The organism is Gemmatimonadota bacterium (assembly GCA_016712265.1).
Classification (GTDB): domain Bacteria; phylum Gemmatimonadota; class Gemmatimonadetes; order Gemmatimonadales; family Gemmatimonadaceae; genus RBC101.
The window spans coordinates 461,089-576,431 of the sequence record JADJRJ010000031.1; the positions used below are offsets into that span (position 1 = coordinate 461,089).

The 115,343-nt window shown below is 67.9% G+C and carries 93 protein-coding genes (2 of these 93 only partly in view); 50 read left to right on the plus strand and 43 right to left on the minus strand.

The genetic code is table 11. From position 1 onward, the window contains the following. Both IPK85_22965 and IPK85_22970 read left to right on the plus strand, forming a co-directional pair. Window positions 1-518, plus strand: partial view of a multicopper oxidase family protein gene (locus tag IPK85_22965; protein ID MBK8250226.1) — the 3' end only. The gene continues 1,534 nt to the left of window position 1, outside the view; 518 of the gene's 2,052 nt are visible here — the last part of the coding sequence; its start codon lies beyond the left edge, outside the window; it ends in the stop codon at window positions 516-518. 97 nt (window positions 519-615) lie between these two features. Continuing rightward, window positions 616-2,082: an amidohydrolase family protein gene (locus IPK85_22970; protein ID MBK8250227.1), complete on the plus strand. Its 1,467-nt coding sequence runs from the start codon at window positions 616-618 to the stop codon at window positions 2,080-2,082. A 140-nt stretch (window positions 2,083-2,222) separates the two neighbouring features. On the opposite strand, the gene IPK85_22975 is transcribed toward IPK85_22970, so the two are convergent. From IPK85_22975 to IPK85_22985, 3 genes are read right to left on the minus strand one after another with little or no spacing between them, the layout of a single operon-like run. Continuing rightward, entirely contained in the window at window positions 2,223-3,335 is a 1,113-nt protein-coding gene (locus IPK85_22975; GenBank protein MBK8250228.1) for an NAD(P)H-dependent oxidoreductase, read from the minus strand. Window positions 3,336-3,361: 26 nt separating this feature from the next. Next, the gene (locus IPK85_22980) at window positions 3,362-4,939 is read right to left on the minus strand and encodes an ABC transporter permease subunit (protein ID MBK8250229.1); all 1,578 of its coding nucleotides are present in this window, start codon (window positions 4,937-4,939) and stop codon (window positions 3,362-3,364) included. After that, complete coding sequence (locus IPK85_22985; GenBank protein MBK8250230.1) at window positions 4,936-5,676, minus strand: ATP-binding cassette domain-containing protein; 741 nt, start codon at window positions 5,674-5,676, stop codon at window positions 4,936-4,938. Before IPK85_22985 ends, IPK85_22980 begins: the two co-directional genes overlap by 4 nt. Before the next feature lie 143 nt (window positions 5,677-5,819). Here IPK85_22985 and IPK85_22990 point away from each other — a divergent pair, with 143 nt between their 5' ends. The 8 genes from IPK85_22990 to ytxJ all read left to right on the plus strand — a co-directional run bounded on the left by IPK85_22990 (window position 5,820) and on the right by ytxJ (window position 12,185). Continuing rightward, complete coding sequence (locus IPK85_22990) at window positions 5,820-7,076, plus strand: ergothioneine biosynthesis protein EgtB (protein ID MBK8250231.1); 1,257 nt, start codon at window positions 5,820-5,822, stop codon at window positions 7,074-7,076. Then, window positions 7,073-8,050: an L-histidine N(alpha)-methyltransferase gene (gene egtD / locus IPK85_22995; GenBank protein MBK8250232.1), complete on the plus strand. Its 978-nt coding sequence runs from the start codon at window positions 7,073-7,075 to the stop codon at window positions 8,048-8,050. Before IPK85_22990 ends, egtD begins: the two co-directional genes overlap by 4 nt. Before the next feature lie 8 nt (window positions 8,051-8,058). Further along, window positions 8,059-9,474 carry a mercuric reductase gene (locus IPK85_23000; GenBank protein MBK8250233.1) on the plus strand — a complete coding sequence of 472 codons (1,416 nt, stop codon included), beginning with the start codon at window positions 8,059-8,061 and terminating at the stop codon, window positions 9,472-9,474. A 16-nt stretch (window positions 9,475-9,490) separates the two neighbouring features. After that, on the plus strand, window positions 9,491-10,330 hold the full coding sequence (locus tag IPK85_23005; GenBank protein ID MBK8250234.1) for a hypothetical protein: 840 nt from the start codon (window positions 9,491-9,493) through the stop codon (window positions 10,328-10,330). Between the two features lie 304 nt (window positions 10,331-10,634). Next, on the plus strand, window positions 10,635-10,877 hold the full coding sequence (locus IPK85_23010; GenBank protein ID MBK8250235.1) for a redoxin domain-containing protein: 243 nt from the start codon (window positions 10,635-10,637) through the stop codon (window positions 10,875-10,877). Window positions 10,878-10,904: 27 nt separating this feature from the next. Continuing rightward, window positions 10,905-11,234: a redoxin domain-containing protein gene (locus tag IPK85_23015; protein ID MBK8250236.1), complete on the plus strand. Its 330-nt coding sequence runs from the start codon at window positions 10,905-10,907 to the stop codon at window positions 11,232-11,234. After that, window positions 11,231-11,728: a TlpA family protein disulfide reductase gene (locus IPK85_23020; protein MBK8250237.1), complete on the plus strand. Its 498-nt coding sequence runs from the start codon at window positions 11,231-11,233 to the stop codon at window positions 11,726-11,728. Before IPK85_23015 ends, IPK85_23020 begins: the two co-directional genes overlap by 4 nt. 94 nt (window positions 11,729-11,822) lie before the next feature. Next, the gene (gene ytxJ, locus IPK85_23025; GenBank protein MBK8250238.1) at window positions 11,823-12,185 is read left to right on the plus strand and encodes a bacillithiol system redox-active protein YtxJ; all 363 of its coding nucleotides are present in this window, start codon (window positions 11,823-11,825) and stop codon (window positions 12,183-12,185) included. 51 nt (window positions 12,186-12,236) lie between these two features. Here the strand turns inward: ytxJ and IPK85_23030 are convergent, their stop codons facing one another. Continuing rightward, entirely contained in the window at window positions 12,237-14,954 is a 2,718-nt protein-coding gene (locus IPK85_23030) for a peptidase (protein ID MBK8250239.1), read from the minus strand. 48 nt (window positions 14,955-15,002) lie between these two features. Further along, on the minus strand, window positions 15,003-15,551 hold the full coding sequence (locus tag IPK85_23035; protein MBK8250240.1) for a TlpA family protein disulfide reductase: 549 nt from the start codon (window positions 15,549-15,551) through the stop codon (window positions 15,003-15,005). 72 nt (window positions 15,552-15,623) lie between these two features. Here IPK85_23035 and IPK85_23040 point away from each other — a divergent pair, with 72 nt between their 5' ends. The 4 genes from IPK85_23040 (at window position 15,624) to IPK85_23055 (ending at window position 21,251) form a co-directional block, all read left to right on the plus strand. Continuing rightward, a complete protein-coding gene (locus IPK85_23040) occupies window positions 15,624-16,502 on the plus strand; it encodes an MBL fold metallo-hydrolase (GenBank protein ID MBK8250241.1) in 879 nt (292 codons plus the stop codon). 343 nt (window positions 16,503-16,845) lie between these two features. Further along, a complete protein-coding gene (locus tag IPK85_23045; protein MBK8250242.1) occupies window positions 16,846-19,029 on the plus strand; it encodes a glycosyltransferase family 4 protein in 2,184 nt (727 codons plus the stop codon). Continuing rightward, complete coding sequence (locus tag IPK85_23050) at window positions 19,026-19,994, plus strand: glycosidase (GenBank protein ID MBK8250243.1); 969 nt, start codon at window positions 19,026-19,028, stop codon at window positions 19,992-19,994. The genes IPK85_23045 and IPK85_23050 overlap by 4 nt, the downstream gene beginning before the upstream one ends. 222 nt (window positions 19,995-20,216) lie before the next feature. Beyond that, the gene (locus IPK85_23055) at window positions 20,217-21,251 is read left to right on the plus strand and encodes a hypothetical protein (GenBank protein ID MBK8250244.1); all 1,035 of its coding nucleotides are present in this window, start codon (window positions 20,217-20,219) and stop codon (window positions 21,249-21,251) included. Between the two features lie 108 nt (window positions 21,252-21,359). Here the strand turns inward: IPK85_23055 and IPK85_23060 are convergent, their stop codons facing one another. From IPK85_23060 to IPK85_23070, 3 genes are all read right to left on the minus strand, one after another. After that, on the minus strand, window positions 21,360-23,117 hold the full coding sequence (locus IPK85_23060) for an ABC transporter ATP-binding protein (GenBank protein MBK8250245.1): 1,758 nt from the start codon (window positions 23,115-23,117) through the stop codon (window positions 21,360-21,362). A 180-nt stretch (window positions 23,118-23,297) separates the two neighbouring features. Further along, window positions 23,298-24,494, minus strand: coding sequence for an OmpA family protein (locus tag IPK85_23065; protein MBK8250246.1), 1,197 nt, complete (start codon window positions 24,492-24,494; stop codon window positions 23,298-23,300). Next, on the minus strand, window positions 24,473-25,774 hold the full coding sequence (locus tag IPK85_23070; GenBank protein MBK8250247.1) for a protein kinase: 1,302 nt from the start codon (window positions 25,772-25,774) through the stop codon (window positions 24,473-24,475). Before IPK85_23070 ends, IPK85_23065 begins: the two co-directional genes overlap by 22 nt. Before the next feature lie 309 nt (window positions 25,775-26,083). Between IPK85_23070 and IPK85_23075 the strand changes: the two genes are divergently transcribed. Continuing rightward, complete coding sequence (locus IPK85_23075) at window positions 26,084-26,347, plus strand: hypothetical protein (GenBank protein MBK8250248.1); 264 nt, start codon at window positions 26,084-26,086, stop codon at window positions 26,345-26,347. A gap of 37 nt (window positions 26,348-26,384) precedes the next feature. On the opposite strand, the gene IPK85_23080 is transcribed toward IPK85_23075, so the two are convergent. The 3 genes from IPK85_23080 to IPK85_23090 all read right to left on the minus strand — a co-directional run bounded on the left by IPK85_23080 (window position 26,385) and on the right by IPK85_23090 (window position 30,228). Continuing rightward, on the minus strand, window positions 26,385-26,975 hold the full coding sequence (locus tag IPK85_23080; GenBank protein MBK8250249.1) for a sigma-70 family RNA polymerase sigma factor: 591 nt from the start codon (window positions 26,973-26,975) through the stop codon (window positions 26,385-26,387). 47 nt (window positions 26,976-27,022) lie between these two features. Beyond that, window positions 27,023-29,575 carry a protein kinase gene (locus IPK85_23085; protein ID MBK8250250.1) on the minus strand — a complete coding sequence of 851 codons (2,553 nt, stop codon included), beginning with the start codon at window positions 29,573-29,575 and terminating at the stop codon, window positions 27,023-27,025. A gap of 74 nt (window positions 29,576-29,649) precedes the next feature. After that, window positions 29,650-30,228, minus strand: coding sequence for a sigma-70 family RNA polymerase sigma factor (locus IPK85_23090; GenBank protein ID MBK8250251.1), 579 nt, complete (start codon window positions 30,226-30,228; stop codon window positions 29,650-29,652). A gap of 414 nt (window positions 30,229-30,642) precedes the next feature. Between IPK85_23090 and msrP the strand changes: the two genes are divergently transcribed. From msrP to IPK85_23135, 9 genes are all read left to right on the plus strand, one after another. After that, window positions 30,643-31,368 (plus strand): protein-methionine-sulfoxide reductase catalytic subunit MsrP, encoded by a 726-nt coding sequence (gene msrP, locus IPK85_23095; GenBank protein ID MBK8250252.1) that lies wholly within the window; start codon window positions 30,643-30,645, stop codon window positions 31,366-31,368. Between the two features lie 28 nt (window positions 31,369-31,396). Then, complete coding sequence (locus tag IPK85_23100; protein MBK8250253.1) at window positions 31,397-32,092, plus strand: sulfoxide reductase heme-binding subunit YedZ; 696 nt, start codon at window positions 31,397-31,399, stop codon at window positions 32,090-32,092. A gap of 69 nt (window positions 32,093-32,161) precedes the next feature. Beyond that, window positions 32,162-34,600, plus strand: coding sequence for an ABC transporter permease (locus IPK85_23105; GenBank protein MBK8250254.1), 2,439 nt, complete (start codon window positions 32,162-32,164; stop codon window positions 34,598-34,600). A gap of 96 nt (window positions 34,601-34,696) precedes the next feature. Continuing rightward, on the plus strand, window positions 34,697-35,935 hold the full coding sequence (locus IPK85_23110) for a FecR domain-containing protein (protein ID MBK8250255.1): 1,239 nt from the start codon (window positions 34,697-34,699) through the stop codon (window positions 35,933-35,935). Window positions 35,936-36,050: 115 nt separating this feature from the next. Then, entirely contained in the window at window positions 36,051-37,193 is a 1,143-nt protein-coding gene (locus IPK85_23115) for a class I SAM-dependent RNA methyltransferase (protein ID MBK8250256.1), read from the plus strand. A 74-nt stretch (window positions 37,194-37,267) separates the two neighbouring features. Further along, on the plus strand, window positions 37,268-40,033 hold the full coding sequence (locus IPK85_23120) for a 2-oxoglutarate dehydrogenase E1 component (protein MBK8250257.1): 2,766 nt from the start codon (window positions 37,268-37,270) through the stop codon (window positions 40,031-40,033). A 17-nt stretch (window positions 40,034-40,050) separates the two neighbouring features. After that, window positions 40,051-41,103 (plus strand): hypothetical protein, encoded by a 1,053-nt coding sequence (locus tag IPK85_23125; GenBank protein MBK8250258.1) that lies wholly within the window; start codon window positions 40,051-40,053, stop codon window positions 41,101-41,103. Between the two features lie 207 nt (window positions 41,104-41,310). Next, complete coding sequence (locus IPK85_23130; protein MBK8250259.1) at window positions 41,311-43,968, plus strand: PIG-L family deacetylase; 2,658 nt, start codon at window positions 41,311-41,313, stop codon at window positions 43,966-43,968. Between the two features lie 5 nt (window positions 43,969-43,973). Then, window positions 43,974-45,248, plus strand: a complete 1,275-nt coding sequence (locus IPK85_23135; GenBank protein MBK8250260.1) for an NAD(P)/FAD-dependent oxidoreductase — start codon at window positions 43,974-43,976, stop codon at window positions 45,246-45,248. On the opposite strand, the gene IPK85_23140 is transcribed toward IPK85_23135, so the two are convergent. Beyond that, window positions 45,245-46,228: an alpha/beta hydrolase gene (locus IPK85_23140; GenBank protein MBK8250261.1), complete on the minus strand. Its 984-nt coding sequence runs from the start codon at window positions 46,226-46,228 to the stop codon at window positions 45,245-45,247. The two genes, IPK85_23135 and IPK85_23140, sit on opposite strands and share 4 nt — an antisense overlap. Window positions 46,229-46,387: 159 nt before the next feature. Between IPK85_23140 and IPK85_23145 the strand changes: the two genes are divergently transcribed. The 3 genes from IPK85_23145 to IPK85_23155 all read left to right on the plus strand — a co-directional run bounded on the left by IPK85_23145 (window position 46,388) and on the right by IPK85_23155 (window position 49,594). Then, window positions 46,388-48,787: a CehA/McbA family metallohydrolase gene (locus IPK85_23145; GenBank protein ID MBK8250262.1), complete on the plus strand. Its 2,400-nt coding sequence runs from the start codon at window positions 46,388-46,390 to the stop codon at window positions 48,785-48,787. A gap of 71 nt (window positions 48,788-48,858) precedes the next feature. Further along, window positions 48,859-49,368, plus strand: coding sequence for a hypothetical protein (locus tag IPK85_23150; GenBank protein MBK8250263.1), 510 nt, complete (start codon window positions 48,859-48,861; stop codon window positions 49,366-49,368). Window positions 49,369-49,417: 49 nt separating this feature from the next. Then, window positions 49,418-49,594 (plus strand): hypothetical protein, encoded by a 177-nt coding sequence (locus IPK85_23155; protein MBK8250264.1) that lies wholly within the window; start codon window positions 49,418-49,420, stop codon window positions 49,592-49,594. A gap of 9 nt (window positions 49,595-49,603) precedes the next feature. On the opposite strand, the gene IPK85_23160 is transcribed toward IPK85_23155, so the two are convergent. From IPK85_23160 to IPK85_23195, 8 genes are all read right to left on the minus strand, one after another. Further along, window positions 49,604-51,169 (minus strand): beta-lactamase family protein, encoded by a 1,566-nt coding sequence (locus IPK85_23160; GenBank protein ID MBK8250265.1) that lies wholly within the window; start codon window positions 51,167-51,169, stop codon window positions 49,604-49,606. 115 nt (window positions 51,170-51,284) lie between these two features. Then, window positions 51,285-52,517 (minus strand): serpin family protein, encoded by a 1,233-nt coding sequence (locus IPK85_23165; GenBank protein MBK8250266.1) that lies wholly within the window; start codon window positions 52,515-52,517, stop codon window positions 51,285-51,287. A 77-nt stretch (window positions 52,518-52,594) separates the two neighbouring features. Beyond that, window positions 52,595-53,629: a DUF1028 domain-containing protein gene (locus tag IPK85_23170; protein MBK8250267.1), complete on the minus strand. Its 1,035-nt coding sequence runs from the start codon at window positions 53,627-53,629 to the stop codon at window positions 52,595-52,597. Window positions 53,630-53,741: 112 nt separating this feature from the next. After that, complete coding sequence (locus IPK85_23175) at window positions 53,742-55,130, minus strand: MFS transporter (GenBank protein MBK8250268.1); 1,389 nt, start codon at window positions 55,128-55,130, stop codon at window positions 53,742-53,744. Between the two features lie 85 nt (window positions 55,131-55,215). Beyond that, window positions 55,216-56,124, minus strand: a complete 909-nt coding sequence (locus IPK85_23180; GenBank protein MBK8250269.1) for an ABC transporter permease — start codon at window positions 56,122-56,124, stop codon at window positions 55,216-55,218. After that, window positions 56,121-57,209, minus strand: a complete 1,089-nt coding sequence (locus tag IPK85_23185; protein ID MBK8250270.1) for an ABC transporter permease — start codon at window positions 57,207-57,209, stop codon at window positions 56,121-56,123. Before IPK85_23185 ends, IPK85_23180 begins: the two co-directional genes overlap by 4 nt. After that, entirely contained in the window at window positions 57,196-58,740 is a 1,545-nt protein-coding gene (locus IPK85_23190; protein MBK8250271.1) for an ABC transporter ATP-binding protein, read from the minus strand. The genes IPK85_23185 and IPK85_23190 overlap by 14 nt, the downstream gene beginning before the upstream one ends. Next, entirely contained in the window at window positions 58,737-59,774 is a 1,038-nt protein-coding gene (locus tag IPK85_23195; protein ID MBK8250272.1) for a BMP family ABC transporter substrate-binding protein, read from the minus strand. The genes IPK85_23190 and IPK85_23195 overlap by 4 nt, the downstream gene beginning before the upstream one ends. A gap of 112 nt (window positions 59,775-59,886) precedes the next feature. Here IPK85_23195 and IPK85_23200 point away from each other — a divergent pair, with 112 nt between their 5' ends. Next, the gene (locus IPK85_23200) at window positions 59,887-61,158 is read left to right on the plus strand and encodes an aminotransferase class V-fold PLP-dependent enzyme (protein MBK8250273.1); all 1,272 of its coding nucleotides are present in this window, start codon (window positions 59,887-59,889) and stop codon (window positions 61,156-61,158) included. Between the two features lie 51 nt (window positions 61,159-61,209). Here the strand turns inward: IPK85_23200 and IPK85_23205 are convergent, their stop codons facing one another. Then, window positions 61,210-62,970, minus strand: coding sequence for a hypothetical protein (locus IPK85_23205; protein ID MBK8250274.1), 1,761 nt, complete (start codon window positions 62,968-62,970; stop codon window positions 61,210-61,212). Window positions 62,971-63,095: 125 nt separating this feature from the next. On the opposite strand from IPK85_23205, the gene IPK85_23210 reads away from it, so the two are divergent. Together IPK85_23210 and IPK85_23215 are read left to right on the plus strand one after the other, a co-directional pair. Next, the gene (locus tag IPK85_23210; GenBank protein MBK8250275.1) at window positions 63,096-63,440 is read left to right on the plus strand and encodes a winged helix-turn-helix transcriptional regulator; all 345 of its coding nucleotides are present in this window, start codon (window positions 63,096-63,098) and stop codon (window positions 63,438-63,440) included. Then, window positions 63,430-64,308 carry an SRPBCC domain-containing protein gene (locus tag IPK85_23215; GenBank protein ID MBK8250276.1) on the plus strand — a complete coding sequence of 293 codons (879 nt, stop codon included), beginning with the start codon at window positions 63,430-63,432 and terminating at the stop codon, window positions 64,306-64,308. Before IPK85_23210 ends, IPK85_23215 begins: the two co-directional genes overlap by 11 nt. 102 nt (window positions 64,309-64,410) lie before the next feature. Here IPK85_23215 and IPK85_23220 read toward each other — a convergent pair whose 3' ends face one another. From IPK85_23220 to IPK85_23250, 7 genes are all read right to left on the minus strand, one after another. Beyond that, window positions 64,411-65,664 carry a hypothetical protein gene (locus IPK85_23220; protein MBK8250277.1) on the minus strand — a complete coding sequence of 418 codons (1,254 nt, stop codon included), beginning with the start codon at window positions 65,662-65,664 and terminating at the stop codon, window positions 64,411-64,413. Between the two features lie 17 nt (window positions 65,665-65,681). Next, window positions 65,682-68,591: a TonB-dependent receptor gene (locus IPK85_23225; protein MBK8250278.1), complete on the minus strand. Its 2,910-nt coding sequence runs from the start codon at window positions 68,589-68,591 to the stop codon at window positions 65,682-65,684. A gap of 150 nt (window positions 68,592-68,741) precedes the next feature. Then, window positions 68,742-69,149, minus strand: coding sequence for a hypothetical protein (locus tag IPK85_23230; protein ID MBK8250279.1), 408 nt, complete (start codon window positions 69,147-69,149; stop codon window positions 68,742-68,744). Continuing rightward, window positions 69,146-70,378, minus strand: a complete 1,233-nt coding sequence (locus IPK85_23235) for a hypothetical protein (GenBank protein ID MBK8250280.1) — start codon at window positions 70,376-70,378, stop codon at window positions 69,146-69,148. The genes IPK85_23230 and IPK85_23235 overlap by 4 nt, the downstream gene beginning before the upstream one ends. Window positions 70,379-70,385: 7 nt before the next feature. After that, a complete protein-coding gene (locus IPK85_23240; GenBank protein MBK8250281.1) occupies window positions 70,386-71,606 on the minus strand; it encodes a hypothetical protein in 1,221 nt (406 codons plus the stop codon). 108 nt (window positions 71,607-71,714) lie between these two features. Then, the gene (locus IPK85_23245) at window positions 71,715-72,350 is read right to left on the minus strand and encodes a peptidylprolyl isomerase (protein ID MBK8250282.1); all 636 of its coding nucleotides are present in this window, start codon (window positions 72,348-72,350) and stop codon (window positions 71,715-71,717) included. 68 nt (window positions 72,351-72,418) lie between these two features. After that, complete coding sequence (locus IPK85_23250; protein MBK8250283.1) at window positions 72,419-73,423, minus strand: hypothetical protein; 1,005 nt, start codon at window positions 73,421-73,423, stop codon at window positions 72,419-72,421. Here IPK85_23250 and IPK85_23255 point away from each other — a divergent pair. The 3 genes from IPK85_23255 (at window position 73,336) to nadC (ending at window position 77,026) form a co-directional block, all read left to right on the plus strand. Then, the gene (locus IPK85_23255; protein MBK8250284.1) at window positions 73,336-75,063 is read left to right on the plus strand and encodes an L-aspartate oxidase; all 1,728 of its coding nucleotides are present in this window, start codon (window positions 73,336-73,338) and stop codon (window positions 75,061-75,063) included. The genes IPK85_23250 and IPK85_23255 overlap by 88 nt on opposite strands. Before the next feature lie 108 nt (window positions 75,064-75,171). After that, window positions 75,172-76,170 (plus strand): quinolinate synthase NadA, encoded by a 999-nt coding sequence (gene nadA, locus IPK85_23260; GenBank protein MBK8250285.1) that lies wholly within the window; start codon window positions 75,172-75,174, stop codon window positions 76,168-76,170. Between the two features lies 1 nt (window position 76,171). Next, complete coding sequence (nadC, locus tag IPK85_23265) at window positions 76,172-77,026, plus strand: carboxylating nicotinate-nucleotide diphosphorylase (protein ID MBK8250286.1); 855 nt, start codon at window positions 76,172-76,174, stop codon at window positions 77,024-77,026. Between the two features lie 168 nt (window positions 77,027-77,194). Here nadC and IPK85_23270 read toward each other — a convergent pair whose 3' ends face one another. The 3 genes from IPK85_23270 to crcB form a co-directional block, all read right to left on the minus strand. After that, entirely contained in the window at window positions 77,195-79,114 is a 1,920-nt protein-coding gene (locus IPK85_23270; protein MBK8250287.1) for an Ig-like domain-containing protein, read from the minus strand. Window positions 79,115-79,317: 203 nt separating this feature from the next. Continuing rightward, window positions 79,318-81,336, minus strand: a complete 2,019-nt coding sequence (locus IPK85_23275; GenBank protein ID MBK8250288.1) for a thioredoxin domain-containing protein — start codon at window positions 81,334-81,336, stop codon at window positions 79,318-79,320. Between the two features lie 16 nt (window positions 81,337-81,352). Next, window positions 81,353-81,733: a fluoride efflux transporter CrcB gene (crcB, locus tag IPK85_23280; protein ID MBK8250289.1), complete on the minus strand. Its 381-nt coding sequence runs from the start codon at window positions 81,731-81,733 to the stop codon at window positions 81,353-81,355. Window positions 81,734-81,882: 149 nt separating this feature from the next. Between crcB and IPK85_23285 the strand changes: the two genes are divergently transcribed. The 3 genes from IPK85_23285 to IPK85_23295 all read left to right on the plus strand — a co-directional run bounded on the left by IPK85_23285 (window position 81,883) and on the right by IPK85_23295 (window position 86,557). Next, the gene (locus tag IPK85_23285; GenBank protein ID MBK8250290.1) at window positions 81,883-83,253 is read left to right on the plus strand and encodes a dipeptidase; all 1,371 of its coding nucleotides are present in this window, start codon (window positions 81,883-81,885) and stop codon (window positions 83,251-83,253) included. A gap of 179 nt (window positions 83,254-83,432) precedes the next feature. Then, on the plus strand, window positions 83,433-84,065 hold the full coding sequence (locus tag IPK85_23290) for an outer membrane beta-barrel protein (GenBank protein MBK8250291.1): 633 nt from the start codon (window positions 83,433-83,435) through the stop codon (window positions 84,063-84,065). A gap of 125 nt (window positions 84,066-84,190) precedes the next feature. Beyond that, complete coding sequence (locus tag IPK85_23295) at window positions 84,191-86,557, plus strand: carbohydrate binding family 9 domain-containing protein (GenBank protein MBK8250292.1); 2,367 nt, start codon at window positions 84,191-84,193, stop codon at window positions 86,555-86,557. A 73-nt stretch (window positions 86,558-86,630) separates the two neighbouring features. Here the strand turns inward: IPK85_23295 and IPK85_23300 are convergent, their stop codons facing one another. Further along, complete coding sequence (locus IPK85_23300) at window positions 86,631-87,488, minus strand: sulfurtransferase (GenBank protein ID MBK8250293.1); 858 nt, start codon at window positions 87,486-87,488, stop codon at window positions 86,631-86,633. Between the two features lie 76 nt (window positions 87,489-87,564). Here IPK85_23300 and IPK85_23305 point away from each other — a divergent pair, with 76 nt between their 5' ends. Next, the gene (locus tag IPK85_23305; protein ID MBK8250294.1) at window positions 87,565-88,455 is read left to right on the plus strand and encodes a c-type cytochrome; all 891 of its coding nucleotides are present in this window, start codon (window positions 87,565-87,567) and stop codon (window positions 88,453-88,455) included. Window positions 88,456-88,518: 63 nt separating this feature from the next. On the opposite strand, the gene IPK85_23310 is transcribed toward IPK85_23305, so the two are convergent. After that, on the minus strand, window positions 88,519-89,352 hold the full coding sequence (locus IPK85_23310; GenBank protein ID MBK8250295.1) for a 1-acyl-sn-glycerol-3-phosphate acyltransferase: 834 nt from the start codon (window positions 89,350-89,352) through the stop codon (window positions 88,519-88,521). Window positions 89,353-89,688: 336 nt separating this feature from the next. Here IPK85_23310 and IPK85_23315 point away from each other — a divergent pair, with 336 nt between their 5' ends. Continuing rightward, a complete protein-coding gene (locus IPK85_23315; protein MBK8250296.1) occupies window positions 89,689-90,027 on the plus strand; it encodes an antibiotic biosynthesis monooxygenase in 339 nt (112 codons plus the stop codon). Then, on the plus strand, window positions 90,024-90,962 hold the full coding sequence (locus tag IPK85_23320; protein ID MBK8250297.1) for a 2-dehydropantoate 2-reductase: 939 nt from the start codon (window positions 90,024-90,026) through the stop codon (window positions 90,960-90,962). The genes IPK85_23315 and IPK85_23320 overlap by 4 nt, the downstream gene beginning before the upstream one ends. Window positions 90,963-90,968: 6 nt before the next feature. On the opposite strand, the gene IPK85_23325 is transcribed toward IPK85_23320, so the two are convergent. The 6 genes from IPK85_23325 to IPK85_23350 form a co-directional block, all read right to left on the minus strand. Beyond that, a complete protein-coding gene (locus IPK85_23325) occupies window positions 90,969-93,830 on the minus strand; it encodes a serine/threonine-protein kinase (GenBank protein MBK8250298.1) in 2,862 nt (953 codons plus the stop codon). An 18-nt stretch (window positions 93,831-93,848) separates the two neighbouring features. Then, window positions 93,849-94,073 (minus strand): hypothetical protein, encoded by a 225-nt coding sequence (locus IPK85_23330; GenBank protein MBK8250299.1) that lies wholly within the window; start codon window positions 94,071-94,073, stop codon window positions 93,849-93,851. A gap of 52 nt (window positions 94,074-94,125) precedes the next feature. Further along, complete coding sequence (locus IPK85_23335; protein MBK8250300.1) at window positions 94,126-94,656, minus strand: sigma-70 family RNA polymerase sigma factor; 531 nt, start codon at window positions 94,654-94,656, stop codon at window positions 94,126-94,128. Window positions 94,657-94,666: 10 nt separating this feature from the next. Beyond that, a complete protein-coding gene (locus tag IPK85_23340) occupies window positions 94,667-96,391 on the minus strand; it encodes a gamma-glutamyltransferase (protein MBK8250301.1) in 1,725 nt (574 codons plus the stop codon). A gap of 128 nt (window positions 96,392-96,519) precedes the next feature. Beyond that, window positions 96,520-97,728, minus strand: coding sequence for a metal-dependent hydrolase (locus IPK85_23345; GenBank protein MBK8250302.1), 1,209 nt, complete (start codon window positions 97,726-97,728; stop codon window positions 96,520-96,522). Window positions 97,729-97,735: 7 nt separating this feature from the next. Beyond that, window positions 97,736-98,194, minus strand: coding sequence for a cupin domain-containing protein (locus IPK85_23350; protein MBK8250303.1), 459 nt, complete (start codon window positions 98,192-98,194; stop codon window positions 97,736-97,738). Window positions 98,195-98,529: 335 nt separating this feature from the next. On the opposite strand from IPK85_23350, the gene IPK85_23355 reads away from it, so the two are divergent. Continuing rightward, complete coding sequence (locus tag IPK85_23355; GenBank protein MBK8250304.1) at window positions 98,530-99,432, plus strand: hypothetical protein; 903 nt, start codon at window positions 98,530-98,532, stop codon at window positions 99,430-99,432. 65 nt (window positions 99,433-99,497) lie between these two features. Here IPK85_23355 and IPK85_23360 read toward each other — a convergent pair whose 3' ends face one another. Continuing rightward, on the minus strand, window positions 99,498-100,868 hold the full coding sequence (locus IPK85_23360) for a hypothetical protein (protein ID MBK8250305.1): 1,371 nt from the start codon (window positions 100,866-100,868) through the stop codon (window positions 99,498-99,500). A gap of 154 nt (window positions 100,869-101,022) precedes the next feature. Continuing rightward, window positions 101,023-101,559 (minus strand): DinB family protein, encoded by a 537-nt coding sequence (locus IPK85_23365; GenBank protein MBK8250306.1) that lies wholly within the window; start codon window positions 101,557-101,559, stop codon window positions 101,023-101,025. Between the two features lie 273 nt (window positions 101,560-101,832). Here IPK85_23365 and IPK85_23370 point away from each other — a divergent pair, with 273 nt between their 5' ends. The 6 genes from IPK85_23370 to IPK85_23395 all read left to right on the plus strand — a co-directional run bounded on the left by IPK85_23370 (window position 101,833) and on the right by IPK85_23395 (window position 108,871). Next, complete coding sequence (locus IPK85_23370; protein MBK8250307.1) at window positions 101,833-104,694, plus strand: gamma-glutamyltransferase; 2,862 nt, start codon at window positions 101,833-101,835, stop codon at window positions 104,692-104,694. Between the two features lie 172 nt (window positions 104,695-104,866). Then, window positions 104,867-105,271 (plus strand): peptide-methionine (R)-S-oxide reductase MsrB, encoded by a 405-nt coding sequence (gene msrB, locus IPK85_23375; protein MBK8250308.1) that lies wholly within the window; start codon window positions 104,867-104,869, stop codon window positions 105,269-105,271. An 11-nt stretch (window positions 105,272-105,282) separates the two neighbouring features. Then, window positions 105,283-105,462 (plus strand): hypothetical protein, encoded by a 180-nt coding sequence (locus IPK85_23380; protein ID MBK8250309.1) that lies wholly within the window; start codon window positions 105,283-105,285, stop codon window positions 105,460-105,462. 95 nt (window positions 105,463-105,557) lie between these two features. Further along, entirely contained in the window at window positions 105,558-107,312 is a 1,755-nt protein-coding gene (locus tag IPK85_23385; GenBank protein MBK8250310.1) for a gamma-glutamyltransferase, read from the plus strand. A 14-nt stretch (window positions 107,313-107,326) separates the two neighbouring features. Further along, the gene (locus IPK85_23390) at window positions 107,327-107,536 is read left to right on the plus strand and encodes a hypothetical protein (GenBank protein ID MBK8250311.1); all 210 of its coding nucleotides are present in this window, start codon (window positions 107,327-107,329) and stop codon (window positions 107,534-107,536) included. Between the two features lie 165 nt (window positions 107,537-107,701). Continuing rightward, on the plus strand, window positions 107,702-108,871 hold the full coding sequence (locus IPK85_23395) for a hypothetical protein (protein ID MBK8250312.1): 1,170 nt from the start codon (window positions 107,702-107,704) through the stop codon (window positions 108,869-108,871). Window positions 108,872-108,951: 80 nt separating this feature from the next. On the opposite strand, the gene rho is transcribed toward IPK85_23395, so the two are convergent. Further along, complete coding sequence (gene rho / locus IPK85_23400; GenBank protein MBK8250313.1) at window positions 108,952-110,076, minus strand: transcription termination factor Rho; 1,125 nt, start codon at window positions 110,074-110,076, stop codon at window positions 108,952-108,954. Window positions 110,077-110,097: 21 nt separating this feature from the next. On the opposite strand from rho, the gene IPK85_23405 reads away from it, so the two are divergent. Next, window positions 110,098-110,328, plus strand: coding sequence for a hypothetical protein (locus IPK85_23405; protein ID MBK8250314.1), 231 nt, complete (start codon window positions 110,098-110,100; stop codon window positions 110,326-110,328). Between the two features lie 648 nt (window positions 110,329-110,976). On the opposite strand, the gene IPK85_23410 is transcribed toward IPK85_23405, so the two are convergent. After that, entirely contained in the window at window positions 110,977-111,651 is a 675-nt protein-coding gene (locus IPK85_23410) for a hypothetical protein (protein ID MBK8250315.1), read from the minus strand. Between IPK85_23410 and IPK85_23415 the strand changes: the two genes are divergently transcribed. The 3 genes from IPK85_23415 to IPK85_23425 all read left to right on the plus strand — a co-directional run. After that, window positions 111,650-112,246, plus strand: a complete 597-nt coding sequence (locus tag IPK85_23415; protein ID MBK8250316.1) for a hypothetical protein — start codon at window positions 111,650-111,652, stop codon at window positions 112,244-112,246. The genes IPK85_23410 and IPK85_23415 overlap by 2 nt on opposite strands. A gap of 286 nt (window positions 112,247-112,532) precedes the next feature. Next, window positions 112,533-114,569 carry a PBP1A family penicillin-binding protein gene (locus IPK85_23420; protein MBK8250317.1) on the plus strand — a complete coding sequence of 679 codons (2,037 nt, stop codon included), beginning with the start codon at window positions 112,533-112,535 and terminating at the stop codon, window positions 114,567-114,569. Between the two features lie 70 nt (window positions 114,570-114,639). Further along, on the plus strand, window positions 114,640-115,343 hold the 5' portion of the coding sequence (locus IPK85_23425; GenBank protein ID MBK8250318.1) for a pyridoxal-phosphate dependent enzyme. Its footprint extends 367 nt past the window's final position; the window shows 704 of its 1,071 coding nt (coding positions 1-704); it begins with the start codon at window positions 114,640-114,642; its stop codon lies beyond the right edge, outside the window.

Consider the following 115,343-nt stretch of genomic DNA (forward strand, 5'->3'; position numbering starts at 1 on the left):
TCGCGGCCTTCCGCCCGTGGTTCGTCCGGGCACCGGACAAGGAACTGCTGCTGACGCTGAGGCTCGGCGAGCTGCCGTACCCCCTGATGCAGATGATCAGGAAGGACGCCGCCTACGCCCATCCCGTCGAGCTGAGCGGCACCATGCCAATGATGGACTGGCTCGCGACAACGAAGGACGTGACGTGGGTGTTGCGCGACGTGGCCACCGGGCGCGAGAACATGGATGTCCACTGGCAATTTCGGTTGGGGGAGGTCGTGAAGATCCGCATCGCGAACGATCGGACGTCGCTGCATCCCATGCCGCACCCGATCCACCTGCACGGCCAGCGCTTTCTGGTCCTCTCGCACAATGGCGTGCTGCGTGCCAATCTTGTGTGGAAGGACACTGTGTTGCTCCCGGTGGGCGACGTGGTCGACGTGTTGGTGGAGATGTCGAACCCGGGGAAGTGGATGATGCATTGCCATATCGCCGAGCATTTGCAGTCGGGGATGATGGGGGTGTTTGAGGTGCGATAGGTGTGAGACGGCGGACGGCAGACGGTGACGTGCGACGCTCGGCGGCAAGACTCCCGGGGGAGCCACGTGAACGCGGACCTTGGCCGCACCTCGGGCGATGGGTGGAAGTGGAAGCTTTCTCAACCGGAGACGTGAACCAATGATCGTTCGTCCGCTTGTTGCCCTGGCCGCCTTGGCGGCGCCGCTGGCCCTCCACGCCCAGCGCCCGACCCTATCGGACACGACGCGCGCGTACGTCTCGGTGGACGCGCCGGTGGTCGCGATCACCAACGTGACGGTGATCGACGGCACGGGCGCCGGGCCCAGGGCCGACCAGACGGTGATCCTTACCAACGGCCGGATCACGGCGGTGGGCGCGGCGGGCAACACTGCGGTGCCCAGCGGCGCGCGGGTAGTTGACGGGACGGGGCATACATTGATCCCAGGACTGGTGGGGATGCATGACCACACCTTTTACACCACGGCGGCCGGGCGTCGCGCCCAGCTCAACACGAGCGCGCCGCGCCTGTACCTCGCGTCCGGCGTGACCACCGTCCGCACGACAGGATCCATCTCGCCCTATTCGGAGATCTCCCTCAAAGACCAGGTCGAGAAGGGCAAGGTCCCCGGGCCGCGCATGCACATCAGCGGCCCGTACCTCACCGGTCCGGATGACGTCGTCGAGCGGATGCACATCACGAGCCCCGAACAGGCGCGGCGCGTGGTGAACTACTGGGCCGACGAGGGTGCGACCTGGTTCAAGGTCTATACGGAGATCAGCCGCGAGAACCTGCGGGCGATCACCGACGCGGCGCACAAGCGGGGGGTGAAGGTCACCGGCCACCTCTGTTCGGTCGGCTACAAGGAAGCGGTCGAGGCGAATATCGACGCCCTGGAGCACGGGCTGATGGCGAACCTCGAGTACGTGCCGGGCAAGCAGGCGGATCGCTGCCCCGGGCTCGATCGAGCGACCTACCTCAAGCTCGACGTCAACAGCACGGACGTGCAGTCGACCTTCAAGGCCATGATCGCGAAGGGTGTGGCGATGACGTCGACCCTCGCCGTCTATGAGATCTCGGTCCCAGGGCGCCCGCCGCTGGACCCGCGGGTGATGGCCGCGATGAGCCCGGACGTGCAGAAGGAGTATGCCGCCACACGCGAGCGGCTCGCCGCCCAGGCGTCGACGAACACAGCCTCGTTAGGTATGCTCAAGAAGGCGATGGAGTACGAGGTCGCCTTCGTGAAGGCCGGCGGCCTGATGGCCGCTGGCGTGGACCCCACCGGCAATGGCGGGGCGCTCCCGGGCTACGGCGACCAACGCAACTATGAACTCCTGGTGGAGGCGGGGTTCCAGCCAGGCCAGGTGGTGCAGATCATGTCGGCCAACGGCGCGAAGGTGCTTGGCGTCGACAAGGATCTGGGGACGGTCGCCGTCGGGAAGATCGCGGACCTTGTGTTGGTCCGGGGCGAGCTGGCGCGCGACCCCCTGACGATCCGCAACGTGGTGACGGTGTTCAAGGCCGGCGTCGGCTACGATTCACAGAAGCTCATCGACTCGGTGAAGGGCCTGGTGGGCATCCGCTAACTCGCCGTTTCGCGCCGGGGCGCGAAGGCGACCCGCGACTGTGGTCGGCGTGTCGGCCCGCAAGGCGTTCGACAAAATGTAAGTCGAGATGGCGACGCCCTGATCCTTACCCGGGGCAGGGCGTCGCACCGGATGGTCGGCTACCCGTGTCCCGTCGCCTCCATGGCCAGTCGATGGGCCTTGCGGCCCCCGCGATCCGTGGTGTGGTGCGCGGTCTCGTGGTCCAGCAACAGCCGGGCATGGTCGATCGCCCGCGCGGCCAGCGCCCGGGCGCCGTCGCGCAACTCGGCGCTGTGCTTCACCACCTCAACGTTCTGCTCCATGTCCTCCGCACTCCATCCGCGGGAATGGGCGATGTAGGGAAACTGCGGGAAGTGACATCCGATCTCGGCGAAGAAGCCGAGCAGCTGGCCGGCCACCCCCTGCACGTTGTCCTGGCCACCGGTGATGATGAACGCGGCGACCTTGTTCTGCATCAAGACCTTGTTGGCGATCGTCACCTGGTTCTGGACGCAGTTCATGCGCTCGACCATGCGATAGTACAGGGAGCCAGCGTTCCCCCAGCGGATCGGCGTGGCCAGCAGGATCACGTCGGCCCAGTGCACCATCGCTTCATATACCTGGTCCATCTGGTCGGTGGGGTCCATCTGCGTGATGGAACAAGGCCAGGTACAGGCATGGGCGGCCTTGCTGTAGTATCCCTCGCACGGCCGGAACTTGAGCTCCGTCAGCCGGATGGTGCGCGTCTCGGCGCCTAACGTCGCCGCCTGCTCCATGGACACCGCCAACAGGGCGTCGCTGGTCGAATAGCGGGGATGCTCCACGTCCATGTGCGTGGTGGAGATGCCCACCACGCGCACGGGCCCCGCCGCGCGTTCGACCTTGCGCGTTAGGGGGTGCGGCGGATGGTCGCCGTGGGTGCGCTTGCTCACTGCGTCCACCGAGACGAAGACACGCCCACCGTCCACCTTCACGTCATACCTCGGCACGCCATCCGCCTCGTAGCCAGGTTCGCCGAGGCCGGTCCGACAATGGTATTTCCAATGGTGCCAGGGACAGGTGACGTACTCGCCGTCGAGCGACCCGTCGGCGAGGGGGCCGCCGGCATGGTTGCAGACACCGGAGATCGCCCCGAACTCGCCATTGACCCATGTGACAGTGACGCGGGCCGTGCCAACGCGTACGCCCGTCAACGGTTGCCGTTGCAACTCCTCCACAGGGCCGACGTCGTACCAGCGGGTGGTGTCACTCATGTCGAGAGCACAGGATGGAGGGAAGGTCAGGATGGGCGCGCGACGCGCCGAAGGTGCGCCGGCCGCAGGATGCGTTCGAGTTGTGCGAGGCCGAGGTCGACCACAACAGCGAGGAGGGCCGCGGGAATGGCGCCGCTGAACACGAGGCGCGTGTCGGCCAGGGCGAGGCCGGCGACGATGGGGTCGCCGAGGCCACCGGCACCGACAAACGCCGCCAGGGTGGCGGCGCCGACCGTGATCACCGCGGCCGTCCGAACCCCGGCGAGGATCACCGGGACAGCGAGCGGGAGTCGGACCCAGGCCAACCGCTGTCTCGGCGTGGCCCCCAGTGCCTCGAGCGCCTCCACGGCGTCCACGTCGGCATCACGAACCCCCGTGAAGGTGTTGCGGGCGATGGGGTACAGGGCGTACAGCCAGAGGGCGACCAGCGCCGGGACGATGCCTACGCCCAGCAGGGGAATCATGAAGGCCAGCAACGCAATACTGGGAATGGTCTGCAACACGCCTAACGCGGCGAGGATGGGCCCGGCGGCCGCGCGGCGGCGCTCGAGGAAGAGTCCCACCGGCACCGCCACGAGGATGGCCGCCCCCAAGGCGACGACGACGAGGAGCAGGTGTCGCACGAACAGTCGCGCGGTCTCGGCGCGACGTGCCCAGAAGAAGCCCCAGAAGTTGTCGCCGCGTTCGGGTCCCACCGCCCGCGGCGTCCCTTGTCCTTCCACCAGGCCCAGCTCCCCTAACGCACGTCGGGCGACGGCAGCCAGCTCCTCGCGGTCGACCTCCAGTGCCCGGTTCCAGGCGCGCATTTGGGCCACGCCAATGCGGCCGCTCAGCAGGCCGAGTGCGGCGACCACGTCGGGTCGTGTGCGAGCGACCTCCGGTGAGACGAGCGCTGCGGCCTCGTAGGGTGGAAAGAAGCGCCGGTCATCCTCCAGGACCACGAGGTCGTACCTCGCCAGCAGTCCGTCGGTGGAGTATCCGTCGATGACGTCGACGCCACCGGTGGCCAGTGCCTCATACTTGACCGCCGGGGCCAGCGGTCGCACCTCGCGTGGCGTCAGGCCGTAGTGGGATGCCAGCCCACGGAGCCCATCCGGGCGACCAATGAAGTCCGCAGTGAACCCCGCGCGCAGCTCGCCACCGGCGCGCGCAAGGTCGCTCAATGTGCGGAGCTGGTGCTGCGCGGCCGTCTCGCGTCGCACGGCGATGGCATACGTGTTCTCGAACCCGAGGGGTGGAAGCCACAACACGCCGTAGCGCTGTGCGAATTCGCGCGCGACATGGGCAAATGTGGCCTGGGGATTCGCGCGGAGTGGGGCCGGCATCGAGTCCTTGAGCACGGCGAGGAGCCCGGTGCCGGTGTACTCGGGATAGACATCGATGTCCCCGTTGCGCAGGGCACCAAAGGCAATGTCGGTGGAGGCCAGCCCCGGGCGGCGGTCGACGGCGATCCCGCGCGACTCAAGCAGCTGCGCGAAAAGCTCGGCAAGGATGTAGCTCTCGCCAAAGGGCTTGGATGCCACGACGATGGGCCGCGGGGCCTGGGCATGGGCCACGGAGACCGTGGCCGCGAGCAGACATGCCACACGCAGGGACCGCCTCATGCCAGGACCTGCGTGGAGGCGCGGGCGTAGCTGAGGAGTTGTGCGACGTAGGGCGTTGGAGCGCGCTGGAGGTCCGACAGGGTCCCCAACTGTTCAATGCGCCCCTCCTTCATCACGGCAATGCGGTCGGCAAGGCGAGCGGCTTCTCCCAGGTCGTGCGTGACCAGGACCCCGGTAAAGCGACGCTCGCGTCGCAGCAGGAGGAAGGTCTCGTGCAATTCGGCGCGCGAGATGGCATCCAGGGCACCAAAGGGCTCGTCGAGCAGGATGGTCGCCTGGTGGGCGGCGAGGGCACGCGCCAGCGCAGCGCGTTGCCGCTGCCCTCCTGATAGCTGCCAGGGGTACCGCGCGCCGAAGGTCGTGGGTGGGAGCCCGACGAGTGTCAAGGCGTCAGCCGCCCGTGTGGCCGCGTCCTGTAGCTCAAGCAGTGTCGGGACCAGCGCGGTGTTGCGCAGGATGCTCCAATGCGGGAGGAGTCCCCCGTTTTGTGGCACGTAGCCGATGTGACGGCGCAGCGTCGTGACCGGAATGGTACGAATGTCGGTGCCGTCCAGGTGAACGGACCCACCGGTGGGCTCCACCATGCGGTTGAAGCTGCGGAGGAGGGTCGTCTTGCCGGACCCGCTCTGACCAACGATCGCCACCACCTCACCGTCGGCGACCTCGAGGGATACCTCGTTAAGGACACGGAGTGGGCCGAAGTCATGGTGCAGCTGCAATGCGCGCAGGACGGACATGCGCCGAATGTGCCCGAAACCACACGATGGGGGAACCCTTCCGGGGTCCAGACGATTATCGCTAGTTACATGCCCCCGGGAACGACCCATGGGTGCTCCCACCGTGCTCCCCCCACGGAGGTTTCCAGATGACAGCTATTGACATGCGCGGCGCGGTTGATGTAAGCACCGAACTCAGTGGGCGCTTTGCCGACAGCCGCCACCGCACGGAGTTTTTGTGCCGCCCGCTCGCGGTTGAGGACTATGTCGTCAGCAGCATGAGCGACGTGAGCCCGACGAAGTGGCACCTCGCGCATACCTCCTGGTTCTACGAGACCTTCCTGCTGGCAGATCACGACCCGTCCTATCGGTCGCCGCATCCTCGCTACGCCTACCTGTTTAACTCGTACTACGTCCAGGCGGGGGAGCGCCATTGCCGCGCGCAGCGGGGGTTGGTGACTCGGCCGACAGTGGAGGAGGTGTTTGCCTACCGGGCGCACGTGACCGCCGCGGTCGCGCGACTCATTGACCGGATTGCCGGCGATGCGGCGCACCCCGCGTGGGCGATTGTTGAGCTGGGCATCCAGCACGAGCAGCAACACCAGGAGTTACTCCTCACCGATATCAAGCACGTGTTCTGGATGAACCCGCTGCGTCCGGCGTACCGCGAGGTGCTCCCGCGCGGCGAGACCGCGCGTCCGACCGCATGGCGCACGTGCGACGAGGGGGTGCGGGTGATCGGTCATCACGGCGAAGGATTTGCCTTTGACAACGAGGGGCCGGCGCATCGCGTCTTCCTCGAACCCTTTCGCGTCGCCGATCGATTGGTCACCAATGGCGAATACCTCGCGTTCATGGAGGACGGGGGATACCGTCGTGCGGAGTTCTGGTTGTCGAATGGGTGGGCGACGGTGCAGCAGCAGCACTGGCTCTCGCCGCTGTACTGGGAGCACGGTCCGGACGGCTGGCATGAATTCACCCTCGGCGGCGAGGCACCGCTGGACCCGGCAGCGCCCGTCACGCACGTGAGTTACTACGAGGCAGACGCATTCGCGCGTTGGAGCGGGCACCGGTTGCCCACCGAGGCGGAGTGGGAAGTGGTCGCTGCGGAGGCGCCAGTCGCCGGGCGATTTGTCGAGGGCGGCCGGTACCATCCGGGGGCCGCAGGTCCTGGGCTCACGCAGCTCTACGGGGATGTGTGGCAATGGACGCAGAGCCCGTACGTCGCCTACCCGGGTTATGCGCCCAGTGCGGGGGCGATCGGGGAGTACAACGGCAAGTGGATGTGCGACCAGTGGGTGCTGCGCGGCGCCTCGTGCGCGACGCCGGCAACGCATGCGCGTCGCACCTATCGCAACTTTTTTCCCAGCGACGCCCGTTGGCAGTTCACCGGGATTCGACTGGCGGCAGGTGCCGCATGACAATGCCGCAACTCACCTGGCGTCGCGCGCTCGATCCGCAGCGCTCCGCCATGGCGCGCGAGGTGCTCGCGGGGCTGCGTGCCACGCCCAAGGTGGTGTCGCCCAAGTACTTCTACGACGACGTGGGCGCGCGCCTGTTCGAAGCCATCACGCAGCTCCCCGAGTACTATCCCACGCGCACGGAGCTGGAGATCCTGCGCACCCATGCGACGGACATCGCCGGGGCCATCGGCCCGGCCGCGACGCTCGTCGAGTTTGGGAGCGGCGCGGCAGTGAAGGTCAAGCTCCTCCTCGATGCCCTCGAGCGCCCGACGGCCTATGTTCCGATTGACATCTCGTCCGAACAGTTGGTCCGGGTGGCCCTTGAGCGGCGGCGGGAGTATCCCGCCCTCGCCGTGCAGCCGGTGTGTGCCGACTACACCAGCCGCGTCACCTTGCCGTCCCTGGAGGCGGGGTCCCGGCGCGTCGCGTTTTTTCCCGGGTCGACCATTGGCAACTTTCACCCGGCCGAAGCGACCGCATTCCTGAGTCGTGTGCGCGACATGGTCGGCCCCACAGGGGCGATGGTTCTCGGCGTGGACCGACGCAAGGACCCGCGCGTCTTGCATGATGCCTACAATGATGCAGCAGGTGTCACGGCCGAGTTCAACCTGAACGTCCTCGCCCGCCTCAATCGGGAGCTGGACGGGATCTTCGATCTCGACGGGTTCGCGCACCGCGCGTTCTTCAACGACGGGCACAGCCGGATCGAGATGCATCTCGAGTCGCTGTACGACCAGGTCGCCTGGGTGGCCGGGACGTCGGTGGCGTTCGCGCGGGGGGAAACCATCCATACCGAGAACTCCTACAAGTATGATGCAGCCCGCCTGGCGGCGCTGGTGGAGCCGGCGGGGTTCCAGGTGACACGCACCTGGACCGACCCGAACGACTGGTTCTGGGTGGTCCTGCTCGACCCGACGCCCTGCACCCGCTGATGCCCGAGATGACATCCAAGGCCACCGGCGTGCTGATCGATGCGGCCATCATTGGGAGTGGGCAGGCCGCGCCGGGCCTCGCCGTGGCGCTCGCCCAGCGGGGCCAGTCGGTGCGGCTCTTCGAAGCGGCGCAGCTGGGAGGGAGTTGCGTCAACGTCGGCTGCACCCCGACCAAGACCCTGCGCAAGAGCGCACGGATCGCGCACCTGGCGCGCCGAGCCCACGAGTTCGGCGTCACGGTGGGGCCGGTGAGCGTCGACTTCGCCGCTGCCATGGAGCGGATGGCGGGAGTGGTCGCGGCGTCGCGCACTGGGCTCGGGGCGTGGTTGGCCCGCACGTCGGGGGTCGAGGTCGTGTCCGCCCACGCCCGGCTCGACGGGATACACGAAGGCCGGTTTCGCGTGCGGGCGGGCACCGACACCTGGCTGGCGCGGAGCGTCTACCTGAACACCGGGACGCGACCGATCGCGCCGAACATCCCGGGGCTGGCGGATGTGCCCGCGCTGACCAACGATACGTTGCTTGCCCTGCGGGAGCTGCCGCCCCGGCTGTTGGTGCTCGGCGGGTCGTACATCGGCCTGGAACTCGGCCAGATCTTCCGACGACTCGGCAGTGAGGTGTCCATCGTCGAGTATTCCGCCGCCGTGGCCGCGCGGGAAGACGAGGAGGTCTCCGCGCGGATCGCTGCGATGCTGACGGCGGAGGGGATCGCCATTCACGTGGGGCAGGAGGCAATCCGGGTGCGCCAGGAGGAAGGCGACGTGGTCGTCACCGTGCGCGACCGTGCCAGCGGCCATGAGAGTGAGGTGTGGGGGACCCACTTGCTCGTCGCGACAGGACGCCGGCCGAACACGGAGGATGTGGGGCTCGAGACCGTAGGTGTGGCGCGTGATAACCGTGGGTTTGTGCCCACCAACGGAAAGCTGGAGACCGCGGTGCCGGGCATCTGGGCCCTGGGCGACATGAACGGTCGCGGCGCATTTACCCACACCAGCTACCAGGACCACGAGATCGTCGTCGCCAACCTGGACGGTCGCGAGCGGAGCGCGGACGGCCGCATGGCGACGTATGCCATGTTCACCGATCCACCGTTGGGTCGCGTGGGACTCACCGAGCGCGACGCGCGGGCACTGATGGTCGAGGGGCGCCGATTCTTGCTGGCCACGCACGAGATGAAGTTCGTGAGCCGCGCCAAGGAAGAGGGCGAGACCACGGGCGTCATCCGCCTACTGGTTGATGCCGACACCCACCAGTTTGTCGGTGCGACCCTGCTGGGGATCGGGGCCGATGAGGTGGTGCAGGTGATCGGGGCGATGATCGCCGCACGGGCGCCGTTCGAGGTGCTTCGCGATGCCCTGCCGATCCATCCCACCGTGACCGAGTTCTTCCCCACGATCCTCGGGAAGCTGAAACCCCTCGCCTGACAGAGACGACGCACACATGTCCTCTTCGCCCGCCTCGTGGGACGCCATCGATCCCGTGCAGACGCTGCACCTCGTTGACGCACGGCACCAGGTGCATCATGCCCTGCAGTTCGTCTCGGCCCTGGCCCTCTCCTTCCTGCCATCGGCCGCGGATGACTCGCACACCAACCTCGGCTGGGCGCCGCAGATCGGCGCGCTCAAGTCCCGCGGGGTGCCCGCGCCAGGCGGTGAGGTACACCTCGCACTGCGGGTGGCGGACCTGAGCGTACTCGTACGCGCGGATGGTCGCACCCTGGTGGAAGTACCGCTCCACAACACGACGATTGCCGCCGCCCGGGTGTCGGTGGCCAACCATCTCACGGCCCTCGGGTTGAATGGTGGGCGATACACGCTCGAGCGCCACTTCGAGATTCCTGGTCACGCAGTGGCGGAAGGCGTAGTGTTTGACGCGAGCGACCGGCCGGCGTTCCACACTATCGCCGCCAGCCTGGCGAATGCGCATGCGGTCCTTGGCACATTGGCTCGCGAACATGGCGGGTCGGAGGTGCGCCTGTGGCCGCATCATGCGGACCTGGCGACGTTGTTCACCGTGGCGCCTGGGCGTACCACCGGCGCGGGACTCGCGCTCGGCGACGGCTACTACCCGGAACCGTACTTCTATGTGAACGCATATCCGACGCCGGACCGGGACCGGTTGACTGATGAGTTGGCTGGGAGCGGAAGTTGGCACACGCATGAGTGGGTGGGTGCTGTCCTTCCGCTCTCGCGACTTGGCGATGGGGCTGCGGAGCAACACGCCCAGGTGTGTACCTATCTCGATGCCGCACTCGCGGTCACGACGAGGCTCCTCGCGTAGTTGCGTCGCTGCGGGGAACTGAACGCCCATGCTGTGCCTACGTGCGGTCGTGACGATCATCGCATGACCGCCGTGGCACCCCCAACCCTTGCAGGGCATCGCCTCCTTCGTGTCTCTGCCGACCTGTGCCGATGAGCGAGTCCTCGCCTGCACGCCAGAAGCTCGACGATGCCGCCGACGCTCCGCCGGAGTGATGGGTCGGGATGGCCGGGGCACTCGACCGATCGGACCGCATGGAACCGAGCGACCGCTGGCCGGATACAGTCCGGACGTGCACCTTTGCTGCTCATCCCGGAGCTCACGCATGAGATCGTACATCGCGCCATGGCTGCTCGCGGCCACGTTCGCGCTCCCCGTCGATGCGCAATCGCGCCCGCTGGGGCCGGCCGACGCGCAGGTCCTTCCCCCAACGGATACGGCCCGCGTGGCCGTGGGGCAGCTGGCCCCGGACTTCACCCTGGCCACAAAGGAGGGGGGCACGGTCACCCTCTCGGACTACCGGGGAAAGAAGCGTATCATCCTGGTGTTCTATCGGGGCCATTGGTGACCCTACTGCACCCGTCAGCTCGGTGAGCTGAAGAGCCTGCTCGATGACAAACAGCGGAATGACGCTGAACTCCTGGCGCTGGCCATCGACCCGCCCGACTTGCTGCAGAAGATGGCCACCCAGATCGCGACCGACGGGATGCCGGCCAACTTCACCTTCCTGTCGGATCCCGGCCATCGGGTGATCGACCGCTATGGGTTATGGAACCCGGCGGGGCAGGGCTGGCCGCACCCCACGGTGTACGTCATCGACCGCAAGGGGGTGGTGCGCTGGAAGTTCACCGAGGTGAACTACAAGATCCGACCGACCAACGCGATGATTCTCGAGGCGTTAGGCAAGGTGTCGGGGGATCGATGAGGCACTTGGGGTGGGTCGCGGTCTTCCTGGCATGCTCTGGGGCGTCGAGCGGCGGCACGGCGGATCGTGCCCCGCGATTCGTCGCGCAGACGCTGGACACCACCCCGGTCCAGCGCACGCTCGACGACTATCGGGGGCAACCCATCCTGCTCAACGTCTGGGCGACCTGGTGCGACCCCTGTCGTGAGGAAATGCCGAGCATGGAGGCGCTCTACCAGCGCTTCCAAGATCGCGGATTTCGCATCGTCGCTGTCTCGATCGACAGCCCGGACCAGGCCGGACTCGTTCGTGAGTTTGTGGCCGAACATCGACTCACGTTCGACATCCTGCATGACCCGGAAAGTGCGATCATGGGGCAGTATCCGGTGCGGGGGGTGCCACAGTCCTTCCTGATCTCGCGGGACGGTCGCATCGTCGCGACGCGCTTTGTCGCCGACTGGAACTCGCCGGCTTACGTCGCGCTCGTGGACTCCGTGATCGCCCTCGGCCAATGAGGCCGCGGCCCGGCTCCCGGTGAAGTCGTTCTTCGCGCAATTCCTGTCGAGGGGCGACGGAAACCCACCGAATGGATCCGGGATTGATCAGGACATGACGGACCTGCTTGAGGTACTTCGTCGTGAGCGCCCCGATCTTGCCGGGCAGGTCGATCAGGTGGCGACCTATCTGGTGTACAAGCACAGCCCCTGGTGTGGTATCTCCCATCGCGCGGAGGGGGAGGTATCGCGCTTTCGGGTCGCGGAGCCGGACATTCCGGTGGTACAGATCGACGTGATCCACGAGGCGCGGCTCTCGGCCGCGATCGAGGCGGCGCTGCAGGTGCGTCACGAGTCACCGCAAGCGATCCTCATCCACGACGGGCGCGTGGCCTGGCACGATTCGCATGGTCGGGTCACCGGGGCACACCTGCAGGCCGCGGTGCGCGCGCTCTCCTCACGCCATCACACGGCCTGAGCAGGGGACCGACGCCCGCCACCCGGTGCCCGAGCGGCGCCGTCGGTGTTCCTAGCTGCGTTGTGCTCCGACCAGCAGCGCGTTGAAGAGGAACTTGAAGGTGCCGTGCGGCTGCGCTCGCCACAGGATCTGGGGACCAAACAAGAGGACGCGCCCTTTCCCCACCCGCGCCTCGACCGCAGCCACACCGCCCTGGAGGTACCGTTCACCCCAGGCCCATCCCGACCGGAGCGGCGTCGCGGTGTCAAACCAGGCGATCGGTGTGACTCCGCGGGCGGCCGCGTCCGCGCTGAGTTTGAAGACCGGGCTGTCGTCGAAGAAGACATCGACCATGCCCGGCATTCCCGCGGCGGCAGCGTGCGTCGTATCCACCCGCACGCGATGTAACGAGCCTGGCGAGTAGAACGAGGTGCGGGGCAGGGGCTTGCCGTTCTCGGCCAGGTGATCCTCGATCGGCAACTTCAAGAAGGCGGCCAGATTCACCGCGGACTCACCGATGGCCACGACCGTGCCACCCCCTTCAACAAACTCGCGGACGCGGGGGAGGGTCGTATCCACGCTGACGCGTCCCGTGTGCGTGCGGTACTCCGCGGGGAGGTCAGGGATCGGCACGTCGGCCTGGCGCGGGGGACCTGACGGAATGGCACCGTCGACAAATACGAGGGCGTCGAAGGAGGCGCCAAGGGGGCCAGCATTGAGCTGCTGGGCAAAGATGCGCGCGAACGGGAACTCGAACTGCTCGAGGATCCAACGCGTCCATCCCGAGGGCATCGAGCCACCGTACTGGTCCCAGAGGCCGATGCGCGGTACGCGGAGCGGCACCATCGGCGAAGCCACGCGTGCCCGCGTGCCCGTCACCGGAACCCCATGCTCGCGGGCGACGCGTTCCAGCATCCCACGTGTGGACTTGCGCGCGCGCACATGGATCGTGCCCGCGGGCCATGTGACCCCACCCGTCGTCACGGCACTGGTGAGCTGGGACACTCTCTCACCTGCGGCCAACAGGCGGTTCACGGCAATGGCTGTGTTGTTCACACGACGATCCAGCAGGTAGCCAGTGGCGTTCGCGTCGCCCACGACCGTGGTCGCGGGCATCGGGAGGTTCCAGGCATCCACCGTCTCGAACGGTCCGGTGAAGTCCTCGAGCATGCGATCGTACTGCACCCCCATCTGCATCGCGAGCGTCCATCCCGCATTGTCGTACGGTGGCGTCGGCGGCCCCCCGGGTACCGGGAAGACGTCGGGGTGGACCTGCGCCTCGAACATGTCGATGACGTGCGGGCGAAACGCTTGCGCGGTCTTCACGACGAAGGTGCCCGCCGGATACTCCTTGCCCTGCACGGCAAAGTTGCTGCGTGCGCGGAGGATCGCGATGCCGGTCTCGCGCAGGGCGTTGATGAACTTTGTCGCCGTGGGGAAGTCGGGTTGGTTCGCGGGGATGATGTACCCCCGCGGATCACGCAGCTCGGGACGTCGCAGCTCGGCCCACGCCGCTGCCTCGCCCTGCGTTCCACCTCCACTCAGTCGCTGGGCGGCCGTCGCGAGACGCTTGGGGTTGGTCGTCCAGGTGTCGCGACCCCCACGTTCGATTGAGTTGCGCCCCATCCGGTAGATGCCGAAGAGCAGGTTCTCGCGCATGCGCGAGGCGTAGTCCAGCACGGCGCGATTCAGCGAGACCGAGTAATCCACCGACTGGCGCAGGTGCCACGGCCCCGGTGGAATCGGATACGCGAGGTCGGCGCCAGGGAGCTGGCGCTGCGCCACAAACGGGATGCGCATCGGCGTCGGGCTCCCGATCATCTCGGTGAGCAGCGCGATGGTGTTGTGAAAGGCCGCCGTGTTGCGGATCCCGCCATTCCACCAACCGTCGTACGGTCCGCCGGAGCGCATCGTGGCTCCCGGTTTTCCCTCCACCGCCAGGCGCGTGTGCATCGCAGCGCCTAACGACTGGAAGCCCAGCACCATGATCGGGTCGAGGTTGTAGTTGTACGGGTCGCGCAGTGGCGGCGACCAGACCACGGTGCCGGCAGGTCCGGACTGGTGGTGGTTGTACAGCACCTGCGGGAACCACTCGTGGTACAGCACCCGGTTGATGTTCTCGGTTTCGGCCTGGGTCGATGCGAAGAAGTCGCGATTGTTGTCGTGGCCGATGTACTTCTGGTAGAGGCGCGGAATACCGGCGAGGGTCCGCTGGGTCGGTTCGCTGCGACGCATGTACCAATCGGCGACGAGGTCGTTGCCGTCGGGATTGGCATGAACAAACAGGATGATCACGTCGTCGAGCAGGCGGCGCGTTTCTTCGTCGTCGCGGCTCACCATCTGGTAGACCATCTCGCCGAGTTGTTGGGCGCCGAGGGTCTCGGAGGCGTGGAGGCCACCGTCGATCCAGACGACGGCCTTCCCGTCCCGGGCGAGGGCGCGGGCCTCGTCATCGGTGAGGCCTTCGGCCTTGGCCAGCCGTTGGGCGATCGACCGATAGTGATCGATCCGACGGTGATTCTCCGGCGACGTCACGATCGCCATCAGGTGCGGCCGACCCTCGGCGGTCTTCCCGATCTCGCGCACCACCATGCGGTCGGATTCGCGATCGAGGCGGGCCCAGTAGTCGGAGATCTGGCGGTAGTTCGCGAGGAAGTAGTCGTCGCCGAAGTCGTGCCCGAGCGCCTCGCGTGGCGTGGTGATGCGTCCCTGCGCATTGAGGGGGGGGACGAGGGCCATCGCGGCGATCGCGAGGCGGCGCAGGCAGGGCGGGATGGAAATCGGTCGCATCTAGTGAATGTGCGACGGCATTCGCGCCGGAGGAAGAACGGGCGACGACTACGAGGCGTCCAGGAGACGTCGCACCGCGAGCTCCAGCGTGGCTGGCGCCAGCGGACCAATCACGGCGTGCCTGATGACGCCCGCGCGGTCAATGAGGAAGGAGGTCGGGTATCCGCGGACACCGCCGAACACGTTGAGAAACGCATCCGGCACGATGGCCACGGGGTAGGTGATTTCCCGCTCGGCGAGGAAGGCTCGCACCTCGGTCTCGGGGCCGCGGTCGACGGAGAGGCCCACCATGGCGAACCCCCTCGCGCGGTGTCGCTGGTGCATGGCTTCCAGCAGGGGCATCTCGGCCCGACACGGCAAGCACCAGGTCGCCCAGACATTCACGAGCACGACCTGGCCGCGGAGCGAGTCGCTGCCAATCATGGTGCCGGCGAGTGTCTGCGCGGACCAGGTCGGAAGCCGCCGACCGCCCGACTCGGCCCCTACCAGGGCACCGAGGTGGGGGAGCAGGCGCGGGGCAGCCCAGGCCACCAGGAGGAGGGTGACCAGGTTCCCGATCGAAAGGAAGCGCCGCCAAAGCGGTGGGTGAGTCGTCACGCGGTGAAGAATAGCGACCTGCGAGCCAGGGCCCGTGGAGGTAGGTTATCCGCAACCACTACACCGAATCACATGCGTCTTGCCGTCCTCCTTGCCGTTTCCGCCGCCGTGCGCCTCGGGGCGCAGACCAATTACGACACCGTCCAGGTCCGGCCCGTTGAGCTGTCGAAGGGGCTTCACGTCCTCTTTGGCGCTGGCGGCAACATCGGTGTCTCCGTGGGTGAGGATGCCGTGTTCATCATCGACGACCAGTTTGCGCCCCTGACCCCGAAGATCGTGGCCGCGATCCGCACGTTGTCCGACAAGCCGGTAAAGTTCGTAGTGAACACCCACTGGCACTTTGACCACACGGGCGGCAACGAGAACTTCGGCAAGTCCGGCGCGATGATTGTGGCGCACGACAACGTCCGCAAACGCATGTCCACCGAGCAGTTTATGGCGGCGATGAACCGCCGCGAGCCCGCCTCGCCGAAGGCGGCGCTCCCCGTGGTCACGTTCAACGATGGCGTGACCTTTCACATCAATGGCGACTCGATGGTGGTGACGCATGTGCCACCGGCCCACACGGACGGTGACGCGATCATCCACTTCGTGAAGGCGAACGCTATTCATATGGGGGACGCGTTCAACAATACGGGACTGCCGTTCATCGACCTTTCGAGTGGTGGGTCCGTGCACGGCGTGATTGGCGCCGCGGACAAGGCGTATGCGTTGAGCAATGCCCAGACGAAGATCATTCCCGGGCACGGGCAGGTGACCGATCGTAACCGCCTCAAGGCCTGGCGCGACGCCGTGTATGCCGCGCGCGAGCGCATTCAGCAGGAGGTGCGTGCCGGCAAGACCATCGAGCAGGTGCTCGCGCTCAAGGTGACGGCGGCGTACGAGAAGGACTGGCCGGGTGGACACGAGCGATTCGTGCGCGCCGTGTTCGAGGAGTTGAGCCGGCGCTAAACACGGCCGGGCCTGCCGCGGCCTGACGCCTCGCACGGTCGGGGCCGCCAGCGCGCGAGGCGCCCTTGTAGTATGTTGCAGGAGCCCACCTCTTGGCGACCGTTCCTTGGCCGCCCCTCGGAGCGCTCCGCTCCGACCCGACGGCAGGCATCACCGCGCCACTCCGCGCGAGGATTCCCCGCGACCGTGTGCGCCGGTGCCTTCCTCCGCCCTTGTTGTATCCGCCCCACCCGGGCCGCGTCAGCGGGGGTGTCGGACCTCGCTCCACCGCGTGGCGTTGCTGGGAAACCACCTGCCACGCCGCTGCGGCATTGCCACCTTCACGACCGACCTCGCGACGGCGATGGCCGGCGAATATCCGCACTTGGACGCGCTCGTCGTCGCAATGAACGACGTCGGCCGACAGCATGCATACCCGCCAGCCGTGCGCTTTGAGGTCACCGAGAACGACCTGACGTCATACCAACGCGCGGCCGACTTCCTGAACGTCTCGACGGTCGACGTGGTCAGCCTGCAGCACGAATACGGGATCTTTGGCGGGCGCGCCGGGCAGATGGTGCTGTCCCTGCTGGCGGACCTGCGCATGCCGGTGGTGACCACCCTGCACACGATCCTTGCCACGCCGGATGTGGCGCAACGACGCGTGATGGATGAGATCATCCGGTACTCGGAGCGCCTGGTCGTGATGAGCCAGCATGGCGCCGCGTTGCTCGAGGAGGTGCACGGGGTTCCCGCGGCGTCGATTGACGTGATCCCGCACGGCATTCCGGAGTTCATGCTGGCGAGTGGCGACAAGGATCGACTTGGTGTTGCCGGCAAGACCGTCATCCTCACCTTCGGATTGCTGTCACCGGATAAGGGGATCGAATACGTCATCGACGCCCTGCCGGCGATCCTGGCCGTGCATCCGGACACCGTGTACCTCGTCCTCGGCGCCACGCATCCCCACGTGCGGGAGCACCACGGGGAGTCGTACCGCCTCATGCTGGAGGCCCGCGCGCAGGCGTTGGGGGTGGACGGGAGCATCATCTTCCATGACCGGTTTGTCAGTCGGGAGGAGCTGGGGGAGTTTCTGTCGGCTGCGGATGTTTATGTAACGCCGTACCTCAACCTCGAACAGAGCACCTCAGGCACGCTGGCCTATGCGGTCGGGGCGGGCAAGGCGGTCATTTCCACGGAATATCGGTACGCGACGGAGCTGCTCGCCGACGGACGCGGCGTCCTGGTGCCGCGGCGCGATCCGGCAGCGATCGCGACGGCCGTCCTGGCCTTGCGCGGATCGCTGGACCAGGGGAGTGCGATGCGCCAACGTGCGGCCACGTACGGGCGCGCGATGGCGTGGGGGACCGTGGCGCAATCGCACGTGGCGTCGCTCGAACGCGCCGTGCATAGCCATGCCCAGCGACGGCGGACAGCGTTTCGTGCGCGCACGTTGGCCGAGCGTGCGCCGGGACTCCCCGAACTCAACCTCGATCACCTGCACACGCTCACGGATGACACGGGGGTGCTGCAGCATGCGCAGGGGGTCGTTCCGCGATACGCCGATGGCTACTGTCTTGACGACAACGCCCGCGCCCTGCTCCTCATGGCGCGCCTCGATGAGGCGGGCAGTGGCGATCGGCGCCAGGTCCGCGCGCTGACGACACGCTACCTCGCGTTTGTCGCCCACGCCTTCGACCCGACGTCCGGGCGGTTTCGCAACTTCATGGACTATGCGCGCACCTGGGTCCCGGGGGTTGGCTCCGAGGATAGCCATGGTCGGGCGATCTGGGCGCTGGGCGCCATGGCCAGCGGGGCCAGCGATCCCGGGTGCCGCGGTCTCGCCGGCGAGTTGTTCCATGCCTCCCTCCCGGTGCTCGAGGGGTTCACCAGTCCTCGCGCCTGGGCCTACGCCCTGTTGGGCGTGGGGGGATACCTACGAGCCTTCGAGGGGGACCGGGCCGTGCACCGGCTGCGGGGGCAGCTCGCCGAACGGTTGCGCGCCCTGCATGCGGCGGTCAGCACCCCCGAGTGGCCCTGGTACGAAGATCGCCTGACCTACGCCAACGCGCGGTTGCCGCAGGCGCTCCTGGTCGCGGGCGCGGCGATGGGCGATGCCGCCCTCGTCGAGGTGGGCCGCAGTACCCTCACATGGCTGGCGAGGGTCCAACGCAATGATGCGGGCGACTTTGCACCGATCGGCTCCGATGGGTTCTTCGTGCGCGGCGGGGTCGCCGCGCGTTTTGACCAGCAACCGATCGAGGCCTGTGGCATGGTGGCCGCGTGCCTGGACGCGTACCGCATTGACGGGACCTCCGACTGGCTGCGCATCGCACGGGTCGCCTTTGCGTGGTTCCTCGGCCGCAATCCGCTCCACCTGCCGTTGCATGATGCCAGTAGTGGGGGCTGTCGCGACGGCGTGCATGTCGACCGCCTGAACCAGAATCAGGGCGCGGAGTCGACCATCTCCTTCCTGCTCGCCCTGCAAGACATGGAAGCGGCCGAACGCGCCGATCAGGCCCATGCACCCCTCCTTCCCCATCCATGACCGCGCGTCACTACGAAGTCCTGTTCGAGCGCTACCTGCTCAACCCCATCCTGACCGCCGCCCAGTGGCCATACCCGGTCCATTCCGTCTTCAACGCGGGGGCGACGCGCCTGGCTGATGGCACCACGTTGTTGCTTTGTCGCGTCGAGGATCGGCGCGGGCACTCCCACCTCTGTGCGGCGCGCTCGCAGAACGGGGTGGACGGCTGGGTCATCGATCCCCGCCCCACGTTCGAACCTGATCCGGCGCGATTCCCCGAGGAAGTGTGGGGGGTGGAGGATCCGCGCATCACGTACATGGAAGACCTGAAGAAGTATGCGATCGCCTACACCGCCTTCAGTCGAGGCGGTCCGGGGGTGGCGTTGGCCCTCACCGAGGACTTCATCACCTTTGAGCGCTGCGGTCTTGTGATGCAACCTGATGACAAGGACGCTGCGTTGTTACCCCGGCGCATCGGTGGCAACTATGCGCTTCTGCACCGGCCGGCGCATGACTCCGGTTCGCACGTGTGGATCTCCTATTCGCCCGACCTGCGCAACTGGGGCGGCCATCGGCTGGTATTGCAGGCGCGCCGCGGGGCTTGGTGGGACGCCAACAAGGTCGGCTTGTCGCCGCCACTGCTGGAGACGCCACAGGGGTGGCTGATGTTGTACCATGGCGTGCGCCGGACGGCTTCAGGAAGTTTGTATCGCCTCGGGTTGGCCTTGCTCGACCTCGAGCATCCCGAGGTGGTGCTGCGGCGGGGCGCGCTGTGGGTCTTTGGTCCCGAGGAGCCGTATGAACGCGCTGGTGACGTGGGCAACGTCACCTTCCCGTGCGGATACACGATCGGCCCGGACGGCGACACCATGTTCCTCTACTACGGCGCCGCGGACACATGCATTGCCGTGGCGACCGGGAGTGTCGCGCGCTGCCTGCGGTGGCTGGAGGAACACGGGCAGCCCGGGGACGGAACCAACGACTGATCGTCGGTGGTGACGTCAAGCCCCGACGCTCGGTGTGAATTGCCTAACGTGCCTCTGAGCGTGAGGCGTTGCTCATGTGCATTCGTGGTGTGAGGTTGGTCGCGCGTGCGCCGTTCGGCGCCGCGTCCACGCGTCTCCAGGTGCGGATTATCCGCGCCTGCACCCTGGCGCGTTTCGGCGCCCAGGGGCATCACCTCACCCCACCTCACTGGGAGTTCGTTCATGCCTCGGTTCACCTCCTCGTTCCACCCCCTCCTCGTTGGACTCATTGCCGTTGCCGCGTGCAGTGACCGCTCGACGCCGACCCGCCTCGTCGCCCCGGACGCGGTTGCCGACATGGTGCGAGGGCCGGCCGCCAAGATCTCGTACGACGCGAAGTCGGAGGCCGAATACCTGCAGAAGTGGGCGAACATCTACGGCCCGCTGGAACTCGCAGCTGGCGGGACACGCACGGTGGCGTCCAACGGCACCGTGAACGTGCGCGCCGTGCCGTTTCACGTCGGGGCCGATTTCAGCGTCTTCGACCACCTCAAGTACATCGCCGTCAGCACCCAGGAGTTCGCGGTTCCCGCGGTCGGTTCCTTGATGTTCTCGGTACGCGTCGAGGCGGAGACCCCTGGTACCGTCCCTGGCCGCGTCGTGCGTGGGTGCTACGGCGCTCCGTTCTCGTGGACGTCGACGTCGGATCCGTGCGCGTCGCCGTGGTCGGCGGTGGCGCTCGAAGGCCAGCAGGCCGGTGTCGTGCTCAACATGATCAACTTCGCCACGGGCCAGCTCTTCGACTGGTTCGTGTCGTCGAACAAGGTGTTCGCCCTGGTTGAACGCCTTCCGAGCAACGTGACCGGAGTCGGCAGCGTGGGGCTCGACCGTGCATACACGCAGATCGTCAAGGAAGCGAGCATCGTCCCCGGCAAGAAGTACGACCTCGCCATTCGGTACTCCCGCGGCCCCGGCACCTCACGCGTCGAGTATTTCCTCGATGGTGCGCTCTTTACCGCGGTCGATAACGTCGGGGTCCCATTGGACGTCGCCGGGACCCCGTACACCGGGATCTATCCGTCGTACGGTCAGGGCGAAGTGCTGTCCCTCGATTCCTTCGTGATCGGCCACGGTCTGTTCAGCTTGCTCGACGCTTTCCCGTTTCAACATCCGGATCGACCCGACCTCAGCGTGTCGATTCCCATGTCGGAGCGCTTGTTCGGGCAAGGTGCGGATGGCCGGTGGTCGCGATTCCTGGTGACGACGCAGAGTAAGTAGCCCGTCGGCGTGGGGCCGGGTACCGGCCCCACGCGTTTCTCCGCGCCGGAGCTACCTGGGCGGCACGGTGGGTGAACGGGGACTGTCGCCGCCACATGGCAGATCCGGCTACCGCGGCACCTCGGCACGTCGTTCGCCCACCTGCTGCCGCCACATGGCGGCATACAGGCCCCCGCGTTCGACCAACTCGCCGTGCGTTCCCACCTCAACGATCCGGCCGCGCTCCAGCACGTGGATGCGGTCCGCATGCATGACGGTCGAAAGGCGGTGGGCAATCAGGACCGTCACCGCATCCTGCGCGGCACTGATGGCGCGGACCGTCTGCGTCACCTCGTCCTCGGTGAGTGAGTCGAGGGCCGACGTCGCCTCGTCGAACACGAGCAGGTGCGGCCGGCGCAAGAGCGCCCGGGCGATCGAGAGGCGCTGCTTCTCCCCGCCAGACACCTTGACCCCGCCTTCGCCGATGGTCGTATCGAGGCCGCGATCCGCGCGGTCGAGCAACCCCTGCGCGGCGGCCCGGCGCAGCACCGCAAGGCACTCGGCGTCGGTGGCGCCCGGCTTCACGAAGCGCAGGTTGTCGCGAATGGTCCCCGAAAAGAGCTGCGTGTCCTGGGTGACCAGGCCGATCCGCTCGCGAAATCGGCCGAAATCGATGCGGTCATGCGGCGTGCCGTTGTACCGGATGTGGCCTGCAGCGGGAGTGTAGAGTCCGACCAACAGCTTGACCAGGGTGGTCTTGCCCGAGCCGGAGGGGCCGACGAAGGCGATGGTCTCCCCGCGCCGCACGACGAAGGAGATGTCCATCAACGCAGGGGCGACGGCCGTCTTGTGCGCGAAGGTGACCGCGTCGAAGCGCAGTTCGTCGAGCGTGTCCACCGCGACGGGATCGGATGGCACGGGATCCACCGGGATCGCGAACAATGCCTGCACGTTGGCCATCGACGCCTCGGTTTCGCGCCAGGTGTTGATCACGTTCCCCATTTCCTGCAGCGGCGACAGGATGAACAACGATTGCATGAACAGCGACAGGAACTCCCCGACGGTCACCTCGCCGCGATAGACGAGGACGAGCATGAGGAGGAGGATGCCCGTCCGCACCAAGTTGACCGACGTGCCCTGCACGAAGGAGAGCGAACGGAGGTAGCGGATCTTCTTGAGTTCCAGCCGGAGGATGGCGCGGGTCGTGGCATTCAGGCGGTCGACCTCCTGTTCCACCAGCCCCAGGCTCTTGACCAACTCGATGTTGCGCAACGACTCGGTGGTGCTCCCGGCGAGCGCGGTGGTCTCGCGCACGATCTCCTTCTGGATGGGCTTGATCCGCCGGCTGAGCACCAGGCTGAGGAGGCCGAGCAGGGGCACGGCAATGAGGAACGCTGGCGCCACGGCCCAGTGGATCGTCCACGCATAGGCGGTGACAAAGACGATCCCGACCAAGGTCATGAACGCGACGTTGACCAGCGAGGCGACGAACTTCTCCACGTCCGCGCGCGCGCGCAGCAGGCGGCCGAGGGTCTCCCCGGAGCGCTGGTCCTCGAACGCCACGAACGGCAGGGCGAGTGCGTGGCGAATGCCGTCCGTATAGAGGCGCGTGCCGACGCGCTGCGTGATGATGTTCACGCAGTAGTCCTGGAAGTTCTTGGCGATGCGGGACACGAGCGCGACGCCGACCAGGGCAGCGAGCAGTTGCCCCACACCACGGTAGAACACGTCGGCGGGAAGCTCGGCGTGCCGCATGGCATACCGGTCGACGAGGTACCGGAAGATCAGCGGGTCCAGGAGCGCGAAGACTTGGTTGATCGCGGCCAGGGTGAGGGCCACGGCGACGAGGCCGGAGTTGCGTCGCAAGTAGCCGAGCAGGAGATCCATGCAGGGAAAGCTGGGGCCCTGCGGTGGATCGAGGAACGGGCAAACAGATGCGGCACGAGCGGTACGAGCGGCACGAGCAGCACGAGCGGTACGAGCGACGCAAGCGGTCTGCTCGGCGCGCCTGCGTCAACTGACTTTCGGGCCCGTCAAAGGCGCGCGGGGGGCCGCTGACGGGGCCCGTCAGCCTGGGCAGGTCGCGACCTTGAACTCGACGCGCCGGTCGAGCGCATCGGCGGCATCGTCGCTTCCGGTGCCGATGATCGTTTCGCGGAAACCCATCCCTGCGGCCTGCAGCCGCGAGGCGAGGGCGGCGCGTTCTGCCACGAGGAGGCGTCGCACGGTCTCCGCGCGCGCCCGTGAGAGGCGTTCATTCACTGCTTCCGTGCCGCTCTTGCTGGTGTGGCCAACGACGTCCAGGCAGGCCCCGTTCGCCTGCATGGCCCGGGCAATCTGGCGCAGCCACATCGGGTACATCCCGGCGAGGTCACGACCGGGCCAGAACTCCGTGGCACTGTTGGGTCGGAAGAGCAACTTCACGGAGAGGTTGTTGGTCGCCAGGCCCAGGGCGGCAATCCGGCCAAAGGCGGTTTCCGCGTCGGCGAGCTTGCCCAACCGGACATTGGCGAGGTAGATGCCGTTGAAGGTGCGCAGCTGCTGGCCGTCGGCGCGCGCTGCTGCGGTGTTGTAGGCGGCGAGCGCCACCTCCCAGCGGCCGGCATTGTAGGCGTCGAGCGCATCGGCGAGGATCGCCGCCGTGGGCAACTGGGAGACATACAGCGCGTCGGCGGCGTCGCCCTTCCGCGTTTCCGAGGTGCGCACGTATCCGTCAACGGAGCGGTCGCGTACGAGGGACGGCGAGTCGTTGTAGAAGCGCGTTGGGGCAACGGAGCCGCCGGCGCCCTTGAAGCGTCCGGCCGACTGCGCCACCACCAGCCCGCTGGGCCGGTCCGTCAGGGCGATGTTGACGAGGTACCCATCGGGGGCTGCAGCGAGCGACACCGTGCCCGTCAGGACGAATCGTGCCTTCGCCTCGTTGCTGGCGTCGAGGGGGAGGAGCGTCGCGTCTTTGAGCGACGTCGTGAGGGCGGGTACCAAGGCTCCCTGCACGCGTTGCGACAGTTCGGTCTGCTGGCCGGTGGTCTTGTCGATCATGGGATCGACCACCACGCTTCGTGCAGCGCCTGCGCCGAGTTGGGATGCGAGGTCGACGGCCATCCGCTGCACGGCATCCGCGAGCGCGGCGTCGGTGGGGGCAGGGGCCGGGGCCGGAGGAGGTGCGGGCGCTGGCGCCGACGAACAGCCGGCCAGGGAGCCCAGCAGGAGCAGGCACGCCCACACGGGACGACAGGCGGCGTTTACGACGTTCCGCTGCGACATTCTTTCTTGAGTTTGTCTGTTTCGGCGTCCGAGAGGCGTTCGCCAAGGCTGATGCGCTCGAGCAAGCGCGCGCACGCTTCGCGCAGTTCCGCCGACGGCGCAGGGGGCGCTGGAGTCGAATCGGCTGGGGGGGGTGCCACCAACACGCGGCCGCCGGTGTTGCCGCCGGGCGGGGGTGACGCGGGCCGCGCAGGATCTGGACGCGGCGCTGGCGCCTGGACCGGCGGCGGGTCGGACGTGGCCGTAGCGCTCGGTCCCGCCGCAGGAGCGGTATCGCCAGGCGGCGGCAACGCGGTCGCGGCGCTGGTCGGCGTATCCCGAGCCGCTGTGTTCCCTTCCGTTCGCGACCATGGCCTGACCAACGCGAGGACAGCGGTGGCGAGGAGGGCGACGACCCCAACTATTTGCAGCGTGCGGCGGCCGGCCGCCGGTGGTGCCGGGGTGGTCTCGCGCGTCTCCGGTACCGCGGCGACCGGGGGCACGCCGCCGCGGAGCGCTGCGCGGGCGCGGGCCGCGGTATCGAAGCGCTCCTGCACCTCGGCGAGCATCCCATCGAGAAAGCGCTCAAACTCGTCCGAGCACGAGACACGTCCCTTCCAGTCCAACTTGCCCGTGCGCGCGGAGTGCCATTCCAGCGGATGAAGCCCGGTCACTGATTCCAGCGCGGTCGCTCCGAGGGCATAGAGGTCGCTCGATGGGCGAGGGCGCCCCACGGCTTGTTCGCGCGGAGTGTATCCCGCCGTGCCGATCGCGGTGCCCTGGTCCTCGCCGCCGCCGATCGCTTCTCGCACGGCGCCGAAGTCAATCAGGAAGACGGCACCATCGGCACCCAGCATGATGTTCGCTGGCTTGATGTCCCGATGGATCACTGGCGGCGTGCGGCCGTGCAGGTACTCCAGCACGTCCAACAAACTTCCCACGATGCGTCGCACTTCGACTTCCGGCAGGCGCGTGTCCCGACGCAGCCGTTCGTCCAGCGTTTCCCCATCCACAAAATCCTGGACGAGATAAAAGCGACCGCCCTCCTCGAAGTAGGCGTGCAGCGTCGGGATCTGCGGATGCCGAAGCTCCAGGAGCACCCGAGCTTCGCGCTCGAAGAGTCGACGCGCGGTGTCGTTCTCCTGTCGCGCGGAAAGCAGCTCCTTCACGACGCAGTCGGCGTCAAAGCGCGAACGATCGCGAGCACGAAAGGTCGAGCCGAACCCGCCCGACCCGAGGCGCTCGACGATCTCGTATCGCGTGGCCAGGAGGGTTCCGGGCCGAAGCTCTCGTGCTGTCACCAGTCCATTGCCGGGCCCGCCGCCCGCTCCTGTGCTTGCTCCAATCTTCCCCGCCACCGGGGAATTGGCACTGGTGCAGGACCCCGGACAACCCCTCCCGGTGTTCTCGGGAGATCTGCATCGCGCAGCGACAGCTCCGGCCTATGTCACCGCACGCGCCGCACTGGTCGTTGCGCAGGAAGGGAGCCCCATCTGTCATCGCGGCAGCGGGGAAATGCGGCTCTGTAAGAACGGGCCGTCGGGGGACGTTGCCCGGGTGAACCGGTCGCGATGCGCACGCCGCATCGGGCCATCACCCCGGAGGTCCCCGTGGAACGCATCAGATTCACCCGCACCCTTCTCGCCTTGTCGCTTGCTGTGCCGGCCGCGGCCTGCCAGGACGCCACTGCCCCGGATGACTCGTCTGGTCGCGAACGCCGGGTCGCCGCGTATGCCGACGTCGGGACCCCCGCCGACACCACCCGCGGTGGAGGTGGCGTGGGGCTCCCGATCCTGACCGGCAGCCGGACCAGCGGACTGGGCGTTACCACCGGTGTGCGATCCCCCGCGCTGCGCCGCGGGACCAGCCACTGACGGTGCCGGCGATGCGACGGTCCCCGTCCGACGCGCCCTACTCGGGAGGGTGGGTGAGGTCGGACGGGGTCAACCCGATGGCCGCCGCTTCGGCGCGGATTCGCGCCCGGGCCCGAAACAGGATTTGCGCGACGTTGTTGGCGGTGATGCCGAGGTAGGCGGCGGTCTCCTGGTCCGTGAAACCCTGGAGGTTGCGCAGCCACACGTCGCGCGGCCGCTCGGCGAGGCAGGCCGCCAGCCTATCGATGACCTCGTTCCGTTCCCAGGTGCGGCCCGGGCGGCCGGTGTCTGCAACCTCAAAGCCCCCGGACGGCATCTGGTCCGGCAGGCGGCGTCGCTTGCGGCGCTTGTCAGCCAGCGCATGCTTGGCCATCACGTACAGCCAGGCCTCGAACTTCCCGTGGTCCTCATACGAGGCGAGGGCATGCGGGAGTCGCATGAACACATCGGACAGGATCTCGGCCGCCGTCACGGTGGAATCCTCGGCCTGTAGGCGTCGGAGGATGTCTGGTCCAAACCGACGATGCAGCTCCCCGACATGGCTCCGTCCGCCGGCACGGACTCCAGCGAGGAGTTCGTCCAGGGTCAGGGTGTGCACGACGAGGTCCAACTCGGACGCGTTGGTCACGAGTCGGCCCCGGGGGGTGTCGTCCGCTGCTGGCGCCATGCTGGACGCTACTCGGGGCGCCGGAGCGCGGCCAGTTGCTGCCTGGTGAGCCGAGCGCGGGTCGTGTCGCCCAGCGAGTCAAACGCGGCGGCCAGCGTCTCGCGCGCCGGGGCGGTCGCCGCAGTGACGCCCCCGAGGATGGAGTCCACGATCGCCAACGCCGGCAGGGTGACGGCCACGACGGCCTCGTACTCTCGTGCGGCGAGGTGCGCGCCGGCGAGGTGCAGTCGGAGCTGGGCCGGGTGGAGGCTGCGAGCGCCCAGCGCGGAGTCGGCGCGGGCAGAGATTCGGGTGAGCGCGCGGACGGCGGTGTCGGCGCGGCCTTCGGTGGCGAGCGTGCGCGCGGCGTTGGCCTCGAAGTTCAGGACGTCCCTGTGGGTCACGCCCCACGCGCGGCGCAGGAGGGATGCCGCTGTGTTGTAGTCGTCACGGGCCCCTCGCGGGTCACCGGTGCGGTCGCGGACGGTGCCCCGCAAGCCAATCGCCAGGGCGTAGTTCGGGCTGTTTGGTCCCAGGAGTGGCGTGCGGCCATAGACGTCGATCACGCGGGCGATGAGCGAGTCCGCCTCGGGGAGTGCCGACTGTCGGACGAGCGTCTGCACGAGGACATACTGGGCGGCTGCCACCAGGTAGTGGTCGTCGCCGTACCAGGCGCGCAACGCCTCCACCGACGCCCGGAGGTATCGCGCGGCGGCGGCCAGATCACCGCGTTGCGACGCGGTATTGCCGAGATTGGCCTGCAGAAAGGCCACCTGCGGATGTGTAGGGCCCATGAGCCGACGCGCGATCGGGAGCGCCCGGGTCCAGGCCGTGTCGGCGAGTGCGAGCTGGCCCCCGGCGCCCGCGGCATTGCCCAGCTCGCGGAGCGCCTCGACGAACCCGAGGGACAGGGTGTCGCGCGCATGACGAACCGCGACGGCGCGTCGCAGGGCGTCGGTGCCCTCGGCCGCCCGACCAACTACGCGCAGCAGCTTGCCGAGTTCGAGCCACGCCTCGGCGTGGGCCGGATGCCCCTGGTCCCCGGGGCGAACGGTGGCGATCACCTCGCGCAGGACGCGCTCGGCGCTCGCACTGCTGTCGCGCAAGATGAGCAACCGGGCGGCACGCACCCGCGCCTGCAAGGTGCGGGGGTCGGATGCCCCGTAGAGTTGCACGCCCTGCGCCAACGCCTCGCGGATGAGCGAATCCGCGCGCGGGTACTGCGCCATCCCTTCGGAGACAATGGCCAGCGACTCGAGCAGTTCCATCTGCATGCCCGGATCCATGGTGAGGGCACGTGCCTCGCGGATGCCGTTCGCGACGAGGGTGGCGACGCGGATGGAGTCGGACGCTTCCGGGGCTTGCCCTCCCTGGAAGAGATTCTCCAGGAACTGGCGCAGCCGCGTGGTGCGCTCGACCTCGAGGAGGGCGGCATCCCGCGCACCGGTGAGGGCCCGATTGTGCAGGACCAGCCCGGTCGCTGCGGCCGTGGCCACGAGGGCACCGGCGGCCACCACCGTTCGGTGACGGCGGACAAATTTCCGAAAGCGGTACGCGGGGCGCGCGGGCGCACGTTCGAGTGGCTGCCCGGCGAGGTAGCGCTCCAGTTCGCGGAGCAGCGCCTCGACCGAGGGGTATCGCGCGTCGGCGCGTCCCGCGGTGGCGGTCCGGCACATGTGGGCGAGGTCCACCAGATCCTCGCCGGGGGCCGGTGGGAGGTCCGCGCGCTCCACCGGTCTGCTGGGCCGACGCCCCGTAAGGAGTTCGACCAGGATGATACCGAGGGCGAAGACATCACCAGACACGGAGCCCGCCTCGCCGGCGCGTCGTTCGGGAGCCGCATAGGCGGGCGTGAGGTGGCGCAGCATCACCGCCGTGTCGGTCGTGTCGAGCCGTGATGCGATCCCGAAATCCAGCAGGCGGACGCGTCCCTCCCGGTTCACGAGGATGTTGGCCGGCTTGAGGTCGCCGTGCACGACGAGGCGTTCATGGGCCGCACGAACCGCCACGCACACCTCGCGGAACAGGAGGAGGCGTTGGCGCACGGAGGCCGCGCGCGTCTCGCAGTGGTGCGTGAGGGATGTCCCATCGACATGCTCCATCGCAAACCAGGGAGTGCCGTCGTCGGTCTGCCCGGCGTCGTACAGCGCCACGATCCCCGGATGTCGCAGGGTGGCGAGGATGCGTTGCTCGTCGGCAAACCGGGCGCGTCGCAACGGGCTGAGCGGCGCATCCCAGAGGACCTTGAGGGCGACTTCGGCGCCCACGTCGTCCCGACGGGCGAGATAGACAACTCCCATCCCGCCATCGCCGAGCCAACCGATGACTCGATACGGTCCGAATGGGGTGGTCGGAAGGTCCGTTGGCCCGGCGGGTGCGAGAAGGGCCGAGATCTCAGGTTGCAGCGAAACATCGAGGTCCAACGTGGACTCGGCTTCGAGGAGTCGCCGCACGGCTTCACTGACTGCCGGGGTTCCGCGCGCGACCTCCTCGAGGCGGGCTCGGCGGGCATCGGGTGACAGGTCCACGACGTCGTGGAACAGCCGCTCGACCAGGGCCCAATCGTCGGGCGACAGGTTCATCTTCGCCTGCGGCGTGTGGGTGCGATGTCCATTCGGCCTCCGCCGTCAATTGCGTGGCGGCGCGTCTTTGGCGGTCACGGCTGGCGTCCGGCGTCAGCCAGCTCAACAGCCAGCCACGCTCGCGCGAGTCGCCAATCCCGCTGGATCGTGGCTTCTGACACGTTGAGCAGCTGCGCTGTCGCGGGGACGTCCAGCCCACCGAAGAAGCGCGCCTCAACCATGCGCGCCTGGCGTTCGCTCAGCGTGGAGAGCTTCTGGAGGGCCGCGTCGATCGCGAGCACGCGGTCCTCCGGGTCCTGGGGCAGTGGGAGGGAATCGTCGAGCGGCACGTGGATCCCGGCCCGCTTGCCGGCCCGTCGACGGCGCGCGGAATCCACCAGCACCTGGCGCATGGCGCGGACGACAATGTGCTTGAAGTGGCTGTGGTCCACGACGCGGAAGTGCGGGGAGGCGGCCAGCTTGAGCCAGGCTTCATTGACCAGGGCGGTGGTGGTCACCGTGGCGAACGGGTCGCCGTGTTTCACCGCGCCTGCCAGCCGCCGCAGCTCGTCGTAGGCGAGGCTGTAGAGCTCGTCGATGGCCTGCGGTCCCGCCGGGGCGTCCCCTTCCGATGCCGACTCCACCGTCTCGTGTGCTCCCGTGGGAAGGGCCAACTGGATCGTGCAGCGCCGCTAGAGTACCTGGGCTCCCCGGCCCGGACAAGGCGCACCCGGGGTCAACGGCGGGTGTAACAGGGCTTGTGGGTCGGGGCTGGACAGATCCGGTGACCCGGTCCGTGGCGTAGCTTGGGAACCCGACCCTACCTGCGCAGCTTCATCCCGTCGTCCCCCCTTTCGTACCGAGCGCTCCCATGATCATCCGTTCGACTCCCGATCACCCCATTCGATCCTCCGAAATCACGCCGGAGGGGGTGTACCACGATCGTCGGACCTTCATCAAGGAGGCCGGGTTTGCGGGCATTGGGCTCGCAGCGACCCTGGCGGGGGCGAGTCGGGTCGCGGCGCAGCAGGGAGGGACGTCCATGGGCGGCGCGGAGCTCAAGGGTGAGCTGAACCCCCGAGGAGGACGTGACCTCGTACAACAACTTTTACGAGTTCGGGACGGGGAAGGACGACCCCAAGCCCAACGCGAAGAATTTCCGGACCAAGCCGTGGTCGGTGAAGGTCGAGGGGATGGTCGCGAAGCCGGCGACCTACAACCTCGAGGACTTCCTGAAGCCGCATAAGGTCGAGGACCGGATCTACCGCCACCGCTGCGTCGAGGCGTGGTCGATGGTGATCCCGTGGATGGGCTTCCCGATGGCCGACCTGGTCAAGCGCGTGCAACCGTTAGGCTCGGCAAAGTACATCCAGTTCACCACGGCGCTCGATCCGCAGCAGATGCCCGGGGTGCGTTTTCCCGTATTGGATTGGCCGTATGTGGAAGGGCTGCGCCTGGACGAGGCGATGCACCCGCTGACCATGATGGTCGTGGGCGTCTACGGAAAGATGTTGCCCAACCAGAATGGCGCTCCGCTGCGCCACATCGTGCCGTGGAAGTACGGGTTCAAGAGCTGCAAGTCGATCGTGAGCATCAAGTTCACGGACCAGATGCCGGCGACCGCGTGGTCCGTGGCGACGCCCGATGAGTACGGGTTCTACGCCAACGTCAACCCGACGGTCGATCACCCGCGCTGGACGCAGGCACGTGAGCGACGCATCGGTGAGCTGCGCCGCCGCGAGACGCTGATGTTCAACGGGTACACGCAAGTCGCGTCGTTGTACTCGGGGATGGACCTGAGGAAGAACTTCTAGGTCCGAGACGGCAGACGGCGGACGGCCGATGGCAGAAGCGGTGGCCCCGAACGGATCGGGCGAGGTACGAGCAGCACGGGAGGTCAGCGCGGCACGCGTTGACGGTTCCCGACCGCGCGGCTTTAGGCCGCCAGGATGGCTCCACCCGGTGGTGGTGGTCGCCGCCCTGGTGCCCTTTGGCTGGGTGTGCTGGGCGTTCTACTCGGACCTCGTGAACAACACGCGACTCCTCACCTCGGAGCCGATCAAGGAGGCCGAGCATTTCACCGGCAAGTGGGCGCTGCGTTACTTGCTCACCTGCCTGGCCGTGACCCCCATCATGCGGCTCGCGAAGGTCGGCTGGCTGGTGAAGTACCGGCGCACCTTCGGCCTCCTCGCGTTCTTCTACGCGGTCGTGCACCTGGGGATCTACTTCGGGCTCGACATCGAGCTGATGTGGTCCAACTTGGTCGAGGACGTGGCGGAGCGGCTGTACATCACGCTCGGGATGCTCGGCCTCCTGCTCATGGTCCCGCTCGCCGTCACGAGTACCAAGGGCTGGATCCGCCGGATGGGAAATCGCCGCTGGACGGCGCTGCATCGCCTGGTCTATGTATCGGCGGTCCTCGGGTGCATTCATTTCTACATGGCCGTGAAGCGGGATGTCACCGAGCCGCTCATCTTCATGGGGATCCTGGCACTTTCCCTGGGCCTCCGGTGGCGCTGGTCCCGCGCGGGCCGCTGAAACCGTACCGTCGGTCCAAACGGTAGGGCGGGGATCGTTGTCCGAAGGTCACCCTCATCCCAGCCCGCCATGTCGACCCTGCTCCACGACATCCGGTCCGCGCGACGCCTCCTCACCAAGAACCCGGCGTTCACCCTTGTCGCCGTCCTGACTCTCGGGCTCGGCATCGGGCTCAACACCGCGGTGTTTTCGGTGATCGATGCCCTGCTGCTGCGCCCGTTGCCGGGCGCGCGCGCCCCCGAGGAGCTGGTCCAGTTGTACCGGCGCTGGCCGGGGATCGAGTATGGGTCCTGGGGGCCGCTCAACCTGCGGGATGTGCGGGAGCGGACCAAGGACGTCTTCCAGGACGCCGCGATCTGGAACTTCACCCCGCTCGCCCTGTCGGCCGATGGCCGCACGCAGCGCGTCTTTGGCACGATGGTCTCGGCAAACTTCTTCACCGTGTTGGGGGCGACCGCCGCCCGTGGCCGCACCTTCGTTCCGTCCGAGGATGACACGCCGGGCGCGAACCCCTATGTAATCCTGAGTCATTCCGCCTGGCAGGGGTCCTTTGGCGGGGATCCGCAGGTCATTGGCAAGTCGATCATCCTCAACGGGGCCCCGTTCGAGGTCGTGGGGATCATGCCCGAGGACTTCAGTGGCCCGCTGCCGGTAGTGAATGCGGCGATGTGGGTGCCGCTCTCCCAGGTCGCGACGATTGATCCGTCCAATCGCACGGCCCTCACGACGTATGACAACAATTTCATGCAGGTGATCGCGCGCTTGCGCGACGGCGTCACCGCCGAGCAGGCGACCGCCAGGCTTGCCGCCGTCAACGCGCAGTTGATCAGCGAATTGCCCGACGAATACCGCAACGGCTCGTTCATGGTGGTCCCGCAGAACGAGGCGGGCATCCATCCCTCCATGCGCGGAGCGCAGGTCGGGCTGTCCGCCGTCGTGATGGCGGTGGTCGTGATGCTGCTGCTGATCGCGTGCGTGAACGTGGCCAACCTGTTCCTGGCGCGGGCCCGCGATCGCTGGCGCGAGATGGCCGTCCGGTTGTCGTTAGGCGCACGCCGTGGCGTCATCATCCGGCAGCTGCTCATCGAGAGCCTGCTCTTCGCCCTCGTGGCCGGCGCCGTAGGGGTGGCGATCGCGGCGTGGGCGATGTCGTTCCTCAATCGCATCCAACTGCCGATGGATGTGACCATCAGCGCGGACCTGCGGCTGTCCATGCCGGTGCTCGCGTTCACCCTGGTCGCGACCGCCGTCACGGGCATCCTCTTTGGCCTCGCGCCGGCCCTGCAGGCCACGCGACCCGCCCTCATTCCCGCCCTCAAGGGCGAAGCGCCAGCCGGGGACAGCCGCTCCCGGGCAAGTCGAACACTGGTGGTGGCGCAGATGGCGCTCTCCATGCTTCTGCTCATCTGTTCCGGGCTGTTCCTGCGCAACCTGCGGGCGGCCACGGCGGTCGATAAGGGATTCGAGGGCGGCAACGTCCTGATGGCCGACCTGCAGCCTGAGCTGCAGGGGTACTCGCGCGCCCGCGCGGGACAGCTCTACCAGACTCTCGTGGAGCGCCTGTCGGCCGCGCCCGGCGTGGTCGCGGTCAGCTACGACGAAAACCTGCCGCTCGGACTCAACAACTCGCAGACTGGGGTCCAGGTGCCAGGTTACACCCCGGCCGAGGACGAACAGATGTCGATCGACTACGACGTCGTCTCGCCGGAGTACTTCACGGCCATGGGCATCCGGGTAGCGCGTGGGCGGGGCTTCACGGTCGCGGACGACTCGACGAGCCAGCGCGTGATGGTCGTCAACGAACGCTTCGCCGAGCGGTTCTGGCCCGGCCAGGACGCGGTGGGGAAATCGGTGCGGGCCCGCGGACAGGACCACGTCATCATCGGGGTGGTCCCCACGGGCAAGTACCGCTCGTTAGGTGAGGCCCCCCTGGCGTATGCCTACTACGCCAAGCTCCAGTCCCGCGGCATCGACGCCACACTCCAGATCCGCACCACGGGAGATCCCTCGCTGCTCATCCCCACGCTGCGCACCGAGGTCGCGGCCTTCGATCCGGCCATGCCCGTGTCCAACGTGCGCACCCTCAACAGCCACCTCGGACTGGCGTTGATGCCGGCCCGACTCGCCGGCGGCGCGCTTGGGGTGTTCGGGATCCTCGGCCTCATCCTGGCGTCGGTGGGGATTTATGGGGTCATGTCGTACAGCGTGGCCCAGCGCACGCGGGAAATCGGGATCCGGATGGCCATCGGCGCGGCGCGTGGCGAGGTGGTGGGCCTGGTGATGCGACAGGGGCTTCAACTGGTCGGGCTGGGAGCGGGGATCGGGATCGTGCTCGCCCTCGCCGCGACCCGGTTGATTCGCGGGATGCTGTACGGCGAGAGTCCCCTCGACCCGGTGACCTTTATCGGCGTCCCGCTGCTGCTCGGCGCCGTCGCCGCCCTCGCGATCCTGATCCCGGCGCGTCGCGCGGCCGGCGTCGACCCGGTCAGGGCAATCCGCACGGAGTAGCGCGCGGTCGGTCAACGGCGCGGGTCTAGCGCTCGGGGCGACACGAGGCCAAGCTACGGCCGAATTCGCCACAACCCTACCCGTTCCTTCGTCCCCATGTCCCTCTCGATTCCCGGTCTCACCGCCGACCTGCTCTCCAAGTTGAAGAGCGGAGACCTTGGCGCCCTGGAGACACTCTTTCGTGCCGCCTTTCCGTCCCTGATGGCCAAGGCGAAGGAGACTCTCGGTGATGACGGCGCTGCGGCGCGCGTCGTCGAGCGACTCATTCCCAAGTTGTTCGCGGATCGTGCCAGCTTCACGAGCCCCGCTGACCTCACCGCGATGCTGGACGGCGCGCTGCACGAGGCCGCCGTACGTGAACGCAGCCGCCTTGCCGGTATCCGCAAGCGGGACGACGGAAAGTCCGCGTCGAGCGGACCGGCGCCCACGGTGGACGACGTGTGGGGCAAGGTCATCAACGTCATCAAGGGCCCCAGCGCCGAAGCGCTCGCGCAGGCCGAGCAGATGAAGGACAAGCTGCGTCACGAGGCTGGTGGTCACATCCGCGAGATGACCAAGCAGCGGCCGATTTGGGTGCCGATGCTCGCCGGACTCGGCCTCCTCGGTGCCGTCGCCCTTGGGGGCTACCTGTTCGCGAAGTCCGGCGAAAAGGGCCGGCTCGCGCGGCAGATCTCGAATGCCGTCAAGGACATCAAGACCGGCACAGGCCAGCGCGGCAACGTCAAGCTGGACGACGGCTCCGAAGCGATGTTCGGCGCCGAGACCCGGGTCACCCTGCCTGACGAGTTCAATGAACTCGCGCGCGGGGTCGGCCTGGAGGGATCCGCGGAGTTCACCCCGGCCGCCCACGCGTCCCTGCCGTTCCAGGTGTTGGCAGGGAACGTGATGTTCACCGCCGCCCCGTCGTCCAAGTTTGCGCTCCGGCGGTACAAGGATGACGAGTACGTGATCGCGCGCGTGAAGGAAGGCTCGCTGACGGTCGAGGTGCAGGAGCCCAACGAGAGCACGCAGCAGCTCACTGCGGGCCAGACCGTGCTCGTGCGTCCGGACGGATCCACCGCGCAGCCGACCGAAGCGCAGCTCAACGAGGCGTTCGGTTACGTCGACGGGACGTTCGCGATCGACCAGAAGCCGCTGCGCCACACGCTGGCCATGATCAAGCGTTGGTATGGCACGGAGATGTTCCTCGAGGACACGACGATGGGGGCGCAGGTGGTGTCGATGACCGCTCCGCTGACGTCCACCACGGATGCCATCAAGTCGGTGGAAACGGCCTCGGGGCTCTTCTTCGGCTGGGAGGGCCAGACGATGGTCCTCAAGAAGCCCAAGAAGTAGCCCACGCTCCGGTGGTTGTGAGGGGCCCTCGCCACGGCGGGGGCCCCTTTGTCTTGCCGGTCTCGGGACCCGGAGCGCAATTGGGCGGACGGCGGGGTCTCGCTAGCTTGGCCTGGTGCCCGAACTCCTCGACATCTTCGCGATCGGCGCTCCAGGACTCGCGTCACTCCTTGGGGATGAGTTGCGGGAGCTCGGACTCCCCGCTGGCGAGGTGTCGTCGGCAGGCGTGGCCATGCGGGGGGCACTGGCCGACGTCTACCGCGCGAACCTCCATTCACGGATCGCGACACGGGTGGTCGTGCGGATCGCGACGTTCGAGGCCACGCATTTCTCGACGCTCGACAAGCGACTCCGGGCCGTGGAGTGGTCCCGCTGGCTGGCGCCGGGGGCCGCGGTCGCCTGCCGGGTCACCTGTCGCAAGTCACGGCTGTATCACTCGGGGGCGGTCGCGGAACGGGTGCAGGGGGCCATTGCCGGCGCCGTGGCGCACCGGGCGGTCGAGCCCGGGGACGAAGACGACGACGACGGAACGCACCAGTTGCTCCTCGTTCGACTCGACCACGATCGCTGCACCGTCTCGTTGGACTCTTCAGGCGCCTTGCTGCATCGGCGGGGGTATCGCCTCGCGGTGGCCAAGGCGCCACTCCGCGAGACCCTCGCGGCGGCGATGCTGCGTGGCGCCGGATGGGATGGGTCGCGCCCGCTCGTGGACCCCTGCTGCGGCTCCGGCACCATCCCCATCGAGGCGGCCATGGTCGCCCGGTGCCTGGCGCCTGGACGCAATCGCTCGTTTGCCTTTGAGGGGTGGCCGGGGATGGCGCGGCGCCAGTGGGGAGAGATTCGCGCGGCGGCTGCGGCGGCTGAGCGTCCAGCGGCGCCCGTAGCCATTGCCGGCTCCGATCGCGATGCGGGCGCGATTCAATCGGCGATGGAGAATGCCGCGCGCGCGGGCGTTGCCGCCGATATCGAGTTTTCCCGGTGCGCCCTGTCTGCCGCGCGGCCGGTTGGCACCGAGCCCGGGCTCATCGCCGTGAATCCCCCATGGGGAGCGCGCATCGGCGAGGCGGCGGCTCTCCGCGGTCTGTACGCCGCCCTCGGCAAGTCCGTGCACGGACCGTTCGCGGGGTGGGACCTCGTGTTACTCGCCGCCGATGCCCGGCTGGTCGGGCAGGTGGGGTGCGATTTCGAGTCGGTGTTCTCCACGACGGCCGGGGGAACCAAGGTCACCCTGGGTTTGGCGTCAGCGGCAGAGGCCTGAGCAGCAGGACGCCGCAGGGTTCCCCTGACTCGACTTCGTGGCGCAAACGTAGCCCGGGGTTAGATTTGCGGTCCATGACCAGCACCCCCATCATCGGCGTCTACAACGACGGCCATGTGGCCGAGATGTACGAGGCGTTCCGGCGGGATCCGGCCTCGGTGGACGAGTCCTGGCGCCAGTACTTCACCTTCGCGCAGTCCATCGGCGGGGGGGCTCCTGCCGCTGGGACGCCGGCCAACGCGGACCCGGCGTACCTTCGCAAAGTGGCCGGCGCGGCCGGGCTCCTCGAGGCGATTCGACACTACGGGCACCTTGCCGTCCCGATCGATCCGTTGGGATCGGCGCCAGCGGGAGCGGCTGAACTCTCGCCCGAGTTTCACTCGATCACGGAGGCCGATCTGGCCCTGGTCCCCGCCGAGGCGCTGGGGTATCCGGGGGAAGGGACGGCAGCCGACGTGGCGGGTCGCCTGCGGCGCCAGTGGTCCGGGCGTGTTGGGTTTGAGGTGGGACACATCGAGGCGGACGACGAGCGGGACTGGTTGCGGCAGGCGATCGAGACTGGCGCCTACATGCGGCCGTTGGGGCCCGAGGAGCAGGTCTCCGTGCTGCGCCGGCTGACCGAGGTCGACGGCCTGGAACGGTTCCTCGCCCGGGCGTACAGCACGGCCAAGCGATTCTCCATCGAGGGGACCGACATGATGGTCCCAATGCTCGACGCGGCGGTGGAGGAGAGCGCGGCGTTAGGCGCCCAGGAGGTCGTGGTCGGGATGGCGCATCGTGGCCGCCTGAACACGCTGGTGCACCTGATGGACAAGCCGTACGGCAAGCTGTTCAATGAGTTCGACGGCAAACACGATCACCACGACAACGCGACGGGTGACGTGAAGTACCACCTCGGCGCAGCGACCGAGCGCACCTGTGCCAACGGGCGACGGGTGCGGCTGTCTCTGGTGCCGAATCCGTCCCACCTGGAAGTGGTCAACCCGGTGCTCACCGGGGTAGCGCGCGCGCGACGCGATGCGATTGGCGGCGGCAATGAATTGGTCGTCCCCATCGTGATCCACGGCGATGCGGCGTTCCCGGGTGAGGGCGTGGTGGCCGAGACCTTCAACATGTCCGGGCTGCCCGGGTACCAGGTCGGTGGCTCGCTCCACATCATCTCGAACAACCAGGTCGGCTTCACGACGAACCCGACGGACTCGCGGTCGACGCACTATGCGTCGGATCTCGCGAAGGGCTTTGAAGTGCCGATCGTGCACGTCAATGCGGACGACCCGGCGTCTTGCCTTGGGGCGATCCGCCTCGCGATTGCCTATCGCGCGAAGTTCGGCAAGGACTTCCTGATCGACCTCGTCGGCTACCGTCGTTGGGGGCATAACGAGGGCGACGAGCCGACCTTCACGCAGCCGCGCCTGTACGCGACGATCCGCAACCACCCGACCGTCCGCCAGATCTGGGGCGACCAGGTCGCAGCGCAGGGCGTCCTGACGGCCGACGCGGTCGCGGCGATTGATGCCGATTTTCAGGCTCGGATGGATGCCGTGCTCACCGAGGCACGGCAGGCGCCGGACATCGGCGCGCACGCGCACGGCGAGCCGACGCATCACCTGGACGCACGGCGGATGACGCCGTCATTCCTGCCGCCGGTCGACACCGGGGTACGTGCGGAGGCGCTGATCCAGCTCAACGAACGACTCCTGTTCTGGCCGGAGACGCACGCGGTGCATCCGCGCCTGGCCAAGCAACTGGAGCGGCGGCGCGAGGCTCTCGGCCCTGCGGGTGGTATCGATTGGGGCCATGCAGAATCGCTGGCGTTCGCGTCGCTGCTCGCCGATGGCGTTGACGTTCGCCTCACCGGCCAGGACGCCGAGCGTGGGACCTTTTCCCATCGCCACGCCGTCCTGACGGACGTGAACACCGGCGCGAAGTACGCCCCGCTCCAGCACCTGCAGGGAGCGTCGGGTCGGTTCGAGGTGCATAACTCTCCGCTCACCGAATTGGCCGTGCTGGCCTTTGAGTACGGCTACAGCACGACAGCGCCCGAGACCCTGGTGTTGTGGGAAGCGCAGTTCGGGGACTTCGCGAACATGGCGGCCCCGATCATCGACCAATTCATCGTCGCGGACCGGGCGAAGTGGGAGCAGGACTCCGGCGTTGTGCTCCTCCTGCCCCATGGGTACGAAGGGCAAGGCCCCGAGCACTCCTCGGCGCGGCTGGAGCGCTTTCTCCAACTGTGCGCAGAAGGCAACTTGCGTGTCGCGTACCCCAGCACGGCCGCGCAGTACTTCCATGTGCTGCGTCGTCAGGCGCGCCTCGCGGTCAAGCGGCCGCTGGTGCTGATGCAACCCAAGAGCATGCTCCGGCTCTCGTCGGCCACGGCGCGCATCGAGGACCTCACGACGGGACGTTTTGCCCCGGTGCTCGATGATCCGGCGGTCACCGCGCGCGAGGATGTCACGCGCCTCGTCTTCTGCACGGGGAAGGTCTATTACGACCTCGTCGGGCAGGAACGCCCGGGCCATCTCGCCGTGGTGCGCGTCGAGCAACTGTATCCCTGGCCGCATGAGGAGGTCGCGCAGATCGTCGACCTGTACCCGAACATCGCGGAGATTGTGTGGGCCCAGGAAGAGCCGAAGAACATGGGGGCGTGGAGTTATGTCGCCCCGCGGCTCCGTGCCTCGGCGGGGAATGCCCTGATCATCCGGTACATCGGCCGTCCGGAGCGCGCGAGCCCGGCGGAGGGGTACAAGTCGTCGCACGATGAGGAGCAGGCGCGGATCGTGGGTGATGTCCATGCCGCCCCGCTGGTCCCCCGGGGCCGGCCGCCGGCGATGCGTTAGGCGCGCACCGCACCATCGTGAACCCCAGCCAGATCAAGCGCGCCCTCGTCCTGGGGGCGCGCGTTGTGTGTGGTGCCGTGCTGCTCAGTGCGGCGTGGGACCTGGTGCAGCTGGCGCGCGTCCGCTCGTGGCCGCGGTATCCCGCGCAGGTGGCGGGGCTGGCCGTGGAAGGGGAAGTGGAGCTGGAGGTGCCGGGCGCCGCGTTCGCGCGCATGGAGGGGGTGCGGCGGCTCGACGATGCCCCGTACACGGATGGCAACGTGCGCATCGTGATTCCGCGACCCGCGTACACGTCGCTGCGATTCCTCGCGCAGGCCTCCGTGGCGGTGGACCCGGCGCGGCCATCGCATGTGCGGCTGGTGACCTGGCAGGAGACCACGTGGCTTCTGGTGGCGAAGGGCATCTGGTTGGCTGTTCTGGCGTGGATCGCACGCGGCGTGGCGGCCACGCGCTGGGGGCGTGATGTCACGTGGCGCGACGGCGCGTGGCAGGACACGGTCGAGTGGGCCGGCGGGTCGCGGGCACCGTCCGTGGTAACGTCGTCACGCGAGGCCAACACGGCCGTGGGGTTCTGGAGCGTCGCCATTGCGGCCTGTGGACTTGCGACGGTGGTGTGGGCCACCTGGAACTGGCGGGCGCACCCGATCGAGGCAGGATCGTCCGCGTTAGGCGCCCTCGCGCTCACCGGGCTGGTGGTGTTCACCCGCGTGGGAACGCGGTCGCGTCGCGTGTGGGGCGACGACGCCGGGGTCGTGGACGCCACGATGCTGCAGGTCACGCGCGTGCCTTGGGTGGCGATGGCGAGTTTCGAGCGGGTGAACCTCGCCAGGGATGCGCAGCGATCGTACGACCGCCGTTCCGGCACGGGTAAGGGACGACGACCCGCCGACCACTGGACCTGGCTGTTGCGCGATGCAGCGGGGACCGAACTGTTGCGCTTATCGGACCAGATGGAGCCGGTCGGCGCGTATCGCGCGCTTCGCGATCGCATCCTCGCCGTCGCGCCGTCGCCCCCCAACGAGGACTGGCCGGCCGAAGATGACGAGGGCGACGACGAGGAAGAGGCGTAGACGGTCGCGGACCCGCCGGCGGTGGAGCTGGAAGCGCTGTTCGCGCCGTAGCTGCTCGGGTGGGGGCAGTGCTCGGTGAGCGCCACAATGTGCCGAGCGGTCGGCGATAGCGCACAGCGGGAATCCGTTGGGCAGATGACGGGTAGATTTGGAGACCCGGTCGAGCCTCCAGACCTTGGCCAGCCCCCACTACCAAGCCCCGGAATCATGCGAGCTGTCCTTTCGCTGCTCTTCGTCGCATCAGCCTCATCGATCGCGCTGCAGGCCCAGCCGCGCGGAGCCGCGGCCCTCGGCCCATTGGTCAGCGGACTCGGAGTCAGTGGGCGCGTATTGGTTATCGCCGCTCATCCGGACGATGAAGACACCCAACTGATCGCGTGGCTGGCGCGCGGTCGGCAGGTGGAGACTGCGTACCTGTCGCTGACGCGAGGCGATGGTGGCCAGAACCTCATCGGGAACGAGTTGGGGGAGCCGCTGGGGGCGATCCGCACGGAGGAGCTGCTCGCGGCCCGTCGGTTGGACGGCGGTCGACAGTATTTCACGCGCGCGTTCGACTTCGGGTTCTCCAAGAACGCACAGGAGACGCTCACGCAGTGGGCGAAGGACAGCATCCTCCGCGATGTGGTGACGGTGGTTCGCGCCTTCCGGCCGCACGTCATCGTGAGCGTGTTTTCCGGCACGCCCGCCGATGGCCATGGCCACCACCAGGTGGCCGGGATCCTGGCGCGCGAGGCGTACGACATTAGCGCGGACACGGTGCGCTTTCCGGCGCGATCAACCGCCGGCCTCGGGGCCTGGACGGTGCCGAAGTTCTACCGGGGTGCCCTCTTCCGGAACCAGGCGCAGGCAACGATCCGGATCAACGTGGGGGAGTATGACCCGTTAGGCGGTCGTTCGTACGCCGAACTGGCGGCGGACTCGCGGTCTCAGCATAAGTCGCAGGCGATGGGGGCGTTGCAGCAGAAGGGGGTGCGGTATGACCAGCTGCTCCGGGAGGCGGCCCGCGTTGGACCGTCGGACGCCCGTTCGGAACGCTCGATCTTCGACGGGGTCGACACGACGTGGGGCCGATTCCGGGACGCCATGCAGACGCCGGCGCAGCGGGCAGCGCTGGCCGCCCTTCCGGCCGCCTTTGCTGCGGCTCGCCGGTCGCTGGATCTCGGGCAGCCGGGGGCGGTGATCCCGGCCCTCGTCGAGGTGCAGCGTTTGCTGTCCACTGTTTGTGGCGCCGCCTCCGGGACCAACCCGTGTGCGACCCTCGCGTCGGACGGGTCACTGGTGGTCCGGCACGCAGACCTCCACGCCTCCGTGGAGAATGCCAGCGTCAGGGTGCATCGTGCGTTTGAGCTCGCGACCGGGGTGGCCGTTGAGGCGGTCGCGGCCCGTGAGGGGTTTGCGACAGGGGAGCCAGTTCGCGTGCGACGCAGTGTGCACAATCGCGGGTCCCTTCCCGTGCGTGTGCTTCGCACGGTCGTGCTCGGTGCCCGCGCGGAGTTCACCCAACTCGCGCTCGACGTGCGTCCCGACTCCACCCTCGGGGATTCACTCTCGCTGGTGATCGATCGCGTGGGTGCCGCCTGGTGGCTCACGCGGCCACGCCAGGGCGCGATGTTCGCTGTCCCGGGGGCGGCGGGCGATGAAGCCGGCCAGCGACCCTCGCCCATGATCGTGACCACCCTCGAGGTTGCGGGCGCCACGTTCAGCACGTGGACTCCGGTGACCTACCGATATGCAGACGCCATTCGCGGGGAGGTGAACCGTCCCATCGTCGCGGCGCCGGCCATCACCCTCACCCTGGAGCGTGAGGTCGAGTATGCGCGCGCCAACGCTCCGTTGCAGCGCACGGTTCGCGTGACGGTGCGATCACACGCCGATGGACCCCGGGAGGTGGCGGTCCGGCTCGACGTGCCCCCCGGTCTCACGGTGGACAGCGCCGTGCGGCGGGTCCAACTGCCGGGCAATGCGCGGGCGGCGACTGCGCAGTCCGCGCCAGCGGCCACCTTCGGCCTGTCCACCGGCACGCAGGGGGACGCGATCGAAGTGGTAACCTTCCAGGTGCGCGGACAACTGAACGCCGGTCGACATGCGATTCGCGCCTCTGCCACGAGCGGCGGGGAGACCTTCACGACCGGCTACACCGCGGTCAGCTACGACCACATCCAGACGCAACGCCTGTTTCGTCCGGCGACGCTCGGGCTCGAGGCCGTCGACCTCAATCTCCCGCGCGTGGCCCGGGTGGCCTACATCAATGGTGTTGGGGACAACAGTGCGCCCATCCTGCAGCAGCTGGGCCTGGATGTCACGGTCATCGACCCCGCTGACCTGATGCGAACGGACCTGTCCCGCTTCACCTCGGTGGTTGTGGGGACGCGCGCCTATGAGGCCTCGCCTGCGCTGGTGTCCGGCAATCCCCGCCTGCTGGCGTACGCCAGGGAGGGTGGAACCCTCGTGGTGCAGTATGGACAGTACGAGATGTTGAACCCGGGGATGATGCCGTTCCCCATCACCCTCGGCCGGCCGGCGGATCGGGTGACCGTGGAGGGCGCACCGGTGCGCGTGCTCGACCCGGCGGCGAGTGTGCTGACCGCCCCCAACACCATCAGCACCCGCGACTTTGACGGATGGACCCAGGACCGGTCGTTGTACATGCCGCGAACCTTCGACCCGGCCTACACGCCGCTGCTCGAGATGAACGATCCCGGGGAAGGGGCAAATCGCGGTGCGCTGCTCGTGGCTCCCTACGGCAAGGGGGTCTACGTCTACACATCGCTTGCCTTCTTTCGACAGCTCCCCGCCGGCGTCCCCGGTGCGGCGCGGCTATTCGTGAACCTGCTGTCGGCCAAGCCGGGGTCGGCGACGCAGTAATGCACATGGACAGCATGGGAGGCCGACGTCGGCCACGGGTGATCATTGTAGGGGGCGGCTTCGGGGGGATCGCCGCGGCCCAGCGCCTGCGCAATGTCGATGTCGACGTCCTCGTCGTGGACCGGCACAATCACTATGTCTTCCAGCCGCTGCTTTACCAGGTGGCGGCGGCTACGCTCGCACCGAGTGACATCGCGGTGCCGATCCGGTGGTACCTGCGGAACCAGGCGAATACGCGCGTGTTGCTGGGTGAGGTCACCGCGATCAACCCCTCCTCGCGTCGCGTGACCATCGACGGGGCACGCGAGGAGCCGTATGACTTCCTGGTGGTCGCGGCTGGCTCTCGCCATGCGTACTTCGGGCGCCCCGAGTGGGAGCCGAATGCCCCCGGCCTCAAGTCGCTCGATGACGCGCTCGAGCTGCGCACGCGCTTTCTCTCCGCCTTCGAGCGGGCGGAGGCGACGGCGGACCTCGAGGAGCGACGCGCCCTGCAGACCATCGTTATCGTCGGGGGCGGGCCGACCGGCGCCGAGTTGGCGGGGATCATGGTGCTGATCGCCCGCAACGTCCTGCGAGGCGACTTTCGGCAGATCGACACCGCGCAGACGCGTGTGATCCTCGTCGAGGGTGGTCCGCGGGTGCTCCCGTCGATGCCCGAGGAACTGTCGGCGCGCGCGCTCACCGACTTGCGCGCCATGGGGGTCGAGGTTCGGCTCAACACCATGGTGACTGAGGTCACGCCAACCCATGTGCGTCTTGGGGATGATGTGGTCCCGACGCGCACGGTGTTCTGGGCCGCGGGCAACCAGGCGTCGTCCCTTGGGCGCCAACTCGGCGCAGCAGTCGACCGAGTCGGTCGCGTCCTCGTGGAGCCGGACCTTTCCGTCGCCGCGCACCCGGAGGTGTTCGTCGTGGGCGACATGGCGGTCACCGCCCAGGCCGATGGTCGTGTCGTCCCCGGGGTGGCACAGGGGGCCATGCAAGGCGGCCGATGCGCGGCCGACAACATTGTGCGGACGATCGAGCGTCGCGCGCGTCGGCCCTTTCGCTACCAGAACCGGGGCGACATGGCAACGCTAGGCAGGCATCGCGCGGTCGCCGACCTGCCCGGGGGGCTGCGGTTCGGCGGAACGGTGGCGTGGCTGCTCTGGCTGTTCCTGCACATCGCCTACCTCGCGGGCTTCCGCAACCGACTGGTCGTGCTCGTCCAGTGGGGCTGGGAATACCTCACCTGGCAGCGCGGCGTGCGTCTCCTGCCCAGTCGTCGCGTGGGCGCCTAGCGCAACACCTGGTTGAAGAAGGCAATCACCCGGTCGACGTTGGTGTCATTCGTGAACTGGGTGCCCCCGTGCCCGGCACCATCGATCACGCTCAGCGACACGTTGGCCGGCCCGATCCCCAGGGGACCACGAAGGGCCGCGTCGAAGATCACGCTCTGGAGGTACGGCACCGTGCAGTCCGCCTTGCCCTGGTGGATCAGGAAGGGTGGGTCATCGGGCGTGATGTAGGTCATCGGGTTGGCCTGTGCGACCAGGTTGGGCACGAGGCCGATTTGCGCGCCCAGCAACTGCGCGGTCTCCGACGTCGCCAACCCCTGCTCGACCGTGCCAGGCGGGTTGCACCCTGCCGCGATCAGCTGCGCGTCCATCTGCAGGAAGTCGGTAGGGCCGAACCAGTCAGCCACGGCCTGCACACGGCTCGACGCCACGGAACTCCCCACCGTGCCTTCCAGTGCGGACACGCCACCCGAGGTGCCGAGCACCGAGACGAGGTGTGCGCCCGCGGACAGCCCCCAGGCACCAAAGCGCGTGCTGTCGAGCCCAAACCGCCGCGCGTTGGCACGGAGGTAGCGCACCGCGCCCTTCACGTCATGGATCTGGGCTGGCCACTTGGCGACTCCGGACAGGCGGTAGCCCACGGTTGCCAGTGCAAATCCCTGCGACAACGCCCGACGCTGGAACGCGCTCGCCGCCAAGGTCTTGTCGCCATTTCGCCAGCCACCGCCGTGTACCCAGATGATCAGGCGGAATGGGCCGTTCCCCGTCGGCGGCAAGAACAGGTCGAGCCGCTGCTGGGACAGGGTGCCATAGGCTTCGTCGAACCAGGTGCGCTGGGTGATGGTTGGCGGCGCTGGCGGGTTCTGGGTGGGTGGTGGAGTCGTCGTGACCGGCGGCGGCGAGACGGTGCCGCCGGAGCTGCACGCGACCAACAGTGCCGTCACGCCCAGGACCCAGGCTGAAGAAAGGGTTCGGCGAGTCATCCCGTATGCGACACGTGGCGGGGAGAGGGCCCCCAAGGTTCGGCGGTGCTACGGAATAGACGCATGCCTGTCCGGCGGGTCAACTCGCGCACGCTGACTGGCGCCCGCCAGTGACGGCGCATACCGTGGCCGTGTGCCCCGAACCCCAACACGTCACTCATGAGACACGCCGGCATCGCCCTCCTGCTGCTCGCCTTTCCCCTGGGTGCCCAATGGACGAATCGGTACCCGCGCAACGCCGGTTTCGGCCACCAGGTGTATCTGGAGGGGTATGAACTACCGATCCTGGCCTCCGGCCCGGGCGATCCCGCGCCATCGCCTGATGGTCGTTCCGTCGCGATCACCCACGGGGGATGGCTCTGGCGGCTCGACCTTGCCAGCGGCACGGCCCAGCGACTGACCAATGCCGGCGGGGTGGATGCGCGCCCGGCGTGGTCTCCCGATGGCCGGTCGCTGGTCTTCGTCCGCGACGACGGGCGGACCCTCGCCGTCATGCTTCGCGACCTCGCGACCGGTGCGGAACGGGAGCTCGACCGTGGGATGGCCATGGACCCGGTCTTCACTCGTGATGGTGCCGCCGTGGTCTACACCAACGTCGAGCCCGGCGGTGATCTCGACCTGCGGCGCATCGAGCTGGCGAGTGGCGCGCGGACGCGCCTGACGACCGAAGCCGGCCTTGAGCTGCGGCCGCAGTTGTTCGCCGGTGGCGACCGGATGGTCTACACATCAAAAACACGCGCCGGTGGCGATCAGGTCCGCCTGCGCACGGACGGCCGCGACGTGGCCCTGTTGACGGGGAGCATCGTGTCGCAGGCGCGCCCGGCGCTATCCCCGGACGGGACGTTGCTCGCCTACAACTGGCCGGGATCGTTCGGCTGGGAGCTGCGGCTGATGTCGATCGACCGACCGGGGCCGTCGGTCCTGCTGCACGCGAAACCACGTGGGCGACCACTGACCCCGGCCTGGAGTCCCGACGGGGGCTCGATCTACTTCACCGAGGGCGATGCGCGGCAACAGCTTCACCTCTACCGGGTGGCCCGTGGTGGTGGGCCGGTGCAGGAGATCCCGGTCCGGACCTGGTCGTACGGCGTGCCCACCGGCAAGCTGCTGTTGGCCACGGCGGGACCCGCCCGCCTGCATGTGGCTGATGCGTCCGGTCATCCGTTGATCCCCGACGTGGGGATGGTGCGCTTCGATGGACAAAACGGACGACCGTTCTTCTACGGCGCCGGCAGTATCGAGTTGGAGGTGCCGGCGGGCGAGGTGCGCGTGACCGCCACCCGCGGGCTGGCGAGTGTACCGGCGCTGGCCACCGGGGTTGTTCGAGCTGGGGAGACCACACGTCTCGTCGCGGCGCCGCAGCGCCTGTGGGAGCCGCAGGGCGCCGGCTGGTTCTCGGGTGACCACCACTTTCACCTGAACTACGGCGGGCAGTTCGACCTCGCCCCGCAGGACCTCGTCCTCCCGATGATGGGCGAGGATCTCGACGTGGGCACGCCGATGCTCGCCAACCTGCACAACCGCTACGAGAACCAGGACCAATGGAACTGGTCGTCGCTCGGCGCACGCCCGATGATCGCCTTCGCGCAGGAGGTGCGGTCGCATTTCCTGGGGCATGTCGGGTTGATCAACACGCGCGACCTCGTCTGGCCGTGGACCTGGGGGCCGGGGTACGAGTCCTACGGCCGCGATGATCGCAGCAATGCCGAGCCACTCGCGGCGGGGCGCGCGCAGGGTGGGATGGGGATCTACGTGCACCCCGTCGCCGGCCAGAGTGCGCCGTTCGCCGACAATGCCCTGGCGTCCATTCCCATCGGGCTCGTTCCCGATGCCGTGATGGGTGCCTTTGACCTGCTCGAGCTGGTCTGCCTGTGGAGCAACACCGTGGGGACGACCGAGCTGTGGTATCGCTTGCTGAACGCCGGCCTGGACATCATGCCCTCCGGCGGCACGGACGTCATGACGGACCTGCACCGTACGATGGCGTTAGGGTCCACGCGCGTGTATGTGCGTCCCCAGGGGGCGATGACCTGGGCGTCATACCTGGCTGCGCTCAAGGCGGGACGCTCGTTCGTGACCACCGGGCCGCTGCTCGAGTTCAGCGCCAACGGGGCAGGGCCGGGCGAGGTCATCGCGGCCGGCGGGAACGTGGATGTGCGACTCACCGTGCATTCCTCGATGCCCGTGGACTCCATTGCCATCGTCGTGAACGGCCGCACGGTCGCGACGGAACCGGCCCCGAAAGCACCGTTCTCGCGGTCCTTCCGCCGCACCGTGCGTGTGCCGAGTGGTGGGTGGGTAGCGGCGCGGGTTGTCGGGCCGGCGGTCGACCAGTGGCCAGCCATGGCGAACATGACCTTCGCCCACACGGCCCCGGTGTGGATTGGCAGCCGCCTGTCCACCGACCCGGACGCGCGTCGCGCAGCGGTCGCCGATCTCAGGCGCGCGATGGCGAATGGTGAGCAGCGACTCGACGCAGGGTACGCGGGAACGCCGATTCCCAACCTCAAAGCGCATTTTGAGGCCGCGCGCACCCGCCTGGACGCCCTGGCGCGCTAGCGTCTACGTCGGTTGACGTATGTCGGGTGGGGGAGGCGGAGCCGAGGTTGGCTTCACTCCACCCGACTCCCATGCGCCGCGCTGTCCTGCTTCTCGCGTTCCTTCTCGTCGATCCCGTTGCCGCACAATCCTGGCGGGTTAACCCCGGGACGAAACTCCGGGTTGTCACACCTACCGGGAGGGTGAGCGGGGAGCTTGGGCGAGCCGGTGCTGATTCGTTGGTGATCCTCACGTCACGCGGGGCCGCGGTGGTTCTCCGCCAGGCGGACCTGCTGAAAGTCGAGATGTGGGGAGGCCGGAGCCGGCTGGCAGGGGCGGGGGCGGGGGCCTTCTGGGGGGCTGGGCTGGGCGGAATGCTCGGCGCGATCGCCGGGAGCGCGAGCTGCACCCCTCCCAACTGCTCGGGGGCCAGCGCTGAGGAGTTGGGGATGTTCGGCGCCTTCACGTCCATCTGGCTCGGCGCGCTCATCGGGGCGGCGGTTGGCCGGGATGTGTGGGTGCCGATGGCACTGCAACTGGGGCCTGCCAGCGGGCCGGCCGGACGTTCAGCCGCCTCGCTCCAATGGTCTGTGCGATTCTGAGGATCGCCCCAGCATTGTGCGCCCGAAATCCCTATACCGGAGATCGTCCATGAAGTGGCAACGATTGTGGCTCAGCGGGTTGATGTTGTGTTGCGGGAACGTGGGGGCCCAGGACATCGGAGTGCTCGTGGGCACGGAGCGATGGTATCCCGGCGACGTGGCCACGGCGCGTCGCGTCGAGGCCTCTCACCGCGGCATCTCCCTGCGCTTGTCGTTGCCGCGTTAGGCGCGTCCGTTACGCGGCGCGACAGGCCGGTGGTGGGTCCAGCGAGTCCTCTGGCCGCATGGGCGACACCTCCAGGAATTGCACGGTTGCTGGCTCGGTGGGAGCGAGGGTGATGGCGACCCGCAGGTCGCCGCGGGCGCAACGCAGCCGCCAGCGTCCACGGAGTGCGTTTTCCACCACAAAGCGCCCCTCCGGGCGGCATTCGCCGCCCACCGATGATACCAGTCGCTCGATCGCCGCCCGGCGCCGGGGCTTCGACTCGTCGAGGTACAGGTTCATCGCTGCGAGGGAATCGGCCAGCGGATCACTCCATGTACCGATGAGACGCGTGACCTGCTCCTTGCGATGGACCAGAATGGGAGCGGGTTGCGGTTCCCGAGGACCCATCGCGCCGGTCCGCGCGAGCACCGCCAATGCCTGGTCCGCCACGCCGCCCCACCCGGTGTAGGTCAGGCTGCCTAACGCGATGATCCCAACGCCGTGTTCCGGCAGCCACCGCATCAGCGACCCGAACCCCGGCAGACCGCCGGAGTGGGAGACCGAGGTGCCGAACAGGCAGGTCTGCCGGATCCCCAGGCCGTAGCCATATCCCCCCGCGCTGAGGGCGAGCGTGCCGTCGGCACTTCGTACGGCGGTCGCCCCGTTGTATCGGGTGACTTGCTGCATCTCGCGCACGGACGCCCGGCGGATCGGGTATAACTCGGCGCCGTCGCGGGCCGGGAAGGCGTCGAGCATGAGCGCCACCCAGCGGCCAAGGTCGGCGATGGAGGTGAGCATCCCGCCCATGGGGCCAAAGGCCCCGTCCGGCAGCTGCGGTTCCTCCAGCCACTCGCCGTCCTGTCGCCGATACCCGTGGGCGAGCCTCGCCGGGGGAACGTCCGCCGCCTGCAGCGTGGTGGACGTCATGCCTAACGGCCGGAGGACCCGCTGCTGCAGGTAGCGCGGATACGGCATCCCCGACACGTTCGCGACGATCCGTCCGAGGATGGCGAAGCCGAAGTTGGAGTACTCGTAGGACGTCCCGGGCGAGGTGGAGAACGGGATCCCCTTGCGGATCATTGCCGACAGCTGGGCGTCAGTGGCCGAGAGCTGCTGGTCCCCCCAGGGGTTGTCCTCGGGGAACCCCTCGGAGTGCGAGAGGAGGTGGCGGATGGTGATCTTCGGCGAGTCGCTCGTCGGGTACTTGAGCGTGCGCAGCTCCGGGACGTACCGCTCGGCGGGGTCTTCCAGCGAGAGGCGGCCAGCATCCCGGAGTTGGAGAATCGAGAGCGCCGCGAAGCTCTTGCTCATCGAGGCGATGCGGAAGACCGTCGAGGTATCGACCGCGGCGCCGGCCTTCACGTCGCGCAGGCCGTGGACGGACACGTGGACGACCTTGCCGTCGACGATGATCCCCCAGGCCGCGCCCGGGACGTTGGACCGTGCGACGAAGTCGCGCATGAGGCGGTCGACGTCCGGGAATGCGGCGGTCAGCTTCGCCAGGCGGTCCGGGTCGCGAAAGGTCGGGGCGGGAGCCCTGGACGACTGCGCAACGAGTAGGGCAGGGACGAGCGGGACGAGGCAGATGGCGCGCATATCACAATCGCTGGGGATAGCGAAGTGTGTCCCCGGGCGCGGCCGTCTGCCAGAGTAGTGGGGTACGGCCGCGCGGTCCCGTGGAGGCTACGGCCTCACGATCTTCCCTGGGAGGCTACGGCCTCACGATCTTCCCAATGAAGAGCACGGTCCCCGACAGCCGCTCGCGAATCGCAAACACGAACGGACGGTCGATGCGGATCGATGGCGGGAGCGAGGTCACACCGATCCCAACCGACGTCACGGCGGCTGCCTCGGTACCCTCCTCGTTGACATCCACAAAGGTCTTTTGCTTGACCTCCGAGACATAGAGGTCGCGGCCCATGGTCGGGGAGAGGCGCGTGAAGTCCGCGCCGCCCTCAATGAACGCCTGTCGCATGCCGAGTGCTTGCAGTTCGTTGTTCAGGCGGTCTTCCCATTCCAGCTTGAACTTCGGGAAGACGAGGTCGTAGCCGGGCTCCGTGAGCGTCGCGCTGAAACTCGCCCAGGTCGCCGGGGTGAGGCTCGCGATGAACGTGTTGATGTCCACGTTCAAGGCGGGCATGGCCACCGTCATCACAAACGCGTCCCCACCGTAGGGCAGCTCGACGACCTGGGTCCCGTTCAGTTGCGCCGCGCGGTAGCCACCCTTCCGCGTCATCAACTTCGCCGTCACCTGCTGACCGCGGTGGGTCGTGAATGGCCCGTCGCCGGTGCGCTGGGGGTCAAAGCTGTCGCGCCACGCTCCCTTGAAGTAGGTCGCGTTGATCAGGTACATGACCAGCTCCGGTGGGATCTGGTCCAGGATCTTCGTGATCTTGCCGTTGGTACTCGTGTTCACCCAGCTGTTGATCGTGGTCAGGGCCTGGGGGCTCGCGAAGTCGAGCCCGCTGGCCTCGGCGTCGAAGAACGTCCGGGTATCGGCCAGGAAGGCCGGCGCGACCGCACTGGCAAACGAATTCCGGTACCAGATCGAGTTGGCAATCCGGAAGTCGACGGTCTTGTCCAGCCCGCGGAGCATCGTCACCAGTCCCTGGTAACTCGCATTCAGCTCGGACAGCGGGCGATCCGGGAGGTTCAATGCACCACGCATCTCGTCGTAGGTGCTGTTCGAGGCGCCGTTCAAGGTCATCCCGAGCGCCATCGTCGCGCTCAACGGCGAGATGAAGACGTTGCTGTCCGCGAAGGTCTTGTTCACCTCCCGCAACAGCCCGATCCCAAACCCGGTTGTCGAGGCGGCGAGGGCCTGCTCGGTCGTGTTCAGCTGGCGCGGCAGCGCCGTGATCGGCGCGGGCTTGCCCTGGGGATCGGTCGGGTCGGCGCAGGCCATGGCGGCCGCACACACGAGGGAGAAACGAATCAGTCGCATGACGAAGCGGGAAGGAAGTCATCGGGGCGACACATGGCAGCCTTCCGTACCCCGATCCCCTCGCCCCGTGCCGCTGGTCAGCGGCGGATCGCCGTGGTCTCCAGGAGGGCCTCGCGCACCGCCTTCGCCTTCCCTGCGCGCTCGAGGGCCTGCCAGAGTCGCTCCACGGTCTCGGCGTCCACGAGCCCGGATGGCGAGCTCTGCGGACCGGCCAGCCCAGCATCCACCCGGAACGCGTCGACCGCGGCGATCGTCTCAGCGGTATACAGCATGGCATCGGCGCCGCGCCCAAGCGTTGTTTCGTTGGGCCGAAAGCGGCCGAGCGCGTGGAGCATCACCTTGAGTTGCCAGATGTCGTTGCCGGCAAACTGTTGGAGGGTACGGAAGCCAAGAGTCTGCGAGACCGCGTCGTAGATTCGGCGCAACTCGCCAACGGGTTCGGGATGCTCGCACACGTTGATGTTGACCGTGATCCCGTCGTTGCGGCGCGAGCGGCCCGGGCGATTGTCGGCGACCACGACCGCGGCTGACTGCACGCGACCATGTCGGGCGTCGCCCCCCTGCGCATGTCCGGCCGCCAGCGCCTCAATGAGCCGGTCGGCGAGGTGGCGGGGTTGGCCTTCTGTGGCTTCAAAGGAAGTTGCGACGGCGTCCACGACCTGCTTGCCGACGAGGATATTTCCCTGCGTCACGTAGTTGGTCCCGGCGCGGTGCCCGGCCCACTGCTGGGGACCCGAGCCGGTGTGTTGCGCGCTCTTTCCGTTGAGCGCGATGACCCCGATCTGTCGCGATTGCGCCCCGCTGTCCGCCGCCATGAGGCGGCGCAGCGCAACGTCCGGTGCCTCGCCAGCGGCGAGCGCGCCCAGCAATTCCTCGCCGTACTGGGTGCGGGTGCTGGCCTGGGTTGCCACCGCGCCCACTCCGGCCCGGACCCACGGTACGCCGTTCCCGACGCAGGCCACGCGCGTCGTGACGGCGACCCCCACCTCACCTGTACGTGGATCGATCGCGGCGATCGAGAAGGTGCTGAACGTCAGGTTCTGCCGGTTCCAGGAGATGGGTTCCTGGGCGCCAATCGATCCAGCGATCAGGAGGGGTAGGAAACGACGCATCGGATATCGTGGTTTGAGGTGGTTCGAGATGCCGAGCCTTCTGGCGCATTGGCGCGCTCCCATGCGCCCATTGGTTGCCACGACTCGCCCGTATGGTCGCGCCGTCTGCCGTCTATCCCTTCGGCTTCCCCGCATACTGATCCATCCCGATGCCGAGCAACAGCGTAGCGGCGACGAAGGACGCCGAGAAAAAGTAGGGCGCCGAGGTGCCGATCGCGTCAAACGACCAACCGAAGAAGAGCGGGGCGATCACGCGCGACGCACCGCCAAATGTCTGTTGCAATCCCATGTAGAGGCCGCGTTCCGTGTTCGGGATCACCCGCGAGAGCATGGCCGTCACGCAGGGAAAGGTGAACGCGGTGCCGAGCGGGAGCAGCGCCACGGCGAGCGCCAGCACCCCAATGTTTGGAGAGAGGGGCATTCCCAGCAGCCCCACGGTCAGCAGCACGATCCCGATTCGGCTGAGTCGCGCCTCGCCGAACCGGTCCACGGCGCGCCCCAGGAGCAGCACGCGCGTGAAGACGGAGATCGCCCCGATGTACATGAAGAACAACCCGATCGACTGGGCGGTGATCCCGAATCGCGCGTTCAGGAAGAGTGCGAGCACGGTATTCACACCCTGAAAGGCCCCGATCGCAATGGCATAGATCAGGATGAGGCGCGAGGAGGGTTCTGAAGAATGCGCGAGGACGCGCCACGCCGCGGCCCGGGACGACGCACGTGGCCGGTCTCCCGTGTGGACGTGCCGACTCTCCTGCAAGTACTTCCAAGCGAACCCCATCGTGGTGAGGCAGAGCAGGGCAGCAACCATCCCCGGGGCCGCGCGGCCCATGCGAAACTCGCTGATCCCCGGGGCCAGGTCTTGCTGCCCGAGAGTCACCGCCAGCGAGCCAAGGACCGGACCGAGGGCGACACCGAGGTTCGTGGCGGCAGACAACCAGCCGAGGGCGCGCGCGCGGTCGGCCGGTTCTGTGGTGTCGGCCACGTACGCCTGGATCACTCCCACCGTGCCGCCTCCCGCGCCCTGCACGAGCCGGGAGAGGAACAGCACCACCAGCGAGGTCGCAAACCCGAAGATGAGGTAGGAAATGGCCGACGCGCCTAACGCGATCAACAGGGCCGGACGCCGTCCATGCTTGTCCGAGTAGCGGCCCCACATGGGAGCGCTGGCCAGCTGGGCGATGGTGAAGGCGGAGACGATGATCCCCGTCACCGTCCCGATCCCGAGGGTCATCCCCGCCCACTGGACACCATCGTCCCCCGCCAGCTCCTTCACGTAAAAGGGCATCAGAGGGATGATCATCAGCACGCCGGCCATGTCGAGGAACGCCGTGGCCATGAGCGTGAAGAGCCTGGGCGGGATCTTCCGGACCTCCTGCACCAGAACGTACAGCAAGCCGGCCCCCACGAGGCCCGCCAGGGCGAGGAGCCACGGGGACTGCGTAGCGGTGGTCAGCTGCACGCTGTCGCCCAGGTGATGGGGAGCGGCGAATCTGCGCACGCCACGTCGGCGCACTCGGTGTGGGCCAGACGCCCCTGCGCCCCGGCGCGCGCCAGGGACCGACAGGGAAGATTCAAGCGGTGGCTCAAGGTTCGGTCACACGGCCCAGCGCGGCAGGCTGGCGCGATCGGCCCACGATCCCGGCCACGGCAATGATGGTGAGTACGTACGGGATCATCTCTACGAACTGTGACGGCAACAGCTGCAATCCCTGCAACCGAATCTGGAACGTCTCGGCGGCCGCAAACAGCAGGCAGGCGAGCGCCACGCGCTTCGGTTCCCATTGCCCAAAGATCACTGCGGCCAGCGCAATGAAACCGCGACCTGCCGTCATGCTGTCGGTGAACTGGTGCTGCTCGAGCGCGAGGTACGCACCACCCATGCCGGCAAAGGCGCCGGCCCCGAGCACGGCGATCCATCGCACGCGTGCCACGGATACCCCCACGGACGCGGCAGCTTCCGGCTTTTCTCCAACGGCGCGAAGCCGCAACCCGTACGGGGTGCGGTACAGGATCCACCACACGGTCGGCAACGAGAGGAGCGCGACCAGGACCAGCGGGTTGGAGAATGACGCGAGCAGAGACCCCAGCCCGGCGGTCGTACCGCCCTCGCTCGCCCCGGCCCAGTCGAAGCCCGGGATCCGCGGCGAATTCGACGACGAGTCGAATGCCAGGCGCAGGAAGAAGCGCGTGATCCCCACCGACATCAGGTTGATCGCGATCCCCAGGACCACCTGGTCCGCGCGATAGCGAATCGTCGCGAGCGCATGCAGCGCGGCCGCCAGCACCCCGCCCCCGATCCCGGCGAGCACCCCCAGCCACGGCGAGCCGGTGTAAAAGCTGCCTAACGCGGCGCAGAACGCCCCGGTCAGCATCCACCCCTCGAGCGTGAGGGCGATGACGCCGGCCCGCTCGGACAACACGCCGCCGGACGCCGCAAACAGGTACGGCGTCGCGATGCGCAGCGTCTGGATGAGGAAGGCGAGGATGCTCATGCCTGGCGCCCCCGAAGCGCACGCAGCAGGCGCTGGACTTCGGGCACGGCGGTTGCCACCGCGATGATCACCACCGCCGTCAGCACATCGAGCATCTGCTTGGGCACGAGCGCATTCACCGCAAGCGCACCCTGCGACAACGTGGCGAACAGCAGCGACGCCACCAGCACCCCCGCCGGGTGATTCCGCCCGACCAGGGCAACGGCGATCCCGAGGTAGCCGGCGCCCGCCGCAAACCCCTCTTCGTAATACTGCTTGTAACCGAGCACGTAGTTGACGCCGCCCAGTCCAGCCAGGGCCCCGGAGAGCAGCAGGGTGCGCCACCAGGTGCGCCCGACATGGATGCCGCCGTATTCGGCGGCGTCGGGTTGCAGCCCAACGGCGCGCAGCTCATAGCCGGCCCGCGTGCGGAACAAGAACCACCACACCGAGACGGCGAGCCCGATCGCGACGAGGATCGTGAAGTTTGCCGCCGACCCATGAAACGCCGGGAATACCTCCGCGAGGCGCGGCACCGCCCCCGCGTGGATCTCGGGCGTGTGCAATGACTCAGCCACGCTCACCTTCGTCGCCACCAGCCAGTTGAGGAACGCGGCCACGATGAAGTTCATCATGATGGTCACGATCACCTCGCTGGCGCCAAAACGCGCCTTGAGCGCTCCAGGCACGGCGGCCGCGAGCGACCCACCCGCACCGGCCGCCAGCAGGCAGAGGAGGATCGCGAGCGCCGCCGGGGTTCCAGCAGGCAGGCCAAGCCCCACCAGCGCCGCCGCGAAGCCGCCCAGCGCCAGCTGCCCTTCCGCCCCGATGTTGAACATCCCGGCGCGGATGCCTAACGCGACGGCAAGCCCGGTGCAGGCGAGCGTCGTGGCCTTGTACAACACCTGGCCAAAGCCGTAGGCGTTCCCCCACGTGCCATCCACGAGGAGCCGGTAGACCTCACGGGGCGACTGGCCGAACGACAGGATCAGGAGGTCGCCCACGACCGCGGCGATGAGCAGCGCCGTGAGCGGGGGGAGCAGCGGCTCCATGAGCCGCTGGTACCAGGGATCTCGTGCCGGCGCGCTGAGGTCAGGCTGCGCCATGCGCACCTCCCGTCATGGCACCGGTCATCCATGGCCCCAGTGCCTGGGCACTGGCCTCCGCACGGGGCAGGGTGACGACCAGCTTGCCGCCGTACATCACGCCGACGCGGTCCGCCAATGCCAGGACTTCGACGAGGTCAGCCGAGACGAGGAGGATGGCCTTGCCCGCATCGCGCGCGGCACGGAGCTGGTCGTGGATGAACTCGATCGCCCCCACGTCCACGCCACGCGTCGGCTGCACGGCCAACAACACGGAGAACTCGCGGCCGCGCAGCTCACGGGCAATGACCACCTTCTGCTGGTTGCCACCGGACAGGGCGCGCGCCGGGGTCTCCGCGGTCGCCGGCCGAACATCGAATTGCGTGATCCGTTCCTCGGCGTTGCGACCGATCCGGTCGCGCACGAGTGCCAGGCCGCGACTAAAACGATGCTGCAGGCCAAGAATCAGGTCGTCGGCAATGGAGTACTCGAGCACCAGCCCGCGGCGATGGCGATCCTCGGGGATGTGCGACAACCCCGCATCGGCGCGCTGGCGCACCGTCCACCCCGTGATGTCGCTGCCACCAAGGCGTACGGTGCCAGACGACACCGGGCGAAGGCCGGCGATCGCCTCGATCAGTTCGGTTTGGCCGTTGCCCTCGACACCGGCGATGCCAAAGATCTCCCCGGCTCGCACGTCGAACGACAGCTGGTCAACCTCGTTAGGCCGCCGACTCGACGCGACCGTGAGCGAGTGAACAGTCAATCGCGCCTCGGTCGGTGCCGTCTGCCGTCTGCCGTCTGCCGTCTCCTCTTTTCCCGCCAACCGCACCTCCCGCCCCACCATCATCCGCGCAATCGCCGCCGGCGTGGCCCCTGCCGTCTCCATGTGCCCCACCGTCTCGCCCGCGCGCATGACCGTGATCCGCTGCGAGACCTCGATCACCTCGTCCAGCTTGTGGGTGATCAGCACCACCGTCCCGCCCTTCGCGACGAGCGATCGTAGCACCTTCCACAGCTCCGTGACCTCGGGGGGCGACAACACCGCCGTCGGTTCGTCGAGGATCAGGATCTTCGCCCCGCGGAACAACACCTTGAGGATCTCGACGCGCTGCAGCTCGCCAACCGCCAGGTCGGCCACCCGTCGTGCCGGGTCGACGACCAACCCGGTCCGCTCGCATAACGCACGCACCGCCGCTTCCGCCCCCGCGCGATCGAACTGCAACCCGGCGCGTGGTTCCTGGCCGAGGACGAGGTTCTCGGCGACCGTCAGGGTGGGGATCAGCATGAAGTGCTGGTGCACCATGCCCACACCAGCAGCAATCGCCTCGCGGGTTGACCACCCGGTGACGTCGCGGCCGTTGACCTCCAGCCGCCCCGCATCGGGCGCGTACATCCCGGCGATCATCCGCATGAGCGTTGACTTGCCCGCGCCGTTTTCGCCAACCACCGCGTGGATTTCCCCCGCGGCCACCTCCAGCGAGGCATTGCGGTTGGCGATGCAATCGCCGAAGACCTTTCGGATGCCGGTGGCGCGCAGGGCGATGCTCATTTCGTGCTCGGCACGGTGATGCGGCCGGCGATGATCTCGGCGCGGAGTGCCTCGACGCGCTCCCGGGCGGAGGCGGTGATCAACGAGGTGTTGTTGGCGTCGTCGATGTAGTTGACGCCCCGTTCCTTCAATCCCAACTCGAAAATGCCTCCACGGAAGGAGCCGTCCTGCACCTGGCGGATGGTCCCGAATACGGCTTCGTCCACGCCCTTCACCATCGAGGTGAGGATGAAACCCGGTGCCTCCGCGTATTGGTCCGCGTCGACCCCGATCGCGAGCTTGCCCAGCCGGCGCGCCGCCTCGAAGACCCCCAACCCCGTGGAGCCGGAGGCGTGGAAGATCACGTTCACCCCCTGCTGGTACTGCGAGAGCCCGAGTTCCTGGCCACGTCCGGGATTCTTGAACGCATCCGGGGTGACGCCGGCGTATTGGGCGATCACGGTGCAGTCCGGGCACACCGCCTGGACCCCGGCGCGATACCCCATCTCGAACTTGTGAATCAGGGGGAAGTCCATCCCGCCGACGAAGCCCAGCTTCTTCGAGTTGCCGACCAATGCGGCGAGCGCGCCGACCAGGAAGGATCCCTCCTCCTCCCGGAACTTGAGTGCTGCGAGGTTGTCGGGCGGGGGTACCGGCTGGCCGTTCGCGTCCATCGCCACGGCGTAGTCGACCCCGGCGAACTTGACCCCCGGGTACTCCTTGGCGAGCAGCGTGAGGTCGTCCGAAAAGATGAACCCTACGCCGATGACCAGGTCCATTCCCTCGGCCGCCAGAAGGCGCAGACCAGCCTCGCGGTCGGACCCTTCACCGGGTTCGATGAACCGGACGCGAGCGCCAAGCTCCTTCATTGCGCGTTCGGCGCCCAGGAAGGCGCCGTCGTTGAACGACTTGTCGCCCCGGCCTCCCACGTCGAACACAATACCGACATCCACCCCGTCGCCTGTGGCGATCCGGGTGGCTCCGGCCGGTTCTATGAATAGGAGCGCGAGGTGCACAACCGAGAGCACCACCAGCGCTACGATCAGCTTGCGCATCGGGGGAGGAAAGGTCGCGGTGGTCCGGGGGGGCCGGAAGGGGGTTCGTCGGCCGATGTTGACCGCGGAGTCGGGATGGCGGAGGTTTGGGGTCTCCCTGTCCGGTCCCACGATGACCAATCGTCGCTCGTTTCTTGGTGCCGCGGCTGCGGCCGGCGTCGCCCCCCTGCTCTCACCCCGCCTGCTGGACGCCATGGAGCGGCGGCTCGAGCCCTGGCGGGGGCGCGCACCCTCCGTGGCGGCGACCGAGGAGGAGTTCTGGGACGAAATTCGGCAGGCCTTCCCGGTGCACCCGTACATCAACCTGGAAAACGGGTATTCGTCGCCGCAGCCCCGGATGACCTGGGACGCCTTCCAGCGGCACGAGAAGGACGTCAATGACGGCCTCTCGTTCTACATGCGCCGTCGACGGGCCGCTGACCATGCCCGGGTGAAGGCCGAGCTGGGCGCCGTGGCCGGGGTGCCCGCGGATGAGATCGTGATCACGCGCAACACCACCGAATCCATGGCCACCGTGATCCATGGGATCGAGACGGCGCCCGGCGACGAGGCGGTGATGTGCAACCAGGACTACGGGTCGATGCTGGAGCAATACCGGCAGCAGGGACGGCGGCGGGGGCTCAAGAACGTCGAGATCTCGGTGCCGTTGCACCCGAAGAGCGATGACGAGGTCGTGGACGCGTATGCCGCCGCCATCACGCCGCGCACAAAGCTCCTGCACCTCTCGCACATGATCAACATTTCCGGCCAGATCCTCCCGGTCCGGAAGATCGCGGACATGGCGCACTCCCGCGGGGTGAGCGTGATCGTGGACGGCGCGCACGCGCTCGCCCACCTGGACTTCACCATCCCGCAGTTGGGGAGCGACTACTACGGGGCGTCACTGCACAAGTGGTTGTGCACGCCGCTGGGCGCCGGGCTGTTGCACATCAAGAAGGAGAAGATCGCGAGTGTGTGGCCGCTCATGGGTGACGCGAGCCATGCCGATGACGACATCGCCAAGCTGGAGCGTATCGGGACGCTGCCCACCTGGACGATCATGGCGATTTCGGACGCGATCCGCTTCCACACCATGGTCGGGGTGCAGCGCAAGGAGGCGCGCCTGCGCTACCTGCAGGAGTACTGGACCAGTCGCGTGCGCGAGATCCCCAAGGTGTACCTCAACACACCGACCGGCCATCGGGCGGCCGGGATCGCCAACGTCGGGATCACGGGGATGACCCCGGAGGCGCTGGCCACGGTCCTGTTCGACCGCTTCCAGGTGTACACGGTGGCGATCAACAACGTCGCGGTGAAGGGGGTGCGGGTGACCCCGCACCTCTACACGACAACAGCAGAGCTGGACACCTTCGTCACGGCGATCCGCGAGCTCGCGCGCGGGTGACCGGGCGCCAGCCCCTCCGTGCGATCCGCGGACCCAGGGCTGCGGCGGAGCCTAACGCGGCGCGCGAATCGTGATCACCCGCTCCGCGCGCACCGGCGCCGTCCCCGTGGCCGTCACCTCAAGCTGCATCAGGTAACGCCCGGGCTTGAGGGTCGCGAGGTCCACCACCACCGCCCGCGGCGTGAAGCCGCGGCCGCGCGCGGACTGGTCCGTGATCCCCACCGACACCGGCTGCGACTCGCGCGCGAGCTTGAGCGCCGTGAGTCCCCGGCGCAGCCAGCTCCCGTCCTTCTCCTCGGGGGTGACGGTGATGCTGACTTGGATCCCCTCACCGGTCGGGTCGGTGTTGTAGGTCTCCCAGTAGATCCCGACCTTCACGCCCTCGGCGACCACCTGGGACGCGCTCACGTGCGGCAACACATCCTCCAGCCGGCGTGGCATCCCCTCATACGGCTCGAACAGGAGCAGGTCGGAAATCGCGACGCGTGACGTGGGGAACTCGCTCGCGCGCATCCCATACCGGGCGCGTGACAACGTGCTGGTCCCGGCCCCCACCACCTCGGCGCTCATCAGCATCGGCGCCCACGGGGACATGGCCGTGAGGGTCCCGCGTGCCGGCGAGTTGGGGAGCCGGACCACACTGGCATCCCCCTCCTCGCCTCGCGTGAGGGCCAAAGCTGCCGAGAGTTTGTCAGTCCCGGCGAGTGGGGCGAGGGTCTTGTCGTCGGACACATCGTATGCCATCACCACCAGGGCCGAGTCGCCGCGGCGGAAGATCGCCGACTGGTGCCTCAGGTTGCGCAACAGGCGCGCGTGATCGGGGGAGTAGCGAGAACGGACGCCGGGCAGCCCCTTGCCACGCCACCCGATCGAGTCGCTGAGGGCGGGGTTCGTGATGGTCTCCGCCATGGGGAGCATGGGGGGCGCCGGCGTGGGTTCGTAACCCGTGATCACGGGGGTGCGGGTGCCAGGCATGAAGCCCTTGGACCGGGACCACGCACGCGACCAGCCATACCGAAGCATCATTTCCCGTTCGTCGCTGTCGAACCCCATGGAGTGAATCGACGGCGCATCTTCCAGGAACTTCTGGTACAGCCGACGCGAGAGGTACTCGGTGCGCGCGTCGTTGCCGCTCGTCGACAAGGTCGGCCGCGCGAGCCACCAGATGCGCCGCTCCTGACGCTCCCGCTCCTCGCACGTGGCGTTCCGGTACGAGCGCAGGAGACCGTCGTCGAGGATCAGCTTGAGGTCGCGAAATTCGCACGCCTCACGCGGGTCCATCGCGCGGAGGGCTTGGGTCCAGGCAGAGTCCGAGGCGGCATAACGCTGGTGGGCGTGAAGGGCGAACCCGCGCACTGCGGGGCACCACCACCCCCGCACGTCGCACTTCGCTGCGACCTCCACCGCCTCTCCCGTCCGCCCAGCTTCCGCGAGATACCGAACGAGGGCGCCGGCGGTCCACCGATCGCCCGGGAACGCGCGAAAGCCGGAGTCGAGGGCGGCGATGAATCGGGTGCGCTCCCGCGTGATGTCGGCCGGCTCCGCAGGCACGTCGGCAGACGATTCGTCGTACCAATAGCAGAAGCGCCCGATGGTCTCGTCGCATTTGCCCGACGGGCCGCGCCCGAGGTCCGCGATCGGCAGGTGCTCGCGGCGATACCCCTCGAATTCCTGCTGGCGCAGCCGGAGCAGACTCAGGACGTCCGGTGGAGGGGCGGCCACGGACCTGATGTCGATGACCTGGGCCGCGAGGCTCAGGGGCGCCAAGGCGGCGAGGGCGAGTCGGGACAGCACGGTCGGCAAGGCTCTCATGATGTGCATTGTACGCCATAAGACACCTCAGGGTGCCCCAACCATAAGAGCCGCGTTCCCGTCAGCCCCTGACCGGTCACGAACGTCCTTGCCAAAACAGGTGGGCGGCGACAATATGTAACTTGATGGTTACGCATTCCTCATTCGTATTCGAGGCGATCGCCGACCCGACCCGGCGCGCGATCGTCGACCTGCTCGCCACCCGCGAGTGGGCGGCCGGGGAACTCGCCGAGCGATTTCCCGTCAGCCGTCCAGCGATCTCGCGACATGTCCGAATCCTGCGGCGGGCCGGGCTGGTTCGGGAACGGAAGGAGGCACGGCACCGGTTCTACTCGCTCGACCGGTCACCGCTCACGCAGGTCGATCAGTGGCTCGCGCCCCACCGGGTGCAGTGGGCGGTGAGGCTGCATGACCTCCGGCGCGTCGTGGAGGACGCGGTGGACCCGACCCCCCAGGCCGATGGAGGCTGATCCCGTGCAATGGACCCATGACTACCACGCGAAGGTTCCCGCCCCACCGGCCCGTGTCTTTCGCGCGCTGACCGACCCCTCCGAGATGCGGGAGTGGCTGTCGGAGCACGCGGAGGTGGAGCTTCGTGTCGCCGGCCGATTCGCCATGTGGGGGCGCTTCACGCCGGGTACGCCAGCGGCTCGCCACGACGGAGACCTCCTGATCTCGGTGATCCAGAACGAGCGCATCGAGTTTTCGTGGCGATGCCTCGGCGTCCCGAGCATTGTCGCGCTCTCGTGTGTCGCCGAGGGCGAGGAGACCACACTCTCCGTGCGCCACACGCTGGATGGCGAACTTGCCATGCCCCGTGCTCGCGAGTTCGTGGACGATTGGTGGCGGCTCGTCTTCGCCAACCTGACCGCATGGCTCTCCGGCGGTCGCGGACTGTGTCGCGTGGACTTCGCCGACCCGGCCCCCGAAGTCCGTCTCACCATCGACATCGCCGCGCCGCGTGAGGCGGTGTTCCGCGCCCTGCTGGACCCGGCCCTCGTGAACCAGTGGATCGCGAAGTCGGCGACGATCGAGCCGCACGCGGGCGGCAGGTATGACCTCGGATGGCGGTACGTGGTCGATGGTCGCGATGTCATCGGCGGCACGACGCGCATCATGGAAATGCGCGAGCCGGAGTACCTCGTGCTTGACTGGCTCGACTGGCGCGGCGACGCGAGTGTCACCGGGCAGTACATCTCGTTCACCCTGGAGGTGATTCCAACGGGCACGCGGGTGCATTTCCGCCACGCCGGATTCAGCCGTCCGGGCGACGTCAGTGACTACGCCTTTGGTTGGGTGTACTTCCTCGATCGCCTGGCCGCCCTCTTTCCTGCATGAGGTGAGGCGCGGAAGCAAAACCGGCGGCGGATCCGAAGATCCACCGCCGGTTTCGTTCGCTGAGGGGACAGCTCTGTGCTACTGCACCATCGAACTCGCGGATCAGAAGTTCGGGTTCGTCTCGATTTCCGACAACGGCGTCGAGAAACACAGGTCGCGCCCCGCCATCGTCTCCAGCGCGCCAAGCGTCCCGGGACGGTTGGCCGCGGCCCACCGGCGCAAGTCGCCCAGCCGGCGCGCTTCGAGCCAGAGCTCGATGAAGCGCTCACGCTTGAGCGCGAGCCAGGCGTCTTCCGCCGTGGTCGCGGTCACGGCCGGCACGTTGACTGCCGTGCTCGTCCGGCGGGCGTTGATCAAGGCCATCGCGCCCGGGATGTCGTTGTTGATCAACTTCACCTCGGCCTCGATCAGCCGCATCTCCCAACCCGTCGAGAGGTTGATGTTCGACGTCTGGGCGTTGTGCTTCGTCTGGAAGTACCAACGGACACGACCGAGGTTGCCGACGGCCGCATCGCCCACGAGGACCGTGGCGCTGCTGTCGAAGGCAATGCGCGGATCCCGCGTGGTCTTTCGTACAGCCTCGAAGTACGTGTTCCACACCGTGTGGGCACGATACGGTTGATTGGCACCGGCCCAGTAGATGCGATTGTACTGGTCGAGGTCCGTCGTGAAGTACGGCATGCGGTAGGCAAAGGTGCTCGCCACCGCGGCTGCGTCGCTCGCAGCTCCGGCCGTGTTGCCGCGATTGAGCCGAACCGAGGCGCGTCCGGCCGTCGCTGCGGAGACAAGGTTCGCATTGTTCGCGGCCTGTGCCACCGCAATGGCCTCAGTGAAAGCTGCCTCGGCGCGCTCGTAGTACACCGACGATGGCGTCTTGGGGCCACCGTTGATCACGCCGTCACAGAAGTTCTCACCGAGCATCCGGTTGGCGTAGCCGGTCCAGATGAGCCCTTGGGCGTGCGTCACGTTGTTGCTCGCGGCGGTGCCCAGAATGCGCTTGATGCGGGCCACACCGTCCTCTGCGGTCCAGCGGGCGCGCTGGGACAGGTTCCAGTGGGTCGCGTCGTCATCCGGCATGATCTTGCCGGCCTGCTGCTGTGGGGTGATGCCGAACGAGCCGGTCGACCCTGCCGGGTGCAGCTCACGCGCGACTGCTGCGCCCGTGTAGGAGACCCAGTTGAGCGCCTCGGCGAGGTCACGGCCAGCGCCGTTCACCACCGCGGTGAGGGCGGCACGGGTCTCGAGGAACTCGGACTGGATGGGGCCCGGGTTGGTGGCGTCGAGCGCGCACCCTGCCAGGCTCCCGACCAGGGCGATCGGGGCGAGGCGGCGGGAGAAGTTCAGGGAAGTCGTCATGGTCATTGGCGGTTTCCTCAGAACGAGATGCGAAGGGAGGAGAGGAACACGGCCGGCGCCGGGATGTGCTCCGAGATGTAGCGCACGGTCGGGTTGAAGCCGTCGTTGCCGGACATTTCCGGGTCGAAGATCTCCATGCCGTTGTTCTTCCGGAAGATGTTTTGCGCCGAGAAGACCAACGAGCTGCTGCTGGTGCCCGGGATGAAGCGACCCATGGGAACGGTGAGCGTGATATCGCGAACCTTGAAGAAGTCCGCCGGCTGGATGAACATGTCGCTGCGCGAGTTGGCGGCGACGCACATCAGCGTCTCCTTCACCGTCAGCTGCTGGCTGGCTGCCTGCTTCTTGTAGGTCCCCTCGCAGGTCGGCCAGAGCACGGAGCGGGTGATGGCCTGGAACGAGGCGTCCTCGTTGATGAAGTGTCCACCCTGGAACTCGCCACGCGCCGAGATCGAGATGTTCTTCCAGGTGCGGATGTTGAGGCTGCCGCCGATGATCTTCGTCGGCTGGGCCGGGCCGAAGATCGCGTTGTTCTCGACGTTGCTCGCGAGGAGCTGGGCGCCGGTCGTTCCCGCTGGGACGAGGTCATTCGGGTTCTTGATCTTCATCCCGCGAATCACCGGGGCCTGTTCGCCCTCGATGACCCATCCCTTGTTGCCGACGGAGAAGGCCTGCGCACCGCCGAGGCTCAGCACCTTGGAGTCGTTGGTGGTGATGTTCAGCCCCGCCTGGATGCCCAGCATCGGGCGGTCGACGATCGTTCCGTTGATCGCAATCTCGAGGCCGGACTTCTCCATCTCGCCAACGTTGTCCAGTACCGAGTTGAGGAAGCCATTGGTCGGGATGCTGCGGACGAAGAACAGGGCGTCCGTGGTCTTGGCCCGGAACCAGGTGAAGTCCGTGTTCAGCCGACCGTCGAAGATGCTGTGGTCGAACCCGAGTTCCGTCTCGGTGGTGCGCTCGGGGCCGAGGGCGGCATTACCGAGGTTGAGCGGGCGCACGGCCGGCTGGCCACCCCACCCGACCGGATTCCACGTCTGCACGGCCGCGAAGGCGCCAGGCGCACGACCCGCTGCACCGTAGGCGGCGCGGAGCTTCAGTGTGCCGGCGGCCTTGGGGAAGAAGCCCTCCTCGGACGCAACCCACGAACCGGACACCTTGGGATAAGTCTGGAAGCCGAAGTCCTTACCGAAGGCGCTGTTGCCGTCGATGCGCGCGCCGACCGTGAGGAAGAAGCGATCCTTGAAGCCGAAGAGCGACTGCGCGAACGCACCGCCGGTGATCACGCGCTGGCGGTTTTCGTCCGAGAGCTTGTTCGAGCCCGACGCGACCGTTGGCACGGTCGGTGACGGAAAGTTCTCGGAAAAGCCCACGACGTCCGATACCTGCGAGTTGACATACTGCGTGCCGGCCGACGCGGTGATCTTGAAGTCGCTGCTCAGGTTGAAGTCGTAGCTGTTGACCCAGTCCGTGGAGATGGTCTGGTTCGACCACCGCTGGTTCTGGATGACGCCCAGCGGCACGGCCGGGAAGCCGTACGGGCGGACGTTGCGGTTCTCCAGCGCGGCGCGATCATACCCTATCGTGAACCGCGAATTGAAGTTCGCGATCGGGGTCCAGGTCGCGGTGCTTCCGAGGATCATGCGATCGATCTGGGAATTGAGCTGCTGCTCGAACACTCGCGCGATCGTGTCGGAATTGGCGCTGCCGAAATAGTTGCGGTCGCGGCGGAAGGCATTGAGGGTCACGCCCTGTGCATTGTTCCCGGCCGGCGTCTGCGAGATCAGCGTGTTGTTGAACGAGCTGTTCCAGCTGACCGCGATCTTCGGGATCGGCATGAAGTCGACGTTCGTCCGGACCAGGTACTTCTTTTCCCGGTCATTAGGGAGCACGCCGTCGTTCTTGTCCGCGCCGAGCGAGACGAGGTACTTGAGGTTCTCGCCCTGCCCACCGGACACCTGCACGTTGCTGCCGTAGCGCGTCCCCATCGGGTTCGCGCCGAGGTTCTCGAGGAGGCCGGCCGAGTTGCGGAAGAACGGATCCATAAAGATGAATGGCGCCGCATCGGTGCCGAACTTCTGCATCTGGTTGTAACCAGTGTTGAACTGGGCCTGCCACTTCGCACGCCCCTGCTGGCCGCGCTTGGTGAAGATCTGGATGACGCCAGCGGCGGCGTCGGTGCCGAATAGCGTCGCTGCCGCGGCGCCCTTCACGACCTCGATCCGCTCGATGTCGTCGGGGTTGATGTCGTTCAGCGGGCTCGCGTAGACGTTGGCGCCACGCTGCGTGGTGCCGGTGAAGATGCCGTTGCGCGGATATTCATCGGAACGGGTGCGCACACCGTCGATGTAGATCAGCGGTTGGTTGGTCAGCGCCACCGACGTCGTGCCGCGAAGGCGGATCGCCTGACCGGACCCGGAGTTACCCGTTCCGCCCGCGATGCTTACGCCGGCGAGGCGGCCGTTGAGCATCTGGGAGACGCTGCTGGACACTTCGGGGGCGTCCGCGACCTTTACCTGCCCGATCGAGTTGCCCACCTCGCGCTTGCGCGCCGATCCGGCAGTCCCGGTGACCACGACCTCGTCGAGGGAGACGGGGGCGGAGGTCACCGTGAAGTCGAGGGTGACCGGGGCGGTCCCGGCGATCGTGACCGATTTCTCGACGGGTTGATACCCCAGCGCCCGAATGCGCACGACGATCGTGCCTTCGGGAACTCCGGCAAAGGTGTAGCGTCCGTCCGAGGCCGTCATCCCGCCAAAGCGGGTGCCGACCACGAAGACCTGGGCACCCGCAACCGGGGCACTCGTTGACGCGTTGGTGACCGTGCCACGCACGGTCGCTCCACCTTGCGCCGCGGCGCTTGGGGGAGTGGCGAGACTCGCAGAAACGAGCGCGCCGAGGGTAAGCCACTGACGGCAAAACGACATCGCAACCTCCGATGGGATGAGGGGGTCGTGTAGGGGATGCGCCAGGAGGGATGTCAGGCGTTCCCGAACTGCCCAAAGGAGCAGCCGAAAGGCTCCCCAGTCAAGCACATGGGGACGGGGGGACCGCGTCACAGGGGCTGGGCCCGCGTGCTACCGGGCTCGCGTCCGCCGGATGACGTGGATGAGCGGCCGGTTTGTGATCCCGCCAAAGCGGGCGGTGGCGTCCACGGCGCTGTAGTAGCGAATTTCGCCGATCTCGTTCAGCCCGATGCTCCGGAGGGCTTCTACCCCGCCTACCATCTCGTTGTCGACCCGGACAATTGGGCCCGATTCGGTGGCGCGGACGCTCCGGGCACCGGAATTCCTGAGGAATCGCGGTCGGAGGCGCTGGACGGCGTCCAGGGCGCTGGTCAGGCCAAGGGTCGAGTCGATCTCGGCCTGCGTGATGAGGTCCCCCTGCCGCGTGGTCGCCGCTGCAGCGCCTGCCCCGGTTCCACTGCTGCCGGAGGCGCAGGCAACCGCGAGGCACGACAGGGCGAGCAGGGCTACGCGGCTCATCTGGTGAGCGGGGCGAGCTTCCAGATCCCGTTGATCATGTCCGAGGCATAGAGGCTGCCGCCGGTGAAATGCACGCCCCAAATGAATACCGGCGCATTCTGGTCGAGCAAGCCGACGGCCTTGAGCCGTCCCATGAGGCGCAAATCGCACCGGCCATCGGCGGCCCGCTGGTTGGCGGCGCAGGTGGAAAGGTCGCCGCGGACGTCCAGCGCCTGGACTCCGCCGTTGTAGTAGGCGGCGTAGAGGTAGCCGTTGGTCTCATCCACCGAGAAGTTGTGCGTGCCGGCTCCCGGTACGTTGAGGAAGGCGACCTCGCGCATGGCGGCCAGGTTCGAGATATCCACCACGTGGATGTCACCCGAGGACGAGGTGAACAGCGTGGCCGGGCCCTCTTCGCCAATGAAGGCAAACCGCTTGTTGGTCCCGTCGTGCAGCCACCAGATGTTATGGACCTTGCCCCCTGCGGTGGCCACGCCGCCGAGGAGGACCGGGGCGTTAATGCTGCCCCCGCGGCCGCCACCGCCAATGTCGTGGACGACCATCCCGTTGTTCCACTGGGCCGTGAACAACAACCCGTCCCGCACAAAGACGTCGTGGACAAACGATCCGGTGATGTCCAAGGTCCACACCTCCCGCGGGGCGGTTGGCGTGGACAGGTCGACGATCATCATCCGCGCGGGGTGGCCGTTCCCTGTGTTGATCGAAGCGAAGGCGTAGAGCTTGCCCCCGATCGTCTGCAGCTCGGCCGTGTGGATGCCCCGCGTGGACTTGTCCGTGAAGAAGGTGGAGATCAACCGCGGGCGCACCGGGTCCGCGAGGTCGAACGTGAACAGGTAGCCCGGCCCGGGCTCGCTGGGCACCACCAGGTATCTCCCATCGCTGGAGACCTGCACATCCCCCAAGGTGCCGACAGCAGGGATGGACAACGAGTCCACGAGTAATGGTGTCGCGGGGCGTACGTCCCAGATGTAGATGACATTGCCGGGTCGCCCTATGCCGCCCACGGTGCGCGTCCCCCACGTCGACGTGTACCCGTACGCGCCGTGGATCCACACCTCCGCGTTGTACCTGGCGGTCGCCGTGCCGCGGCCGGCCACGGTGATGACAGACGGCGTCGGCGGGGTGACCGGATCCGGCGGCGGCGTGACGGGTGTGCCGGGTGCCTTGTCCCCGCTGCAGGCGGCCAGGGCGACCACAAGGAGGGGCAGGACGAGGGATCGCTGGGTCACGGGAAGCTCACTGTGGCTGGGAGTAACGCCCGAAGCGGGCCCGCATCTGGCCGGCGTGCAGGCGCACGCCGGCGGAAACCATCCAGACCTGACGCGCCCCGAACAACTCAACGGGATCGAGCGCCGTGGGCCGTCGGGTCGCGCGTGGCACATGATAGCCGACTTCCATGAACGGACGACCCGTGAGCCATCGCGTTCCCCCACCAGGCCCAGAGAGGGCAACGGTGGTGTTCCACCAACGCGTGCGTCCGATGATGTTGAAGTCGTGCAACGGGCGAACGGTACGGAAGAAGGAGGTCGCCCGTTCCTCTTCGGGGCGAATGGTGCGCTCGAGACGACTGGAGATCGTAAACCCACGCGGCAGGGTGACAGATCCCTCGGCCAGCCAGGTGTCGAAGTCGAACGCCTGCACCGGTCCGCTGAACTCGCGCGTTCTGGCGTACTCAAGCAGGAGGTACCGTCCCGGGCCGGTCGTCGACGCGTAGCGCGCGTTGGCGGCATGCTTGCGCTGGTCCAGGCCGAAGCCGGCAGCAAACTCGGGCGATTCGACCCGCGCCAGGCTGGCGGACAATTCCAGCGCCGGCGTCGGGCGCGTGGTGAACCGCGCCGACCAGGAGTCGAAGGAGCGGTCCGCGTTGGGCCAGTCGGTGGTCGACTCCGGCTCGTCACCATTGAAGGACGCGACTTCGAGGGTGCTGCCTCGCCAGGTGACGGCACCGGTCACCATCGCGCGCTCGAGCAGTTGCGCATGGTGATGATTGACCGGGTACTTCACGAAGGGACGCACCATGGGGTCGTCCGTCCCGTACGGGACGAACCCCTTGCCGACAAACAACGACCAGCCGGTGTTGCCGGCAGTACCGCTGGCGCCCACCATCGCTTCGTGGAGCCAGGTGTGTGGGTGCCGGCGGTCGACATACCCCTCGCCGTAGACGCCAGGGTTGATCTCGCCGCGCTGGAGGGTGGCTCCTTCGGCGTTGATGGTGAGGTAGGCGCGCACCCCGCGCCGTGGCGAGCGCCAGGTCCCGAACACCATCGGTTGCGTGAGGTAGGCCTCGGAGATGGTGACCTTGAACGGGCCTGGCGCCGCGTGCGAGTACACCCCGGTGGCCATGGCCCCGATGGACAGGCGAGCCGAATCCGTGGGCATCGCGTGGCCATGCTGCGCCGCGAGGCTCCTGACATGCAGGGCAACCACCAGCGCCGCAACGAGCGGTGCGCGCTTCACCGGACGGGCGGTGGAGGGCCTGGTGCCACGGGTTTCGATTGCTTCCTCCACCATCGCTTGCCTCTCGTGTCTGGCCCCAACCGAACGACCCGTGGGACAGGCCGAGCCCTACCTGGTCGTGTCGGCCACGACGCGCGCGCTCCGGATGAAGTCGAGCTTCGGGAAGTAGCGCTCCAGATAGGCGTTGCCCCGCGAGAAAATCATGTTCTGGTCTGGCCCGAAACCAGACGGCGGGCCGTCCCCATACGCGAAATACAACGAGTCGACTGCCCCCATGCCGTCGATCACCTGGCCGAACGGGGTGAACCCCATGGCATCCAGGTTGGCGTTGTCGACCGTGTTGATGAAGACTTGGGTAGTCCGCGTGCTGGGGCCGGCCATCGCGAAGGTGACAAACCCGCGCTTATTGCTTTGCACCACGGGGTCATCCGGGATGGGGAGCTTCTCCCATGCCGCGTTGACTTCGGGGTCCCCATGGGCGCCGAACTGCGCCATGAAACCCTCCATCACGCGGAAGAAGCGGGTGTTGTCGAAGTACCCGCTCGAGACCAATTGGTAGAAGCGGTCGGCGCCAAGGGGCGCCCACGCGCGCGTGACCTCGACGGTAAATGCGCCCTTGCTCGTTTCGAACCGGGCGCGATACACGGGCGGCGCTTGCTGAGGCGTTGCCGGTGGCAGGCCGACTTCGGGTGGCTTTTCGCAGGCGGCGGTCGCGAGCAGGGCGATGAGGCAATAACGACGCATGTTCACGGTAAGAAACAGGTGGTGCTGGTGTGTGGATCCCGGTCCCGTCGTCCGCCCGGTGCAGGTCGCTAGTGGCTGGTCCCCTGGTACACGCCGATGCGCCCGTTGGCGCCGCTCGCATAAAAGACGGAATTGGCCGACGCGCGCACGGCGTGGAACCCGGTGCGATCGAACGGGCGCCAGCTCCGGCCACCGTCGTCGCTGATGTCCGATCCGGCCTGACCCACGGCGAGGACCAAACGGCCCCCACGGCCCGCCGCCACCGAAGATCGGAAGCCGCCGGTGGTGCTCGTCGGCGTCACCCATTCCTTGCGACCCGGCAGGTAGATCGCGGCGTTCGCCCGGGTCGAGTCGTCCTGCGTGTAGTCGCCGCCCACGAGCACGAGGGTCTTGGCCGCCGGGGTGACACCAAAGATGCCGGTGCTGCTTCCGCCGGACCGGATCGGTGTGTCGATCGCAGTCCACGTGGCCCCGCGATCGGTGGAGCGGTGCAAGCGGGCATGCCGCCCACCGCTCGCCACCCACGCCCCCTGCATGCCGTCCACCACCAGGACCTGGCCGCTGGCGGCGAAGGCTGCCTCGCCCTCTCGTGCCTCGGGGCGGGACGCGGTCGGTGCCTCCCGCCACGTGTCGCCCCCGTCGTCCGTCAGCAACACGAAGAAGCGCCCTCCCATGGGGTCGCCTAACGCGATGCCATGCTGGTCGTCCCAGAAGTCGACCGCGTCCAGAAACACGGAGGTGTCAGCGGCCTGGTAGCGCAGGCTCCAGGTCGTTCCGCCGTCGACCGTGCGCCAGATGCGTCCCGCGGTGGCCACCGCGTGGGCGACGGTGGCGCTCCGGCCATGGACGGCGCGCACGTCGAAGGTCCCGCCCGGTACGGTGTCCACTCGCCAGCTTGCCCCACCATCCGTTGTGAGCAGCACCGTACTGCGGGATCCGCTGGCCCAGACGGTGCGATCGTCGACGACCGACAGGCCGCGCAGGGATGCGGTGGTGCCAGTGGACAGGGGTCGCCACTGGCCGTGGAGCGGCCCGGCGAGTGCGAGGGCGAGGAGGACGGCAGCGGTTCGCATGGGGGAAAGGTAGTGGGGACGCTGGTGGCAGCGGCTGGGGGGCAGGGTGGAGCCAAGCAACAACCTGGGGCTTGTGCTCTGGCTGGAGCTGGGGCACACATGCGTCTGCCGTCCACACACCGTCATCCGTGCCTTCTCTCCTCCGAACACGCTTTCTCGTCGTTGGCAGCGGGGTCGCCGGGCTGCACACGGCCTGGCGCGCCAGCACGCATGGCGACGTGGTCGTCCTCACCAAGCGCACCCTCTTCGATTCCGCCACGGCGTATGCGCAGGGGGGGATCGCGGCGGCACTTGGTGCGGGGGACTCGCCGGACCTGCATCGCAAGGACACCCTGGCGGCCGGCGCTGCGCTGTGTGACACGGAGGCCGTGGAAGTCCTCGTGGAAGAGGGTCCCGCGCGAATCCGCGAGCTGCAACTCGCGGGCGCGCGCTTTGACCTCGGGGCCGATGGCAAGCTGAAATTGGGGAACGAGGCCGCGCACTCGCGGCGGCGGATTGTCCACGCCCAGGGGGACCGCACTGGGGCGGAGGTCGCGCGCACCCTCGTGGAGCGCGTGCATGCATCGAAGCGCGTCTCGGTGCTCGAGCACGCGCGAATCCTCGAACTCATTGTCGAGGGCGGGCGCTGCGCGGGGGTGCGCGCCAGCGTGCTCGGGCAACCGGTGGAGATCCGCGCCGACGCGACCGTCCTCGCAACGGGCGGTTGCGGGCAGGTCTATCGCTACACGACCAACCCCGTGGTGGCGACAGGTGATGGCTTTGCCATCGCGCATCGTGCGGGGGTCACCCTCGCCGACATGGAGTTTGTGCAATTCCATCCGACGGCGTTGGACACCCCAGAGAACCCGCTCGCCCTGGTCTCGGAGGCGGTGCGCGGCGAGGGGGCGGTCCTCCGGAACGCGGCGGGCGAGCGTTTCATGGTCAAGCGCCACAAGTTGGCGGAACTGGCACCGCGCGACATCGTGGCCCGGGCGATCTTTCGCGAGCAGAAGCAGACGGGTCAGGTGTGGCTCGACGCGCGTTCGCTCGGCAAGGGCTTCGTCACGCGCTTTCCAGGGATCACCGCCCTCTGCCGGGCGCGCGGCATCGAACCCGGCGAGCAACTCATCCCGGTCACCCCGGCCGCGCACTACATGATGGGTGGCATAGTCACCGACCTGTCCGGCCGCACCTCACTCGCGGATCTCTACGCCTGCGGGGAAGTGGCCTGCACCGGAGTGCATGGCGCCAATCGCCTGGCGTCCAATTCGTTGCTGGAGGGGCTGGTGTTTGCCGAACGTGTGGCGCGAGAGATGTCCCAGGGGAAACGGCACGCGGGCCCCCGTCGCGCCCAGGCGTTTGACGTCCCGCCGCTCGCCGATCGTGGCGCGGCGCAGGTGGCCGCCGACGCCATTCGCGCGTTGATGTGGGATGCCGCGGGGATCGACCGCAACTCCCGTGGCCTGCGGACCTGCGTGCGTCAGTTGTCAGAGATCGCGGAGCGACTGACCGAGGGGATGACCGAGGAGCGCAACATGTGCGAAACCGCGCAGCTCATCGCTGGTGCGGCCCTCGCGCGGCGGGAATCGCGCGGTGGCCACTACCGCAGTGACTTTCCGCGGGCGAAGGGCGAGTGGCGCGAGAAGCGACTGGAGTGGTAGGCCGTCGGGGCTCTCGGCACGGGTGTCCGCCGTGGCATCACCGGGGACGTCGCGCGGGGCCGGCGTCATCCCGTTGGTTGCGGGACCACACCCCCGTAAACTTCCCGCATGGTGAACCCTGACGCTCCTGCCCTCGCCGACCGCATCCGGGCCCTGGCCCGCGAGCGACACGCCGTCATCCTCGCGCACAATTACGAACGACCCGAGGTGCAGGACGTGGCGGATTTCGTCGGGGACTCGTTAGGGTTGAGTCGCGAGGCGGCACGCACCGACGCCGAGGTGATCGTGTTCTGCGGGGTGCATTTCATGGCGGAAACCGCCGCCATCCTGTCGCCCGACAAGACCGTGCTCCTCCCGGACCTCGCCGCCGGGTGCTCGCTCGCGGACACGATCACCGCTGACCAGCTGCGCGCCTGGAAGGCAGAACACCCGGGCGCGGTCGTCGTGGCCTACGTCAACACGACGGCAGCCGTGAAGGGCGAGAGCGACTACTGCTGCACCTCGGGGAACGCGGTCGAGGTGGTGGAGTCGATCCCGGCGGACCGGGAGATCCTGTTCCTCCCCGACTTCTTTCTTGGCGCGCATGTGCGTCGCGTCACGGGGCGGACCAACATCCACGTGTGGCAGGGGGAATGTCACGTGCATGCCGGGATCACCCCGCAGAGCCTGGCGACCCAACGGGCGGCACACCCGACCGCGGAAGTGCTGGTGCACCCGGAGTGCGGGTGCGCGACGAACGTGGTGGAAGCGATGTCGGCGGGCGCCATCCCCAGCGACGGTGTGCAGGTTCTGTCGACGGAGGGGATGATCAAGCGTCCCGGTGCCTCCGCCGCACGCGAATTCATCGTCGCGACGGAAACGGGGATCCTGCACCGGTTGCGGCGGGCCAACCCCGACAAGCTGTTCTTTGCTGCCAGCGACCGCGCCGAGTGCCAGTACATGAAGTTGACCACCCTGCCCAAGCTGCAGCGCGCCCTGGAACGCGGGGAGCATCGCATTACCGTGCCGCCGGAGGTGGCCGCGCGCGCGCGGCTTGCGCTCGAGCGCATGGTCGCGATTGGTGGATCCACGCCGTCGCGCGCGCCCGCCTTTGACCCGGGAGAGTAGGGTGCCCCTCCCGTTCCCGCTCGCACAGGGGGCCCTCGATGACCTCGTGCGCGCGGCGCTCGCCGAGGATCGCGCGTTCGACGACGTCACGACCCTGGCGACGGTTGCTGCAGACAGTTGGAGCCGGGCGCGAATGGTGGCCCGACAGGGCGGGGTATCCTGCGGGGCCGCCTTCGCCACGGCCGCCTTTCGCGCCCTGGACAGCGGCGTCGTCGCGCAGCTCCGTGCCCCGGACGGCAGCCGCGTGGTGCGAGGCGAGGTGATCCTGGACCTGTCGGGGCCCTCGCGCGCCCTGCTCTCGGCCGAACGCGTGGCACTGAACTTCATGCAAAGACTTTCCGGTGTCGCGACCCTGACCTCACGATTTGTCGACGCTGTGCGCGGAAGTCGCGCCGAGGTGCTGGACACGCGAAAAACCACCCCGGGGTGGCGCGCACTGGAGAAGTACGCCGTCCGATGCGGCGGGGGGACCAACCACCGGATGGACCTCGAAGCGGCGGTGTTGATCAAGGACAACCACCTGGCGGCTGTGGGCGGCGATGTCGCCGTTGCGGTGCGGCGGGCCCGCGAGATGGCGCGCCCCGGCGCGGTCATCGAGGTGGAGTGCGACCGGATCGAGCAGGTCGAGGCGGCCGTCGAGGCTGGCGCGACCATGATCCTGCTGGACAACATGTCGATTGCGTCGCTGGTGGCCTGCGTGCGGCTGGTCGCGGGCCGCGCGAAGCTGGAGGCCTCCGGTGGCGTGACCCTGGAGTCCATCTCAGCCATCGCGGCCACCGGTGTCGACTACATCTCGGTAGGTGCGATCACGCACTCCGCGCCGGCCATGGACCTCGCGCTCGACTTCGAGACATGACGGTGCCCGTCGAGCCCCATCGCTCGCCTGGCGCGGCGGCACCGCGCGCGACGCCGGCCGTCGAGACGTGCCCCATCTGCGGGTCGGCGCAGCTCCTTGCGCTGCGATGCAAGGTGATCTGTCAGGGGTGTCGCACCATCCTGCAGAGCTGCGCCGACTTGTAGGACGTCAGGGATTCACGGTGACGGGAACCGTCACCTGCGGCACGCCGGACATCGTCACGCTGATGCTCGTGGCCCCGGCCGCCACCCCCGTCACGACACCGCCTGGGCTGACCGTCGCGATCAGGTTGTTCCCCGTGGCGAAGAAGATCGACTTGGTGGTGGTGAGCACGTTCCCCAGGTTGTCCTTGGCCACGACGGTCAGGGTCTGCGTCGCAGCAACCGAGACCTGGAGTGGGGTTGGGGTCACCACCAACTGGGCGATCTGCGCCACCCGCAGCGTCATCACGTTACTGGTGACGTTGTCGATGGTCACCGTGATCGCGGCCGTTCCATTTTGCTGGGTCGTCGCTTGAACGATCCCGAGGTTGCTCACGCTCGCCACCGGGATGTTGGTGCTGGTCCAGACGACGTTCCGATTGTTGAGGTTTGTGACCGGACGGCCCGCGGAATCGGTGACCACTGGCGTGTACTGCTTCTGGTCGCCACCGGCGAGGGTGTCCGCGGACGGCACCAACGTCACCGTCCCGATGGGGACCGGTGTCACGCTGATATTCACCGAGGCGCTGCGCTGGTCGATCGACGCCGTGATCGTCGCATTTCCGACCGTGAGGCCGGTGACCACGCCAGTCGCGCTGACGGTTGCCACAGACGGCGTGAGCGAGGTCCAGGTGACCGCCTTGCCCGGGATCGGTTGGTTCTGGTTGTTGAGCCCCTGCGCGGAGAGCTGCAGCGTGTTGCCGACGCGCATCGGCGCGATCACGAGCGGCGAGATCTGCACCGCGACCACCTGGTCGGTGACCGTGACCACCACGTCGTTGGACTTGACGCCGTCGACCGTGAGGGAGACGCGACTGGTGCCGGCGGTGAGCGCGGCGACCGTCCCGGTGTTCGAGACACTGGCGATGGCGGCGGCACTGGACGACCACACCACCTGGCGGTTCGAGAGGTTGGTCACCGTACGGTTCAGCGAGTCGATCACGGTCGGCGTGAGCACACGCGTGTTCGACGTCTGCAAGGCAATGGAGTCCGGGGCCAACGTCACGGACTTGAGCGGGATCTCGGTGACGGTGACCGGCAGGGAGGGTGACACGCGCCCGTCCACTTCGGCGGTGATGCTTGCCACACCTACCGACACCGCTGTCACCAGCCCCGTGGAGGAGACGGAGGCGACGTTCGTGTTGGATGACGCCCAGGTCACCGTCCGGCCGGTAATCGGCGTGTTGTTCACGTCGCGCGGGGTGGCACTCACTTGCAGCGGCGCGCCGCCGAGGCGAAGGAACTGCGGGCTCGAGGGCGCGAGTGCCACCGACGCCACGGGGACGTTGATCACCGTGATGGACGTGCTGCCGTCCACGGCGTCCAGCTCAACGCTGGCGGTGATCGTCACGGTGCCGAGCGCGACCCCCGAGACAATCCCCTGTGTATTGACCGTGGCGACCGCCGTGTTGCTCGAGCGCCAGGTGATGTTCCGTCCGCCGATGGTCTGGCCCGAGGCGCCGGTCACCGACGCCAGCATCACGCGCGTCTGGTTGATCGCGACCTGGTCGTTGGCCGGTGTCACCACGACGCGGGTCACGCGATCGAGCACCCGGATATTTGCCTGCGCCGTGCGGCCATCCACACTGGCCTTGATCGACGCCTGACCGACCGCCTTCGGCGTCACGAGGCCGTTCTGGTCAACCGTCGCGACTTCGGGAAAGAGCGACTCGTACTTGACCGTCTTGCCGCTGATCTCTGCACCACTGATGTCCCGGACCGAGACCGTGGTCTGGTACGTCCGGTTGATCAGGACCGAGTCGGTGGCGATGCCGAATTGCACGCTCGACGCCCCCGGTGTGTCGACCGGAGACGTGCATGCGGCGAGGAGCGCGAGGGAGAGCCCACCGCCCAAACGGCTGAGCAACGTGTTGCAGGAGAAAGACATAGGATGGCGATGGGGCAGCAGGTCGGGGCCGGGAGCGTGACAGGGAAATCGACACCCTTTGTGCGCCGGCACCCGGACGCACGGAAAGGTACTCCGGGATCGGTCATTCTGACCCCGCGAGCGACTACCCGAAGGACGATCATCGACGGGGGGTCGCAATCGGACACGGGGCAAACCACATGCCGGACCGATCGCAACCGGAATCAGGCGTTGCTGGAGCGGGGCGCCGCCGCCAACTGCGCGCCAAACGACGAGGGATCGAGGGCAGGGGCACCACAGGCGTATCGGCGGCACACGTACCCTGTCCCCGTGGCTCGACCGTTCGTGAGCGGGGTGAGTCCCGTATCCCGGGTTGCCACCAGCGACGGGACATAGGTCCTGCCGAGTTCAGCCTCGAGCGCTTCACTGCCGCCGGGAATCGCGACCTCGATCGCTCCGTGAACGAGCAGGTCCGCAGCACCACTCAGGTGTCCGAACGCGAGGGGATGACGGGCAAGCGCTTCCCCGAGGCCATCGGCGAGTTGTCGGGCGAGAGCGTCAGCCTGGGCATCGTCACCGAACACCGAGATCCGGGCCAACAGCTCGCACGCGAGCGAGGACCCCGAGGGCATGGCATTGTCGGTAATGTCCCGCGGCCGCGTCAGGAGCTGCTCATGTCCGCGAGGCGTGTCGAAGAACAGCCCGGTCGCCTCGTCGTGGAAGTCCTGGATCATTTGCTGGGAAATGCGCTGGGCTTCGCGGAGCCAGCTCTCCGCGCCCGTGAGCGAGAAGAGGTCGAGGAACGCGAGCCCAACAGCGGCGGCGTCTTCCAGGAAGCCCACGTCGAGTACCTGTCCGTTGCGCCAGGAGCGCAGGACACGGCCGTCCACCACCAGGTTGCCACGCAGGAACTCACCAGCGCGGAGGGCCAGGGTCCGGGCCGGCGTTTGGTCGCCGAACGCGGTGGCGGCGGCACACAGTGCCCGTACCGTCAGCCCGTTCCATGACGCCAGGACCTTGTCGTCGGTCGCCGGCCACACGCGCTGTGCCCGGACGGGGTACAACCGCGCGCGCGCGCGGTCGAGGGCGGCGTCGAGCGCGTCGGGGTGAACCCCGAGGTTCGAGGCGACGGCTGCAGGTGGCGTTGCGAGGAACGGGATCGATCGGCCCTCGAAATTGCCGCCCGGGGTGATCCCCCATGCGGCCTTTACGACTGGCGCGTCGGCACCCAGCAGATCGTCGATCTCCTGTTCCCGCCAGACGTAGAAGATCCCCTCGTGCCCTTCGCTGTCGGCATCCAGCGAGGAGAAGAACCCGCCCCCAGGCGCCGTCATTTCGCGCGCGAGCCAGGTGATCGCGCGCGCCGTGGAGGCCTGCACCTCGTGGTCCTTGGTGGCGCGCCATAGCTCAACGCCAAGCCGGATGAACAGGGCGTTGTCGTACAGCATCTTCTCGAAGTGTGGCACGAGCCAGCGCTCGTCGACGGAGTACCGATGGAGCCCGCCGCCCACCTGGTCGCTGATGCCCCCCCTCGCCATCGCGAGGAAGGTCCGGTGCGCCATGTCGCGCGCCTCCGCGCGTCCCGTGCGGGCCCAGTACCGGAGCAGGAAGTCGAGCGACATGCTGGGAGGGAACTTCGGCGCTCCCCCAAACCCGGCGAAGACGTCGTCGAATTGTTTGGCGAGCCCATGGAAGGCGCGGTCGAGGTGCGCTGTGGTCAGCTGCAGGTCGTCGCGTGGTGGCCGGGTGGCCGAGTCATAGATCGTGCGTACCCGCGCCCCGGTGTCTTCGACCTTCTGGCGGTCCTCGCGATACGCGGCCGCCAGCGCTTCGAGCACCCGGGGGAACCCGGGCATCCCGTGCCGGTCCGCCGGCGGAAAGTAGGTGCCGCCATAATACGGCTCCCCCGACGGAAGCAGGAAGACGGTCATGGGCCATCCGCCGTGCCCCGTCATGGCCTGCACCGCCTGCATATAAATACTGTCCAGGTCTGGCCGTTCCTCGCGGTCCACCTTGATGTTCACGAAGTGTGCATTCATGAGGGCGGCGATCGCCGGGTTCTCGAACGACTCGTGCGCCATCACGTGGCACCAGTGGCACGCCGCGTACCCGATCGACAGCAGGATGGGCTTGTCCTCCCGCCGGGCACGATCCAGCGCTTCGGTGCCCCACGGATACCAATCCACCGGATTGTCGGCGTGCTGCAGGAGGTACGGGGAGGTCTCCGTCGCGAGGCGGTTCATGCCGGGGGGATGAAGGTTAACGTTCGAGGATGGTGCGCACCGCGGCCATGCCGAGGAGGGCGGCGCCGAGGCCGGCGACGACACTGATCGCGACGTAGAGGGCCGCGCGAGTGAACGCCCCACCTTGCACCAGCTCGATCGTCTCGACGCTGAAGGTCGAAAAGGTGGTCAGGCCCCCGCAGAAGCCGGCGCCGAGCAGCAGGCGAAGTTCTGGCGAAAAGGTCGGGGTCATCGCGGCGTACCGCGCGACGCCCCCGAGGATGAACGACCCCACGATGTTCACGACGAGAGTGCCGGTCGGGACGCCACTGTCCGCGCGCTGCAGGGCGCCACTGACAAGGAACCGGGCGACACCGCCGATGGCGGAGCCGAGGGCGACGGAGAGGAGGGGGAGCACGGGGGGCTCGAGGCTGGTGTGCTGCTGGCTGGGACTCGTTGCGTGGTGCTGGTGCTGGACAATCGTAACCAGCTCTTGCGCTCGGAGCGGCATTGGGCCACCCATCGGGGTGCCGTCTGCCGTCTACGTCCCCCCAACGCTTCAGACCCGTGTCTCCCCTCTCCGACTATCTCGCGGCCCATCAGGAGCGGTTTCGCGACGAACTTTTCACCTTCTTGCGATTCCCATCGGTCAGTGCGCGCAGTGAACATGCGAATGACCTGCGGGAGTGTGCCACCTGGTTACGGGACAACATGCAGGCGGTGGGCCTGAGTGCGACGATACACGAGACACCGGGGCACCCCATCGTGCTGGGCGAATGGCGTGGAGCTGGCGCCGGCGCACCCACGATCCTTGTCTACGGGCACTACGACGTACAACCGGTGGAGCCCCTGAACCTTTGGGAGAGTCCACCGTTCGAGCCGGAGATCCGGGATGGGCGCATCTATGCGCGCGGCTCCGTGGACGACAAGGGGCAGCTCTTCCTGCACATCAAGGCCATCGAGGCCCACCTCGCCACGGGCGGCACGCTCCCGTGCAACGTGATCGTGCTCGCGGAGGGCGAGGAGGAGGTCGGGAGCGATAACCTGGCCGCCTTTGTGGAGGCGCAGGCATCCCATCTGGCCTGTGACGGCGTGGTCATCTCGGACTCGGCGATGTTCGCCCCCGGGCAGCCGTCCATCCTGTCGTCGCTGCGCGGGTTGGCCTACTTCCAGATCGACCTGGAGGGGCCGAGCGTTGACCTGCACTCCGGGTCCTACGGGGGAGCCGTCGTGAATCCGGCGATGGCGCTCGCCCGGATCCTGGCGACGTTCCACGATGCCACGGGGCGGGTGGCCATCCCCGGGTTCTACGATGCCGTGCGCGAGTGGGAGCCGGAGGTGCGGGCGCAGATTCGCGGCCTGCCGTTTGACGACGAGCACTTTCGCCAGGAGGTCGGGGCAACCGCGTTAGGCGGCGAGGCAGGCTGGACGACGCTCGAGCGGATCTGGTGCCGGCCGACTTGCGAAGTGAATGGCCTGTTGAGCGGCTACACCGGCGAAGGGGCCAAGACGGTCCTTCCGTCCAGGGCGATGGCGAAGGTGAGCTGTCGACTCGTGCCCGACCAGACGCCATCGGCGATCGCCGAATTGATGCGCCGTCACCTGGCGCAGGTGGCTCCAGCGGGAGTGCGTGTGCAGGTCACCGAGCTGCATGGGGGGAACCCCTGGCGGGCGACCCTTGCCGGGCCCCTGTTCGACGCCGGGCGGCGCGCGCTGGAGCGAGCGTTTGGCACGGCGCCGGTCATCGTTGGTGAAGGGGGATCGATCCCCGTGGTCCACGACTTCGCGCGCGTACTGGGCGCGCCCGTCCTGCTCATGGGCTTCGGCCTCCCCGGCGAGAACGCGCACGCGCCGAACGAGTGGATGAGCGAGGAGAACTTCGTGAAGGGGACGCAGGCGGCGGCGTTCCTGTGGGATGAACTCGCGGGGCGGGGGTAGGCCGACCGCGCGGGATTCCCGATGGGAAATCCACGGGGCGAGACATTGGAGCGTCCCCTGCATGGGACGACGGCCGCAATGGGTCGGCGCGAACTCGTGTATTGACAAGGGTTTACCACAGGCGGGGACTTCGGCACCGTACCTGCCCTCCTGAGGGGTGTACCACACCAGGAGATCCCATGACCACTCGTCGCGTCGGTTTCACCCTCGTTGCCCTTGCCACGTTCGCCGTCAGCGCCGAGGCACAGCGCCGTACCCCTTCGGTTGCCCGTATCACGCCGTACGTCGGGTACATGCACTTCGGCAACTATGTTGACGGCCCCTTTGGCACCGGCATTCGTAACGAGGGTGCGCCCGTCTACGGGGCGCAGCTCGGGATCGACCTGAGTGACCAGTTTGCGTTCGTGGGCAACGTGGGCTACTCGGATTCGAACCTGGAAGTGGGGCTTCCGATCGTTGGGGGTCTCAACTTCGCCGATGCGAGGGTGCTGCTGTACGACGCTGGGCTCCAGTACCGGCTCCCGACGCCCATCTCGCTTGGACGCGAGGCGGTCCCGTTCGTCGAAGCAGGCGCGGGGGCCATGCGCACGGAGATCGGGGTGGGGTCGTTGCGCACCCAGTCGACGGCGTTCGCCGCGAACTATGGCGGAGGCGTTGATCTGCAGCTGGGCCGGAGCCTGACGTTGCGGGCGATGGCGAAGGACTACGTGGGTCGTCTCGACTTGCGCGAAGCGACCCGCCTTGACCTGGACGTCCAGACGAAGCGGACCCACAACTGGGCGTTCACGGCTGGCGTCAGCGTGAAGTTCTAGCGGTGGGGTGGGCATGGCAGGCGCGGCGGGCCTCCGGAGACGGGGGCCCGTCGTGCGTTGGGGGCCGCCATGCCGCGTCGCGGTGCGCCGGGTAGATTGCGCCCCTTGTCCCTTCGCCATCTCGCATGCGTCGCTTCGCGGTATTCGTCTCCCTGGTCGCCGGGCCTGTTGGGCTCGGTGCGCAGCAGGTCTACAACGGGCGTGCAGGGCAGATCCAGGTCACGCCGCCCCGGATCGAGTCGTCGGTGGCGGTCGATGGTGTCCTGAACGAGGCGCCCTGGTCCCAGGCCGCGGTGTTGTCCGGATTCTCGATGTACCAGCCAGTGGACCAGCAGCCGGCGCAGGACTCGACCGTCGTGCTCGTCTGGTACTCGCCGACCGCCATTCATTTCGGGATCCGCGCCTATGCGCCCGCGGGTGCGATCAATGCCAACCTGTCCGATCGCGACAAGATCTCGGCGGACGACGCGGTCGACATCATCCTGAACACATTCAACGACGGTCGGCAGGCCTTTGTGTTTGGCGTGTCCGCGCTGGGCGTCCAGGCGGACGGCACGATCAACGAAGGGGCGCGAGGCGCGGGGCAGCGCGGTGGCGGGGCGCTGGATGGGTCGTCGGCGACGGTCCAGGCGGACCTCAGCGCGAACTTCGTCTACGAGTCGAAAGGCCGCCTCACCGAGTACGGCTACGACGTTGAGGTGCGGATCCCGTTCAAGAGCCTCCGGTACCAGCCGACCGACGTCCAGGATTGGGGGCTGCAAGTGGTGCGGCGCGTGCGCTACCTGGGCCACGACAATACGTGGACGCCGGCACGTCGTGATGCGGCGTCGTTCCTGGCTCAGGGAGGAACCCTGAAGGGACTGCGCGGACTGGAGCGCGGCCTGGTCGTAGACCTCAACCCCTCGGTGGTGGGCTTCCAGAATGGGGCACCACGCAACGATGGGAGTTGGCGCTACCTCCCCCAGGGCCCGGAGTACGGCGGGACGGTGCGTTGGGGGGTGACCAACAACCTCGTCATGAACGGGACCTTCAATCCCGATTTTTCGCAGGTGGAAGCCGATGTGGTGGCCCTGGTGTTCGATCCCCGGCAGGCGCTCTTCTACCCCGAACGGCGCCCGTTCTTCCTGGAGGGAATCGAGAACTACGCAGCGCCAGACGGGTTGATCTACACCCGCCGCATGGTTCAGCCCGATTTTGCCGCCAAGGTTACGGGCAAGGTGGCGGGCACCAATGTCGCCGTCCTGAGCGGCCTTGACGACCGCAGCAACTCGCTGTCCGGGGACGGACATCCGTACTTCAACGTGTTACGCGCCGTGCGCGACGTTGGCCCGCTCAGCCGGATTGGGGTGACGTACACCGACCGGATCGACGCCGACGATTACAATCGGGTCCTCGGCCTCGACGGCCGGTTGGTCTTCCGGAAGTTGTGGACCCTGCAGGGCCATGGGGCGCTGAGTCGCACGCGCGTTGCCGACGAGGTCGCGACCGCGCCCTTGTGGTCGGCGAGCCTGGGACGCAATGGGCGCACGTACGACTTCAATGCGGCCATCAATGCGGTTGGCGAGGAATTTGACGCGCAGGCGGGGTTCATCAGCCGGCGCAATGTGGCGAACTACGTGCTGACCAACGCATTCACCTTTCTGCGCGCGCCCGGGTCGCGTGTGGAATCCTGGGGCTTCAACGTGCGGGGGCAAGGGACGCAAACGTACACCTCGTTCGTCAACGGGCGTGCGTCCCAGGACCGCAAGCTGCACTTTAATGGCAACATGGCGGTGCGCGGCGGATGGCGGATGAGTGGCGGGGTGTTCTTCGAGAATTTCGGGTTCGACTCCCTGCTGTACGCCAATCACTACGTTGAGCGCGACCTGGGTGGACGCAAGGACACCGTCAAGTTCACGGCCGCCGGGGACCCGCGGCTGCACAACGTTGACCTCACGGTCCGGGTGAACACGCCGGAATGGTCGCGCTTCTCCGGTGACATCTTTTACATCGGGGGCAAGGACGAGAACTTCGATGAGTGGCAGTCCGGGCTCATCCACATCGTCACCGTGAACGCACGCTGGCGGCCCACCGACCTGCTGCGATTCGAGGCGCAGTACCAAGTGCAGGAGTACAACCGGTGGAAAACGGGGGAGACAGTCAACTCCCGCAAGGTGCCGCGCCTCAAGGTCGAGTACCAGGCATCGCGGTACATGTTCGTGCGATTCATCGGGCAGTACGATACGCAGCAGAAGCTCGACCTGCGCGATGACCAGCGCACCAACTTCCCGCTGCTGTTTCGTAACGCGGATGGGAGCTTTTCGGCGCTGACCGGGTTCAAGCGGAACCGGGTGCGCGCGGACTGGCTCTTCTCCTACCAGCCCACCCCCGGCACGGTACTCTTTGTCGGCTACGGCAGCTCGATGTCAGAAGCCGAGCCACTCAAGTTCCGCGACCTGCGCCGGACCTCGGATGGCTTCTTCGTGAAGTGGAGCTATCTCTTCCGGCTGTAGCACGGCGGGATCCGGCGGCGGCCGGCGCGGCCCCGTCCTTGGGCGCTCACGGCCCCCGCGTCGGCCGTCTGCCCTAGCGTACTTTCTCCACCGGCAGCTCACTCCGCTTGGCCCAGTCCTCGAAGGAGCCGTCGTAGATCCGCACCGGGATGCCTAACGAACGGGCCGCGGTGTACAGCAGGCTCGCCTGCAGCCCGATGTGGCAATAGGTCACGACGGTATCGCCCTTCATCACCCCGGCCTGATCAAACAGGCGTCGGATCTTGCCGGCATCACGGAAGGTGGTCAGTTCGCTCGTCAACGAGCTGAATGGGATGCTCCGGGCGCCGGGGATGCGACCGGCACGGGCGGTGGAACCTGCGCTCAACCCCAAGTGGAACTCCGGCGCCCGTGCGTCCAGGACCCGCACGCCGGCACGAGTGCCGTTCTGGGTAATCCAGGCCGCGTCGACGACATTGTCGAAAGGCTGCGGGGTGAAATTCCCGCGCGCGACCGGGGTGGCGTCGAAGGTCACGGTGCGACCGGCCTCGCGCCAGGCATCGATCCCGCCGTCGAGGATGGACACCTTCCCCCGAAGCCCGACGCGCTCGAGGGTCACCAGCGTGCGCGCGGCGATCAGTGGTTGTCCGTACACCACCACATGCTGGCCATCAGACACCCCCACCGACTCGAGCAGCGAGTCGATGTAGGCCGGGGCCGGGAGCTGGGTCGAAAGTCCCTCGCTCTGCAAGGCGACGGCCGCAAAAGGGAGGAACCGCGCGCCGGGCAGGTGGCCGGCGTCGTACTCGGTCTTCGTCCCCGCATGCAACACCACCACCGTGCGGTCGTTCATCCGCTTCTCCATCCACTTGGCGGAAACGATGACCGGATGGGACTGCGCGGCCAGGCCGGTGGCCGCAAGGGAAAGGAGGACGACGAGGCGTGGTAGCATGTGGGCTCTCTGGCAGATTCCGTCGCGGGAACTTAGCGTGCGGAGCGTTCCCGGATACTCCCTCCTCGTGCGTGTCATGTTCGTTCGTACAGCGTCCGCTTTTCTATTTGTCGCCTCCGTCGCGGCGTGTCGCCTGGAACGTCGCGCCCCCGCCAGCACGGATACGACGTCCGTGGTCGACGTGGCGACCCTCCCGGACCCCACGCCTCACCGGCGTGTGGCATTCCGGGTGCCCAGCGAAAGCGAAGTGGCAGACCCCGTGGTGCTGGCCTCGGTCCGCCGCGGTCGCGCCATCCTGCGCAACACCCGGGACTCGCTGCCTCGGCACGTCGGGAACGGACTCAGCTGCACCTCGTGTCATCAGGCGGACGGGACGGTCAAGCATGGCATGCCGTGGGTTGGTGTCTATGCACGGTTCCCGCAGTATCGATCGCGCGCCGGGGCCACGCAGCTTATCGAGGATCGCGTGAACGATTGCCTCAAGCGCTCGCTCAATGGGCGTCCGCTGGTGCCGGAGAGTCGCGACATGCGCGACATCGTCGCCTACATGGCCTTCCTGTCGACCGGGTATCCCGTGGGCGCCGAGGTGGATGGACAGGGGCTGCGTCCTGTGACGCCGGTCGAGGCGGATGCTGGCCGCGGGCGAAACGTCTTCATCGCGCGGTGCGCGCGCTGTCATGGCGGCAAGGGAGAAGGCATCGGGCTGGCCACGCCGCTGTGGGGCCCCAAGTCCTACAACATTGGTGCAGGGATGGCGCGCCTGCGCACCGCCGCCGCCTTCATTCGGGCCCGCATGCCCCAGGACAGTGCCGGTGCGCTGACCGACCAGGAAGCGTATGACGTGGCGCGGTTCATCAATGGGCAGTCGCGCCCCGACTTTGCCGGCAAGGAGCGGGACTGGCCCCACGGCGACCCGCCGCCGGATGTCGCCTACCAGACGCTGGCGAAGAAGCCGAAGACGAACTGAGCGCCGACGACCGGCGGTGCACCTTCGGCACCGCATGCCCGCCGCCGTCTGCCGTTCGCCGTCTCATCCCTCCTGTCGCGTCGCCCGGTCCTCCTCTGCGAGGTCCCGCACGCGCCCCATGACGGCGTCGACAATCCCCTTGTAGGTGCTCCCCTTGGGCGGCAGCGCATAGTGCTCGGCGAGGTCCACCGGGGCCCCGAAGCGCACCCGTGCTGCCTTCCCCTCACGCCACGCGCGCCGCAGTTGCACCGGGACGGACGCGTGCATCCCGGCCACGTACACCGGAATCACGATCGGACGTGCGGCGTGGATGATGCGACCGGTCCCCGGCTGGCACCGCAGGAACGAATGCTCATCCTCGTTCAGGTTTCGCGCCCCCTCGGGGTGGATGCCGATCACGTGACCGGGGCCGCGGGCGCACAAGGCGGTGAGCACGTCCAGGGCGTAGGCGTCACTCGCGGCATGGCTGGGGAGCGCGAACAGTGGCGGGAACATCGACCACATCGCGAACAGCTGGTTCAGCGCCATCCCCCGCAGCGTTTGGTAGTAGAACTGGCCGAGGACCGGGAAATACAGGCGCTTCCGCCCGGGCAGCCGTCGGTGGAGCAGCGTCGACACAACAAACATGTCGAAGTAGGTCCGATGGTTGGCCACAAAGAGGATCGCCCCCTTCGGCCACGCCTCCTCGACGTGATGCCATCCCGAATCCGCGATGCGGCCGCGCATCACCAGGTTCACCAGGGAGGCACCGTAGAGTCGCTGGCCAAGGGTCCAGAACGCTTTCATCGGTTCCCGGTTCATGAACCGGGCGACCTCGACGTGCAGGCGCTCCTTGCGGCCAAGGGTGGCGCGTACCGCCGCGGGCAACGGTGCCGTGAAGGGATCGGGGGGGCTCATCTCCCGGTGCCCTCGGGCCGCGCAGCTTGCCGGGTGGGGTGCGCCACGAACTGACCAGTTGGCCCCAATGAGGGTCGGGTCATCGCGGTGCGAGTGGCACCCGCCGGAGAGGAGGGGGCGAAGGAGGGCAAGAAGATCACGCGGGAAATATGCGTGCATACCATGCGCCCGTGGCTTGCCCCACTAGCGTGGATCCTGCGACCTTCGAGGGAGCGTACTGCGTGGGGCGGACGGGGCCGGTGTCCTGAGGTGCTACGGACGTCCGGCGCGGCGAGCCCATCGCACCTGCCTGTCGCTTTCACGTACTCCTGGCCGCACTCTCCACTGGACTGATCGATGTCGACGAAAGTGTTCGCGAAGCTGCCGGACCCGCCGTATTACGCCGTGATCTTCTCGTCGCAACGCACGGCCGGCGATCAGGGATACGGCGCAACCGCCCAACGCATGGGCCAGTTGGCAGAGCAGCAGCCCGGATTTCTCGGGATGGAATCCACGCGAAACGCGGATGGCTTTGGGATCACCGTGGCGTACTTCACGGACGAGGCGTCGATCGCCGCCTGGAAGGCCAACATGGAGCACCGGGAAGCCCAGCGGATGGGACACACGACCTGGTATGAGCACTTCGAGCTCCGCATCGCGAAGGTGGAGCGGGCGTATGGTGGGCCGGCGCGGTGAACTCGCGTCGCATTGCCGTCGTGGGCGCCGGCGCGATCGGCGGGCTCTTTGGGGGTCGCCTCGCGGCTGGCGGGCATGAGGTGGTCTTCCTTGCACGTGGGGCGACCCTCGATGCCCTCGCGGAGCGCGGGCTGATCGTGGACTCGCCGGAGGGCGACCTGCGGCTGCAGCCGGTCCGCTGCGCGCAAGATGCGGCCGCAGTGGGCCCGGTGGATCTGGTCCTGGTCTGCGTGAAAGCGGGTCAGGTGTCGGCGTTGGCGCCGACGCTCCGGGCGTTGATCGGCGACGGTACCCTCGTGATCCCGCTGCAGAACGGGGTGGAGGCGAGTGGCCAGCTGGCTGCCGCGTTAGGCGAGGCCGTGCTCGAGGGGTACAGCCGGGTCATCGCCGAGGCCGTTGCTCCGGGACACATTCGGCATGTGGCCGTCACGCCGACTATTGCCTTCGCGCCGCGCGTGGGGGCGGGGTCCCCACCGACGGAGGGGGTGCTGGCCGGCTGGGGCGAGGTGTTCCGCGGGGCGGGACTCCATGTGGAGGAGACCCCCGACGTGCTGCGCGCGTTGTGGGAGAAGTTCATGTTCGTCGAGCCGCTCGGCGCCGTGGGAGGCGCGGCGCGGGTACCGTTCGGCGCGTTGCTCGCGGTCCCCGAGACGCGCGCGTTGTTGGATGCGTGTGTCCGGGAGATCATGGCCGTCGGCCGGGCGCGGGGCGTGTTGTTAGGCGAGGACTCGGTGGCGAGCGTGTGGCTGCGGTACGACAAGCTCGCGCCGGAGGGGACGGCGTCGATGCAGCGCGACCTGATGGCGGGGCGGCCGAGCGAGTTCGATGCGCAGACGGCGGCCGTGTGTCGGATGGCGCGCGCGGTTGGGGTCTCGGCACCCGCCCATGACGCGCTGTATGCCGTGCTTGCACCGCAGGCGCGTCACGCGCGGTAGCTGCGGCTACCGAAGGCCCCTTATGCGGTATGCATCGATGACCTGCTCTTGCTCCACGCAGGTAGCCTCTCGGCCGTTGCGCAGCACGCCGATGTGAATGCCACATGGCGCGGGAATCGCGCCAAGTGGGCGTGGCTTCCCACCCCGCGCAGACACCATGGCGAGCTCGCGCATCGCGTTCCCCCGTACGCGCGAGTCGCGAAGGGCATAGAGAATGTTCCCGTCGGCGTCCCAGGAGATCGGGATCACCAGCGTCACCGAGTCGGTAGGGACGATCTCGCGCGCAGGACCGGACGGGAGGGCAACCACGACCAGGCTGGCTCCTCCAACCACGAGCTGCCGGCCATCCGGACTCGGGACGATCCCCTCGGGCAGGTACCCCTCGTGTTGTTCCCAGAAACGGGAAACAACCTCGCCCGTGTCGCTGGCGGTCACCGCATACCGACGCAGGCGACCACGCGGATTCACGTCGAAGTCCGGCGCATACACATACCGGCCATCTGGGCTCCAGGCCGCGGGAAACCCGAAGCTGATGACGTTGGATCCCCGCGGCTGACTCGGCTTTCCCAATCGCGTGACCTCACTGCTACGCACGTCGACGACAATCCACTCGGCGCCGCGGCCAGGCGGGACGTGACGCGTCACCAGGCGCGTTCCATCCGGCGACCATTGTGCGGCCATCAGCGTGCCCGGCTGAGTGGTAAGGAGGCGTCGATTCCCGCCCGCTGTATCCTGCAGGTAGAGGCTCGAACTCCGAAGTGCCGGTAGTGCCTCGACCTGCGCGAGGACGGCGCCGTCCGGAGACAGGGCTGGAACCACGTTCACCGCACCCGTTGTCTGCGCAATCATCCGCGCCGTCTTTGCGGAATCGATGGGAATCGGAAAGCGCCAGGTTCGTGAGATGTTCTCGATGCGCGGAACGATGAGGTCGCCGTTGCGCCCCATGTCCTGTGGGACCCCGGGAAGGTCCAGTGCGAGTCGCTCGCCCCGGGGAGGGCTCGCGTCGAGGTCCAGGCGAAAGATCGAGTCCCGACGCATCGGCGCGTAGAGAAAACGGCGCGTGGGGCCGAAGTAGGCCGTGCGCGATAGTGACGCAAATGCCCCGCTGGTGTCGGCCGGCGTGGTAGCGAACACCACTACGCGGTCGCCGGTCGCGTCCAACCGTGAGATGCGCACCGTGGAGTCCGGAAGGCGAGACGCGAGCACGAGCAGGCCCTCCGCGACACCACCCGCGAGCCAGACGACACGTTCCCCGGCGTCCAGCGATACGCGCACGCTGTCGCCGAAACCGCCGCGTCGCACCTCGGCGATCGTCACCGTGAGGGTGTCAGCCGGGGTGATGCCGCGTCGAAGGTTAAGCAGTGGGCCGGGGGATGGCTGGTACCACTGGCCCCCGCGCGATGTGACCCAATCGGGCTGGGAGCTGCTGCCGTCCGCGGTTGCCATGAATGTCGGCGGTTCACCCGGTCGGTAGGTGACGAGGGTCGAGTCGTCGAGCCAGGACAGGAATCCCGGGGCCGCCCTGCCGACACGGCGGGCGGTGCCTTGCGGCATCGTCTGGATCCACAATTCACCGCCATCGCGACGGAACGCGAGCTGCGACCCGTCCGGCGAGAGCCGAGGTTGGCTGACCGTGCCGGCATTAGTGATTCGCTCGGGCGCGCTCGGCGCGAACGCCGGCGTGCGCCCGATCCACCACCAGCCGGTGGCCGCCACACCGAGGACGCCCAACAGTGCCGGCAGCTGCCAACGCCTTCCTCGCCCGACCCGTCGGACCGGGGCGCGCGGCGCGGCCCCGCTCGTGACCTGGTCCAGCTCTTCGAGAAGCGCGGCCGCCGTCAGCCACCGATCGTTCGGCGCCTTCGCGAGGCACCGCATCACCGCATCCGCCAGCGCCGTTGGGACGTCGGGTCGGACGGCCTGCAGCGACTCCGGCACCGCCGTCAGGTGCCTCATGAACAGCTGCTGCATCGACTCGCCCGTGAACACGGGCCGCCCGGCCAGCATCTCCCACGCCATCGCCCCCACCGCATACAGGTCCGTGCGCGCGTCGATCGCCGCCGACCCCTCGATCTGCTCCGGGGCCATGTATCCGGGACTGCCTAACGCCACACCGACGCTCGTCGCGGCGTGCACGCTCGTCCCCGAACTCGCGATCGCCTTGGCAATCCCGAAGTCCGCCACCCACGCTTGCCGCCCCGCCAGCAACACGTTGTCCGGCTTGATGTCGCGGTGCACCAACCCCTTCTCGTGCGCGTGCGCCAGCGCTTCCAGCACCGATCGCAGCAGGCGGCGCACATCCTCCACCGGGAGCGCCCCCTCACGGCGCATCCGCGCGCGCAACGTCTCGCCCTCGATGAACGGCATCACGTAGAACAACGCCCCACCCGCCTGCCCGGAGTCCAGCAAGGGCAGGATGTTCGGGTGCGTCAGGTTCGCCGTGAGCCGGATCTCCGCGAGGAAGCGCTCGGCCCCCAGTACCGACGCCGCGTCCGGCCGGATGACCTTGATCGCCACATCGCGCCCGTGCCGGGTGTCGCGGGCCCGAAAGACCGTCGCCATCCCCCCACGGCCCACCTCAGCCTGCAACTCATATCCTGGGGCCAAGGCGCGCTCCAGCTCCGCGCGCTGATACGTCGCGGTGCTTCCGTCGACCATCCGCCCGACCAGTGAGTCCAGTGAGGTCGGCGTGTCGAGAAAGCCGCGCCGGTCGAGGGTCCCCTCGCGCGCCAGCAAGCGCTGGAGTTCGTCCGCAATGGTGGGCGACTCCTCCCGCAGACGCATCAGCCAGGCGGTGCGCTCCCCGGCCGGCATGTCGATCGCCTTGTCGAGGAGCGGTTGCACCTGGTTCCAGAGGGCCTTGTCCATAGCGGATCGCGATGAAGGCTAGGCCAGGAACAGCGCCATGAATCGGCGCAGTCCCGGGAGTCGGGGGGCTCGCGCGTTGGGCGCGACGTCTTCCTGGAGGAGCGCCTCGAGGGTCGCAACCACCGTGGGCGCGTCTGAGCGCAGGTCGTGCAGCCACGCTGCCCGGTCTCCTTCCGGGAGTTGCTGCATGGCGTTCACGAGCGGAGAGAGGGCGGCGCGGACCTGGGAAGCCTGGTGAAGCATGGGGAGCACCCGAAGTGGAGGTTCACCCCTGTCTTCGAAATCCGACGGCCAATCATGACACGCCGTCCCGTCCCATCGCGTCGCCCAGCAGCAGGCGGGCCTTCTTCCAGTCCCGCAGCACGGTGCGCTCAGATGCCCCGCGCTGCGCCGCGATCTCCGCGAAGGTGAAGCCGCAGAAGAAGTGCAGGTCCACGACCTCGGCCAGACGAGGATCCAGGGTCGCCAGCTCCTCCAGGGCTTCCCCGAGACGCGCGAGGTCGGGCTCGTCTCCGGCGGGTGCCGCGACGTCGGCGTTGGTGATCCCCGTGAAGTGGAACTCGCCCCCCCGCTTCTGGGCCCGCCGGTTTCGCGAATAGTCGATGATGATGCCGCGCATCGCCCGCGCCGCATAGCCGAGAAAGTGGCCCTTGTCCTCGAATGCCGGTGAGTGCTCGGAAAAGCGCAGGTACGCCTCGTGGAGGAGCGCGGTGGCCGACAGGGATACGTTGCCCTGAAAGTCACGAACCTGGCGACCAGCAAGCACCTTCAGCTCGCGGTAGAGCTCGGTGAAGAGCCGGTCTGGGGGGAGGGCGGCGGTATCCATGGCGGCGGGTCTACTGCGCGCGAGCCACGCCGTCGCGCCGGGGGTCGGCGATCCCGATCCGTCGGCCATCCTTGCGAACGAAGACGCCGTGGACGCCCCCGAACTGTATGTCCGCGACGCGAGAAAGCGGCTGGTACCCGGCGGCCACGAGACCCGCATACACGTCGGTCGTGAAGCCCGGCTCCACTTCCACGTCGCGGCGCCCTGGCGTGGACCAGATGCGTGGGGCCGCGATCGCGCGCCCGGGATCTTCGCCAAAGGCGAGGATGCGCGTGCTGACCTGCGTGATGGCCGGCTGGATGTACTGTGATCCCGCCGCACCAATCACGAGCCGCACCTGGCGCCCGTCCAGGATGATCGTGGGTGCGATGGTGGAGTTGGAGTAGCGGTTGGGACCGCGGGTGCGTGCGTCGAGGTTGGCGGCCGATGAGTTCAGGAAGAAGCCATTGGTATACACGCCGGAACCGAATAACACCCCCACCGTGGTGGTGGCAGACACCGCGTTGCCGTCGGCGTCCACGACCGAGAGGTGCGACGTGAGGCTTTCGCTGGTTTGGGGTTCGGTCTCGCCGCTGGAGGCCTTCAGCGCACGCGGAAGGGCCACCGGATAGGGATACGCCTCACAGGCCGCGTCGCGTGTCGCGGGCTCGTGTGGCCACGCGTCCCCTGGCCCGACGGAGTCCCGCGCCGCGCCTGCGAGGAGGGTAGCGCGTTGCGCGGCATACGCTGCACTGGTCACTCCGCGCGCCGGGACGGCCAGGACCGCGGGATCACCGCGATGGAGAGACCCGTCCGCCTGGGCGAGGCGGAGGATGCCGGCCATGGTGACGACCGCCTGGGGTCGATCGGTGAAGCCGCCGGCTCGGGTCAGCCCACTCGCTTCGGTGAGCTCGAACATCTCCAGCAGCGGGGCGCCTCCCATGGGGGGTGGCGCCGACAGCACGGTGTGGCCCAGCCAGCTCGTGCAGAGCGGGACCATGGGGGCAACGGGGTACCCGGCGACGTCGTCCGCCGTGATGAGCCCGCCAAGCGATTGGACCTCCTTCGCGAGTTGGTCGGCGATGGCGCCTGTGTAGAAGGCGTCGCGTCCGCCGTCAGCGATGCGTTGCAGCGTCGTGGCGAGCGCCGGTTGGACCAGGCGCGCTCCGGGGCGCAGGGGCTGGGAATCGGGGAAGAACAACGCGCGGGCGGCCGGGTTCCCCTGCAGCTTGGCGCGAGAGGACGCGATGGTGCGCGCCAGGAGCGGGCTCACAATGAAGCCGTCGCGGGCCAGGCGGATCGCGGGGGCAAGCACGGCGGCACGCGGCAGTTTGCCGTGGCGCTGGTGGGCCTCGAGCAGACCGGCCACCATCCCGGGGACCGCCGCGGCCCGGCCGATGCGCCGTGGATTGGCCGCGCCACTGTCCGCCTGGCCCCACGCGGGATCGCTCCCCGTGCGCGCGTAGAACGACAGGTGGTCCGCGCGTCCCGTGCGCGCGCTGTAGAAGGTCAGCGCGCCGCCCCCGCCGAGCCCGGTCTGCGAGATGTCGGTGACCGAAAGGGCGAAGGCCGTGGCAACGGCGGCGTCGGCGGCGTTGCCGCCGGCTCGCAGCACCTCAACACCGGCCGCGGAGGCGTCGGGGTGGGAGGCGGCGACCACTCCCCGGTCACCCTCCACGCGTTTGCCATCAGCCGGGGAGAGGTCGGCGGGGGACAGGCCGGGCGCCGCGCAGGCAAGGATGCCGGCGAGCAGCAAGGCAGGGGAACGGTGTCGGATGGTCAGGGGCACGCTTCCCAAACTCGGGCGGACCGCCACGTGGCGCAACCTCCGATGCGGTATTGCGCGCACGCCTCGCGGCCTGCGGGCCGTCCGGTGACGCTACGTTATTGCTCGGCGAGCAAGTCCTGTCGTGGCGGGCGCCACCCGGGGACGAACCGCGGGCAGGGGGCGGCGTCGCGGGGCAGGGTGACGCTGGCAAAGCTGCCATCGCCGTACCGCGCGTCGTACAACTCAGTACTGCCGTCGGCGTTGCGGCGCCACTGCGGCACTCGGATGTACTGCATGGCCGCGGCGGCCCGGCAGTGGGTGGCGACGAGGTCGCGAAGTTCGGCCAACGGTCGGCGCCAGGCGAGGTGCCACTGGATGGTCGACGTCGACGGGCGATCGTCCGGGTCGCCGAGGGGTGGGGTGCGCGACGGTCCTGTGCAGCGGCGGGCTCCACGGACCGCCGGCACTGGCGTGACCGTGGCGCTGGTGACCACGTAGGTCGCGCGGTCGGCCGTGACGACCAGGGCGCGCAAGCAGAAGGGGTCACCCGGTGTTGGCGTGAGGACGACGTCCGTGAAGTCCTCGCCCACCGCGCGAATGACCTGACGGCGGGCCGTGCGTGTCGTCGCGAAGAACACGGCTTCGACGGCGATCCAGCCGAGGACGCCTAACGCGAGGCGGGTCGTGTGGGTCGTTCGGGCGTTGACCAGCGTCCAGCACACCATCCCGATGGTGACAACGGCGGCGACGGGGCGAGGCACCTGGCCGAGGAACCACGAGGCGGCGAGGATGGCGACGGCGGCCAGGGCGAACAGCGCACGGGTGACACGACCAGTCGCCAGGAAGTACAGGGGCGGGAGTGCCACCACCCACAACCACGGCTCGACGATAAAGATGGCGTCGCCGTAGAACCAGCCGGAGTAGACAGGCCACCACGGATGCACTCCGTAGTTGTTCGTCCAGTCCAGGACGATGTGTGACACCGTTCCCGCGAGGGCCAACCACAGCAGGGCGCGCGCGGTGGGGCGCGCGCGCGACTCGCGGCTCAAGGCGAGCGCGATGCCCCAGATCGCCAGAGCGCTGACAATGGCGAAGACCACCGTGTGGGTGTGGCCGCGATGGTGCAGCGGGTATGCGAGCTGGCCCATCCCCAGCAGGTCGCCGGAGTACACAAGGTCGCTATCCGGAAACTCCGCCGCGACAATGCCGACGGCGATGGCGGTCCGGCGGATGGCGGGGGTGATGGCCGTGCCGCGGCGAGCGAGCGCAGCCAGCGCCCCGGCCCCCATCAAGCATCCGGCGAGGGCGTGCGTGATGTTATCCACCGGGCGCTCAGCCTTCTTTGCGCTCCAGGACCTTGCCTAACGCACCGGTCGCCCGGTCATACTCGACGATATGGGCCCACTCCGTGGCATCGGAGCGTGCGACGACTGCCATCACCTCGTCGGTGTCGCTGCAGTTGAAGACCTCGTGTGGCACCCCGGGCTCGATGTAGATAAAGTCGCCGGCGGTATTCTCGACGACCTGCTTCAGCCCGTCCCCGTACTCGTGTCGCACGCGTCCCTTGAGGATGTAGAGCATCACCTCGAAGTCGACGTGCACATGCGCGTAGGCCACGCCGCCGGGTGGAATGCGCGCGACGTTCATCGAGAGCTGGCGCGCCGGGACGTTCTTGCCGGACAGGCCGGCGGCGTAGCGGATCCCGTTCCAGCCGCGGATGTCCTGGCTGCCGCGAATGACGTGGATGCCGTCGCCGGCTTCGACAAAGGCGCGGAGGTCGAGTTCGCTCATGCGGATGGGGTAGGGTGCCGGAATCTACGATGGCTCCCTGGGGACGGCACCCGGACTAGCCACGCGCGACCGCTTGGTGCGATTGCAGACAACCTGAGGGCGAATCGGCGCCGCGAGGCCGGCAGGAGAACGGCCGTTGATGGCGAGCATCGAGTCACCTGAGCCTGCCAGGGTGGTTTGTAACGCAACGGAGCGAGGTGTAACGAGGCGTGCCACGTCTCACTCCGGTCAGATGTGCGCCGCACCGTTCAAGTTGGTGTAGGACGGCACCTTACGATCCGTGCGTTGGTGGAGCGCCCCTTGCTTCCGGACGAGGGTAACCTCTCACCTGGACAATGATGCGTTCACTCCGCCCCTCCTCCTTCCTCGCCATTCTCGCCCTGGCCGCGTGCGCCGTGGCCGACTCCACGTCGCCCCGTGAACTCGAACCGCTGCTGGCCAAGGGCGGTGGCGGCGGGGGCGGCGGTGGCGGTGGCACCACGCCTCCGCCCTCAATGGTGCTCCCCACCACGCCGCCAGCGCCGGGGGTCCTGGTGCGGGAGTCGTTCGGGTTCTCCCAGGGCGTGCGGCCACACGGAGGCAAGGGTCTTGATCGGGCCGTCTTCATCCACGAGAGCCTCGGGGGGTATTGGGTGGAGTGGCCGGGGTCAAAGTCGAAGCAGTGGCTCACCCCCAATAGCGACCAGACCTGGAAGTATGCGGCGTGTTCCGAGAACCTGAACGAGATGCCGTCCCCGTTGCAGGCCAGTGCGTTGCCGAACGTGACCCTGGAGAATGGGTGCATCTCGTCCGAGTGGTTTGACGCGGTGACGTCGTATCCCACGGCGTTGATGCCGTTCACGGCACCGGCCGTCCCCTACACCTTCAGCATGGATGGGTACCCTGCGCCCATCCCCGGCGCGTACATCGCCATCGGGTTCTCCAACTCGGGGCTCCTCACGAGCAACCTCACGACGTCGGGCGTACTGTGGCTGCGGGTCCGTGACCTGCAGCTGCCCGGCGGCGAGCTCACCTGGGAGCTGCGCACCAACGGCATGACCGGGTCCGTCCTCGCCAGCGGCAATGCCGGGTATCCGGGCTTCAATCCCATGTCGCTGCGGTACGAGCCGGCGACTCGTCGCGTGACCCTGACCATCGATGGCGTGGTACAGGGGCAATGGGACTACACCCTGAATGCGCCGCGCTACCTCGCGTTCGAGGGCGTGGGCATCATGGACAACCTGGTCCTGCGGCAGTGACCCCTCGCGACGGCGCGCCGGGCCTGCCCGGGCGCCGTCGGCGGGTAGTGGTGTCGGGTCGACGCCTAACGCGACGCGATCGCGTCGGGCATCGTCTCGCGCAGGATGTCGCGGATCGCATCCCGCGTCGTGGGGTCGAGCGGATGCGCCAGAGGTGAGGTGGGCTCGCTGCCGAGCACGGCGGCGATGAGGGCAAATACCTCGCGTTTCGCGACCGGCGGCAAGGTGCGCACGCCGTCGGAGTAGACAAGAAAACTCAACGGATACTTGAAGAGCCGTGCCTTCAAGTCAAAGTCGCGCAACGATCGCCCCTGGCTGTCGCGCGGGCCACGGCCGACAAAGTCGGTCGCGAACGACGATGTCCCCCGCAGCTCGGCGGTCAGGGGCGCGGCATCGTCAAAGAAGAGCGCCTGCACCAGGCGCGAGGCGGCGGCCTGCAGCGTGGGCGTCATGGGGATCCCTCCGTCCGGCGCCGCAGGATTGCGCGGGCCGGAATACCGGCGATCCGCTTCGTCCGCGGCGCGGTGCACGAGGGTCACCAGGTTGTGCACCACGGCTTGGTGGACGAGCACCATCAGGGCCACGACATCGCTGTGGCCGTTCAGGTAGACCGAGGCGTCGAAGTAGTCCGCCAGGTTGGCGCGCTCGCTCTCCGTGGTGAGGTCGATCTGTGCGCGGTAGGCCTTCTTGTCCACCTCGTGGCTCAGCTTCGTTGACCGCACGTTGCCGGAGTGCCCATGCGGCCCGTGCGTCCCCGTCACGTACCAGCCGCCAAAGCGTTGGGCGACGGGCGTGGCGTCCGTCATCGCTCCGTCCTGCACGCCGGTGATAGGGTAGCCGAGCCGGTCGGCAATGGTCGACAGCGTCATGAGGCCGGGTACGCCCTCCGTGACGGCCGACTGATGACACATTAAGCAGGTGCGTCCTTCCCGCTGGAACGTCGGAGGTTTATCGGCCACCTGGTTCAGCGTGTAAAACACCGCGCCGCGTGACGGGTGCATCGAGGCAATCTCGAGGAAATGCCCCTCCTGTACGTATCCGATGTACACGTCATCGTTGAAATACAGGGCACGGGGCGACCACGGCGCGATCTTGTCGGTCTGCAGCGACGTGCGAGAGAACACGAGTCCCTGGGACGAAACCGGGATCTCAAGGGCCTTGAGCAATGCGGGGAGGAAGCCGAAGGCCGAGTCGTAGGCGAGGGCCGCCTCCCCGGCAGCGAGGCGACGCTGGAGTCGTTCGATGGGGTCGGCGTCGGTTGAGCGGCAGGCGCTGGCGAGCGAGGTGCCTGCAGCTCCGGTTTGTTGCGGGCACGTCGTGTCCACGGCCACCGCCGCCCCCAGTTTGGGCGTCGGTCGTGGGTGGTGAGGTGTCATGATGGCAGCCGCGAGGGCCAAGGCCGTCAGTGCGACCGGCGTGGCGTGGGCAGGCAGCATCTCGTTACCGGTGTGCGAAGGTCACGCCGCAACCTTCCGTATGGTCCGGGTGGGGGCAAGTCGCTGAAATCCCCCTTGACGCGAACGAACAAGCACACCCAAAACCAGGACGGGTCCCGACGAAGCGCCGGGACCCGTCCTGGTTCCTGTCGACCTACTTGCTCCAGGGCGGTACCACCTTGTTGCTGCGCGCATACGCGATGGCCTGCCCAAGGTGCTCGTGCAGGTGCGTCACCGTGAGTGTCATCGCACGGGCTCGGCTCCAATCCTGCCCGAAGAACTTGATCACTTCACCGGCGTTCGCGTCCGTGGTCAGTGCCATTCCCTGATGCAGGTGGCGATACGATGCCTCCAGCTCGGCGACAATCTGGTCCTTGGACAGCCTGCGCTTCTCATACGTGGCCACCGTCTTCATGTCCGCGGTGATGCCGCTGGCTTCCGGCGCCGGCTTGCCCATCGCGATCGGGATGAAGTAGTTGTCGCTGGCGACGTGCAGGAAGACTTCGCCGACGGTGCGCGTTCCATCGCTCGGCTTCCAGCCGTACGCGGCCTCGGGCATGGCTTTCGCGAGGTCGATCATCTTCTTCTGCGCGTCGTTCACATCGCGGTGCATCTCCGCCATCCAACCCTGGGCGGAAAGAGGGGCGGCGCTGACCAACGCAAAGGCGAGTCCGAGTAGACGTGTCTTCATGGCGTTCACGGATTTGAGGGGGGCCGCGGGTGGTTCCGCCGCCTGATGGAAGGATATCCCTGACGGCCCAGGCGGACAGGTGACGGGGACGAGTTCCATCGGTCGCGTGCCCAAGGGAGTCCCGCAGATGTCGACGGGGCGGCTGATTGCCTTCCAGACCCGTCCGCGCTGCCCTCCTCCGTGGGGCGATAGCCGCGCGTCCGTGCGGTTCCCGGGGGATTCCCGGGGCGCTCGCCAGGGGCGATTCTCCCGGAGCCTCAGCCCCCTGCTCTCATGTTCGCTCGTTCGTTACTGGTTTTCGGTGTCGCCCTGTCAGCTCGTCTCGCGTTAGCCCAGTCGCCGCCGGTTCGTGACATCACCTTTGCGCCGGACGGCCGTCTGGCCGCGTCCATTGAGGGAGATCTCTGGGTGCGGACCGGCGCGAATGGGTGGCGCCGGGTCACGGCGGGACCATCCTGGGACCGCTTTCCCGCATGGAGTCCTGACGGACAGTCCCTGGTGTTCACCTCAAACCGCGATGGTCAGGATGACCTCTACCGAGTGCGGTTGGGCGGCGCGGCTGCCCCCGAGCGCCTCACGACCGACCCGTTGGCGGATCACGAGCCCACGGTTGCCGGCGACGGCACCATCATCTTTGTTCGCGGTCGCTTGAACGAGGCGCGCCTGTGGCAGCGGTCACCGACGGGCGAGGAGAAACGTGTGACGGCGGGGACGACCCCTGAGCGCGGGCCGCACGTGGCCCCCGACGGCAAGCGATTCGCCTACGTGCAGTACTTCGACGGCGGTCGCCGCGTGCGCATTCGCGTGGTTGGCTCAACGACGGATTCGATGGTCACCGCGGATCGTCCTGCAGATGACATTGCCTGGTCTCCGGATGGGACACGCCTGGTGTTGAGCACGACGGCCGGTCGTGGCGCGATGTATTGGACCCCAACGGATGGGCGGTTCGTGAACTACCTCGCGGCCGCACGCGGCGACGTGGCGTGGAGCCCCGATGGACGCACCATCCTGGTGGCCGAACGAGGGAGCGACGAGTCCGGGTACAATGGCGATCCGGATCGCGTGGGGGACCGCCGGGCCGCGGAGGCGCTCAAGCCTAACGACCGGCTCCTCACGATGCCGGCGCCGGCAGGACTGGTGGACGCCACCCCGATGGCCGTAGCGGCCACGATGGATCGCGGGGCGCGAAATTCGGAGGCGTTTGAGCGGTTCGCCGCGCGGATGCGGCGCACCTACTACGACGCCCCGGGTGCCGAGCTGCGGCGCGCGGAGTGGGATCGCGTGGTGACGCGCCTGCGACCGAAGGCGGCGGCGGCTCCCACCGACGCGGCGCTCGAGGCCGTGATGCACGAGGTCGTGGCGGCGCGGCCCACGCTGCGCGACGAAGCCACGGGACGCGCCGGGGTGTCGAGTGCCCACCCGGTGTCGACGGCCGCCGGGGTGGAGATCCTGCAAAAGGGCGGGAATGTGGTCGACGCGGCGGTCGCCGTTTCGTTCGCGTTAGGCGTGGTGGAGCCGGACGCGAGTGGCATGGGCGGGTACGGCGAGATGCTCGTGTACCAACAGGGGATGACGCAGCCGAAGTTGCTCGAGTTCATGGCGCGCGTGCCGGAGGAGGCCGGGCTCGGCAACGCGACATTGCAGGAGGGCGGGCGATACCCGTCGGACGGTCCCATCCTGGCCATGGTTCCCGGCACCGTGTCGGCGATGCACACCGCCTGGAAGCGGCACGGCAGTGGCAAGATCCCCTGGGCTGACCTCATCGCCCCGGCCATTCGTGCCGCGCGCGACGGATACGAAGTCAGCGACGGTTTGGCGACCACGCTCTGGCTCGAACGCGATCGTTTCGCAAAGTACGAGTCAAGTCGCGCCATCTTCTTCAAGGATGGCAAACCGCGGGTCGCGGGCGACACGATTCGCAACCCGGACCTGGCCTGGACCCTGGAACAGGTCGCGCAACGTGGAGCCGACGGGTTCTATCGCGGCGCGGTGGCCCAGCGACTGGTCAATGACCTGCGTGGCAAGGGGAACGCGATCCGGTTGACGGATCTCTCGCGCTACTTCGCAGCCGATCGCGAACCGGTCGCCACGACCTATCGTGGTTTTCATGTCTTTGGGAGTACCCCTCCCGTCAGCGGCGGGGCGACGCTGAGCGCACAGCTCAACGCCCTGGAGCAGGTCCACGCGGTCAAGGCCTACCCGGACGACGCGCCCTCGCTGCATGCGATGATCACGGCCTGGCAGTTGGTGCCATCCTCGAGGGGCCGCATCGCCGACCCCTCGCTCTGGCCTGTGGACATCACGCCCTTTACCTCCAAGGACACCGCCCGCACGCGGTGGCGCTGTTTCGATGCGACGAAGGCACTCACGCCGGCGGCCTTTCGCGGAGACACGCTGACCTGTGCTACCCCCGCGCGGCCCGCGCCGGCCGGAACGCCAGGCGGTGCGGACGAGGCCGTCCACGAACCGATCATCACGACGGAACCGTGCAACGTGCAGGAGCACGCCCGGATGGCCGACTGTCGCGCTCAAGGCACGACCTCGTTCGTCGTGGCCGACGGGGAAGGGAACGCAGTAGCGGTCACGCAGACCCTCGGCACCTGGGGCGGGAACTTCTACGTCACGCCAGGCCTTGGTTTCCTGTACAACGACAAGTTGACCTCGTACGGGACCGACCCTAACGCGTATGGGGCGCGGATACCGTTCGCGCGGCACGGCTCCACCATTTCGCCAACCATCGTCCTGCAAGGCGAAGGCGCAGAGCGGCGCGCGGCCTTTACCGTCGGAGCGGCCGGGAACGCGTGGATCAATTCGGCGGTCTTCCAGTCACTGGTCGGGATGATTGATGCGGGGTTGTCGCCTCAGCGCGCCCTCGAACTGCCACGGTTCCTGCCGTCACAGCGTGGTACGTTTGGCGCCGCGCCAGCGGGGACCCGCGAGTACGTGATCGACATCGAGGACGGCATTCACCCGGACGTCATGCAGCGCCTGCGCTCCATGGGGCACCGGTTCAACGTGATCTCGCTCAAGGGCGAGTTGCGGATGGGGTACGGGGCCGCGATTGCGATCGGCGGCGGCAGCGTGCGTGTAGGGGCGGACCCGCGGCGGAGTGGGACGGCGGGAGCGGTGCCGTAGAGGTGGCGATAACATGTGTTTGTAGAACAACTGCCCTGCGAAGCACGGGCGGCACGAGTAGCACGGGCAGCACGCGGAGCACGAGTGCGGCAAACGACCACGAGACTCGGGCCGGAGTCGTTGTGCGCGATGGCCAGGACGGCCTGGACAACCAGAGAGCGAGGACCAGTCAATGCCAAAGATCGTCAAGAGCGACGCCGAGTGGCGTGCGCAGTTGAGTGATGAGGAGTTCAAGGTGACGCGCAAGAAGGGCACCGAGCGCGCGTTCACCGGGCGATACTGGGACAACCACGCGACGGGGATGTACCACTGCGTCTGCTGTGGCCACCCACTGTTTTCTTCGGAAACGAAGTTCGAGAGCGGGACCGGATGGCCGAGCTTCTACGCGCCGGTCGTACCCGACGCAGTGGGCGAAGAGTCGGACAATTCGTTCTTCATGCGCCGCACCGAGGTGGTGTGTTCGCAATGCGATGCGCACCTGGGCCACGTCTTTCCCGATGGCCCCAAGCCAACGGGGCAACGCTACTGCATGAACTCGGCGGCGTTGACGTTCAAGCCCGCCGATGAGGCGAAATAGGTTTCCCCGTCGTGGCCGCGTCCGAAGGCGACCGCTGGCCGGCTGAGCCGCCGGTGCAGTGCACCTTCTGTGGGCGGCGGTTTGACGAGGACGATGCGCACCTGTTGGTGATGCGCGAGGGCGAGGTGGTGGCGGCGTACCACGAGGGGTGTCGGCCGGATCGCCGGCGGAACGGGTGCGCGGGCTGTTGAGCGGGCGTTGAGTTCTTCGCGGCGAGGAACCCTTCCGAAGGCCGCAACCCGGTCTGACATTCACGGCCACCTCTACCGCGGCTTGGCCTGCCCCGATGCGCTCCATCGCCGTTCTTGTTGTATTCGCCGCCTGCGCGCGGGCAACGACCAGCACCGCCGAACGCTGGACCGAGGCCGAGCAGGCTGAGTACCTCGGCCCCAAGCAGGCGGCCATCCGGTCGACGGCGGGGAGCGCCGAGGGGCGACGGGGCGCCGTCACGGTGGCCTACAATGCGTATGCCGCGCGCGCCGGGCTGGACGTCCTGCAACGAGGCGGCAACGCGATGGACGCCGCGCTGACCGCGGCGCTCACCCAGGTGGCGACGACCGCCGGGTCCCCGGTGAGTTACTTCGGGATCATGTCCCTGGTGTACTACGACGCGAAGACCCGCCAGGTGAGCACCCTGTGGGCCGGGTGGAACACGGTGCGGGGCGAGACGAGCGCACTCACCATTCCCGGGGCGATCTCGCTCAACAGCGACGGGGAGGCGTTAGGCACCGTTCCCAGTGGCCGGACCGCCCTGGTGGGCGGTTTCATGAAGGGGGTCGAGGCGGCGCACCGGCGATTTGGGCGCCGTCCGTTTGCGACGCTGTTTGAGCCGGCGATCCGGGTCGCCGATGGCGGGATGCCCGTGCACGCGACGCTCGCCCACCAGTTCGAGTTGCGGGCGAAGGACCTCGCCCGCCTGCCCGCCACACGGGCGGCCTTGCTCAAGCCGGATGGCTCGCCGTGGCAGGTGGGTGAGATCCTCAAGCAACCGGCGCTCGCATCGACGCTGCGCCAGGTCGCGGCCCACGGTGCGGACTACATGTACAACGGCCCGTGGGGCGAGCGGCTGGTGGCCGCGGTGCAGGCGGACGGTGGCAAGATGACGATGGAGGACCTGCGCAGCTATGAGGTGATCTGGAGTGAGCCGCTGCGCGCCACCGTTCATGGACACGAGATCATCGCGGCGGGCGCCCCGAATACCGGCGGAGCTGCGCTGATCGAGGCGCAACAACTCGCTGTGGCCGCCGGACTTCCGTCCAGGCCGCATTGGAGCACGGACGGAGAGTCGCTCCGGCGCGCTGTACAGACGTCGATGGGGTTCTTCGCCGACCTGCTGCCTCCGGCGGCGCTGGGCGCCGTCCTGCCAGGGATCGACTTCTCGCCCGCCGCGCGCCTGACACCGGAACACGCCGCCCAGTTCTGGGCCGCGATCGAGGCGGGGAAGCTCCCCGTTCCACTCGCACGTCAGGCCCCGCGGCACTCGGATGATGTCGTCGTGGTGGATGCGGAGGGGAACATGGCCGCCATCACGCACAGCATCAATTGCGTGTACTGGGGGAAGACCGCCCTCAACATCGACGGCATCTCGATCGGTGACCCCGGGTCGTACCAGCAGGCGTTGATCGCCCGCGTGGGGCCGGGGAAGCCGCTGCCGGACCCCACCGAGACCGGGCTGGTGATGAAGGACGGCGAGCCGGTGCTTGCGTTTGCGTCGATGGGTTCGGGACTGCACCAGCGCACCTTGCAGGGATTGCTGAATGTCCTGGTGCACGGCATGAAGGTCGACGAAGCGATCGACGCGCCCGACTTCTTCCTCCCGGCGTTCAGTCCCGCGGACTCCGGCTTTGTGACGCCCGTGGCGGCGGGGCGTTTTTCGGCGGACGCGTTGGCGTCATCGGGACTCAAGGTCCGCGAGGTCACAGTGGACCGGGCGCGCCTGGGTGGGGAGGGAGTCTGGGTGGCCATCAGCCGCGATCCGAAGACAGGCGTGCTTCGAGCCGGATCTCACAATCGGAACAACAGTGCCGCGCTCGCCTGGTAGCGGACGGCGAGACCATGGTGCTCCGGACCACGTTCGAGGCGCGTGCACATCTGCTGGCGACGCGGCCCGGCGCCTTCTTCTTCACCGAGCACTACCGTGAATATCCCCTGGTGCTCGTCCGCTTGTCCCAGGTGAGCGAACAAGCCCTCGAGCCGTTGCTGGAAGACGCGTGGGGTGAGGTAGCCCCCAAGCGACTGCTCGCTGCGCGCGCACGCGGCGCCTGAACCTGTCGGGGAATCCCGGTGCCCGGGAAACCGACGGACGTGGTGGTCGTACGTCGTTGGGGGCGTGCTCGGATGTGGCGCGGATGACCGCGCTGAGTGCGATTGGCCCCACGTTAGCTTTCGTGAGAACCCGGAGGCGTTGTGCTTGACTCAGGTCATCGTTGGATGCGTCACGGCGGTGCGGTCGTGCTCTTCGTGCTGTGCGGTGCCGCGAGTGGCGTGGCACAGGCGCCGCCCGTCAAGGTGCTCGGGAAGCCGAGTGTTGAGATGGAGGACCCTTTTAGCGGGATCCTCGAGGTGCGGGAGACGAGGGGTGGGTCTCTGGTGGTACTGGACGCCAAGGACAACGCGCTCTACCACGTCACGCCGTCGCTCGGTGCCGCGACCAAGGTCAGTCGCGAAGGATCAGGTCCGCTCGAATACCGGCGCCTGATGTCGCTCATCGGCAGGGGCGGGGACAGCACGCTCGCCTATGACGTGCTCAATGCGCGCTTCCTCGTGATCGATGGCAAGGGGGCGCCCACGGGGACCATCTCGCTGCGGGATGCGGCGGGCGGCATGCCGGTTGGCCCCACCCAGGTGCGGGGTTACGACCGGGAGGGGCGCCTCTACTTCCAGGGGATCAAGGTCTCGATGGGGAAGGCCGGCCCATCGGTGTCCGACACCACGTATATCCTGCGACTGGACCCGCGCACCAAGCGCACGGACACGTTAGGCACGTCCCGGATGGGGATGCCGGGGATGAAGATGTCCGGCGACGTGCAAAAAGGGACCGGGAGCGTCAGCCTGACGATGCCCGCGTTCCCCGTGGTCGACGAATGGTCGTTGTTGCCCAGCGGCCAGGTCGTGGTGCTGCGGGGGGCCAACTACCAGATGGAGCTGCTGGGTGGGGCGGAAGCGGCGCGGCGATTGCCGCCCGTACGGTACACACCCGTGAAGGTGACGGCGGCCGACAAGGCGAAGGTACGTGAGCAGCTGAAGCAGGCGGAAGTGGAAATGAAAAAGGCCGCCAGTAGTGCGGCATCTGCTCTAGGGGCCCAGGGTCGACTGCCCGGGATGGCGATGACCGAACCCGACGTGTGGCCGGCGACGAAGCCGGCGTTCGGGCAGGGCGCGCTCAAGGTGGCGCCAGACGGCGAGATCTGGGTGCTCTTGCACCGTGAAGCCGGCAACGAGAAGCCGCTGTATGACGTCTTCGCACCCGATGGAAAGCTCAAGTTCCGCGTGGAGCTGCCGCGGAAGGCGTCGGTCGTGGGGTTCGGCGCAAAGGCGTTGTACGTCGCGCGAATGGATGAAGACGAGCTGCAGTACCTGGGGCGGTATCAGCGCCCCTGATGAACGCGGCACCGGCGGGAGACCAACGAAAAAGCCCCGGTGTTCGCCGGGGCTTTTTCGTGCCGTGACTGTCGTTCGTCCTAGAGCCCGCCCAGCAACGCGTCGTTGTTCGGCGTCGCCGCGATGCGCTTGATCATCCACTCCATCGCGGCTTGAGGCGGCATCTGCTGCAGACCGCGCCGCAACGTGTAAATCGCGTCGATCTGGCCAGCCTTGTACAACTTCTCCTCGCGACGCGTCCCGCTGGCGGCAATGTCGAAGGCGGGGAAGATCCGCTTTTCGGCGAGCGACCGATCCAGCTTGATCTCGCAGTTGCCCGTGCCCTTGAACTCCTCGAAGATCACGTCGTCCATGCGCGAGCCGGTCTCGACCAGCGCGGTGGCGATGATGGTCAGCGAACCGCCGCCATCTCGTTCGGCCACCGAGCGCGCCGAACCGAAGAACGCCTTGGGCTTGGCCATCGCCGAGGTGTCGAGTCCACCCGACATCGTGCGGCCGCTGCCCCGCTCGGCCGTGTTGTGCGCCCGGGCCATGCGGGTCAGTGAGTCGAGCACGATCACGACGTCCTTGCCCAGTTCGACCTGGCGTCGAGCGTGTTCCAGCACGATCTCGCACACCTCGACGTGTCGAGACGCTGGTTGGTCGAACGAGGACGAGACCACCTCACCAACACCCCACGAGATGGCTTCGCTCACTTCTTCCGGTCGCTCATCCACGAGCAGGATCAGGAGGACGGCCTCCGGGTGATTGAGGGCGATCCCCTCGGTGATGGCGTGGAGCAGCATCGTCTTGCCGGCGCGCGCCGGGGCCACGATGAGCGCGCGCTGGCCGAACCCGACGGGCGCCATCAGGTCGATGGCACGACGGGTGAGTTCGGGGCCTCCCTTGGCCGGGCGTCCCGTCTCGAGGGTGATGCGGCGCTCAGGATAGGTGGCAGTGAGCGAACTGAAGTCCGGTCGTCGCACCACCTCACCCGCCGCGGCCCCGTTCACGGTCAGGATCTCTACACAAACCGGACGATGCCGGTGATCGCGGCCGGTGGTCGCCGTGACCACATCACCGCGGCGCAAGGCGTGCTGCCGCGCGAGCTGCGGCGGGACCCAGGCGTCGCCCTGTTCGTTGAGGTAGCTGTTCCCCGGTCGACGAATGAAACCGCCCTCACGATTGGTGTCGAACCAGCCGCGCGTTTCACTGTCGGCAACCACGGGCTGTGTATCGTATCGCTGGTGATCGCCACCCCTCTGGTGATCGCCCCCGCGTGGGTGCTCGTTGCCGCGCTGATGCTCACTGCCGCGCTGGTGCTCGCCGCTGCCCCCACTGCCGCGACCGCGTCGTCCGCGATGGCGCCTGCCGCGACGACCGCGACCCTGTGGGTCGCCATCACCACGGTTGTGAGGTGCGTTACGCTGGTGTTGTCCCTGGGATGGGGCGCCGTTACCGGGCTGCCCCTGACCTGACGACTCCGGTCCGCGATCGACGTCGGCACGCTCGCTGCGCGTGCCCTGGGTGGGCTCGACAGGTGCGGCGGGAGGCGGTGGTGCGTCGGTCGTGGCCGGCGCCTCGCGCTCCATCACTGGTGGAGCGGCATCCGCGGGTCCGTCGTCTTCGCCGTCGCGGTACGGGTTCGGTTCGAGGGCGGCGTCGCCCGCCGGGTTCTTGCGGGTCGTGCGTCGGGGGCGACGACTGGGGCGTCGGCGTTCAGGCATGCAGGGAGAACTGGAGTGGAGCGAACGTGTGTATGGGGCGGCGCACAAGGCACCATGGGCCCGGCCATGCCGGGCGGACGAAAAGTCCTAACGAGACCGATTGCGAGTACGCGGTGCCCAGCATGCGCACCAACGCCACAACGCGAGGAATCGGGAAAACCTGCTGCGAGGGACAGGCGAGCGAACTCGCCACGGGATTCGGGCTCACGGTCCTGCGCGGAAAACCTCACGCGATACCGCTGACCCTTCCAGCCAACTCAAGAGACGGTGCCCAACAAACACCCGTAGCCGCCGGCCTGACTCTCGAGGACCCCCGCACCAAGGACGCGTCGAAGGTGCAAAGAGTATCGCACGGTGAGTCCGTTCGCGCAAGCCGGTCCCGCTCGCGCGCTACCGGCCTCAGATGGAATCGCCGGACATCCCTTCCAAGTGACGGACCTCGGCGATCAGCCGGTGGCTGATCGCCAGGATGCGATCCACCGCGTCTCGCTGGTCGCAAGAGAGTGGCTCCAATCGGAGCAACTCGGCCTCGGCCAGCAGTGCGGCCAGGGGATTATTGAGCCGATGGGGGAGCCGCGTCACCGAACGGCCGGCGGCCAGCAGTGTATGGCAGTGCGCCAGGTATCGGGTGAGCGCAGCGGCCTCGTGGCTCGCGCGGGACTGCGCAGCAAACACACGGTGCAGGACCGTGAGCACATCCGTCCCGATGGAACGTGCGGCGAGCACCTCGTCAATTCCGAGCATGGCCGCCGAGACGGCCTCGACTGCGCCGGGATCGTCCACGACAAGGAGGATCGCCCCCTCCCCGCCCCGGGCCCGGAAGCGGCCAATCGCATCTATCCCCTCGCCTGCGTCCGCTCCGGGGAGCACGATCAGGCAATCCGGGGCGTCCGCATGCGTGACCATTGCGATCGAGGTCGCCTCGACCGAGGCGTCGGGGAGGAGCCGCCTGAGCGTCGAGGCGACATCCTCGGCGACTCCGTAGTCCGGCGCGAGGCAGGTGATCCGGGGGCGTCGGGCGCCGGTGACGGGTCCCGTGGGAGACAGCGCCGAAGGCTGGTAAGTTGCGTCCATGCTGACGGAAGGTCCGACCCGACTGGCCGCGGAACTCGCGGCACTTGTTACCGAGTATCGAACGCAGGGGCGTTTTGCTCAACTGCGCGAGGAACTCCAGCGTATGGCGCGACTGGCCACCCCGGATGCCTTGGTGATCGCGGCCGAGGAGTTTCGGGAGGACCCGCAACTCGCGGCCCCTCTCTATGAAGTGGTGGTGGAGGCGCAGCCGAACAATGCCCGTGCCATGGTCCTGTTGGCCAATGCATACTGGTTGTTAGGCGCCGGCCCTGACGCGGTCGCCCCGCTTGCCGCACGGGCCATGGAGATCGATCCGCAAAACCGCGGGGCGTGGCACCTGTGGGCCCTTGCGGAGTCAGATCCGCGCCAACGGGCCCACCGCTGGCGACAGGTCACTGAGCGATTCCCCGGGGACGACCTGGCAGTGGCGAACTTCGCCGACAACGCGGCGGCGGTAGCGAGTGCCGAGCAGGACTATGAGATGTTGGACCTGGCGATTCAGGCGTACGAAGGCCTGCTTGCGCGCGCTGAGCACGACACGCAGCGCCAAGCGCTGGAGACGGCGCTGCAGGCGCTGCGGGGGTGGAAGTTTTAGCGAGCGGCCAAGGGCGCGGTACGAGGAGCACGAGCAGCGCGGGGGGGGCACGCGTGGGACGACGGGTGTCGGTGGCAGGCGGCGGCGGGGTCAAGAAACCCTGGGGAGTTGGTGACGTATCTAACAGCTGCGGTCCCCCCCAATCGCTGCACACCCCCGAGGGCCTATGAGCTGGCGTACGTGGCCGTCCCGCATGAGGCTGGCGCTCCGGTCGCGCTACGCGCCGCCGCAGGCCCATCCGCCGTTACAATGGAGCCGGGGAAACCGCGCTTTCGCAGCGCTCGTCGTGGCCGTCCTGGCTGGTGGTGCAGCGTTTGACATCTGGCTGGTGAGCTGTGGGTTCACGGGGTGTCCCAGCGACGCGCGGATCCTGGCCTACGCCCCACCGGAAGGCGGGCGTGTTGTGGATCGAAACGGCGAGTTGATCGGCCGATTTCGCACCATCAACCGGGTGAACGTTCCGCTCTCGATCGTCCCGCGGCATGTGCGACAGGGCTTCATCGCGGTGGAGGATCGACGCTTCGCCCGGCACCACGGGGTCGACCTGCGCGGGGTGCTGCGTTCGGTGGTCCGGAACGTACGTGCCCTCGGGGTTCGCGAGGGGTTCAGCACCATCACGATGCAGGTGGCGCGCAACGCCTTCTTGTCCGATCAGGCGGCGCTGAGTCGATCGCTGGGACGCAAGCTGATCGAGATGCACCTCGCCCAGCGCATGGAGCGCCTCCTGACCAAGGACAAGATCCTGGAGCTGTATCTCAACGAGATCTACATGGGGAACGGGGTGTACGGGGTGGAGGGGGCGAGTCGTGACCTGTTCGGCAAGGGAGTGCGCGCGCTCTCCGTGGCCGAAGGGGCGATGTTGGCGGCGCTCCCCAAGGGCCCGTCCGCCTACACCCCCAAGGACCACCCGGAGCGTGCGCGGGCGCGGCGGGACCTCGTGCTGGGCCTGATGCGGCGCGAGGGCTACCTCGATACGCGTGCCTGGCGGCGTGCTCGTGGGCAGGACGTGCGCGTGGCCCGGCGGGACTGGCGGGCGCCACAGCCTAACGAGAGTTGGGCATTGGACCTGGCGCGGGTCTTCACAGATTCCGTCCTGCGCGCCGCCGGGCAACACGGCGGTGAATTCGTGGTGCGGACGACCCTTGACCTGGCGGCGCAGCGGGCGGCGGAACGCGCCGTGCGCAGCCACGCGGCGCGTATCGAGCGGGACATCGGGTGGTGGACCGAGGGGACGGAACGTGTCCAGGGGGCGATGGTCGCCATCGACCCGCGAGACGGTTCGATTCGCGCCCTGGTGGGGGGACGCGTCCATGACCGTGGCGGGTTCAATCGCGCGGTGGCCGCGCGCCGACAGCCGGGCTCTGCCTTCAAGCCATTTGTCTTTGCGGCGGCCCTGGGCGCCGGCTTTACCCCGGCGTCTGTGGTGGATGACGAACCGGTGAGCATCCAGGTGGGCGAAGACGAATGGACGCCGGCCAACTACGGCGACGAGTATCGCGGGCCCGTGACGCTGCGACGCGCGCTTGCGCAATCGGCGAATGCCGCCACCGTGCGGGTCTCGCGCGCCGTGGGGGAGCGACGCGTGGTGGACATGGCGCGCCGCAACGGGATCGCCAGCGAGCTGCGTGCGGTGCCCGCCGTGGCGTTAGGCGCGGTCGACGTGACCCCGCTCGAGCTGGTGACCGCGTACGCGCCATTCGCCAATGGCGGATCCCGGGTGCGCCCGCGGCTGGTGCATCGGATCACGGCGCTGGATGGACGCGTGGTGTACGAGGCGCCCGTTTCGCTCGAGCGGGTCATGGATCCGGTGGATGCGTTCCAGGTCACCTCGATGCTGCGATCGGTGGTTGACGAAGGCACCGGTCGCGCCGTGCGCGCGGCAGGCGTCACCGGTCCGGTCGCGGGAAAGACGGGGACGACCAACGGGGGCACGGATGCCTGGTTCGTCGGGTACACGCCCAACGTCGTGGCCGGCTTCTGGTTTGGGTACGATCGACCGCAGCCGATGGGCGACGCCGTAAACGGCGGTCGCTACGCGGCACCGGCGTGGGGCGACTTCTACCGGAAAGGATGGCGTGAACGCAACCCGGGCTGGCGAGTTCCCGCCGGGCTCGTGGCCGTGGAGATCGACGCCGCGTCAGGGAAGCTCGCCGGCGACTGGTGCGGCGAGGCACGGCGCGAGTACTTCCGACCGGGGACGGAACCGACGGAGCGCTGCGAAGGCGCGCGAGGCGGCTGGCACCTCGGCGACCTGGTGGAAGAACTGGCGCACGAGGAGTGGCGCCCTCTCGCGCGGGAGCTGCGTCGATTGATTGAGCGGTAGACCGACGTTGACGGCGAGGGCGTGCTGAGGGCCAAGTCTCCGCCGTCCTTTTCGGACGAAATTGGCCGAGATGACGGCGGATCCGAGGGCTGCGAAGCTTCTGCAGGGCTTGCACCGCCCAGATCGTCAATGGTGCGCGGCCGCGCGACCTCGCACCTTTCCTGCTTCCTTCTCCCGTCTATTCTTGCCGTTCCCCATTGAGGCGATCACCGCTGCCGCCGCCGGCATCGCGCCGGTCTTTCGCCACTCCCCGCAGTTTCGCGCAGAATCGTTAGGCGCTGTCCTTGGGTGCGACCTGACCGTCAAGGTCGAGACCGTCAACCCGATTCGCTCGTTCAAGGGGCGCGGCACCGACTGGTTCGTGCAAGGGCTCACCGAGGCGCGGCCGCTGGTGTGCGCGTCGGCCGGGAACTTCGGCCAGGGGCTGGCGTATGCCGCGCGTGCGCGCGCGATCCCGCTCACGGTGTTCGCCTCCCTGCATGCCAATCCGCTCAAGGTGGAGCGCATGTGCGCACTGGGCGCCACGGTGCGCCAGGCGGGGGAAGACTTTGATGCGGCCAAGGCGGCGGCGCAGGAGTTCGCACGCTCGGAGGGGCAACGCTATGTCGAGGACGGGCGCGAAGCCCCGATTGCCATCGGCGCGGGGACGATTGCCGTCGAGTTGCTCGCGTCCGGCGATCGCTACGACGCGATCGTCATCCCGTTAGGCAATGGGGCGCTCCTCGGCGGGATGGCCACCTGGATCAAGTCGGTGGCGCCGGGGACCGAGGTGAT

Bases quoted from the DNA above. Each gene is read 5' to 3' on its own strand.
- IPK85_23000 (MBK8250233.1), top strand. From the start codon at position 8,059: ATGACATCCAAGGCCACCGGCGTGCTGATCGATGCGGCCATCATTGGG.
- ytxJ (MBK8250238.1), top strand. From the start codon at position 11,823: ATGACGGACCTGCTTGAGGTACTTCGTCGTGAGCGCCCCGATCTTGCC.
- IPK85_23335 (MBK8250300.1), bottom strand. From the start codon at position 94,656: ATGGATACCGCCGCCCTCCCCCCAGACCGGCTCTTCACCGAGCTCTAC.
- IPK85_23060 (MBK8250245.1), bottom strand. From the start codon at position 23,117: ATGGATCTCCTGCTCGGCTACTTGCGACGCAACTCCGGCCTCGTCGCC.
- IPK85_23140 (MBK8250261.1), bottom strand. From the start codon at position 46,228: ATGACTCGCCGAACCCTTTCTTCAGCCTGGGTCCTGGGCGTGACGGCA.
- IPK85_23205 (MBK8250274.1), bottom strand. From the start codon at position 62,970: ATGAGAGCCTTGCCGACCGTGCTGTCCCGACTCGCCCTCGCCGCCTTG.
- IPK85_23165 (MBK8250266.1), bottom strand. From the start codon at position 52,517: ATGCGACTGATTCGTTTCTCCCTCGTGTGTGCGGCCGCCATGGCCTGC.
- IPK85_23045 (MBK8250242.1), top strand. From the start codon at position 16,846: ATGGCCGGCGAATATCCGCACTTGGACGCGCTCGTCGTCGCAATGAAC.
- IPK85_23195 (MBK8250272.1), bottom strand. From the start codon at position 59,774: ATGCGCAAGCTGATCGTAGCGCTGGTGGTGCTCTCGGTTGTGCACCTC.
- IPK85_23415 (MBK8250316.1), top strand. From the start codon at position 111,650: ATGCTGACGGAAGGTCCGACCCGACTGGCCGCGGAACTCGCGGCACTT.
- IPK85_23005 (MBK8250234.1), top strand. From the start codon at position 9,491: ATGTCCTCTTCGCCCGCCTCGTGGGACGCCATCGATCCCGTGCAGACG.
- IPK85_23225 (MBK8250278.1), bottom strand. From the start codon at position 68,591: ATGTCGTTTTGCCGTCAGTGGCTTACCCTCGGCGCGCTCGTTTCTGCG.
- IPK85_23290 (MBK8250291.1), top strand. From the start codon at position 83,433: ATGACCACTCGTCGCGTCGGTTTCACCCTCGTTGCCCTTGCCACGTTC.
- IPK85_23385 (MBK8250310.1), top strand. From the start codon at position 105,558: ATGCGCTCCATCGCCGTTCTTGTTGTATTCGCCGCCTGCGCGCGGGCA.
- nadA (MBK8250285.1), top strand. From the start codon at position 75,172: ATGGTGAACCCTGACGCTCCTGCCCTCGCCGACCGCATCCGGGCCCTG.
- IPK85_23410 (MBK8250315.1), bottom strand. From the start codon at position 111,651: ATGGACGCAACTTACCAGCCTTCGGCGCTGTCTCCCACGGGACCCGTC.
- IPK85_23215 (MBK8250276.1), top strand. From the start codon at position 63,430: ATGGAGGCTGATCCCGTGCAATGGACCCATGACTACCACGCGAAGGTT.
- IPK85_23160 (MBK8250265.1), bottom strand. From the start codon at position 51,169: ATGCGCGCCATCTGCCTCGTCCCGCTCGTCCCTGCCCTACTCGTTGCG.
- IPK85_23330 (MBK8250299.1), bottom strand. From the start codon at position 94,073: ATGCTTCACCAGGCTTCCCAGGTCCGCGCCGCCCTCTCTCCGCTCGTG.
- IPK85_23270 (MBK8250287.1), bottom strand. From the start codon at position 79,114: ATGTCTTTCTCCTGCAACACGTTGCTCAGCCGTTTGGGCGGTGGGCTC.
- IPK85_23305 (MBK8250294.1), top strand. From the start codon at position 87,565: ATGTTCGTTCGTACAGCGTCCGCTTTTCTATTTGTCGCCTCCGTCGCG.
- IPK85_22985 (MBK8250230.1), bottom strand. From the start codon at position 5,676: ATGTCCGTCCTGCGCGCATTGCAGCTGCACCATGACTTCGGCCCACTC.
- IPK85_23275 (MBK8250288.1), bottom strand. From the start codon at position 81,336: ATGAACCGCCTCGCGACGGAGACCTCCCCGTACCTCCTGCAGCACGCC.
- IPK85_23040 (MBK8250241.1), top strand. From the start codon at position 15,624: ATGCGTCTTGCCGTCCTCCTTGCCGTTTCCGCCGCCGTGCGCCTCGGG.
- IPK85_23130 (MBK8250259.1), top strand. From the start codon at position 41,311: ATGCGAGCTGTCCTTTCGCTGCTCTTCGTCGCATCAGCCTCATCGATC.
- IPK85_23365 (MBK8250306.1), bottom strand. From the start codon at position 101,559: ATGAAGACACGTCTACTCGGACTCGCCTTTGCGTTGGTCAGCGCCGCC.
- IPK85_23105 (MBK8250254.1), top strand. From the start codon at position 32,162: ATGTCGACCCTGCTCCACGACATCCGGTCCGCGCGACGCCTCCTCACC.
- IPK85_23010 (MBK8250235.1), top strand. From the start codon at position 10,635: ATGAGATCGTACATCGCGCCATGGCTGCTCGCGGCCACGTTCGCGCTC.
- IPK85_23155 (MBK8250264.1), top strand. From the start codon at position 49,418: ATGAAGTGGCAACGATTGTGGCTCAGCGGGTTGATGTTGTGTTGCGGG.
- IPK85_23325 (MBK8250298.1), bottom strand. From the start codon at position 93,830: ATGGACAAGGCCCTCTGGAACCAGGTGCAACCGCTCCTCGACAAGGCG.
- IPK85_23295 (MBK8250292.1), top strand. From the start codon at position 84,191: ATGCGTCGCTTCGCGGTATTCGTCTCCCTGGTCGCCGGGCCTGTTGGG.
- IPK85_23390 (MBK8250311.1), top strand. From the start codon at position 107,327: ATGGTGCTCCGGACCACGTTCGAGGCGCGTGCACATCTGCTGGCGACG.
- IPK85_23300 (MBK8250293.1), bottom strand. From the start codon at position 87,488: ATGCTACCACGCCTCGTCGTCCTCCTTTCCCTTGCGGCCACCGGCCTG.
- IPK85_22975 (MBK8250228.1), bottom strand. From the start codon at position 3,335: ATGAGTGACACCACCCGCTGGTACGACGTCGGCCCTGTGGAGGAGTTG.
- IPK85_23245 (MBK8250282.1), bottom strand. From the start codon at position 72,350: ATGCGTCGTTATTGCCTCATCGCCCTGCTCGCGACCGCCGCCTGCGAA.
- IPK85_23050 (MBK8250243.1), top strand. From the start codon at position 19,026: ATGACCGCGCGTCACTACGAAGTCCTGTTCGAGCGCTACCTGCTCAAC.
- IPK85_22990 (MBK8250231.1), top strand. From the start codon at position 5,820: ATGCGCGGCGCGGTTGATGTAAGCACCGAACTCAGTGGGCGCTTTGCC.
- IPK85_23190 (MBK8250271.1), bottom strand. From the start codon at position 58,740: ATGAGCATCGCCCTGCGCGCCACCGGCATCCGAAAGGTCTTCGGCGAT.
- msrB (MBK8250308.1), top strand. From the start codon at position 104,867: ATGCCAAAGATCGTCAAGAGCGACGCCGAGTGGCGTGCGCAGTTGAGT.
- IPK85_23150 (MBK8250263.1), top strand. From the start codon at position 48,859: ATGCGCCGCGCTGTCCTGCTTCTCGCGTTCCTTCTCGTCGATCCCGTT.
- IPK85_23370 (MBK8250307.1), top strand. From the start codon at position 101,833: ATGTTCGCTCGTTCGTTACTGGTTTTCGGTGTCGCCCTGTCAGCTCGT.
- IPK85_23315 (MBK8250296.1), top strand. From the start codon at position 89,689: ATGTCGACGAAAGTGTTCGCGAAGCTGCCGGACCCGCCGTATTACGCC.
- IPK85_22980 (MBK8250229.1), bottom strand. From the start codon at position 4,939: ATGAGGCGGTCCCTGCGTGTGGCATGTCTGCTCGCGGCCACGGTCTCC.
- IPK85_23020 (MBK8250237.1), top strand. From the start codon at position 11,231: ATGAGGCACTTGGGGTGGGTCGCGGTCTTCCTGGCATGCTCTGGGGCG.
- IPK85_23170 (MBK8250267.1), bottom strand. From the start codon at position 53,629: ATGCGTCGTTTCCTACCCCTCCTGATCGCTGGATCGATTGGCGCCCAG.
- IPK85_23120 (MBK8250257.1), top strand. From the start codon at position 37,268: ATGACCAGCACCCCCATCATCGGCGTCTACAACGACGGCCATGTGGCC.
- IPK85_23250 (MBK8250283.1), bottom strand. From the start codon at position 73,423: ATGCGAACCGCTGCCGTCCTCCTCGCCCTCGCACTCGCCGGGCCGCTC.
- IPK85_23355 (MBK8250304.1), top strand. From the start codon at position 98,530: ATGATGCGTTCACTCCGCCCCTCCTCCTTCCTCGCCATTCTCGCCCTG.
- IPK85_23055 (MBK8250244.1), top strand. From the start codon at position 20,217: ATGCCTCGGTTCACCTCCTCGTTCCACCCCCTCCTCGTTGGACTCATT.
- IPK85_23030 (MBK8250239.1), bottom strand. From the start codon at position 14,954: ATGCGACCGATTTCCATCCCGCCCTGCCTGCGCCGCCTCGCGATCGCC.
- egtD (MBK8250232.1), top strand. From the start codon at position 7,073: ATGACAATGCCGCAACTCACCTGGCGTCGCGCGCTCGATCCGCAGCGC.
- IPK85_23085 (MBK8250250.1), bottom strand. From the start codon at position 29,575: ATGAACCTGTCGCCCGACGATTGGGCCCTGGTCGAGCGGCTGTTCCAC.
- IPK85_23110 (MBK8250255.1), top strand. From the start codon at position 34,697: ATGTCCCTCTCGATTCCCGGTCTCACCGCCGACCTGCTCTCCAAGTTG.
- IPK85_23395 (MBK8250312.1), top strand. From the start codon at position 107,702: ATGCGTCACGGCGGTGCGGTCGTGCTCTTCGTGCTGTGCGGTGCCGCG.
- IPK85_23185 (MBK8250270.1), bottom strand. From the start codon at position 57,209: ATGGCGCAGCCTGACCTCAGCGCGCCGGCACGAGATCCCTGGTACCAG.
- IPK85_23100 (MBK8250253.1), top strand. From the start codon at position 31,397: ATGGCAGAAGCGGTGGCCCCGAACGGATCGGGCGAGGTACGAGCAGCA.
- IPK85_23310 (MBK8250295.1), bottom strand. From the start codon at position 89,352: ATGAGCCCCCCCGATCCCTTCACGGCACCGTTGCCCGCGGCGGTACGC.
- IPK85_23350 (MBK8250303.1), bottom strand. From the start codon at position 98,194: ATGAGCGAACTCGACCTCCGCGCCTTTGTCGAAGCCGGCGACGGCATC.
- IPK85_23065 (MBK8250246.1), bottom strand. From the start codon at position 24,494: ATGTCGCAGCGGAACGTCGTAAACGCCGCCTGTCGTCCCGTGTGGGCG.
- IPK85_23220 (MBK8250277.1), bottom strand. From the start codon at position 65,664: ATGACGACTTCCCTGAACTTCTCCCGCCGCCTCGCCCCGATCGCCCTG.
- IPK85_23200 (MBK8250273.1), top strand. From the start codon at position 59,887: ATGACCAATCGTCGCTCGTTTCTTGGTGCCGCGGCTGCGGCCGGCGTC.
- IPK85_23180 (MBK8250269.1), bottom strand. From the start codon at position 56,124: ATGAGCATCCTCGCCTTCCTCATCCAGACGCTGCGCATCGCGACGCCG.
- IPK85_23230 (MBK8250279.1), bottom strand. From the start codon at position 69,149: ATGAGCCGCGTAGCCCTGCTCGCCCTGTCGTGCCTCGCGGTTGCCTGC.
- IPK85_23145 (MBK8250262.1), top strand. From the start codon at position 46,388: ATGAGACACGCCGGCATCGCCCTCCTGCTGCTCGCCTTTCCCCTGGGT.
- IPK85_23135 (MBK8250260.1), top strand. From the start codon at position 43,974: ATGGACAGCATGGGAGGCCGACGTCGGCCACGGGTGATCATTGTAGGG.
- IPK85_23360 (MBK8250305.1), bottom strand. From the start codon at position 100,868: ATGCTGCCTGCCCACGCCACGCCGGTCGCACTGACGGCCTTGGCCCTC.
- IPK85_23210 (MBK8250275.1), top strand. From the start codon at position 63,096: ATGGTTACGCATTCCTCATTCGTATTCGAGGCGATCGCCGACCCGACC.
- IPK85_23255 (MBK8250284.1), top strand. From the start codon at position 73,336: ATGCGGTGGTGCCAGTGGACAGGGGTCGCCACTGGCCGTGGAGCGGCC.
- IPK85_22970 (MBK8250227.1), top strand. From the start codon at position 616: ATGGGTGGAAGTGGAAGCTTTCTCAACCGGAGACGTGAACCAATGATC.